Source organism: Geodermatophilus arenarius (assembly GCF_042654585.1).
Taxonomy (GTDB): Bacteria; Actinomycetota; Actinomycetes; order Mycobacteriales; family Geodermatophilaceae; genus Geodermatophilus; species Geodermatophilus arenarius.
The window spans coordinates 1-110,709 of the sequence record NZ_JBHSGR010000016.1 but is presented as its reverse complement, the minus strand read 5'-3'; the positions used below and the strand labels follow the sequence as shown (position 1 = coordinate 110,709).

Below are 110,709 nucleotides of genomic sequence, written 5' to 3'. Positions count from 1 at the left end.
GCGGTCACCCGCGCCAAGCACCTGCTGCTGTGCTCGGGCAGCTGGTGGCGCGAGGGCGTGAAGCCGAACGGTCCGTCCGTGCTGCTCGACACCGTCCGGCGGGCGTGCACCGCCGGCGCGGGCGTCGTCGTCGCCTGGGCCGAGCGGCCGGAGGAGGACGCGACCAACCCCGCGCTGGAGGAGTGGCCGGTCGGGCTGTGGCCGGCCGACCCGCTGTCCCCGCCGCGCCGCCGCGCGCTCACTGCCGCCGCGGAGCTGGTCACGGGCGCCGCCCCGCACCCCCTGGACCCGGCGGCCGCGCTGGGCACGTCCGACCCGGTGGTCGAGCAGTGGGTGCGCGAGGCCGACCTGCTGCTGCGCGAGCGCCGCCGCACCGCGCGGCCGACCGTCGAGGTGCCGCTGCCCAGCCACCTGTCGGTGTCGGAGCTGGTCGCGCTGCGTCGCGACCCGGCCGAGCTGGCCCGCCGGCTGCGCCGGCCGATGCCGTCGGCGCCCGCGCCGCTGGCCCGCCGGGGGACGGCGTTCCACGCCTGGCTGGAGGAGCGCTTCGGCGTCTCCCGCCTGCTCGACCTCGACGAGCTGCCCGGCTCCGGCGACGAGTCCGCGGCGCCCGACGGCGCGCTGGGCGCCCTGCAGGCGGCGTTCCTCGCCGGCCCCTGGGCCGACCGGCAGCCGGTCGAGGTGGAGGTGCCGTTCGAGACGCCGCTGGGCCCGCTCACCCTGCGCGGGCGCATCGACGCCGTCTTCGCCGACGGCGACGGCGGCTTCGAGGTCGTCGACTGGAAGACCGGCCCGCCGCCGTCGGGCGCGGAGCTCTCGGCGGCCGCGGTGCAGCTGGCCGCCTACCGGCTGGGCTGGTCGCGGCTGACCGGCGTCCCGGTGGAGAAGGTGAGCGCGGGCTTCCACCACGTCGCCGCCGGCGTCACCGTGCGCCCGGTCGACCTGCTCGACGAGGCCGGCCTGCTCGCCCTGGTCACGGGGGAGGCCACCCACGAGGAGCTGCCGCCGGAGCCCGACGACGACGAGCTGCCCCCGCCGCCGGAGCCCGACGACGAGGAGCTGCCCCCGCCGCCCGAGGAGGAGACGTGAGCGCACGCCGGAACCCGTGACGGCCCCGGGGCGGGGCGCACGGGGGAGGAGGCACCGTGGTCACGACCGCGATCCCGTGCCACCGCGGCGGCGTCCGGCCGGAGGTCCTGGAGACGCCGTTCCGGGCGTTCGCCGTCGGGTACGTCGCCGAGGAGGTCCGCACCGGGACGGGCCACCGGCTGTGCTCGATCGGCTGGCCGCCCGCCCGGGAGCTGGTGCAGCGGCTCCTCAGCACCTCGTCGCGCCGGGGGCGCCGGCGCTGGTCGGTGCCGCCCGGGGCGCCGGCCCGGTCCTGCCGTCCCGGGACCCGGTTGACGTGCGGGCCAGCCTGACGGGGTGACCGTCGTGATCCGGGACCTCGAGGACGCCGACGTCGACGGCGTCGTCGCCCTGTCGCTGCGCGCGTGGGCGCCGGTCTTCGCGTCCTTCGAGGCGGTCCTCGGCCGGGCGGTGTACCGGCACCTGTACCCCGACTGGCGGGCCTCCCAGGCGGCCGCCGTCGCCCGGGTGCTGCGCGCCGCGGGGATGCGCGTGCGGGTGGCGGTCGACGACGGCCGGCCGGTCGGCTTCGTCGCCGTCGTGGTCCACGACGGGACGCACGACGAGCCGGACGGCGGGGAGGTCGAGATGCTCGCCGTCGACCCGGTGGTCCAGCGGCGCGGCATCGGGCGTGCGCTCCTCGACGACGGCGTCGATCAGTTGCGTCGCGCCGGTGTCCGGATCGTCGCGATCGGCACCGGCGGCGACCCGGGGCACGCGCCGGCCCGGCGGACCTACGAGGCCGCTGGTTTCACCGCACTCCCGCTGGTCCGCTACTACCGGCTGCTCTGACTCCCCGCCCGTTCCACGGCGACGTGCCCCGAGCGGACGCGGGCCCGGCCGGTGCGCACCGGACCCTGCGCCGCGGCCGCGGCCGGATCGGGTGCCTGGCGCGGTCGGGCCCGTGGACGGGGAACGGACGGCTCAGGCGGGCATCAGGCGTCGGGGACGGCGTCCGGGGTGTCCGTGCTCACCGAGGCCAGTGCCGTGCCGTACTGCAGCACGGGCACCCCGGACGGCGCCCGGAGGACCGCCTCCTGGGTGAGACCGACCTTCCGGGCGACCGCCAGCGATGCGGCGTTGTCCGCGTGCACCATCGCGACGACCCGCGGCACCCCGAGCACCCGAGCCCGGTCCAGCGCGATCGCCGCCGCCTCCGTCGCGAGGCCGCGCCCCCAGAACCGGCGGCCCAGCCGCCAGCCGACCTCGGGCACCCCGGTCGGTCCCCACGGCTGCGCCCAGGGCTGGACGCCGGTGAAGCCGACGACCTGGTCCCCGACGAGCACGGAGAACAGGCAGAGGCCGGTGCTCGCCGCCAGCGCCTGCTGCCGTGCCACGAACGCCGCGTACCACGCCCGGTCCCGCACCTCGCCGCTGCCGACGTACCGCATGACCTCCGCGTCGTCGAAGAGGTCGGTCCAGGCGTCGGCGTCCTCGGCGGTGGGGACGCGCAGCCGCACGGTCACGAGGAGGCGATGCGGTCCAGGATCGCGGCGGCGAGCTGGTCGGGCGCCTGCTCGGGGATCCAGTGGCTCACGCCGGGCAGCTCCACGAACCGGTAGTCGCCGGCGACGAAGGACCCGCAGCCCTCGGCGGCGATCCGGCCGATGGCGATGTCGGCGTCGCTCCACACGAAGGTGGTCGGCACCGTCACGTCGTCCACCGGTGTCGACGAGCTCATCGCCCGGTACCAGTTGAGCGCGGCGGTGAGCGCCCCCGGCGCGGACAGCACGGCCACGTACTCGTCGACCGCCTCGGGGGCGACCGCGTCCCCGTACATCCGCCGCAGCCGGCGGGCGCCGTCGGCCAGCAGCACCTCCTCGGCCTTGCCCTCCTGCCAGAACAGCCGGATGTAGGACGAGCGCTCCTTCTGCTCCGGGTCGGAGCGGTACGCCGCGGTGAACGCCGTCGGGTGCGGCACCGAGACGGCGGTCAGCGACCGCACCCGGTCGGGGTGCCAGCCGGCCAGCGCCCAGGCCACGTTGGCGCCCCAGTCGTGCCCGACGACGTCGGCGACCGGGACGTCCATCGCCGTCATGAGGTCGGCGGTGACCTGCACGAGGTTGGGCAGCGCGTACGAGTCGACGTCGAGCGGCCGCGCGCCGGGGGAGTAGCCGAGCTGGTCGACGGCGTAGGTGCGCAGCCCCGCCTCGGCCAGCCGCGGCGTCACCGCGGCCCACGACGCTGAGGTCTCGGGGAAGCCGTGCAGCAGCACCACCGGCCGCCCGTCCCCGGGGCCGTCGGCCCGCACGTCGAAGGTCAGGTCACCGACGTCCACCCGCAGCAGTTCTCCGGCCATGGGTCGCAACGTATCCGGTGCCGGTGCGCCGCTACCGTCGCGCTCGTGACGAGCCCGGAACGCGACTTCGTGCAGGCCCACCTCGACGACCTCCACGCCGACCTCGACGCCTGGCTGCGCATCCCCTCCATCTCGGCCGACCCGGCGCACGCCGGCGACGTCGCGGCGAGCGCGGAGTGGCTGGCCGGGGCGCTGCGCCGCACCGGGTTCCCCGTCGTCGAGATCTGGCCGACGCCGGGCGCCCCCGCCGTCTACGCCGAGTGGCCCAGCGCCGACGACGACGCGCCGGTCGCGCTGGTCTACGGCCACCACGACGTGCAGCCGGTCGACCCCCTGGAGCTGTGGGACCACCCGCCGTTCGAGCCGACCCGCGTCGAGACCCCGGCCGGCCCCGAGCTGCACGCGCGCGGCGCCATCGACGACAAGGGCAACGTCGCCTTCCACCTGCTCGGCATCCGCGCGCACCTGGCCGCCACCGGCCGCGACACCCCGGCCGTCACGGTGAAGCTGCTGGTCGAGGGCGAGGAGGAGTCCGGCTCGCCGCACTTCGCCGACCTGCTGCGCGAGCGCGCCGACCGGCTGGCCTGCGACGTCGTCGTCGTCAGCGACACCGGCATGGCCGCCCCCGACGTGCCCAGCGCCGTCGTCGCCATGCGCGGCCTGGCCGACGCCGAGATCACCCTGCGCGGCCCCGCCGTCGACCTGCACTCCGGGTCCTTCGGCGGCGGCGTGCCCAACCCGCTGCACGCGATGGCGTCCCTGCTCGCGGCGCTGCACGACGAGCAGGGCCGGGTCACCCTCCCCGGCTTCTACGCGGAGGTCCGGGAGCTGACCGACCGCGAGCGCGAGCTCATGGCCCGCGTGCCCTTCGACGAGGCCGCCTGGCTGGCCGGGCCGGCCGCCTCCCGCGCCACCGCCGGCGAGGCCGGGTTCAGCACGCTGGAACGGATCGGCGCCCGCCCGACCGCCGAGGTCAACGGCATGTGGGGCGGCTACACCGGCCCCGGCCACAAGACGATCGTCCCGGCCGAGGCGCACGCCAAGCTGACCTTCCGGCTGGTCGCCGACCAGCGGCCCGAGGACGTCGGCCCGATGCTGCGCGCGTGGGTCGAGCAGCACCTGCCCGAGGGGATCACGGCCGAGGTGCACACCCCGCCCGGCGGCGTCGCCCCGTGCGCGAGCGACCTCGACTCGCCCCACACGGGCGCCCTGCTGCGTGCCATCGGCCAGGCCTTCGACACCGCCCCGGACGACGTGCTGTTCACCCGCGAGGGCGGCAGCGGCCCGGAGGCCGACCTCGTCGAGGTGCTGGGCGCGCCGCTGGTCTTCCTCGGCGCCGGCCTGCCCACCGACCGCATCCACTCACCGAACGAGCGGGTGCTGCTGCCGATGCTGCACCGCGGCGCCGAGGCCGCGGCCCACCTGTGGCGGGAGCTGGCCGCGCGGTGACCGCGCCGGCGGACGGCGGGCGCTTCGGCCCCTACCGGGTGCTCGGCGTGCTCGGCCGCGGCGGCATGGGCCAGGTGCTGCGCGCCCACGACGGCGAGCACGAGCGCGACGTCGCCCTCAAGGTGCTGCACCCGCAGTGGGCCGCCGACGAGAGCTACCGCGAGCGGTTCCGCCGCGAGGCCCGCATCGCCGCGCGGCTGAACGAGCCGCACGTCGTCCCCATCCACCGGTACGGCGAGGTCGACGGCCAGCTGTTCCTCGACATGCGGCTGGTCGAGGGGGAGGACCTCGCCTCGCTGCTGCGCCGCGCCGGGCGGCTGTCCCCGGCCCGCGCGGTCGACGTCGTCGGCCAGGTGGCCCGCGCGCTCGACGCCGCGCACGCCGGCGGCCTGGTGCACCGCGACGTCAAGCCCTCCAACGTGCTGCTGGTCGCCCGCGCCGACGGCGGCGACCTGGCGGCGTCGGCGCCCGGTGAGGACTTCTGCTACCTCGCCGACTTCGGCATCGCCCGCACCTCGGCCGACGCCACCGGCCCGGCGCTGACCGGCACCGGCATGGCCGTGGGCAGCACCGAGTACATGGCGCCCGAGCGGTTCGGCTCCGGCCCGCTCGACGCCCGTGCCGACGTCTACTCGCTGGCGTGCGTGCTGTTCGAGGCGCTCACCGGGAGGCGGCCGTTCGCCGGTGACGACCCGGTGGCGCTGATGGCCGCGCACGTCCACGAGCCGCCGCCCCCGCCGTCGTCCCTGGCCCCGGGCGTCCCGCCGGCGCTGGACGCGGTGGTCCTGCGGGGCCTGGCCAAGGACCGCGACCGGCGCTGGCCCACGGCCGGGGCCATGGCCGCCGCCGCGCGCGCCGCGCTGGCCGAGAGCGGCGTCCCCGTCCCCGGGAGCGACGCCGGGACGGCGGTGGGCCCGGCCGCCGACGGCGCCCCGGCCCGCGCGGTCACCCGGCAGCAGGAGACGGGCCACCCGGCCGCGCCGCCCACTCCCGTCGGGCCGCGCCCACCGGTCCCGCGGCGGCCCGCCCGCCTGCCGTGGGTGCTCGCCGGGCTCGGCGCGCTCCTCGCTCTGGCGCTCGCCGGGGCGCTGGTCGCGGTGGTCCTCCGGCTCGACGACGCCCGCGAGGACGCCCGGGCGGCCGGCCAGCGGCTGGTCGCCACCGCACTGGCGGCGGGCACCGACCCCGCGGCGTGCACCGCGGAGGAGCCCGCCGACGGCGTCCTCCGGGAGCTCAGCTGCCCGGGCGACCCGGAGGAGGACGGGCCGTCCGCGGTCACCTACGCGGCGCACGACGGCGACGGCGCCGCGCGGGCCCTCGCCGCCGACACCCGGGGGCTCGACCGGCTCGACGACCGCTTCGACTGCGGACCGGAGTACGAGGGCGCCCCCGGGCCCACCGGCTGGTTCCCCGTCCTCGACGACGACGGCACCGAGGTCGGCCGGGCGGCCTGCTGGGTGGACGACGAGGGCGACACCGTGTTCGCCTGGACGTGGGACGACCTCGGGACCTACGCCGTGGCCGAGCTGCGCGGCGGCGGCGTGGACGGCCTCTCCACCCTGCGCGGCTGGTGGGACGACGGCGCCGACCGCGGCCACGACTGACCTGCACGCCGCGGCAGCCCGGGACGGCGCGCCTCCCGCCCTACGCTGCCCCCCGTGACCGGACCTGGGCTGACGCGCGCACCCGCGGGGTGGTACCCCGACCCCGACGGCGCTCCCGGGGTGGTGCGCTGGTGGAACGGGGAGACGTGGTCCGACGTCACGACGCCGGCCGGACCCGGGGTCGCCGTCCAGGCGCCGCCGATGGCCGCGCCCCCGTCGCCCCGGGACGGCGGGTCCTGGCCGCCGGGCCCGTCGTCGGAGCCGGCCCGGCGGCCCCGCACGGCCTGGTGGGTCGGGGGATCGCTGCTGGCCGTCGTCGCCGTGGTCGTCGTCGCGCTGGTCGTCGGCCTGTCCGGGGGCAGCGCCACCGGGCAGGGCACCGAGACCGACCCGCCGGTCGCCGGCTCCCCGCCGGCCGGCCCGACGTTCCCGCCGGGCACCGTGCGGATCATCGACGAGGAGGCGGGCATCTCCTACCCCTTCCTCGGCAACGGCTGGTACGAGTACGACCTCGGCTCCATGCCCGAGACCCGCACCATCGCCGGGCAGTACTTCATCACCCAGGAGCAGACCCCCGACGGCGGCAACTTCATCGCCCAGTGCACGTCGGGACCGGTCTCCGACGGCTACGGCTGGACCGGCCCGGGCAGCGAGCAGGCGACGGTGACGGCGCTGGCCGACAGCGTGCGCGCGGCCTACTACCCGTACCCGAACGAGCGGGAGGTGCTGCGCGACGAGGCGCTGACCGTCGACGGCCACGCGGCGCACCTGGTCGAGTTCCAGCTCACCTGGGACGTCGAGGGCTACGACTCCACCGGTGAGCGGGCGGCGCTGCTGGTCGTCGACGTCGGCCGGCCCGACCCCGCGCTGCTCTACGTCTCGATCCCCAACACGCACGCCGAGCTCTACGGGACCATCGACCGGGTCGTCGCCGACATCGACGTGCTGTAGGCGCCCGGCGCGGCGTCGTCCCGCGTGGTTACTGTCGGTCCGTGACAGCAGCGGGAGCCGACCTGACACTGCGGCACCCGGTGGAGCGCTTCACGCTCGACAACGGGCTGCGAGTGGTCCTCGCGCCCGACCGCAGCGTGCCGGTCGTGGCCGTGACCGTCTTCTACGACGTGGGCATGCGCAACGAGCCGGAGGGCCGCACCGGCTTCGCCCACCTCTTCGAGCACGTCATGTTCCAGGGCTCGGCACACGTGCCGAAGATGGAGCACGCCCGCCTGGTGCAGGCCGCCGGCGGCACGTTCAACGGCTCGACCCACCAGGACTACACGAACTACTACGAGGCGCTGCCCGCCGAGGCGCTCGAGCGCGCGCTGTTCCTCGAGGCCGACCGGATGGCCGCCCCGGCCATCACCGAGGAGAACCTCCGCAACCAGATCGACGTGGTCAAGGAGGAGATCCGGGTCAACGTGCTCAACCGGCCCTACGGCGCCTTCCCGTGGCTGCAGCTGCCGCAGATCGCGTTCGAGAGCTTCGCCAACACCCACGACGGCTACGGCTCCTTCGTCGACCTGGAGAGCTCCACGGTCGCCGACGCCGAGGACTTCTTCTCCCGCTACTACGCGCCGGGCAACGCGGTGCTGTGCATCGGCGGGGACCTCGACGTCGGCGAGACCGAGCGGCTGGTCCGCCGCTGGTTCGGCCCGGTGGAGGCCCGCGAGGTGCCGCCCACCCCCTACACCGGCGAGCCCTCGCCGACGACGGTGCGCCGCGACGTCGTCGAGGACCGGCTGGCCCCCGCGCCCGCCGTCGCCCTGGGCTGGCGGGTGCCCGACCCGGTCGGCGACCTCGACACCTACCTGGGCACCGTGCTGCTCGCCGAGCTGCTCAGCGAGGGCGACGCCTCCCGGCTGGAGCGCCGGCTGGTGCACGACGACCGCCTGGCCGTGGCGCAGAGCAGCTACGTGGGCCTGTTCGGCGACCCCTTCGACGTCCGCGACGCCACGCTGCTCACCACCCAGGTGCACCACCCGGCCGCCGTCCCGGTGGAGGACGTCCTGGCCGCGGTGCACGAGGAGATCGGCCGGGTCGCCACCGACGGCGTGAGCGCCGAGGAGCTGGCCCGGGTGCAGGCCCGCACCAGCGCGCAGCTGCTGCGCCAGGCCGACTCGGTGCTCGGCCGCACGCTGGCCTTCGCCGGCGCCGAGCTCGTCCACGGCCGCGCCGAGCTGGCCGGGGAGCTCGCCGCCCGGCTGGCCGCGGTCACCCCCGACGCGGTGCAGGTCGCCGCCAAGGGACTCGATCCCGGCACCGCCGCGATCCTCGAGCTGCGCGCCACCGGAGGAGCCCGATGAGCGCCCCCGTCCTCGACCTGGGCCTGATCCCGCCGCTGGGCGAGCCGCGCCCGCAGCCGGTCCCCGAGGTCGCGACGACGACGCTGCCCAACGGGCTTGCCGTCGTCGTCGTGCCGCGGCCCGGCGTGCCGCTGGTCGAGCTGCGGCTGCGCGTGCCGTTCGCCGCGACATCCCCGCGCGGCGCCCTCCAGCACGCCGCCCGGTCCTCGGTGCTCTCCGGCGCGGTGCTGCTCGGCACCGGGCGGCGCGACGCCACCGCCGTCGCCGAGGCGCTGCAGGGCCACGGCGCCGAGCTGACCGTGGCCGCCGACCCCGACCGGCTGCTGTTCTCCACCACGCTGCTGTCCGAGGGGCTGGCCCCGGTCCTCGGCGTGCTCGCCGAGGTGCTCATCGACGCCGCCTACCCGGGCGACCAGGTCGAGGCCGAGCGCGACCGGGTGGCCGAGCGGATCGCCATCGCCCGCTCCCAGCCCGGCGTCATCGCCCGCACCGCGCTGGCCGCCCGCCGCTACGGCACCCACCCCTACGCCGCGCAGCTCCCCGCGCCCGAGCTGGTCGGCAAGGTGACCGCCCCCGCCCTGCGCAAGCTGCACCGCGAGCGGCTGCTGCCCGCCGGCAGCACGCTGGTGCTCGTCGGCGACCTCGACGTCGCCGCGGCCACCGACGCCGTCGCCGAGGCGCTCGGCGGCTGGACGGGGGAGGGCACCGCGGCCGGCGCCAAGCCCGCCCCGACGCTCGCCCCGGGCCACCTCGAGGTGGTCGACCGGCCGGGCGCGGTGCAGTCCAACATCCGCCTCGGCGGGCCGGCGCCCGGCCGCACCGACCCCGACCTGCCCGCCGTCCGGCTGGCGAGCACGGTGTTCGGCGGCTACTTCTCCTCGCGGCTGGTCGAGAACATCCGGGAGCGGCGCGGCTACTCGTACAGCCCGCGCAGCGCCGTCGACCACCTGGCCGCGGCCTCGTCGTTCCTCGTCGAGGCCGACGTCGCCACCGAGGTCACCGGCGCCGCGTTCCTCGAGACGTGGGCGGAGCTGGGCCGGATGGCGCTGGCGCCGGTCACCGAGGCCGAGCTGGACGCCGCCCGCCGCTACGTGCTCGGCAGCATGGCGCTGTCGACCGCCACGCACGCCGGGCTGGCCGGCACGCTGTCCGCGCTGGCCGGGTCGGGTCTGTCCGCGGAGTGGCTGGCCGAGCACCAGCGGGCGCTGGCCGAGGTCACCGTCGAGCAGGTGCAGGAGGCCTCCCGCCGTCACCTGGCGCCGGCCGCGCTGACCGCCGTCGTCGTCGGGGACGCCGAGCGGGTCACCGACGCGCTGCGGGCCCTCGGCCCGGTCGACGTCACCGCCAGCGCCGCCGCCGCGCCGGACCCGGCGTGAGCGTCCCGCCGGGCGGCAGCACGCCCGACGACGTCGCCTCGCCGGAGGCCGTGCGCGGGTTCTGGCCGGCCGGCACGCCCGACACGACGGGCACGGTGCCGGTGCTGTCCCGCTCGGCGCACGACCGCGACCACCTCGGCCGGTCGCTGGAGGACCCCACCCGCGGGCGGCCGGTGCGGGTGCTCACCGTCGACGAGCGCCGCGCCGTCCCGGTGCGCGAGACCGACGGCGGCCCCGAGCTGGTGTGGGACGAGCAGCCGGCCCTGCCGGCGGGCGCGGTGTACCTCGGCGAGGCCGGCGGCGTCCCCTACGCGGCGGTCCGCGGCGAGCGGGCGCTGACGGTCAACGGCCGCCCGGTGGACGTGTGGACCGGGCTGCGCGAGGTGGGCGCCGACCTCGGCGACCTCGACGCCGGCCTGCTCGCCGAGGCCGTCGGCATCCTGGAGTGGCACGAGCGGGCCCGGTTCAGCCCGCTGTCCGGTGCCGCGACGACGATCGAGCGGGCCGGCTGGGTGCAGCGCGACCCGGTCACCGGCACCGAGCTGTTCCCCCGCACCGACCCCGCGGTGATCATGCTGGTCCACGACGGCGGCGACCGCTGCGTGCTGGGCCGGCAGGCGGTGTGGCCGCCCGGGCGGTTCTCGATCCTCGCCGGGTTCGTCGAGCCGGGGGAGTCCGCCGAGGGCGCGGTGGCCCGCGAGGTCGCCGAGGAGGTCGGGCTGGCGGTCACCGACGTCCGCTACGTGAGCAGCCAGCCCTGGCCGTTCCCGCAGTCGCTGATGCTCGGCTTCGTGGCGCGCGCCGAGGGGGACCTGGAGCTGCGGCTGGACCCGACCGAGATCGAGGAGGCCCGCTGGTGGACCCGCGAGGAGCTGCGCTCGGGCCGCGGGCCCGCCGCGCTGCCGCCGCCGGTCTCGATCGCCCGGCACATCATCGACCGCTGGGTGGCCGGGGAGCTCGACTGAGTCAGGCGAAGCGGCCCTGCAGGACCAGCGCGGGGTGCTCGGGGCGGTCGGCCAGCACCACGGCGTCGGCGAGCAGCATGGGGTCGACCTCGTCGTCGTAGCGGTCGAAGGCGGGCAGCTCCCACGCCTGCTCCGCGGGGAAGCGCCGCCTGCGCGCGGCCGGCGCCACCCGCAGGTGCACGACGACGTCGAAGGCGAGCCCCACGCCCTGCAGCAGCGGGCCGGGGACCAGCAGCACCCCGCGCGACGGCATCGGGCGGTAGCCGGCCCGCGCGGCGCGGTCGCGGCCGACGTCCCACAGGACCGGCAGGTACTCGGCCGGCCCGCCGGGACCCACCCGGTCGAGCACCTCGCGGGCCAGCGCGCCGGCGTCGAGCCAGTCGGTGTAGCGGGCGTCGGGATCGGTGCGGCCGTGCTCGAACCGCAGGGAGGCCGGCCGGAGGAACCCGGCGGCCGGGACGACGACGGCCGGGCGGCCGAGCGCGGGCAGCCGCTCGGCGACCGCCCGGGCCAGGCCCTCCGGCTCGGCGACGTCGGGCCCGTCGACGGCGACGCGCAGGGCGGCCGCGCCCGGCTCCGGTCCGACGTCGGCGAGGACGGCGGCCAGCCGGCCGGCCAGCGCGCCCGGGGTCAGCGGCTGCGGACCGCTCAGCGGCGGCCGTCCGCGGGCACGGCGGGGCCGGGGCGGCCCGGCGCGTGCGGGACCCGCCGGCCCGGCGGGCGGCGGGGGACCGGCGGCAGGGCCGCGGCCGGCTCGGCGGGCGCCCCGTCGAGGGGCTCGAGCACCTCGCGGGCGAGCTCGTGCACCGGCCGCCCGAGCGACCGGGCCTGGGTGCGCAGCGCCTCGAACGCCGCCCGCGGCGTGGTGCCCTGCCGCTCGGCGAGCACGCCGATGGCCCGCTCGGTGGCGACCCGGGAGGCCAGCGCGTGCTCCAGCTGGGCGACGGTCCGCTCGAGCGCGGCGATCCGGGCGTCCCGGGGGTCGCCGTCCGGCCCGGCGTCGGCCGTCCCCCGCGCGGCGCGGCGCGTCGCGCGGTCGGGATCGGCCGGGCCGTCGAGCTCCTCGGCGACGAGGTCGGCCAGCGACAGCCCCTCCAGCAGGTCGGCGACGTCGTCGGCGCGGCCGGGGGACAGGACGCTCCAGCCGCGGCCGGTCCGGGCGAGCACGACGGAGGGCCGGTCGGCGGGCGGCTCCTCCGGGGTCGCTGCGGACACGGGGAGGTGCACGGCGTCCGAGGTCACGACAGCGGCTCCCGCGGGTGCTCGGCCGGTGGGCCGGGGGGACGTCGGCGTGCCACGGTCGCGACCCGCCGGGGGACGATGATGCACCGCCGGGGGCCGCGGCCCCTGCAGCACCCGCCGATCAGGCGTCCGACTGCTGCGCGAGCCGCGCCTTGACCTGGTCGATGCTCGGGTTGGTCAGCGCGCTGCCGTCGGCGAAGACCAGGGTCGGGACGGTGCGGTTGCCGCCGTTGGCGTTCATGACGACCTCCGCCGCGGCGGCGTCGCGCTCGATGTCCACCTCGGCGTAGTCGATGCCCTCGACCTGCATGAGCTTCTTGAGCCGCACGCAGTACCCGCACCAGGTGGTGGTGTACATCGTCACGGCGGCGGGCGCGGCAGTCACTCGGGGTCCTCCAGGGGATCGGGGCGGGGACGCGACGACGTCCCAGGGGGCCAACACCGCGGGCCCGTCGCCTCTTCCCGGCCTCGCCGTCCCCGGGCGCACCGGCCGTCCCCAGGCGCCGGGGTGTCCGCGCCGTCTGTCGTCCCGGGCTGGGACACTCGCAGGAGCGGTCCGCCGGCCGCCGTCCCCCTGTGCCCTCGGAGGAACCACCGCATGCCCCGGACAGCCGACGCGCCCCTGGCGACCCCCGGGTCCGCGGGGACCTCCGCCGGTGCCGAGGCGGTCCTGGCCGGGCTCGACGAGGAGCAGCGCGAGGCCGCCTCGGCGGTCACCGGCCCGGTGTGCATCCTCGCCGGTGCGGGGACGGGCAAGACCCGCACGATCACCCACCGCATCGCCTACGGCGTGCACACCGGCGCGTTCGTCCCCGAGCAGGTGCTCGCGGTGACCTTCACCGCCCGTGCGGCCGGGGAGCTGCGCACCCGGCTGGCCAGCCTCGGCGTCGGCGGGGTGCAGGCCCGCACCTTCCACGCGGCGGCGATGCGCCAGCTGCGCTACTTCGCGCCGCGCGTGCTCGGCGGCCCGCTGCCGCCGCTGATCGAGAACAAGCTGCGGGTCGTCGCCTCGGCGGCCACCCGCAACCGGCTGACCACCGACCGGACCAGCCTGCGCGACCTCGCCAGCGAGATCGAGTGGGCCAAGACCACGCTGGCCACCCCGGAGGACTACCCGGCCCGGGCCGCGGCCGCCGGGCGCGAGCCGCCGTTCGACGCCGCCGCCGTCGCCCGCGTGTACGCCTCCTACGAGTCGGCCAAGCAGCGCGACGGCGCACTGGACTTCGAGGACCTGCTCCTGGTCACCGCGTTCGCGCTGGAGGAGCACCCCGACGTCGCCCGGCAGGTGCGCGCGCAGTACCGCCACTTCGTCGTCGACGAGTACCAGGACGTCAACCCGCTGCAGCAGCGGCTGCTCGACGCCTGGCTGGGCGGGCGGGCCGACGTCTGCGTCGTCGGCGACCCCAACCAGACCATCTACTCCTTCACCGGGGCCGACCCCGACTACCTCCTGGGCTTCGCCGACCGCTATCCCGACGCCGCGGTGGTCAAGCTCGAGCGCGACTACCGCTCGACGCCGCAGGTGGTGGGGCTGGCGAACAAGCTCATCGGGCAGGCGCCGGAACGCAAGAGCATCTTCCGGCTCAAGCTCCTCGGCCAGCGGGCCGAGGGCCCCGAGCCGCGCTTCTTCGAGCACGCCGACGAGCCCGCCGAGGCCGCCGCGGTCGCCCAGGCCTGCCGCGCGCTCGTCGAGAGCGGGACGCCGGCGTCGGAGATCGCGGTGCTGTTCCGCATCAACGCCCAGTCCCAGGTGTACGAGTCGGCGCTGGCCGACGCCGGCGTGCCCTACGTCCTCAAGGGCGGGGAGCGGTTCTTCGAGCGGCCCGAGGTCCGCGAGGCGGTCGTCCTGCTGCGCGGCGCGGCCGCCGGCGGCCACGAGCCCGGCGCGCTGGTGCCCACGGTGCGCGACGTGCTCGCCTCGACCGGCTGGGTGGAGCACCGCCCGCCGGCCGGGGGAGCGGCCCGCGACCGCTGGCAGTCGCTGGCCGCGCTGGTCGACCTCGCCGTCGACCTGGTGGCCGAGGACCCGACCACCGACCTCCCGCGCTTCGTCGCCCACCTCGCCGAACGGGCCGACGCCCAGCACGCGCCGACCGTCCAGGGCGTGACGCTGGCGTCGATGCACGCGGCCAAGGGCCTGGAGTGGGACGCCGTCTTCGTGGTCGGCCTGGTCGACGGCGTGCTGCCCATCTCCCAGTCGCTGTCCCGGCCGGAGGCGGTGGAGGAGGAGCGGCGGCTGCTCTACGTCGCGGTCACCCGCGCCCGCGAGCAGCTCACCCTCTCCTGGTCGCTGGCCCGCAACCCCGGCGCCAAGCGGGCCCGGCCGCGCAGCCGCTTCCTCGACGGCCTGGTGCCCGGCTCCACGCCGTCGGCCCCGCCGCCGCCCCGGAGGACCAAGCGGGCCAAGGTCGTGCTCGAGGGGGAGGCCGGGGAGATCTTCGAGCGGCTGCGCGCCTGGCGCAGCAGCACCGCGCAGGCCGCCTCGGTGCCCGCCTACGTCGTGTTCACCGACGCCACCCTGCAGGCCATCGCCGAGGCGAAGCCGACGAGCATCCGCGAGCTGTCCGGGCTCCCCGGCATCGGCGCCCGCAAGCTGGAGATGTACGGCGAGGACGTCCTCGCCACCGTCGGCGGCTGACCGGTCACCGGCCGTGCCCACCGCACGGCCGGACCGGCGCGTCCCACGCCATCGGAGGACGCGCCCGTTAATTGCGTTGCGCCGCTGCGGTGACCTTCCCTACTGTCCTGCCTGCGCCCGACGGACGACCGCGGGCGCGCCAGACCGAGCCCGGCCCGACCGCCGGACTCCGACCCCGGGAGGAGGGGGACCGATGACCGACATGCGCTGCGTCCTCGCCCCCGCCGGGGTCTCCGCCTGGGGCGCCCTCGACGTGCGTCCGGCCCTGACCGGCGCCGTCCCGTCCGCGCGGCCGCGCTACGCCGTGGTCCGGTCGATGACGCCGTTCGACCTGACCGGCACCGCCGTCGCTGCGCCCACCGCTCCGGTCCAGGGGACCGGTCTGCCCACCGGCGGCGAGTTCGGCCCCGGCGTCGGCGGCACCGATGCCCTCCGCACCCACATCAGCAAGCAGCGCCACACCCTCGGGATCCACTCCCCGGGGAGACCGCAGAGCTAGCCGCTCGACCGGTCCTCCTCGAGGCCGCGGAACCCGAACCCCGGGATCCGCGGCCTTCGTCTCTCCTCCGCGGCACCCGGCCCCGACCACCCGGTCGGCGGGCCCCCGCCGGCCGCGCAGACGACGAGTACGAGGAGGAGCGGCAGTGCAGCAGACGATCGACCGCCCGACGTCCCACCGCCGACCCGGGCTCCCCCGGACCGGCGGCACCACCCCGAGGACGCCGCACGTCCCCCTGGCCCCGGCTCCGGTGCGGCGCCCCCTGCCGTGCCGCGGGACCGACGACCCGGACCTGTGGTTCGCCGAGAGCCCCGCGCTGCTCGAGCAGGCCAAGGTCCTGTGCGGGGAGTGCCCGGTCCGCGACGCCTGCCTGGCCGGCGCCCTGGACCGCGGCGAGCCGTGGGGCGTCTGGGGCGGCGAGATCTTCGAGCGGGGTGTGGTCATCCCGCGCAAGCGCCCGCGGGGCCGTCCCCGCAAGGTCGTCGCGGCGTGAGCCGTGACGGCGACAGCCGACAGCGACAGCCATCCGATCGGGCACCGACGCCCGACGAGCACCGAGGACCCGAGATGACCACGTACGAGTACGACCTGGCCACCACGCGGCTGCGCGAGCTGCGCGCCGAGGCCGACGCCGCCGGCCGCGTGCGCCGGCTGCCGGCCGCCCGCTGGTGGGCCCGCCGCGCGGAGTACGCCAGCCGGCGTGCCGCGCGGGCCGGCGCCGCCGTCCGCGGCACGGCGGCGCCCCCTCAGGGGCCCGGCAGCACGCCGAGCCCTCCCGGTCGAGGCCGGGCCCCCGCCGCTCCCGGTGCGTCGGGGGCCCGGCCTCTCGTCGTCCCGGGCCCGGTCGGGGACCGTCGGGCCCCGGTCAGGCCTTGAAGCCGGGCAGCCACTCCTCGAGGACGCCGCGGTAGTCGGCGGCGGCGTCGAGCTGGCAGAGCACGCCGATCGAGCCGATCGTCACCCGGTGGATGAGCAGGTAGGCCGGCGGCAGGTTGAGCTGGCGGCCCAGCTTGTTCGCCTCGCTGCGGGGGTCGGCGAGGCGGGCGGCCTGCTCCTGCATCCAGGCCCGGGTGAAGCGGAAGCCCGGGCTCTCGACCGGCTCGAGCATCGGCCGCAGGTAGTCCAGCACGGCCTGGGCGTCGACCTCGATCCCCGGCCGCACGAACCCCTCGGCGCGCAGGTCGGTGAGCACCTCCTCGGCGCGGCCCTCCAGCGCCCAGCGCACCAGGCGGCCGATCGGCTCGGGCAGCCCGTCGGGGAGCCGGGCGGTGGCGCCGAAGTCGATGACCCCAAGGCGGCCGCCGTCGACGAGCCGGAAGTTGCCCGGGTGCGGGTCGGCGTGCAGCAGCCCGGCCCGCTGCGGGGCGGAGAAGTGCAGCACCGCCATGAGGTGGCCGGCGCGGTCGCGCTGCTCGCGGGTGCCCTCGGTGATGACCCGTGACAGCGGCAGCCCCTCCAGCCACTCCGACACGATCACCTTCGGCGCGCTGGCCACCACCCGCGGGACGACGATCTCCGGGTCGCCCGCGTAGGCGGCGGCGAACTGCCGCTGCGCGTCGGCCTCCAGCCCGTAGTCGAGCTCCTCGATCACCCGGGCGCGCAGCTCGGCGATCAGCGGCTTGACGTCCATGCCGGGGAACAGCGCGGCGAACAGCCGGGCGAAGCGGGACAGCTGGTTGAGGTCGGCCATCAGCGCGGTGGCCGCACCCGGGTACTGGATCTTCACGGCGACGTCGCGGCCGTCGCGCCAGGTGGCGCGGTGCACCTGGCCGATGCTGGCGGCCGCGGCCGGCTGGTCGTCGAACTCGCGGAAGCGGGTGCGCCACGTGCCGCCGAGCTGCTGGGCGAGCACCGCGTGCACGGTGCGCACCGGCATCGGCGGTGCCGCCTCCTGGAGCTTGACCAGCGCCTCGCGGTAGGGGGCGGCCACCTCCTCGGGGACGGCGGCCTCGAACACCGACAGCGTCTGGCCGAGCTTCATCGCCCCGCCCTTGAGCTGGCCCAGGACGGCGAACAGCTGCTCGGCGGTGCGCTGCTGCAGCTCCGCGGCGACCGCCTCGGACGACTGCCCCGACAGCCGCTTGCCGATCCCCAGCGTGGCGCGGCCGGCCGCACCCAGGGGGAGCGAGGCCAGCCGCGCGGTGCGCGAGATCGAGCCCCTGGGGATCCCCCGTGCGTCGTCGGTCACCGTGCCATTGTCCCCGACGCGGAGCCCGGGCCGCTGACGGAGCCGCGGTGGGCGTCACCCGGAGGGGCGGGCGCCGCCGCACCCGCAGGACGGGTGCGGCGACCAGCGGCGCAGCCGCGGCACGAGCCCCGGGGGCGCCAGCTCGACCGTGCCGGCCAGCGCCGCCGGGCTGCCGCTGCCCTCGAGGTAGGCCAGCGCCGTCTGCGCCGCGGCCAGCGCGGTCGCCCAGCAGGCGAGGGTGGACCCGCCGGGGACGTCGGCGGCGGTGAGCTGGGCGGCGAGCACCGGCCAGTGCGGATCGGCGTCGCGACGGCGCAGGTCGGCGCACCGCAGGCAGCCGGTGACGCCGGGGACCACCAGCGGCCCGACGACCCCGGTCTCGCCGCGGACGGCGGCGACCAGGTGCGCGACGCCGGCGTCCCGCAACCCGGCGACCAGCGGGTCTGAGGCCGCCCACGGCCGGGCGAGGACGACGAGGTCGGGGACGGCGCCCGGCGGCAGCGGGCGCAGGTCGGTGAGCGGGCTGGCGCGGCGGACGGCGTCCGCGGCGGCGAGCGAGCGGGCCCGCCCCTCGTCGGCCGCGGTCAGCCCGCCGGCGACCGCGTCGGCCGCGGTGGCGACGCCGTCGTCGCGGACGTCGACCCGGCCCACGCCGCTGGCCGCCAGCAGCGTCGCCAGGGGGACGCCGACCCGGGTCGCGCCCTCGACGACGACCGTCGCGGCGCGCCGGGCGTGCCAGCGCACCGCGCCGTCGGGGTCCCGCGCGGCGGGCAGCTCCGCGGCGGTGCGGGCCGCGGCGGCCGGGCCGGCATCGGAGGCCAGCAGGTCCGCGGCCTCGAGGTCGACCAGCGTGCCGGTGGCGCGCAGGTGGTCGAGCAGGGCGGCGACCGCGCGGGGGTCGAGACCGTCGCCGGCGGCGTCGGCCAGCACGGTCCGCTGGGGGCGCCGGCCGTCGAGGCCGCGCAGCAGGGCGGTCACCGCGGCCGGGGCGGAGCCGACCAGCACGCCGTCGCGCTCGACCCCACCGACCTGGACGGCGTCGGGGGAGCGGCGCAGCAGCGGCGTGCCCGGGGGCAGCAGGGGGTGGGCGGTGTCGGACACCCGCGCAGGGTGGCAGGACCGGCCCGGCTCCCGCTGCCGTCGTCCACAGGGTCCGGGGACGACGACGGCGGCGCCCGCGGTGCGGGACGCCGCCGTCAGGAGGCAGTGCCTAGGCCTTGCCGAGGATCCGGTTCATCTTGGTGCCGCAGACCGGACAGGTGCCCTGGGTCATCCGGCGGCCGGACTCGCTGACCTTGACCTCGCCGTCGAAGTCCCGCTTCTCCTTGCACTTCACGCAGTAGCCGTTGTAGCTCTCCGCCACGGTGCCTCCTCTTCCAGCTGCTCGGCACCCGTCCGGGCGCCGCCTCCGCGAACGCTACCCGGGCGGTCCCGTCCGACCCGTCCGGCCGGGGAGCCCGTCCCGCCGCGGTGCCCACAGCCTGTGGACAGCGCTGTGGAGACGGTGGGGACCCCGCGGCGTGTCGCTGTGTGCAGCCGGGGGAGGCGCCGGTGTCCACCCGCCCGTCGCCGACCCGTTCCACGCCCGTCACCTGCGCGGACACGCCTGGCGCCGCTGTGGACGGAGCGCGTCGCCGACGGGCTCCGGCTGTCCACCGTCCGTGCGACTCGTACCCGAGCGGGTGGCGCCCCTCCGCGCGTCGCCGGCGGCCGGTGGCTACCGTCCTCCCGTGCCCGGATCGACCCCCGCCCCCTCGCGCGGCCCCCTGTCCACGGACGGGCCGGTCGAGGTGCGCCGCAGCGCGCGCCGCCGTCGGACGGTGACCGCCTACCGCGAGTCGGGGCGGACGATCGTGCTCATCCCGGCGGCGTTCACGCCGGCCGAGGAGCGGCGCTGGGTGGCCCAGATGGTGGCCAAGCTGCAGACCCGGGAGGAGCGCCGCCGCCGCTCCCTGGGCGGCGACGACGAGCTCATGAGCCGCGCCCGCGCACTGTCGGCCGCGCACCTCGACGGCGTGCCGCAGCCGACCAGCGTGCGGTGGGTGGACAACCAGCAGCGCCGCTGGGGCTCGTGCACCCCCGCCGACGGCAGCATCCGGCTGTCGAGCCGGCTGCGGTCGATGCCGGAGTACGTCGTCGACTACGTGCTGGTGCACGAGCTGGCGCACCTGCTCGAGGCCGGCCACGACGCGCGCTTCTGGGCGCTGGTGGCCCGCTACCCGCAGGCCGAGCGGGCCCGCGGCTTCCTCGAGGGCGTCGAGTCGGCCCGGGCCGACGGCGCCCGCGCGGACGACGGCGACCTGGTCGACTGACGCAGGGCCCCCCGCCACACGCAGGCTCGCGGGGCCCTGCGAGGGGGCCGACCGCCACGCGATCGCGGGAGCCTCCGGCCCCCACTCCTCGCGGAGTGTCCTCAGCGGCTGGCGGAGTCCCCGTCCGGACCCTCGCCGCTGTCGCCGCTGCCACCGTCGCCGCTGCTGCTGCTGCCGCCGTCGTCGGTGTCCTCGGCCGGGTCGGTCAGCGCGCGCAGCTCGTCATCGAGGCCCTGGCGGGCGACGAAGTCCAGCGGCTCGTCGAGGTCGTCGGAGGTGGGCAGCAGGTCCGGGTGCGACCAGAGCCGGTCGCGGGCCCCGGTGCCGTGCTGCTGCGCCATGGCGCCCCAGACGGTGGCGGCGTCGCGCAGCCGGCGCGGCCGCAGCTGCAGCCCGACCAGCGTGGCGAAGGTCTGCTCGGCCGGGCCGCCCGAGGCGCGGCGGCGGCGCATCGTCTCGGCCAGCGCCCCGTGCCCGGGCAGCCGCTCGCCGGCCGCGGCCGCGACGACGGCGTCGACCCAGCCCTCGACCAGTGCCAGCAGCGTCTCCAGCCGGCGCAGCGCCATCTGCTGCTCCGGCGTCTCCTCCGGCTCGAGCAGCCCGCTGCCCAGCAGCTCCTGCAGCGCCTCGGGGTTGGACGGGTCGAAGCCGCCGCCCATCGAGCCCATCGCGTCGTTGAGCCCGCGCTCGATGGCCTCGCGGTCGATGGTGATGCCGCGGGCGTAGGCGTGGACGGCGTCGTGCAACTGCTGGCGCAGCCACGGCACGTGGGCGAACAGCCGCAGCGACGCGGCCTCGCGCAGCGCGAGGAACAGGCGGACCTCGTCGGCCGGGCGGTCCAGGCCCTCGGCGAACGCCGCGACGTTCTGCGGGACGAGCACCGCCGAGCCGGCCGGGGCCAGCGGCAGGCCGACCTCGGTGCCGGTGAGCACCTCGCCGGCGAGCCGGCCGAGGGCCTGCCCGACCTGGGCGCCGAACATCAGGCCGCCCATCCGCCCCATGATCCCGGCGAGCGGGCCGGCCACGGCCATGGCCTCCTGCGGCAGCGCGGAGGTCATGGCGGCCACGACCTTCTCGGCCAGGGGGTCGATGAGTGCGCCCCAGGCCGGCAGCGTCTGCTCGACCCACTCCACCCGGGACCACGCCAGCGCCCGGTCGGCGCCCGAGGGCAGGTCGGTGACCTGGTCCAGCCACAGGTCGGCCAGGCGCACCGCCTCGGTGACGGCGGCCCGCTCGGCCTCCGACGTCGGCTGGGTGCCGGTGGCCAGGGAGCTGATCGCGCCCTGCCGGGCGAGGTCCCAGTTGACCGGCCCGCCCGACCAGTTCATGAGCTTCTGCAGCTCGGCGAACAGCGGCATCTTGCCCAGGAGCTCCTCCGGGGTGCCGCCCCCGGCACCGCCCGGTCCGCCGAACCCGAACAGGGCGCCGAAGCCGAACGGGTCGCCGGCACCGGGCTGGTCCCGGCGCTCGGGGTCGCGGTCGGGGAGCCCGAATCCGAACGGCACGTCACTCATGCCCCCACGGTAGACGCGTGATCACACCACCGGAGCCCGAGCGCGGGCTCCGGCGTCCGCTCTCGGCGGACGCTGCCAGCCCGAGGTTCTACGCTGGCCGGTCGTGACCCGTCGGATCGCCGTCCTCGCCGTCGGTGTGGTGCTGCTGCTGGTCGCCGGCGTCCTCGGCGCGGCCCTGCCGGTGCCCTACGTCGCCCAGGTGCCCGGGCCGACCTTCAACACCCTCGGCGACATCGACGGCGACCCGGTCATCTCCGTCCGCGGCCGCGACCGCAACGACGTCACCGGCAACCTCAACCTCACCACCGTCGGCGTCGGCCGGGCGGGCCTGAGTCTGGTCGAGGCTGTCCGCGGCTGGTTCGACGACGAGATCAGCGTCGTGCCCGAGGAGTCGGTGTACCCGCCGGACCAGACCGAGGACGAGATCGAGCAGGCCAACCGGCAGGCCTTCCTCACCTCCGAGGAGTCCGCCGAGGCCGCGGCGCTCGGCCACCTCGGGTACCCGGTGAAGGTCGTCGTCCGGGGACTCTCCGGCGACGACTCCCCGTCGGACGGGCTGCTCGAGGAGGGCGACGCGATCGAGGCCGTCGACGGGCGGCCGACGCCGGACTCCGACGCGCTGGCCGCCGTCCTCGCCGCCATCCCGGCCGGCACGACCGTGGAGGTCGCCTACACCCGGCTCGGCCGGCCGGGCACGGCCACGGTCATCACGGGCGGGTCCTCCGACCGCGAGGGTTCGGTGCTCGGCGTGGTGGTGGGCGAGCAGCCCTCGGCGCCGTTCGACGTCGACATCGACGTCGCCGACGTCGGCGGCCCGTCGGCGGGCCTGATGCTCACCCTCGGCATCCTCGACCTGGTCGGCGACACCGACCTCACCGAGGGCGCGGTGGTGGCCGGCAGCGGCACGATCGACGCCCAGGGGACCGTCGGCCCGATCGGCGGCATCCAGCTGAAGATGGTCGCCGCCCAGGAGATCGGCGCCGAGCTGTTCCTCGTCCCGGCCGACAACTGCCCGGACGCGCTCGGGTCCCCGGCCACCGGCCTCACCCTGGCCCGGGTGGCCACCCTCGACGACGCCCTGACCGCCCTCGAGGACGTGCGGGAGGGGCGCACTCCCGCCGGCTGCTGACCGCCACCCGTCCCGGGACGGCCCGCGTGGGGGATGCTGTCGGCCAGCACGGGCTCCCCGGGGAACCCGGTGCCGCGCCGAGCGTTGGTCAGGGGCGACACCGGCCGCTCGTGCGCCAGCCCGGCGCCCGTGCCGACCGGCGCCCCACACGTCCGACCGCACGCGGTCGCCACACCGCGACGGCGCCCCCCGGGGCCCGCCGCACCTGCAACTGAAGGAGACCGCTCGTGGCCATGCGGCCCCCCGTGTCCGTGCCGACGCTGTCGCGGCGCGCGAAGGTGGTCATCGGGTCCATCGCCGTGCTGCTGGTGCTGTTCACGGCCATCGGGACGTTGACCAACGTCTACGTCGACTACCTCTGGTTCGACGAGACCGGGTACACCGAGGTCTTCTGGACCGAGCTCCAGACCCGGGCCCTGCTGTTCGCCGTGGCCGGCGTGGCCACCGGCGGGCTCACCGCGCTGGCGGTCTACCTGGCCTACCGGTTCCGCCCGGCGTTCCGGCCGATGTCGCTGGAGCAGCAGAACCTGGAGCGCTACCGGCAGTCGCTCGAGCCCCGCCGCACCCTGGTGCTGTCGGCGGTCGCGGTCGTCGTCGGCCTGTTCGCCGGGTTCACCGCGCAGGGCAGCTGGGAGACCTGGCTCACCTTCCGCAACTCGACGCCGTTCGGCGACGTCGACCCGCAGTTCGGCCTCGACCTGTCGTTCTTCGTCTTCGAGTACCCCTTCTACCGGCTGCTGCTGAGCTTCGGCTTCGCCATCGTGCTGCTGGCGCTGATCGGTTCGCTGCTCACCCACTACGTGTTCGGTGGCCTGCGGCTGCAGACGCCGGGGCAGAAGCTCACCGGCGCGGCGATGGTGCAGCTGTCGGTGCTGCTCGGCCTGTTCGTGGCGCTCAAGGCGGTCGCCTACTGGTTCGACCGCTACGGGCTGGTCTACTCCGACCGCGGCGAGCTGTTCAGCGGCGCGAGCTACACCGACGTCAACGCGCTGCTGCCGGCCAAGACGATCCTGGTGTTCGCGGCGGCGTTCTGCGCCGTCGCGTTCTTCGCCAACGTGGTCGTCCGCAACTTCCGGCTGCCGGCCGCCGCGCTGGTCCTGCTGCTGCTGTCCAGCCTGGTGATCGGCGTGGCCTACCCGGCGATCGTGCAGCAGTTCGTCGTCCGCCCGAGCGCCAACGAGCGCGAGGCCGACTACATCGAGCGGGCGATCGCCTCCACCCGCGAGGCCTACGACCTCACCGAGGTCGAGTACACGGACTTCGCCCAGGAGAACACCGGGGAGGACGTCGACACCGACGCCGCGCTGGCCGAGCTGCGCGACGACGACGCGACGATCCCGAACGCCCGCCTGCTCGACCCGAACGTGCTGGCCGGGACGTTCACCGCGCGCCAGCAGATCCGCAACGTGTACGGCTTCCCCGAGAAGCTCGACATCGACCGGTACACGATCGACGGCGAGACCCGCGACTACGTCGTCGCCGTCCGCGAGCTCGACAGCGGCAGCCTGTCGGAGAACCAGGACACCTGGATCAACCGGCACACCGTCTACACGCACGGCAACGGGTTCGTCGCCGCGCCGGCCAACCAGGTGGTCACCGGGCAGGAGGGCGGCGAGCCGAACTTCACCAGCCGCGACCTGCCCACCACCGGTGACATCGAGGTCGAGCAGGGCCGGATCTACTACGGCGAGCTGATCGACGACTACTCCGTCGTCGGGGCGCCCGAGGGAGCCGACGCCCGCGAGTTCGACCGGCCCGAGGACGGCTCCGAGGGCGAGGTCAACAACACCTACGACGGCGAGGGCGGCGTCGCGATCGGCAGCTTCTTCCGGCAGCTGACGTTCGCCATCTACTACCGCGAGCGCAACTTCCTGCTCTCCGGTGCGGTCAACGACGCCTCGAAGGTGCTCTACGTCCGCGATCCGCGCGAGCGGGTGGAGAAGGCCGCGCCGTTCCTCACCGTCGACGGCGACCCCTACCCGGCGGTGATCGACGGCCGCGTGCAGTGGATCCTCGACGGCTACACGACGTCGGACGCCTACCCGTACTCCGAGCGGATGGAGCTCGGCGAGGCGGCGCAGGACGCGCTCACCGGCCAGGGGACCGCGGCGCTGCCGAATGAGCAGTTCAACTACATCCGCAACTCGGTCAAGGCCACCGTGGACGCCTACGACGGCACCGTCCGGCTCTACGAGTGGGACGAGGACGACCCGGTGCTGAAGGCCTACATGGCCGCGTTCCCGGGCGTGATCGAGGAGCGGTCGGAGATGAGCGACGAGCTCATCAGCCACGTCCGCTACCCGGAGGACCTGTTCAAGCTGCAGCGGGACGTCCTCACCCGCTACCACGTGAGCGACCCGGGCGACTTCTACAGCCAGAACGACCGCTGGGCGGTGCCGGCCGACCCGACGCAGGACACGCAGACCGAGGAGGCGCAGCCGCCGTACTACATCCTCGCCGCGCGACCGGGCGAGCCGGACGCGACGTTCCAGCTGACCAGCGCGCTGAACGCCTTCCGCAGGCAGAACCTCTCGGCGTTCATCTCCGCCTCCAGCGACCCGGACACCTACGGCTCGATCCAGGTGCTCCGGCTGCCCGGCAACACGCCCTTCCGCGGGCCCCAGCAGGTGCAGCAGTCGTTCAACACCAACGACGAGGTCGCCCGGGACCTGACGCTGTTCAACAGCGAGGACTCGCAAGCGGTGTTCGGGAACCTGCTGACGCTGCCCATCGGGGAGAACGGCCTGCTCTACGTGCAGCCGCTGTACGTGGAGGGGACCGGGCAGAACTCGTTCCCGCTGCTGCGCAAGGTGCTGGTCAACTACGGCGGACGGGTCGGCTACGCCGACACCCTCTCCGACGCGCTGGACCAGGTCTTCGGGGCCGGGGCGGGGGACACCGCGACCGACTCCGACGACGCCGGGACCACCCCGGACACCGAGGAGCCGACGCCGGCCGAGCCGACCACGCCCGCGGAGCCGACCACGCCGGCCGAGCCGACGACGCCGCCGGCCGACGGGTCGGACACGGCGCTGGACCAGGCGGTCGCCGACCTCGACGCGGCGCTGCAGCGGCTGGCCGAGGCCCAGCGCAGCGGCGACTTCGCCGCGCAGGGCCAGGCGCTGGCCGACCTGCAGCGGGCGGTCGAGGCCTACGAGGCGGCCCAGGGCGCGGCCGCGGCGCCGGCCACGCCGACCGGCTGAGCCGCGCGGGCGGGGGTGTGCCGACCCGGTGCACCCCCGCCCCGCGACCGGGTGTAGGGTGGTCTCACCGACGCGGGGTGGAGCAGCTCGGTAGCTCGCTGGGCTCATAACCCAGAGGTCGCAGGTTCGAATCCTGCCCCCGCTACCAGACGACAGGGGCCCTCACAGTGACTGTGAGGGCCCCTGTCGCATGTGCATGCACCTCACCGCGGGCGCACCGGGGATGCTCGCCACACGGGGGCGGGGTCCCGCCCCCGTCCGCCGGAGGTCGGGCAGCATGCGTGGCCGTGGCAGCACAGCCTGACGACGCAGGGCCGGCGCGGGTCTTCCTGGTCGACGACCACAAGGTGGTCCGCACCGGGCTGGCGGCCTACCTGGCGACCGAGCCGGGGATGACGGTGGTCGGCGAGGCCGACGACGGCAGGCGGGCGCTCGATGCACTGGCCGTCCTGGAGGGCGCCGGGGAGCGGACGACTGGCTCCACGGGCACCCGTCCGCCGCCTACCGCGACGCCGCCGACGCCGTCCTGGCCGCCTGGCGGGCCCCGGGCGCCGTGGCGCGAACGCTGACGATCTCCCTCGGCCCGGTGCCGGCGCCGCTGGGCGCGGTCATCGAGCTGACCGAGGTCGTCGTCCACGGACTCGACCTCGCCGTCGCCACCGACCGTCTCGAACAGATCGACCAGGCGCGGGCCGAGTGGCTGCTCGCGTTGATGGAGGGCATGGGGTTCGATGCGTTCCGGTTGCCCGGGGTGTTCGGACCTGCGGTGCCCGTACCCGCTGCTGCCCCGGTGCACCTGCGGCTGCTGGGCTTCCTCGGCCGTGGCCTCCCGGCCGCAGAGCCGCTGCCGGCCTGAGCGATCCGTGGCCGTCGGCCCCGACCACCGGAGGGAAGCGGAGGCGAGCCACGTGGCCGGGTCCACCACCGGGAGCCGTCGTCGCCGGCTGCAGACCCGGACGGGGCCGGTGAGCTGCGTCGACAGCGGCTCCGGCGCGCCCGCCGTCGTGTTCATCGGCGGGGCCGGCGGTCCGGCGATCACCTGGGGACCGGTCCGCGCGCGGGTGGCCGCGTCCACCCGCGCGCTCGCCCTCGCCTCCCGCACGTCGACGGCGCTGGCCACCGCCTCCGTCGGGGCGTTCCCCAACTGCTGGCCCGGCTGCCCTCCGTGCCGCTGGGAGCGGTCGACCGACTGCCTCAGCCGTACCGCGCCCAGGCCCGTCGGCTCGGTGCGCGCCACGGCAGCCTCCACACGGCAGCGGCCGAGTTCGCCGGCATGGAGGCCGCCCGACTCGAGGACCTGGCGCAGGGCTCGCAACGGGCACTCGCGGCGCTCCCGGGCCACGGCCGGCTCCTCCTGGCCGACACCGGGCGCGACGCCCACGCCGACGCGCCCGACACGGTCGCCGGCGCCGTGCTGGACGTCGTCGCCGAGGTCAGAGGCCGATCCGGCGGCCCGGTCCCAGCGCGAGCAGTTCACGATCCGCCAACGCGTCTCCGCCGAACGAGCGGCACCGCCCCGGCCCAGCACCGCCTGCCCGAGCGGTCGTCGCTCATGTTGCTGGAGCCGGGTCAGCACGCCCGGAACCGCGTAGCCGCAGCCGAGGCGGTCACTGCGGTGGGGGACCAGCGTTCGGTCGGAGCGACGTGGGCCGGAGGAGGGAGGTCACTGCCTCGGCGACGGCGTCGGGATGGGCCATGTGGATGTTGTGCCGGCGGTCGTCGAAGACGCGGTGGATGCTGCACGTGGATCGGGTGGCCAGTTCGCGGTGCATCGCCACCCACTCCTCGCCCCACGCGCGGCTGGTCAGCACCACGAGCGGCAGGTCGCCGAACTGGGGCCGTCCCACACCGGCGGTGCGCCGCCGCGCCTCGCGGGCGCAGGACAGGACTGAGCGCAGTTCCGCTCCGGCCGCACCCCGGAGGCCGAAGCTGCGGGCGACCGAGGCGACCCACTCGCGGCGCTGGCCGGCGCTGAGCCGGGCCTCGAACGTGCGTTGCTCCGGGTAGAGGGGCAACGCCCGCAGGCGCAGGAGTGCCCGCACCACGCCGAACGGCGCGAGGCCCCGCAGCAGGTGGGCGAGCACGCCGGAGACGGCGAAGCCGACCTGCACCGCGCGGTCGTCCGCGATCTGCTCCGGGGTGGCGTCGACCTGCACGAGGCCGGCCAGCCGGTCGGGGTGCTGCTGCGCGTGCAGGCGTGCGATCAGGCCCCCGAGGGAGTGCCCGACCAGCACGTAGGGGCCCTCGGGCAGGCAGGCGTCGAGCACGGCCTGCAGCTCGTCGAGGTAGCCCTGCACGGTCGGAGCCGGGCCAGGTCGGCCGCGGCCCAGGCCGGCCCGGTCGTAGGTGATCACGCGGGTGTGGTTCGCCAGCAGGTCGGCGGCCGGTGTCCACGATGCCTGGCAGTCACCGGCCCCGGTGACGATGACCGCGGCCGCCGAGGCCGGCGTGGGACGGGTACCGCGGACGGTGACCGCCACCATGTGACTGCCGACGTCGACGCAGCGGTGAACTGTCTTGGGGAGGGTGCCCCGATCGGCGGGCGCGGCCGGCCCCACCGCTCCCTGCAGCGTGGCCGACGCGGTCCTCACCGGTCCTGCTCCGGACCTGCGGTGCTGCGGGCGATCTCCACCGTGTGGAAGCCGGGAGTGGGGGAGAGGTCGGCCATCCGGGCGGCGAGCGCGGCGAACTCGGGGCCGGCGACGGCGGACCGCCAGGTCTCGACCGAGGCGAGCTCGGCCACGTGGACGTGGCGGGAGCGGGCCTGCGGTCCGAGCGCCTCGTGCAGGCGGGTGGTGCGGTAGCCGCCCCTGCTGCGGAGCAGGTCGTCGGCCTGCCGCCACGGCTGCAGGAAGCGCTCGTCTCGCTCGGGGGTGACCTCGAAGCAGTTGATCAGGGTCCCGGGGCTCATGGGGTCCTCCTCGTGTGCCGCGGTCAGGTCAGGCGCCGGGGGCCGGTTGGGGCCGGGTCTGCGAGCGGGCGGAGCGGGCGACGAGGTAGCCGACCGCGGCCGCCCAGGCGAGCAGGAGCAGCAGGGAGATCTCGAGCACCGGCACCAGGGCGTCGACGCCGACCAGCGCCGCGCTGCCCACCAGCAGCAGCAGAACCAGGACGGCCGCGGTGACCTGCAGCCAGCGGGCCGCGGCGCCGGCTCGAGCGGCGGCGGTGGTCGCGACCGCGGCGAAGGCGGCGAGCAGGGCGATCTTGAGCACGTCGACGAAGTCGATGGCGAGCAGCAGCGTGCGGCTGGTCGTGGCGGCGTGCTCGCCGACGACCGCGGTGACGGCGAGGGCGAACTGCAGGAGGGACAGCGCTGCGGCGGTGATGCCGATGCCGACCACGGCCCGGCGCAGCCCGCCGCGGACGCCGGTGACCCGGGCGAGCCCGATCGTGAGTCCGGCGAGGGCGAGGCCGGCGGTGCCGTGCACGAGCAGCGCGGACGACACGACGGCCGGTCCGGAATCGGCGTAGAAGCCGGCGATCTCCGCAGGTGGCGCGTCGCGCTCCGGCGCGGCCGGCGCCAGCAGCAGACCGGCGATCCAGGACAGCACGTAGGCGGCAGCGGCGACCGCGGGGGCGTTGGGCGAGCGCACGGCGACGGGGACGGTGGTGGACACGGCGGATCTCCTCCGGGACGGGATGGTCACTGGTTCCAGACGGCGAGCAGCGCGGCGTTGCCGACGGCGAGCGCGGCCACCGCAGCGGTGGCGGGCAGGCGGGCGCCGAGCCGCCGCAGGGCGGTGAGGCCGAGGGCGAGGGCGCCCAGCTGGGCGGCCACCCGTACCGGCTGCGCCACGGACCCGCCGTGCACGAGCAGCACCCAGCCGACCGCCACGGCACCGGGGACCAGCACGACGGCGGCCAGCCGGGCGGCGGGCGACCGGGCGCCTCGCCAGGCGGCGACGGCGACGACGGCCAGCAGTCCCAGCTCCAGTCCGAAGCGGACGGCGAGGTTGAGGTCCTGCGCTGCGGTGAGCATGCGGAAACGGTGCCGCCGCCGGGCCGTCGGATCGTCGGCGCGCGGGTTGGTCTCCGGCGTCCACCCGTGGGTGGAGACTGTCGCCCGTGCACGGGCAGCGGCGGTGGGTCCTCCCGGTGGGGCTCGCCGTCGTCGCGCTGGTGGTGGTCGCCAACGCCGGCAGCAGCGTCGGGCTCGGGACCTCCGGCGACGCGCTGGTCGTCACGTTGTCGGTGGCGGTCTACGCCGCGGCGGCCCTGGTCTTCCTGCTCTGGTTCGACGCGCCGGTCCGGACCACCGTGGTGCTGCTGCTGGTGATGGCCGTGGCCTCGGCCGCCGCCCGGCACGGCGACCCGACCGGCACCGGCGGCATCGGGCTCTACCTGGGCGTGGCCTACGCGCCGCTGCGGCTGCCGCGCCGAACGGCCGCGACGGTCGCCGCGGTCAGCGTGGTCCTCTTCGACGTCGTGCTGGCGCTGGAGGCGCCGAACGCCGGGGTCTTCATCACCGTGGTGACCGGCGGTGCGGCGCTGTTCTTCCTGTTCGGCCTGCTGCTGCGCAGCGAGCAGGAGCAGCGCGCGCGGGCCGATCAGCTGGTCGTGCAGCTCGAGCGCAGCCGGGAGGCGGAGAAGGCCTCCGCAGCGCTGGCCGAGCGCACCCGCATCTCGCGGGAGATGCACGACGTCCTCGCGCACACGCTGTCCGCGCTGGTCCTGCAGCTGGAGGCCCTCGCCGTCCGGGCCGAGCGCGCGGCCGACCCGCTGGCCGGCGGCCTGGCCCGCGCGCACCAGCTGGCGCGCGGCGGGCTGGTCGAGGCCCGGCGGGCGGTGTCCACGCTGCGAGGGGGCGTCGTGCCCGGACCCGACGCGCTGGCGGAGCTGCTCGCGCAGCACCAGGCGGCCACCGGGACGCCGTGCGCGCTCGACGTCCGCGGCGAACCGGTGCCGCTGGCTCCCGAGGCGTCCCTCGCCGTCTACCGCACCGTGCAGGAGGCGCTGACCAACGCCCGCAAGCACGCGGCCGGCGCGCCGGTGCGCGTCCGGCTGGACTGGCGGCCCGACGGCGTGGTGGTCGAGGTCCACGACGGCGGCGGCCGCGAGCGGGCCGCGCTGCACGGGACCGGCGGCGGGCACGGCCTGTCCGGCCTGGCCGAGCGGGCGGCCCTGCTCGGCGGGCGGCTGCACGCCGGGCCGGTCGACGGCGGGTTCCACGTCCACCTCGAGGTCCCGGCGTGATCCGCGTCCTGGTCGTCGACGACCAGCGCCTGGTGCGCGAGGGGCTGACGGCGCTGCTCGAGCTGGTCGAGGACCTCGAGCTCGTCGGCGTCGCCGAGCACGGCGCGCAGGCGCTCGACCAGGTCGCCGAACAGCAGCCCGACGTCGTCCTGATGGACCTGCGGATGCCGGTGATGGACGGGGTCGAGGCCACCCGCCGGATCCGCCGGGACCACCCCGACGTCGAGGTCGTGGTGCTCACCACGCACGCCGACGACGACTCCGTTCTCGCCGCCCTCCGCGCCGGCGCCCGCGGCTACCTGACGAAGGACGCCGGGATGGCCGAGATCGCCCGCGCCGTCGCCGCTGCCGATGCCGGGCAGGCGCTGCTGGACCCGCAGGTGCAGGCCCGGTTGCTGCAGGGCCTCGCCGGCGAGCGCCGTCCCGGCGGCCCGCTCACCGACCGGGAGACCGAGGTGCTGGCGCTCATCGCCGGCGGGCTCTCCAACACGGAGATCGCAGCGCGGCTGGTGGTCTCCGAGGCGACGGTCAAGACGCACATCAACCGGGTCTTCGCCAAGACCGGTGCGCGCGACCGCGCCCAGGCAGTCCGATGGGCCTACCGGCACGGAGTCGCCCAGCCGTAGCCGGGGGCCGCAGCCGCACCGCCACACGGCGCGACGGGGCGGCGAGGCAGGCGGACGTGCCGCCGCACCGGCGAGATCGCACTGTCCGCCAGCGGTGTCGTGGTCACCGCCGCGTCCCGGCGTTCCAGGACGGCGGGTCGGGAGCCGGACCACGCCGGGGGTGTGCAGCTGCGTGGGCAGGTGCTGGTGACCTGCGGGAACGGCCGAGGCGCTACAGCGAGAGCGGTGGTCCGGCCGGTCCCCCCGCTACTCCGAACGGCACCGGCCCCCACCGCCCAGCGGTGGGGGCCGGTGCCGTTCCGTCCCCCCCGGGGTGCCCGGGGTCAGACGGTCTCGGGTACCCGGAGATGGGCGAGGACGAGGTCCATCTCGGCGACGTCGAGGATGTCGATGCCCATGGTGTCGACGGCCCGTTCCCGGAGCATGCGCGCCTGGTCCCGCGTCCCCTCGAGGTGCGCGCGGTCCTCGAAGACGACCGTGCCGACGGCGCGGGCGCTGTCCCGGTCGACGAGCAGGCTCATGCTGCAGAAGCCGGGCAGCTCCTGGAGGCGCGGCATCAGGGTGGAGCGGTACATCTCGAGGATCTGGTCGACCCGGGCCGGGTCGCCGCGGCTCCAGGTGAGCCGCGCGCAGGCGCCGTCCGCGGCGGTGTGCTCCCGGTGCAGGACGGCGATCTCCCACTCCTGCACCTCGGGGTCCTCACCCGTCCCGAAGCGCTCCACCAGGTGCTCGCGCAGCGGGTGCACGCGCTGGGCGCTGGCCCGCATCGCCTCCCGGTCCTCCCACGCCGACGTCGCGATGCACCGGCCGGACTCCCGGTCGCACATCATCGACAGGCCGACGCAGCCGTCCATGTCCTGCAGGGCCGGCCACACCTCGTCGCGCACGTACGCGATCGCGTCGTCGAGCGAACCGGGGTTGGCGCGGATGGTGGTGGATCGGGCGTACATGCCGCCCCCCTCTCGGACCGGCGGCGGTGCCCCTGCGGCATCGCCGCGCGGTCGAGCGTCCTCCCGCGCCCGGCGCCGGACAAGGTCCCCGGCGCCGCGCGGGACCCGGTCCTCCGGCGGAGGACCGGGTCCCGGTGCCTCAGGTGTTGTCCGACCGGCCGGTCAGCGCGTCGCGGAGCCGGTCCACCATCCCGACGCCCGGTCCCACGGTCTTGTGGAACAGCGCGCTGTGCGGCGACGACGGGTGCGGCCGGGTGGGCGCGGCCTTCTTCGCCGCCTCCACCTTCCGGCCGATCTCCACGAGCTGGTCCGGGCTCAACCGGGCGCGCAGCTGGGGGAACTGTTCGGTCTCCTCGTCGGTGACGTGGTGGCGCAGCACCTGCTCGAGGCGGCCGAGGGTCTCGAGGAACCGGGGGTCGGCGGAGTCGACGTCCTCGAGCTCCTTCATCACCTCCACCAGCTGCTGGTGCTCCTGGATGTCGTCCTGCACCGCCGCCTCGCCGTCGGGCAGGTGCTCGCGCATGGCCGGGTAGACGAACATCTCCTCGGCGACCGAGTGCCGCATCAGCTCGGCGATCACGGTGTCGGCCATGTCCCGCCGCTCGGCGGGATCGGCGGCCGGGATGCGGCCGACGAGGTCGAGGACCTCGTGGTGGTCGGTGGTCAGGATCTCGACGACGTCCTGGTTGCTCGTACTCGCGGTCATCGGGCTGCCTCCGGGCCGGAACGGTGCCGGGCGGCTGCTCACCCGGCACCGCGGTCCTACCCGGGTGGCGCTGCCCACACCCCCCGCACCGGGCCCGGGGAGGCGTGTACAGTGGGTCCTACCGACGCGGGGTGGAGCAGCTCGGTAGCTCGCTGGGCTCATAACCCAGAGGTCACAGGTTCGAATCCTGTCCCCGCTACCACGGCACGAGGGCCCCGGAGCAGACGCTCCGGGGCCCTCGTCGCATCCCGGGGTGGTCGACGGGAACAGGGCGGGCGCCGGCCCGGTTGCGGAACGGCATGGAGCCGACCGTGCAGGACGCCCCCGAGTCCGAGCGTTACGAGATCCGCGACGGCGACCGCCTCCTGGGGCTGGCCGCGTACTCCCGGCGGGGTGCGCGGGTGGTCTTCACCCACACCGAGATCGACCCCGACGCCGAGGGGTCCGGGCTGGGCGGCAGGCTCGTCCGGGCGGCCCTGGACGACGTCCGGTCGCGCGGGGAGACGGTGGTGCCGCGCTGCTCGTTCGTCCGCGGCTGGATCGAGCGCCACCCCGAGTACGGCGACCTGGTCGACCGCGGCGACGCCTGACCCGCGGGCGGCCGGGCGCGGGCCCGTACGCGGGTGTGTTGCCCGTCACACGGCGTCCTCTCTAGGTTGACGGTCACTGCTGACCGCTCGACGAGGAGGTCGCCCGTGAGCGTCGAGGCCCCGATCCCGCAGACAGAGTCCGGTGCGGAGGTCGCCGACCCCACCGACGTCGACCCCACCGACGTCGACCCCACCGACGTCGACCCCACCGACGTCGACCTCGGCGACGTCGACCTGTCCGACCGGGACTGGTGGACCCGCCCGCCGGCCGAGCGGCACGCGGCCCTGGACCGGCTCCGCCGGGAGCGGCCCTTCGCGTTCTTCGCCGAGCCCGACCTGCCCGGCATCCCGGCCGGCCCGGGTTACCACGCCGTCACCCGCTACGCCGACCTCGAGGCGATCAGCTCCCAGCCGGCGGTGTTCTGCTCGGGGCAGGGCGCGGTGTCGATGCAGGACGTCCCGGCCGAGCTGCACGAGTTCTACGGCTCGCTGATCAGCATGGACGACCCGCGGCACGCCAAGATCCGCCGGATCGTCTCGAAGACGTTCACGCCGCGGATGCTCGAGCGGACCCTGGACTCGGTGCGCGCCGTCGTCGACGACGTCCTGGCGCGGGCCCGGGTGACGGCTGCGGCCCACGACGGCGTCATCGACGTCGTCGCCGACATCGCCGCTCCGATCCCGCTGCGGGTCATCTGCGACATGATGGGCGTCCCCGAGGCCGACCGGGCGGCCGTGCTGGCCAACTCGAACGTCATCCTCTCCGGCGGCGACCCCGAGCTCATCGAGAACGACGACCCGCTGACCGCCTTCCTCACCGCCGGTGCGGAGATGGCCGCGCTGATGGAGCGGCTGGCCGCCGAGCGCGTCGCCGAGCCCCGGGACGACCTCACCACCGCGCTGGTCACCACCGAGGTGGACGGCGAGAGGCTGTCCCACCAGGAGATCGCCTCGTTCTTCATCCTGCTGCTGGTGGCCGGCAACGAGACCACCCGCAACGCCATCTCCCAGGGCCTGCTGGCGCTGTCGGAGTGGCCGGAGGAGCGGGCGCGGTGGGCCGCCGACCCGTCACTGGACCGCACCGCCGTCGAGGAGGTCGTGCGCTGGGTCAGCCCGGTCACCTGGATGCGCCGCACCGCCACCCGGGACGGCGAGATCGGCGGCCACCGGTTCACCGCCGGGGAGAAGTTCCTGCTGTTCTACGCGGCGGCCAACCGCGACCCCGAGGTCTTCGCCGACCCGCAGCGCTTCGACGTCGGCCGCGACCCCAACCCGCACGTCGGGTTCGGCTCGAAGGGCCCGCACTTCTGCCTCGGCGCGCACCTGGCCCGCCGCGAGCTGCAGGTGACCTTCCGGGCGCTGTTCGACCACCTGCCCGACCTCGAGGTCACCGGCCCGCCCGACCGGCTGGCGTCCTCGTTTGTCAACGGCCTCAAGCGGCTGCCGGCCCGCCTCGGCGGGACCCGCTGATGCGGGTCACCGCCGACCGCGAGCTGTGCGTGGGCTCGGGGCAGTGCGAGCTGCTCGCCCCGGACGTCTTCGAGGTCGACGACGACGGCGCGGTGCGGGTGCTGCAGGAGACGCCGGACGACGGGGACGCCGCGCGGGACGCCGTGCAGCAGTGCCCGACCGGGGCGCTGTCGATCGCCGGCTGAACGCCCTCAGGCGGAGAGCGCGGTCCCGGCGCCCGGCGCGGTGAGGTCCGCGGCCAGCCGGTCGAGCGGGACGTCGAGCGTCCGGGCCAGGGCGGCGACGGTGAAGAACGCCGGGGTGGGCACCCGCCCGGACTCGATCTTCCGCAGCGCCTCGAGGCTCACCCCGGAGGCGGCGGAGACCTCGGCGGGGGAGCGGTCGCCCCGCGCGGCCCGCAGCAATGCGCCCAGCCGGCGGCCGCGCTCGCGCTCCTCGGGGCTCAGCGGCGGTCGCACCATGGCGTGATAGTAATACCGGGATATGAATCCCGGTGCTGCCGGGACACCGATCCCGGGAGGACCCAGATGATCGAGCTGCGCACGCCGGGCGAGCTGGAGGCCATGCGGGCCGCCGGGGCGGTCGTCGCCGACGTGCTCGCCGCCGTCCGCGCCGCGGCCGCCCCCGGTGTCCGGCTGACCCAGCTGGACGGGGTGGCCCGCGACGTCCTGGCCGACGCCGGCGCCGGCTCGCCGTTCCTCGGCTACGCCCCGCACGCGACCACCCCGCCGTTCCCGGGCGTGGTCTGCCTGTCGGTCAACGACGTCGCCCTGCACGGCATCCCGACCACCCGGGAGCTCGAGGACGGCGACCTGCTGAGCGTGGACGCCGGCGCCACCCTGGACGGCTGGGTCGGCGACTCGGCGATCACCTTCCCCGTCGGCACCGCGCGGCCCGAGGACCTCGCGCTCGTGGCGACCGCCGAGCGGGCGCTGGCGGCGGGGATCGCGGCGGCGGTGGTCGGCAACCGGGTGGGCGACGTCTCGGCGGCGATCGGGGCGGTCGGGCGGGCGGGTGGCTGCGGCATCAACACCGACCAGGGCGGGCACGGCGTCGGCCGCACCATGCACGAGGCGCCGCACGTGCCCAACGAGGGCCGCGCCGGCCGCGGCGTGCCGCTGCGCGCCGGGCTGGTGATCGCGATCGAGCCGTGGTTCCTCGCCGGCGGCAGCGACGGCTACCGGGTGGACGCCGACGGCTGGACGCTGCGCAGCGCCGACGGGAGCCGGGCCGCGCACGTCGAGCACACGGTCGCGGTCACCGAGGACGGCCCGAGGATCCTGACCCTTCCGCGTTGACCGGCCCTGTCCAGAGGCTCGCCCCGAGCGTGCGAGGGGTGAGGAGGACAGGGTCCTTTCGCTGACCCTTCCGCGCTGACCCGCCCCGCGCTGAGGCCGTCAGGCCAGCGCCTGCTCCAGGTCGGCGAGCAGGTCGTCGACGTCCTCGATGCCCACCGACAGGCGCACCAGGTCGCCCGGCACCTCCAGCGGCGAGCCGGCGGCGCTGGCGTGCGTCATCCGGTGCGGGTGCTCGATCAGCGACTCCACCCCGCCCAGCGACTCGGCCAGCGTGAACAGCCGCGCCCGCTCGCAGACCCGCAGCGCCGCCTCCTCGCCGCCGGCCACCCGGAACGACAGCATCCCGCCGGAGCCGGACATCTGCTTGACCGCGATGTCGTGGCCGGGGTGGTCGGGCAGGCCGGGGTAGAGCACGCGGGACACCGCCGGGTGCCCGGTGAGGTACTCGGCGATCCGGGCGGCGTTGGCCTGGTGCCGCTCCATCCGCACGCCGAGGGTCTTGATCCCGCGCAGCACCAGCCAGTCCGACAGCGGGCCGGACACCGCGCCCATGGCGTTCTGGTGGTAGGCCAGCTGCTCGGCGAGGTCGGCGTCGCGGACGACGAGCGCGCCGCCGACGACGTCGGAGTGCCCGCCGAGGTACTTCGTCGTCGAGTGCACGACGACGTCGGCGCCCAGGGTGAGCGGCCGCTGCAGGTAGGGGCTGGCGAAGGTGTTGTCGACGACGAGCAGCGCGCCGGCCTCGTGCGCCACCTCGGCGGTGAGCGCGATGTCGGCGACGTTGAGCAGCGGGTTGGTCGGCGTCTCGCACCAGATCACGCGGGTGGCGCCGGGCCGGATCGCGGCGCGTAGGGCGTCGGGGTCGTTGAGGTCGACGGGGGTGTGCTCGACGCCCCAGCGCGAGACGACCCTCGAGATCAGCCGGAACGTGCCGCCGTAGGCGTCGCCGCCGAGGACGACGTGGCTGCCGGGCTCGCACACGGTGCGCAGCAGGGTGTCCTCGGCGGCCAGGCCGGAGGCGAACGCCAGGCCGGCGGTGCCCTCCTCGAGGGAGGCCAGCAGCTGCTGCAGGGCGTCGCGCGTGGGGTTGGCGCTGCGGGCGTACTCGTAGCCGTTGCGCAGCCCGCCCACGCCGTCCTGCTTGAAGGTGGTGGCCAGGTGCAGCGGGACGACGACGGCGCCGGTGGCGGGGTCGGGGTCCTGCCCGGCGTGGATCGCGCGGGTGTCGAAGCCGGAGAACCCGGTCACCGGGTCACCCCCGCCAGGTGGCCGAGCACGTCCTGCCGGGTGACCACACCCGCGGGCTTGCCGTCGACGTGCACCACCAGCGCGTCGGCCTCGCCGAACTCCGCCACCGCGGCGCTGACCGGCTCGCCGGAGCCGATGATCGGCAGCGGCGCGGACATGTGCCTCTCCACCCGGTCCGCCAGCGAGGCGCGGCCGGCGAACAGGGCGTCGAGCAGCACCTTCTCGTCCACCGAGCCGACGACCTCGCCGGCGGTCACCGGCGGCTCGGCCCGCACGACCGGCATCTGGCTGACGCCGTACTCGCGCAGGATGTCGATGGCGTCGCGCACCGTCTCGTTCGGGTGGGTGTGCACCAGCACCGGCGTCGCGCCGTCCTTGGCGGCGAGCAGCTCGCCCACCGTCTCGCCGGTGGCGACGTCGAGGAAGCCGTAGTCGGCCATCCACCGGTCGTTGAAGATCTTGTTGAGGTAGCCGCGGCCGCCGTCGGGGAGCAGCACCACCACGACGTCGTCGGGCCCCAGCTCCTCCGCGGCGCGCAGCGCGCCGGCGACGGCCATCCCGCAGGAGCCACCGACCAGCAGCCCCTCCTCGCGGGCCAGCCGGCGGGTCATGCGGAAGGAGTCGGCGTCGGAGACCGGGACGATCCGGTCCGCGACCGAGCGGTCGTAGGCCTCGGGCCAGAAGTCCTCGCCGACGCCCTCGACCAGGTAGGGCCGTCCGGTGCCGCCGGAGTACACCGACCCCTCGGGGTCGACGCCGACCACGCGGACGCGGCCGTCGCTGACCTCCTTGAGGTAGCGACCGATGCCGCTGATCGTGCCGCCGGTGCCGACCCCGGTGACGAAGCAGGTCACCTTCCCCTCGGTCTGCTCCCAGATCTCCGGGCCGGTGGTCTCGTAGTGCGAGCGCGGGTTGGCCGGGTTGGCGTACTGGTCGGGCTTCCAGCCGCCGGGGGTCTCGCGGGCCAGCCGGTCGGAGACGGAGTAGTACGACCGCGGGTCCGACGGGTCGACGGCGGTGGGGCAGACGACGACCTCGGCGCCGTAGGCCCGCAGCACGTTGATCTTGTCCTGGCTGACCTTGTCCGGGCACACGAAGACGCACTCGTAGCCGCGCTGCTGGGCGACCAGCGCCAGCCCGATGCCGGTGTTGCCGCTGGTCGGCTCGACGATCGTCCCCCCGGGCCTCAGCTCCCCGCTGGCCTCGGCGGCGTCGACCATCCGCACGGCGATCCGGTCCTTCACCGACCCGCCGGGGTTGAGGTACTCGACCTTGGCCAGCACCAGCGGCGCGTCCGGGCCGAGGTCGGCGGTGACCCTCGACAGCCGGACCAGCGGGGTGCCGCCGATCAGGTCGACCACGGACTCGGCGTACTGCACGCGGACCTCCTCGTCGACGCTCCGGGTGGGCGCCGTGTGTCCCATCCCACCACCCCGACGGCTTCCCGGCTGCGCCGCCGTCCCCTCCGCGCCCCGGGCCGGCGGCCGTCGTCGGCGGGTTCCCGCCCGCGTCCGTCCGCCGAGGCGCGTGTCGCCGCCGGCCGGCCCGGGCAGGGCTGCGGCATGACCGCGCCCCTCCCGTCCGCGCCGCTGACCGGCGGCGGCAGCATGCCGCTGCTCGGCTTCGGCACCTGGCAGATGACCGGCAGCACCTGCTACGACGCCGTCCGCACCGCCCTGGACGCCGGCTACCGGCACCTGGACACCGCGACGATGTACCGCAACGAGGCCGAGGTCGGCCGGGCGCTGCGCGACTCCGGCGTCGACCGGGACGAGGTCTTCGTGACCACCAAGCTGCCGCCGCGCGAGGCGGGCCGGGCCGACCGCACGCTGTCGGCGTCGCTGGACGCCCTCGGCCTCGACGCGGTCGACCTGTGGCTGGTGCACTGGCCGCCCGGCGGCTCCGACGAGGGCCTGTGGGAGCGGTTCGTCGCCGCCCGCGAGGACGGGCGGGCCCGGGCGGTCGGGGTCAGCAACTACTCGCTGGACGCGGTGGACCGGCTCGCCCGGGCGACCGGCGTGGCACCGCAGGTGAACCAGGTCAGCTGGGCACCGGCGCTGTACGACCCGGCGGTGGAGGACGGGCACCGGGAGCGCGGCGTCGTCCTCGAGGGGTACAGCCCGTTCAAGAACACCGACCTCGGCGACCCGGTGCTGCGGGAGGTCGCCGACGCGCACGGCGTCACCCCGGCGCAGGTCGTGCTGCGCTGGCACGTCGAGCACGGGGTGGTGGTGATCCCGAAGTCGGCCACCCCGGAGCGGATCCGGGCCAACCTGGAGATCGGCGGTTTCGCGCTGTCGGCCGAGGAGGTCGCCCGCGTCGACGGCCTGGCGCGCGGCTGAGAGCTACCCGGCGTCCACGGCTCCGGCGTCCACGGCTCCGGCGTCCGGGGCCGTGGCGACCGGGCGCCGGGGCTCGCCGGCCAGTGCCGGCCGGACGTCGATCAGCGGGGCCACCAGCCCCGTCGTCGGCCGGGTCACCGGGGTCAGGGTGGGGGCCGACGTCCGCCGCCGGGAGCGCAGGGCGGTGAGCAGGTCCAGCGCCGCCAGCACCGAGGCGCCGACGAGCACGTTGCGCAGCCGGCGCTCCCGCTCGCCGCGCCGGTTCTGCAGGGCGACGCCCATGACGGCCAGGTCGACGGCGTCGCCGGCGACGCGGGTCCACGCCCAGCCGGGTCGGCCGGCGAGCAGGCCGGCGGCGTGCGCGAGCTCCCGGGCGCCGACGGCGGTGACCACCGGCAGCGCCACGGGGGAGTCGTCGACGCCGGCGAAGCGGGCGACGGCCGTGGGCGAGGCCAGCATCGAGGTGCCGAGACCGAGGCTGGCCAGGCCGAGCAGCCGGGCCGTGCGGCGGGCGGGGCGCGCGCTCATGGGGTCCTCCCGGGGTCGGTCGCCCGGGCGGCTACCCGGGCGCCCGGCGCGGAAACGGCCGGTGGCGGGGCCGCTCGCGGCGGGACGAGGATGCGGGGCATGACTGCTCCCGCCGGTACCCGCACGCTCGGCCGGAACGGCCTGGTCGTCTCCGCCCTCGGCCTGGGCTGCATGGGCATGAGCCAGATGTACGGCGCCGCCGACCGCGACGAGTCGATCGCGACGGTCCACCGCGCGCTCGACCTCGGCATCACCTTCCTGGACACCTCCGACGTCTACGGCGACGGGCACAACGAGGAGCTGGTCGGCGAGGCGATCCGCGGTCGGCGCGACGAGGTGCAGCTGGCGACGAAGTTCTCGCTGCGGCGCAACGACCGCGGGGGCATGGACATCGACGGCCGGCCGGAGAACGTGCGCGCCTGCGCCGAGGCCAGCCTGCGCCGGCTCGGCGTCGAGGTGATCGACCTGTACTACCAGCACCGGGTGGACCCCCGCGTGCCGATCGAGGACACCGTCGGGGCGATGGCCGAGCTCGTGCAGCGGGGCGAGGTCCGGTACCTCGGCCTGTCGGAGGCGTCGGCCGCGTCGGTCCGCCGGGCGGTGGCCGTGCACCCGATCGCGGCGCTGCAGAGCGAGTGGTCGCTGTGGACCCGGGACCTCGAGACCGAGGTCCTGGGCGTCGCCCGCGCGGCGGGCATCGGCATCGTGCCGTTCAGCCCGCTCGGCCGCGGGTTCCTCACCGGCGCGATCACCAGCCCCGACGACTTCGCCGACGACGACTGGCGGCGCACCCACCCGCGGTTCACCGGGGAGGCGTTCGCGGCGAACCTGCGCCTGGTCGACGCCGTCCGCGCGATGGCCGGGGAGAAGGGCTGCACGCCCGGGCAGCTGGCGCTGGCCTGGGTGCTCGCGCAGGGCCCCGACGTCGTCCCGATCCCCGGCACCAAGCGGCGGTCCTACCTGGAGGAGAACGCCGGCGCGCTCGCCGTGGAGTTGTCGGCCGACGACCTCGCCCGGCTCGGCGAGATCGCCCCGCCCGGGGTCGCCGTCGGCGGCCGGTACGCCGACGCCGGGTACGCCTACGGCGACAGCCCGGAGCGCGCCGCGTGAGCGACCCGGCGTGCGGTGTCGCGCACGGGGCACCGGCCGCCCCCGCGACCGACCGGGTGCTGGTGGCGGTGTTCGCCTCCCCGGTGGCCGAGGTGCTGCTGCGCTGGGGCGCCGAGCTCGGCTTCCGCACCGCGCTGGTCGACCCGGCCGGCGGGGACGGCACCCGCTCGCTGGCCGACCTCGAGGACGCCCTCGACCTCGACCGGGCCGACGTCGTCGTCACCGACCACCACCGCCCCGAGCTCGGTGAGGTGCTGCGCGACGCGCTGGCCCGCCGGGTCCGCTGGGTCGGCGTCATGGGCAACCCGCGGCACCAGGGCCCGCACGTGGCGGCGCTGGCCGCGCTCGGCGTCCCGCCGGAGGAGGTGGCCCGGGTGCACCGGCCGATCGGGCTGGACATCGGCTCCCGCGCGCCGGCGGAGATCGCGCTGAGCACGCTGGCCGGGCTGCTGGCCGACCGCACCGGCCGCTCCGGCGGGTTCGCGCACGGCCCGCGGTGAGCGCCGTCCTGCTCGGCGCCGACCTCGGCACCAGCGGGCTCAAGCTCGTCGCGCTCGGCGAGGACGGCGGCACCGTCGCCGAGACCGAGGCCGGCTACCACGTGGACAGCCCGCGGGAGGGTTGGGCCGAGTGCGCCGTCGGCACCTGGCGGGCGGCGTTCGACGACGCGCTCGCCCGGCTGCTGCCCGCGCTGGGCGGCCGGCCGGTGGCCGGGCTGGGCCTGTCCGGCCAGATGCACGGCACGGTGCTCGTCGACGACGCCGGCGCCGCGCTCGCGCCCGCGGTGCTGTGGCCGGACCGGCGGGCCGCCGCGGAGGTCCGCCGGTGGCGGGCGCTGCCGGCTCCCGACCGCGCCGCGCTGGCCAACCCGCTGGTGCCGGGCATGACCGGCCCGGTGCTGGCCTGGCTGGCGGCGCACCGGCCCGACCTGGTCGACCGCGCCGCGGCCGTCCTGCTGCCCAAGGACGCCCTCCGCGCCACCCTGCTGCCCGGCACCGACCCGCGGGTCACCGACCGCAGCGACGCCTCGGCCACGCTGCTGTGGGACGTCGTCGCCGACGGCTGGTCCGCCGCCGCGCGGGCCGCGGCCGGGGTGCCGCCGGGCCTGCTCCCGGCGGTGCGGCCCTCGGCGGAGGTGGCCGGGACGGCGGTGCTCGGCGGGGCGGAGGTCCCGGTCGTCGTCGGCGGCGGGGACACGCCGCTGGCGCTGCTCGCGGCCGGCACGACCGCCGGGCTGCAGGTCAACCTCGGCACCGGCGCGCAGGTGCTGCGGCCCGGCTGGACGCCCGCACCGGCCGACGACCCGCCGGTGCACGGCTACGCCGACGCCGAGGGCGGCTGGTACGCGATGGCCGCGCTGCAGAACGGCGGCTCGGCGTGGACCTGGGTGGCCGGCGTGCTCGGCGTCCCGCCCGCCGACCTGTTCGACCTGGCCGCGACGTCGCCCCCGGGGGCCGGGGGAGCGGTGTTCCGGCCGTTCCTCACCGGCGAGCGCGGCGGGGTGGCCGGGCCGGAGGACCGTGCCGGCTGGTCGGGCCTGGGCGCCGGCACCACCCGCGCCGACCTCGCCCGGGCCGCCGTCGAGGGGGTGCTGTCGGCCGTCGCCGCGGCGGCCGCGCTGCTCGGGGAGGTGCCCGGGGGCCCCGTCGTCCTGACCGGGGGCGGGGGACGCGCGCCGCTGGTGCGGGAGACCCTCGCCGGCCTGCTGGGCCGGCCGGTGAGGTACCTGCCGCTGCGCAGCGCGTCGGCGGTCGGGGCGGCGCTGCTCGCCGGGCGCGGCACCGGCCTGCCGGTCGAGCCGCGGCGGGCCTGACCGGCCGCATGGAACGGTGCCGGCCCGGGCACCGTTGACCGGGACGGAGGGCCCAGGACGGGCCCCGGCGAGAGGAGGCACGCGAGATGGCGTCGGTGTTCGACAAGGTGGCCCAGTTCGCCCGCAGCCCGAAGGGTCAGCAGACCCTCAAGCAGGTGTCGGCCAAGGCCCAGCAGCTGGCGAAGGACCCCAAGACCAAGGCGCGGATCGACGACGCCCGTCGCCGGTTCACCGGTGGCCGCGGCACCGGCGGCGGCCCGCGCCCCACGGCGTAGCCCCGGACACGGAGGCCCCTCCCCGGGATCGGGGAGGGGCCTCCGTCGTCACCGGGCGGCGGGGTCGGGCAGGCGCAGGTGCGCCAGCGCGGCGTCGTGCAGCACGCCGTTGGTGGCGAGGGCGCTGCCGCCGGCCGGCCCGTCGGCGCCGGTGAGGTCGGTGAACCGCCCGCCGGCCTCGCGCACGATGACGTCGAGCGCGGCGAGGTCCCACAGCGACACCTCGGGCTCGCAGGCGACGTCGACCGCGCCCTCGGCCAGCAGCACGTAGCTCCAGAAGTCGCCGTAGGCGCGGGTGCGCCACACCGACCGCGTGAGGTCGAGGAAGCCGTCGAGCAGGCCGCGCTCCTCCCAGCCGGACAGGCTGGAGTAGGACAGGCTCGCGTCGCCGAGGTCGGTGATGCCGGAGACGTGGCACCGGGTGGCCGACTCCAGCCGCCGCCCGGTCCAGGCCCCGACGTCCTTGGCCGCCCACCAGCGGCGGTTGAGCGCCGGCGCCGAGACCAGGCCGACGACCGCCTCGTCGCCGTCGAACAGCGCGATGAGGGTCGCCCACACCGGCACGCCGCGGACGAAGTTCTTCGTCCCGTCGATCGGGTCGAGCACCCAGCGCCGCGGGCCGTGGCCGGTGACGCCGAACTCCTCGCCGAGCACGGCGTCGCGGGTGCGGGCCCGGGCGAGGGTGATGCGCAGCTGCTCCTCGACGGCGCGGTCGGCGTCGGTGACCGGCGTCAGGTCCGGCTTGGTCTCGACGGCGAGGTCGAGGGCCCGGAACCGCTCCATGCTGATGGAGTCCGCCTGGTCGGCCAGCACGTGCGCCAGGTGCATGTCCCCCGTGAAGTCCCGGCCCGGTGTCATGGGCACCGAACCTAGCGGGCGGTCAGTCGAAGACCGCGGCACTGACGCCGCTGGGCCCCTCGTACTCCCGGTCCGCGATCTTCTGCAGCGCGTCCAGGACCTCCGCGTCGGCGCCCTTGGCGTGCTCGAGGATCTGCTCCTTGCTGGCGGGGTAGTCCAGGCCCTTGAGGGCCTTCTGGAGGTCGATGGGGCTCACCATGCCGGTGCCGCTACCCCCGCCCACGTGCTGCGATGCACGGATACCGTCGAGGGGATGGACGCGGCGACGATCGTGGGGCTCCTGGCCGACCCCACGCGGCTGAAGGTGGTGGCGGCCCTGGCGCTGGGCGCCGGGACGATCGAGGACGTCGCCGCGGCCTCGGGGCTGTCGCTCAAGGACGTCGCGCTCGCCGCCCGCCGGCTCGCCCGGGCCGGGCTGGTCCGCCGCGACGGGCACGTCCTCGAGCTGCTGACCGACCGGTTCGGCGCCGCCGCCCGCGCCGCGGCGGAGGCGGCACCGGCGCCGGAGCCGCTGTCGGACGACCCGGCCGAGTCCGCGGTGCTCGCCGCGTTCATCCGCGACGGCCGGCTGACCACCATCCCGGCGCAGCAGAGCAAGCGGCGCCTGGTGCTCCAGCACGTGGTGCGGGTGTTCGACGTCGGCGTCCGCTATCCCGAGCGCGAGGTCAACGCGCTGCTGGCGGTCTGGCACCCTGACACCGCCGCGCTGCGCCGCTACCTGGTCGACGAGGGGCTGCTCTCCCGCGAGGCCGGCCTCTACTGGCGGACCGGCGGCTGGGTCGACGTCTAGTCCTCCTGCCGACGCTCGTGCTCTGCACACCCCTGTGGGCCGAGCACGACCGTCCGCGGGACAGGTGCCCCGGCCGGGGACCACACTGCCGGGTGTGCCCGACGCCGACGCCTTCCGCGCGCTCGCCCGGTCCTCCCCGGACCGGTGGACGACGCTGCGGTTCACCGAGCGCCGGCGCCGCGGGTGGACGTGGTCCGAGCCGGTCCGCGCCTGGCTGCGCCGGCCGGACCGGCTCCGGGTCGAGGACGCCGCCTGCCGGCTGCTCGGCGTCGTCCGGGAGGCCGGCGCGGGCGAGGACCCGATGTGGCAGGACTACCGCTGGGTGGCCGAGCTGCGGCCGCGGGAGCTCGCCGACGGCGTCGACCCGGACACCGGGGCGCCCGCCGGGCCGGCGCTGACCGTCGACGGCCTGCGCGAGGTCGAGCACGCCGGCCGCCCGGCCTGGGAGGCGCTGGTCGTGCCCACCGACCGGTACGAGCCGCGCTGCGGCTGCTGCCCGCTGCTGCGCAGCCGCCGGGTCGACGAGCTCGAGTGGGGGAGCGTCCCGGAGGGCGTGGAGTACCCGACCGCGCACCTCGTCCGGCTCGACCTGCGGACCGGCGTGTGCGTGTGGGCGGAGGCGCTGGACGGCACCCACGCGGGCGAGACGCACGACCTGCGCATCGAGGCGGTCGACGAGCCGGTGCCCGACGGGCTGTTCGCGCGTCCCGGACGGGGCTAGCCGAGCCGGACGGTCCCGTCGGCGTCGACCGACCAGCCGGGGTTGTGCCCGATCTCCCAGACGACACCGTTGGGGTCGCGCACCAGCGCGTGGAAGACGCCGCCGAAGGCACCCTCCTCGGGCGGGGTGAGCACGGTGCCGCCCGCGGCGGCCATCCGCTCGCACAGCGCGGCGACGGCGTCGCGGTCGCCGACGTTGTGCGCCAGTGTCAGCCCGGACACCTCCGGCCGGGCGGGCCCGGTGCCGAGGTCCCGGGCGAACTGCGCCGTCTCGAAGAAGGCCAGCACCGTGCCCGGCGCGACCTGGAAGAAGACGATCTCGCCGGGCACGTCGAGCAGCGGCGTCCAGCCGAGTCCCTCGACGTAGAACCGTCGCGCGGCGTCGAGGTCGGCGGTGGCCAGCGTGAGGAAGTGGACCCGCTGCTCCACGGAGGCTCCTCTCCTCAGTGACCGGGGCCGAGCTGGCCCACGGCGTCCAGCAGCCGCCGCACGCTGGCCAGCCGCTCGGCGCGGCCGGGCGGGCCGTCGGCCGCCCAGGCGTCCAGCGCGCAGTCGGGGTCGTCGGCGGAGTGCCCGCACCCGGGCGGGCAGTCGACGGCGGCCTCGGCGAGGTCGTCGAAGGCCGCGACGACGTCGTCGGCGGTGACGTGCGCCAGGCCCAGGGAGCGGATGCCGGGGGTGTCGACGATCGTGCCGCCGCCGGGCAGGTCGAACAGCACCGCCGACGACGACGTGTGCCGCCCCTTGCCGATCTTCGTCACCTCGCCGGTGGCCCGGCCGGCCTCGGGCACCAGCCGGTTCACCAGGGTCGACTTGCCCACGCCCGACTGGCCCACGAACACGCTGGTGCGCCCCTCCAGCCGCTCGAGCAGCGGGTCCAGCGGCGTCTCCCTGGACACCGCCACCGCGCCGACGTCCAGCCCGGCGTACCGGTCCAGCAGCGCCTGCGGGCTGGCCAGGTCGGTCTTGGTCAGGCAGAACAGCGGCTCCAGCCCGCCGGCGTAGGCGGCCACCAGGCAGCGGTCGAGGAACCCCAGCGCCGGGTCGGGGTCGGTCACCGACGTGACGACGACGAGCTGCTCGGCGTTGGCCACCACGACCCGCTCGGTGGGGTCGGTGTCGTCGGCGGTGCGCCGCAGCGACGTCGTCCGCTCCTCGATGACGACGATCCGGGCGAGGGCGTCGGGCCGGCCGCTGGTGTCGCCGACCAGCCGCACCCGGTCCCCGACGACGACGCCGTGCCGCCCCAGCTCCCGGGCGCGCATCGCGGTCACCTCGAGCGGGGCGCCGTCGGGACCGGGGATCCGGACGGTCATCCGGCCGCGGTCGACCGCGATCACCAGGCCGGGGACGGCGTCGGCGTGCGCCGGCCGGGTGCGGGTGCGCGGGCGGGAGCCGCGCCGGTTGGGCCGGACCCGGACGTCGTCCTCGTCCGAGCGGCTGTCGTGGCGGCGGCTCAGGAGGCCACCCCCGCGGTCGCGGCGAGCATGCCCGCCCAGCGCTCGCGGAAGTCCGGCAGCGTCTTGGTGACCGCCTCGGGCCCGGAGACCCGCACGCCGTCGACGGCCAGGCCGAGGACGGCGGCGGCGTGCACCATGCGGTGGTCGGCGTAGGAGTCCAGCAGCGCCGCCCGGAGCGGGCCCGGCTCGACCTCCAGGCCGTCGGGCAGCTGGCGCACGCGGGCGCCGACGGCGGTGAGCACCTCGTCGAGGGCCTGGATGCGGTCGGTCTCGTGGCCGCGCAGGTGGGCGATGCCGGTCAGGCGGGAGGGCCCGTCGGCCAGCGCGCACAGCGCGGCGAGCACCGGGGTCAGCTCGCCGACGTCGCCCAGGTCGGCGACCAGCGGGGCGATGCGGCCGGTGCCGGTGACCCGCAGGCCGTCCGGCGTCCGCTCGACCTCGGCGCCCATCGCGCCCAGCAGCGCGTCCAGCTGCGCGCCGGGCTGGGTGGTGGCCGCCGGCCAGTCGGGCACGGTGACCCGCCCGCCGGTGACCAGCGCCGCGGCGAGGAAGGGCGCGGCGTTGGACAGGTCGGGCTCGACGACGCGGTCCAGCGCCGCGAGCGGGCCGGGGGCGACCCGCCAGCCGCGGTCGGTGGCGACGACGTCGGCGCCGTGCTCGCGCAGCGCGGCGACGGTCATCTCCACGTGCGGCATCGACGGCACCCCGCCGGCCAGGGCGAGGTCGATCCCGTCGGTGAACCGGGCGGCGGCCAGCAGCAGCCCCGAGACGATCTGCGAGGACTCGCTCGCGTCGACGGTCACCGCCCCGCCGCGGACCGCGCCGGTGCCGTGCACGGTGAACGGCGCCCGGCCGCGGCCGCCGTCGTCGACCTCGACGCCGAGGTCGCGGAGCGCGGCGATCAGCCCGGCGTTCGGGCGCTCGCGCAGCCGCGGGTCGCCGTCGAGCCGGACCGGGCCGTCGGCGAGGGCGGCCACCGGCGGCAGGAAGCGCAGCACGGTGCCGGCCAGCCCGGCGTCGACCTCCGCCGGGCCGCGCAGCCGCGCGGGGGTGACCAGCCAGTCGGCGCCGTCCTCGGCGATCCCGACGCCGAGCGCGCGCAGGCCGGCGGCCATGAGGTCGGTGTCGCGGGCCCGCAGCGGGCGCACGACGCGGCTCGGGCCGTCGGCGAGCGCCGCGAGGACCAGCGCCCGCGCGGTGATCGACTTGGACCCGGGCAGCGGGACGACCGCGTCCACGGGGGTCGGGCGGTGCGGCGTCGTCCAGACCTGGCTCACGGGGGACCATCCTGCCCGGTCCGGACGACGCCGCTCACGCTCGGCCCGCCCTAGCCGGCCTGCGGCTTCTCGGCCTTCTTGGCCGGCACGGTGCGCAGGAGCCGCCGGTTGGCGAACTCGAACATCGCCAGCTCGGAGAGCTCGCGGCCGTAGCCCGACCGCTTGATCCCGCCGAAGGGCAGCTCGGGGGAGGAGCCGGTGGGCTGGTTGATCCAGACCATCCCGGCCTCGATCCGCTCGGCCACCGCCCGCGCGCGGTCGAGGTCGCTGCTCATCACGGTCGCGCCGAGCCCGTAGACGCTGTCGTTGGCGAGGGCGACGGCCTCGTCGGCGTCCTTGACCCTGTAGACGACGGCGGCTGGCCCGAAGAGCTCCTCGTGGTACGCGCGCATCTCGGGCGTCACGTCGGTCAGCAGGGTCGGCTCGACGAACGCGCCCGGCAGGTCGGGGCGGCCACCACCGGCGAGCACGGTGGCGCCCTTGTCGACGGCGTCCTGGATCTGGGCGTGCAGGTCCTTCGCGGCCTGCTCCGACGACAGCGGCGCCAGCGTCGTGTCCGGGTCCGCCGGGTCGCCGGGGGAGAAGGTGGAGAACGCCTGCCGCAGGCCGGCGACGAACGGCTCGTAGGCGTCCTCGGTGACGATCAGCCGCTTGGCGGCGATGCACGCCTGGCCGGTGTTCTGCATCCGGCCGGTGGTCGCGGCCTTGACCGTGGCGCCGACGTTCTCGGCGTCCAGGACGATGAACGGGTCGCTCCCGCCGAGCTCGAGCACCGACTTCTTCAGGTGCTTGCCGGCCAGGGCGCCCACCGCGCTGCCGGCGCGCTCGCTGCCGGTCAGGGTCACGCCCGCGATGCGCGGGTCGGCGATGACCTGCTCGACGTCGGCGATGCGCAGGAAGGTGTTGGTGAAGACGCCCTCGGGGGCGCCGGCGTCGGTGAACAGCTGCTCGATGGCCTGCGCGCACTGCGGGACGATCTCGGCGTGCTTGAGGATCACGGTGTTCCCGAGCACGAGGTTCGGGCCGGCTACGCGGACGACCTGGTAGTAGGGGTAGTTCCACGGCTCGATGGCCAGCAGCGCGCCCACCGGCTGCGTCTCGACGACGGCCTCGCCCTTGCCCAGCAGCGGCTGGATCGGGGTGGGCTGCAGGAAGGCCGGGCCGTTGTCGGCGTAGTAGTTGAGGATCATCGAGCACAGGAACAGCTCGCCGGCGGCCTCCTCGCGGCGCTTGCCCATCTCCTTCGTGGCGAGCGCGGCCAGCTCGTCGCGGCGCTCGTCCATCAGCTCCGCCGCGCGACGGACGACACCGGCGCGCTCCTCGACCGTGCGCTGCCGCCACTCCTGGTAGGCGGCGTGCGCGGTCCCGATGATCCCGTCGATGGCCTCGGTGGGCGTGAAGTCGAACTCCTTCTCGGTCTCCCCGGTGAAGGGGTCGACCGTCGCGTAGCGCCGCTCGGCGGACTCGCTCGCGGTCTTCGGCTGCTGCTGCGGGGGGTTCTGGGTCGCGGTCACTCGCGTGATCCTCGTCTCTGCTCGCCGGGGTCTGCACCCCGGGCCTACCCGGGGTCCGGCGGGGCACTCCCGCTGTCCCCGGTCCCGCCTAGAGTCGGTCCCGCGGGCCCGTCCCGGGCCGGCCCGACAGCCGGGAGGACCAGCCATGTGCGGTCGCTACGCCGCCACCCGCCGTCCCGAGGACCTCGTCGTCGAGTTCGAGGCAGTCCCCGCGGAGGGGCAGGAGCCGCTGCGGGCCGACTACAACGTCGCGCCGACCAAGGACGTCTACGTGGTCCGCACCAAGCGCGAGCGCGACCCGGAGGGCAGCCCCACCGGCGCCGGGCACCGCGAGCTTCGCTCCGTCCGCTGGGGCCTGGTGCCCTCCTGGGCCAAGGACGTCTCGGTCGGCAACCGGCTGCTCAACGCCCGCGTCGAGTCGCTCACCGAGAAGCCGGCCTTCCGCTCGGCCGCCCGCTCCCGCCGGTGCCTGGTCCCGGCCGACGGCTGGTACGAGTGGCAGAGGAAGCTCGACTCGCCCGGCAAGCAGCCGTTCTTCATCACCCCCGCCGACGGGTCGGTGCTGGCCATGGCCGGGCTCTACGAGGTGTGGGGCAAGGGCGAGGACCGGCTCTACACCTGCACGGTGGTCACCGCGCCCGCCGTCGGCGCGCTCGCCGAGATCCACGACCGGATGCCGCTGGTGCTGCCGCGCGAGCGCTGGGCCGACTGGCTCGACCCGGCCCGCGACGACGTCGAGGCGCTGGCGGAGCCGACCCCGCCGTCGCTGGTCGAGGGGCTGGAGCTGCGCCCGGTGAGCCCCGCGGTGAACAACGTCCGCAACAACGGCGCCGAACTGGTCGCCCGCGTCGAGGGCACCAGCGCCCCGGCCGACCAGCCCGCGCTCTTCTGAGGAGCCGTCCCCTGAGCGAGCGCGCGTCCGCCGTCGTCCCGTCCGACCCGCCCGCCGAGACGCCCACCGGGCCCGTGCTGCCCGGCTGGGTGGCCGCCGGGGTCACCTTCCTCGCCTCCGGCGCGGTGCTCGTGCTGGAGATCGTCGGGCTGCGGCTGATCGCCCCCTACGTGGGCATCACGCTGCAGACCAACACCGCGGTCATCGGCTTCGCGCTGGCCGCGATCGCGGTCGGCGCCTGGGCCGGGGGCGCCACCGCCGACCGCCGCGACCCGCGCGGGCTGATCGCGCCGCTGCTGGTCGCCGGCGGGGCGCTGGTGATCGCCGTCCTGCCGCTGGTGCGCTTCACCGGGTCGTTCCTCACCGGTCCCGACGCCGGGGCCGTGCTGCTGCTGGCCGCCGTCGCCATCGTGGTGCCCGCGACGCTGCTGTCGGCGGTGCCGCCGATGGTGGTGAAGCTGCAACTGGCCAGCCTGGCCGAGACCGGGTCGGTGGTCGGGAAGCTGTCGGGCATCGGCACGCTCGGCGGGATCGCGGCCACCTTCGCCACCGGCTTCGTGCTCGTCGCGGTCTTCCCCAGCAGCGGCATCCTCGTCGGCACCGGGCTCGTGACCGTCGTCGCCGGCGTCGCCGTGTTCCTGCTGCTCCGGCGCCGGTCGCCGGGTGGGGCGGGGCGCGTGCCGACGGCGCTGCTGCTGCTCGCCGTCGCCGGGTCGCTGCTGGCGGCGGTCGCGCCGACGCCGTGCGAGGAGGAGACCTCCTACCACTGCGCCCGCGTGGTGGCCGACCCCGAGCGGGAGACCGGCCGGGTGCTGGTGCTGGACACGCTGCGGCACAGCTACGTCGACCTCGCCGACCCGACGTACCTGGAGTTCCAGTACGTCCGGGCGATCGCCGCGGTCACCGACGTCCTGGCCCCCGCGGGGCAGCCGCTGTCGGCGCTGCACCTTGGCGGCGGCGGCGCGACGGTGCCGCGCTACCTCGCCGAGGTGCGTCCCGGCACCGAGAGCCTGGTGCTCGAGGTCGACCCCGGCGTCGTCGCGATCGACCGCGAGCAGCTGGGCCTGGAGACCTCGCAGCAGCTGCGGGTGCGGGTCGGCGACGCCCGCGTGGGGCTGGCCGCCGAGCCCGCCGGCACCCGCGACCTCGTCGTCGGCGACGCCTTCGGCGGCCTGTCGGTGCCGTGGCAGCTGACCACCGTGGAGGCGCTGGAGCTGGTCGAGCGGGCGCTCACCGACGACGGCGTGTACGTCGCCAACCTCATCGACCACCCGCCGCTGGGCTTCGTCCGCGCGGAGCTGGCCACGATGCGCGCGGTGTGGCCGCACGTGCTGCTGCTCGCCCGCGCCCCGGTGCTGGCCGGAGAGGACGGCGGCAACGTCGTCGCGGTCGCCTCGCACCGGCCGCTGGACGAGGCCGCGCTGGCGGGGGCGCTGCTGGCGCAGGACTCCGCCTGGCAGGTCGCCTCGGACGGGGAGGTGGCCGCCCTCGCGGGCGACGCGCAGGTGCTCACCGACGACGCCGCGCCGGTCGACCAGCTGCTCACCCCCTACGGCGCCCCCGGCTCGTAGTCGGTGAGTTCTCCGCGATCACGGCGCCGCGACCACACCGCGGGGCCGGATCGTGGTCACGGCGCCGTGATCGCGGGACCTCAGCGGCCGATCGGGGCGGTGCGGGCGCGGGTCAGGCGGACCAGGTCGGCCGGTGGCAGCTCCACCTGCAGCCCGCGCCGGCCGGCGCTGACCATCACCGTCGCGAAGCCCAGCGCCGAGTCGTCGACCACGGTGGGCAGCGCCTTGCGCTGGCCGAGCGGGCTGATCCCGCCGAGGACGTAGCCGGTGGTGCGCTCGGCGTCGGCCGGGTCGGCCATCGCCGCCTTGCGCCCGCCCGCCGCGGCGGCCAGTGCCTTGAGGTCGAGGGTGCCGCTCACCGGGACGACGGCGACGGTGAGCGTGCCGTCGACGCGGGTGACCAGCGTCTTGAACACCTGGCGCGGGTCGGCGCCGAGAGCGGCCACCGCGGCCTCGCCGTGGCCCTGGTCGCCGGGGTGCTCGGGGTCGTAGGGGTGCAGGGTGTGCGCCACCCCGGCCTTCTCCAGGGCCCGCACCGCGGGGGTCGCCGCCACGGCGGGGGACTGTATCCAGCGGTCGCGCGGACCGCCGCCGACTTCCCGCGGCCGGGGAATGAGCCTCCCGGCGGGCGCCGTTGCAGGGACCGTGAGCAGCACCGTCTCCAGCGCCCGCACGCGGGCCCCGCGCCGGCGGCCCCCGGGCCGGCCCGACGCCGCGCGACTAGGATCGACCGACGTGGCAGCCCGCCTCCGGGCGCCGCAGAGAGGACGGTCGGTGCCTGAGGAGACCCCGGGCGGGAACCCCGCCGTCGAGCCGGTCGAGACCCCGCGCGAGCAGGTGGTCGGGGCTCCGGTGGAGGTGCCCGAGGCCCGCGAGGGGGGCAGCCGCACCGAGGTCGCCGAGACCCGCGCGGAGCGCGACGCCCGCTTCGAGCGGGACGCGCTGCCCTACCTCGACCAGCTCTACCCGGCGGCGCTGCGGATGACCCGCAACCCCGCCGACGCCGAGGACCTGGTCCAGGAGACGTTCGTCAAGGCCTACTCCGCGTTCCACCAGTTCGCCGAGGGCACGAACCTCAAGGCCTGGCTGTACCGGATCCTGACCAACACCTACATCAACAGCTACCGCAAGAAGCAGCGGCAGCCGCAGCAGTACCCCACCGACCAGGTGCAGGACTGGCAGCTGTACGCGGCCGAGGAGCACAGCTCCAGCGGGCTGCGCTCGGCCGAGATCGAGGCGCTGGACCACCTGCCGGACTCCGACATCAAGGAGGCCCTGCAGCAGCTGCCCGAGGACTTCCGGCTGGCGGTGTACCTCGCCGACGTCGAGGGCTTCGCCTACAAGGAGATCGCCGAGATCATGGGCACGCCCATCGGCACGGTGATGTCCCGGCTGCACCGTGGCCGGCGGGGCCTGCAGAAGCTGCTGGCCGACTACGCCCGTGAGCGCGGGTTCGTCCGCGCCGGAGCCGGTGAGGAGGGGCGGTCGTGAGCACCGAGCAGGAGCGTCCGGTCGAGATCACCTCGTGCGACGACGTCCTGTCGCACGTCTTCGAGTTCCTCGACCGCGAGACCGACGACGCCCGCCGCGCCGTCATCGCCGAGCACCTCGAGGACTGCTCTCCGTGTCTGCGGCAGTTCGGCATCGAGCAGGAGTTCAAGGCGCTGGTCCGCCGCCGCTGCGGCGGTGACCCGACGCCGTCGGGCCTGCGTGATCGGATCAAGATGCAGCTGACCACCGTCTCCTTCGAGGAGGGTGGCACGCAGATCAGCGTGGAGAGGGTCCGCACCGAGGTCGTCCGGACCGACTGGTCCGAGCAGGACTGACACCCGTACCGACGACCCCATACCGACGACGACGCCCCGCCCCGGTCCTCCGGGTGCGGGGCGTCGTCGTGTCCGGCCCGTCAGGGCCGTCCTCAGGCGTTGGGGCGCTTGCCGTGGTTGGCCTTGTTCCCCTTGCGGGAGCGCCGCTTGCGTCCACGCTTGGACATCGCTGCCCTCCTCTCGTCGTCGTGGTCCGGAGTGTCCGAGGTCGTACCCAGGGTCCCACAGCGGGTGAGGAGGCCCCCGCCCGGTGGCGTGGGTGTCGGCGGTGCGGGGCACGATGGCAGGGAGACCGGGCGGACGGCCCGGCGCGGGGACGGGAGGCCGGAGAGCGTGGCCCAGCACGGGATCGAGAGCGTGCTCGTGGCGGGGCGGGGACCCGCGGCGTGCGCGGTCATCGCGGCCTGCTCCCGGCTCGACGTGAAGTCGGTGGCCGTCTACTCCGAGGCCGAGCGCTCGGCCCGGCACGTGCGCCTGGCCGACGACGCGGTGCTGCTCGGCCCGGCGCCCGCGGCGGAGTCCTACCTCGCCGTCGACCGGATCGTGGAGGCCGCCCGCCGCAGCGGCGCCCGCGCCGTGCTGCCCGTGCCGCCGGCGCTGGCCGGCAACGCCGCGCTGGCCGGGGAGGTCGCCGCCGCGGGGCTCACCTGGGTCGGCCCGCCCGCCGAGGTGCTCGAGCGGCTCGGCGGCGACGGCGTGGAGCCGGCCAGCGAGCACGGCCTGCTCGCCGTCGTCACCGAGGACGGGCTGCGCTTCCCGACGGCGGTCGCCCGCGACCGGGCGGCGGGCATCGCCCGGGTGTCCTGGACGCCCGACCCCACCGGCGACGTGCCGCCCGGCGCCAAGCGGCTGGCCGAGGTCGGCTGGCGCGGGCTGGTCACCGTCGGCGTCGCCGAGGACGGCGAGCTGGGGGAGGTCGCGGCCGGCTTCTCGCTCGACATGGCCGTGCTCGAGCGGGCGCACCGGGTGGACGCGGTCGACCTCGCGCTGGCCGCGGCGGTGGGCCGCCGCGCGCCGCGCCGCCGCAGCCCCGACGAGCACCCGCCGCGGGCCGCGGTCGCCGTCCAGCTGCGCTCGACGCTGCCGCCGGGTCGGGCCGGCCGGGTGACCGGCACCCTGCCCTCGGCGGGCCGGCTGCGCGGCACGGCCGGGCGGACGGAGGTGGTCGCGGTCAGCGGCTACGACCCGGGCGACCGGCTCGACGGCTGGTACGACGCCCTGCTGGCCACCGTGAGCGCCGGGGCGCCCGACACCGCCACCGCCGCGCGGGCGGCCGCCGCCGCGCTGTCCGGGCTGCCCGAGACCGGCGTCCCGCACGACGGCGAGGAGGTCTGCGCGGTGCTGCACCGGCTGGCCGAGGGGGACCTCGCGCCCGGCTCGTGAGCGACGGCCGGGTCCCGGGGGCCCGTGCTTGGATGGGGGCTCCGCTCAGCGAGGAGGTGCCGCGTGGCAGTCGAGGAGATCCACGCCGAGATGGTCTCCAGCGTCTGGAAGGTGCTGGTGAGCCCGGGCAGCGAGGTCTCCGCGGGGGACACCCTGGTGATCCTCGAGTCGATGAAGATGGAGATCCCCGTGCTCACCGAGCGCGCCGGCGTCGTGCAGGAGCTGCACGTCGTCGAGGGCGAGGTGCTGCAGGAGGGCGACCTCATCGCCACCGTCGCCGACGCCTGACCGCCGTCCGGCGGGCTCAGGTCGCCCGGCGGGCCAGCTCGCCCAGGCGGTCCCCGAGCAGCCGGTACACCCCCGGGTGCACGCTCATGCCGACGTGGCTGGAGTCGACCTCGACGTTCTCGGCGTCGGGGTCCAGGCAGGCGTGCCAGTCGACGACCCAGTCGCTGCGCGAGTAGACCGAGAGGTACGGCACCCCGGCGGGGAAGGGGCGGGCCAGGTCCTCGGCCAGCTCTCCGGCGCACCCGCCGTCCAGGCAGTCGTCGCGGAAGAGCCCGGGCATCCCCGCGCTGCCCAGCGCGGCGACCAGCCGCACCTGCGCGGCCACCAGCGGGTTGATCGCCATGTGGTCGACGTTCGGGCTGCCGAGCGTGGCGATCCCGGCGACCCGGTCGGGCCGGCGCATCGCCACGAGCTTGGCGAACAGCCCGCCCCGGCTCTGGCCGACGACCGCCGCCGGCCGGCCCGTCCGGTCGGTGAACTCGACCAGGCGGCGCTCCAGGCGCTCCACCGCCAGGCGGGTGCAGTCCACGTTGACCCGGATCTGCGAGGTGCACGTCCGGTAGCCCCGGGCGCGCAGCCAGCGCTCCAGCACCGACAGCGACGGGTCCCCGGCGAGGAAGCCGGGCACCAGCAGGACCGGCAGGCCGCCGCCGTGCGGGACGCCGTGCCCCCGCCACACCGGGGAGCGGGCCAGTGCCGCCGCCTCGCGCCACGGCCGCTGCGCGGCGAGCAGCGCCGCCACCGGGGACGCCCCGATCCACGGGGGAGCCTCCCGGTCCGGTGTCCGGGAGGGGTGCGCCGTCGTCTGCATGTCGGGTCCTCGCTCCTCGACGGTCCGGTGCAGGAGAGTGTGACCCCTGACACACTGATCCACACGGCCGGGGCGCGGCACCCCGCCGTCCCCCCGAGGAGGCCAGCGGACGTGAAGCAGCTGTCGGGCCTGGACGCGACGTTCCTGCACCTCGAGACGTCCGCGCAGTTCGGGCACGTCTCGAGCCTGTCCATCTACTCCCGCCCGGACGACCCCGACTACCGGCCCTACGACGCGTGGCGGGCGCAGTTGGAGCAGCGGCTGCACCTGCTCGAGCCGCTGCGCCGGCGCCTGGTCGAGGTGCCCCTGGGCCTGGACCACCCGTACTGGATCGCCGACCCGGCCTTCGACCTGGACTTCCACGTCCGGCACACGGCCGTCCCGCCGCCCGGCAGCGACGACCAGCTCGCCGCGCTGGCCGCGCGCCTGGTCTCCCGGCCCCTGGACCGGCGCAAGCCGCTGTGGCTGTCCTACGTCATCGAGGGCCTGGCCGACCGCCGCTTCGCCGTCCTGACGATCGTCCACCACGCCACCATCGACGGGGCCTCGGGCGTGGAGCTGATGACGCTGATGCTCGACGACACCCCCGAGGGCAGCCGGACGCCGCCCGAGGCCGGACCGTGGACGCCGGAGCGGCCGCCCGGGGACCTCGAGATGCTCGCGCGCGGGGCGCTCGGCCTCGCCCGCAAGCCGGCGCGCGGGGTGCTGCTCGCCGCGTGGAGCGCCCGCGAGATCGGCCGGGCCACGCGCAACCCGGTGCTGGTCCGCGCGGCGAATGACGTCCGCCGCAGCCTGCGCGGGCCGCTGGGCACCGTGCTCAACCTCGGCCGGCACCGCCCCGAGGAACCCGACCAGCCGCCGCCGGTGCCCAGCGTCCGGCCGCCGCGCACGCCGTTCAACGGGCCCATCACCCCGCACCGGAAGCTCGCCATCCGGTCGACGTCGCTCGACGTCGTCAAGCAGGTCAAGACCGCGCTGGGCGCCACCGTCAACGACGTCGTCATGGCCGCCTGCGCCGGTGGCCTGCGCACCTGGCTGGACCGGCGCGGGGCGCTGCCGTCGGACCCGCTGGTGGCGCTGGTGCCCGTCTCCGTGCGGACGGGGGAGGAGACCGACCGCTGGACCAACCGGGTGTCGATGCTCTCGGCCGTCCTGCCGACCGACGAGCCCGACCCCGTCCGCCGGGTCCGGCGCGTGCACGAGGCGATGAGCAGCAGCAAGGAGATCTTCTCCGCGCTGCCCGCCGAGCGGCTCACCGACTTCGCCGAGTTCCCGCCGCCGGCGGTCTTCGCGCGGGCGATGCGGCTCAGCGCCCGGCTGCGGCTGGGCTCCCGCCTGAGCCCGGGCAACCTCGTCATCTCCAACGTGCCGGGTCCGCGCACGCCGCTCTACGCCGCGGGCGCGCGGCTGGAGCACTACTTCCCGGTCTCGACGATCGTCGAGGGGCAGGGCCTCAACATCACGGTGCAGAGCTACCTCGACCGCCTGGACTGGGGCCTGGTGTCGTGCGCCGAGCTGCTCCCGGACGTCGACGTGCTGCTCCGCGACATCCTCGACGACCTGGACGCCCTCGCCGCCGCGGCCGGCGTGCAGGTGCCCGCGCCGGAGGCGGCCGCGCCCGCACCGCGCCGTCCCGCCCGGTCCCGCAGCGGCCCGGCCCGCGCCCGGCGCTGAAGCCGGTCAGAGGTCGCGGGCGTAGACCAGCAGGTCGATGCCGGGTCGCGGCGCCCAGTCCCGCTCGGGCAGCCGGGTGAAGCCGAGCCGGGCGTAGAGCCGGTGCGCGGCGGCCATCACCGGGTCGGTCGAGAGCAGCATCCGCCGCTTGCCGGCCGCGCGGGCCCGGCGCAGGCACTCGGTGACCAGCAGCTCCCCGACGCCGCGGCCGCGCGCCTCCGGGGCGACGACGAGCATCCGGAACGCCGCCTCCTGCGGCGACTCGGTGATCTCCCCGAAGTCGCCGTCGAGGACCAGCGCCACCGCGCCGACGACCCGGTCCCCGTCACGGGCGACCACCAGCTGCGACCGGGAGGCGCGGCCCGCGACGTCGGCCAGCTGCGGCAGGTACTCGTCGGAGGCCAGCCGCTCGTCCCGGTAGACGCCGACGGTCAGCGCCGCGATGGCCGGCCAGTCGGCGGGGACGGCGTCGTCGACGGTCACGGGCGGGGGGACGAGGGACGGTGCGGCCACGGGTGCCCAGCCTAGGCGGGCGCCCGACCTACCCTCGGGACCGATGAGCACCCTCTCCGAGCGCCTGCACCGCGGCGCGGCGACCGCCCCGTCGCAGGTCGACCACGCCCGCCGCCTGGTGGCCGACTGGCAGCTGCTGGCCGACCTGGCCTTCGCCGACCTCACCCTGTGGGTGCCGCTGCGCACCGGCGCGTGGTGGTGCGTGGCCCAGGTGCGCCCGCTCACCGCGCCGACCAGCCAGCCCGAGGACCTGGTCGGCAGCGAGGCCGACGGCCCCGACGCCGACCCGTTCCGGCTGGCGCACCGCGAGGGCCGGCCGGTGACCGAGGGGGAGCCGGACTGGTCCGGCGCCAGCCCGCGGCGGCGCGAGGTCATCCCGGTGCGGCACGACGGCGTCGTCGTCGCGGTGCTGGCCAAGGACACCAACCTCGCGGTGACCCGGTCGCCGTCGACGCTGGAGCTGACCTACCTCGACATCGCCGCCGACCTCTGCCTCATGGTCTCGGCCGGCACCTTCCCGCCGGAGAAGCTGCTCGACGCCGAGATGAGCCCGCGGGTGGGGGACGGGCTGGTCCGCCTGGACGCGGCCGGCCGCGCCGTCTACGCCAGCCCCAACGCCCTGTCGGCCTACCGGCGGCTCGGGGTGACCGGCGACCTGTTCGGCACGGACCTGGCGAAGGTGACGCGGGCGGCGTCGTCGGACCGGGTGGCGGGGGAGGCGGTGGCGGCCACCATCGCCGCCGCCGTGGCCGGGCGGTTCCCCGACCCGACCGACGTCGTGGGGCGGTCGGCGACGCTGCTGGTGCGCGCGCTGCCGCTGCAGGCGCCGGGCGCCGAGGAGGGCGCGCTGGTGCTGGTCCGGGACGTCACCGACCTGCGCGACCGCGACCGGGCGCTGCTGACCAAGGACGCGACGATCCGCGAGATCCACCACCGCGTGAAGAACAACCTGCAGACGGTCGCCGCGCTGCTGCGGCTGCAGGCCCGGCGGATGACCGAGCCGGCCGCGCGGGCGGCGCTGGAGGAGTCGGTGCGGCGGGTGGCCTCGATCGCCGTCGTCCACGAGACGCTCGCGGGCAGCCGGGAGGACGTGGTCGACGTCGACGACGTGCTCGACCAGGTGCTGCCGATGCTCGGCGACCTCACCTCGATCGGCCCGGCGGCGCGCACCCGGCGGGTGGGCGCCTTCGGCGAGCTGCCCGCGGCCACCGCGACGCCGCTGGTCATGGCGGTCACCGAGCTGCTGCACAACGCCGCCGAGCACGCCTTCCCGGCCGACGGTCAGCCCGGCTCGATCGAGCTGGTGGCCGAGCGCGACGGCGACGACCTGGTGGTGCGCGTCCGCGACGACGGCCAGGGGCTGCCGGAGGGGTTCGACCCGGCGGGGAGCGACGGCCTGGGCCTGCAGATCGTGCGGACGCTGGTGAGCAGCGAGCTCGGCGGGTCGCTGCTCATGCGGACGCCGGAGGAGCCGCCGGGTCCCGGCCGGCCGGGCACCGAGGTGGTCCTCGAGCTGCCCGGGGCGGGGCACCCCCGCCGTTAGGCGGGGCACCCCGCCGTCAGGGAGTGCCCGTCGCGGTGTCGGCCGGCAGGCAGACGTCGTCGCCGGAACGGCGCGAGGCCGGTCCCCGCCCGGGGGACCGGCCTCGCGCCGTTGCTCGGCCGGCGGGTGCCGGCAACTGCTGTGTCAGGCGCGGACGCGGGTGCGGGACTGACGGCGCTTGAGAGCACGCCGCTCGTCCTCGGACAGCCCGCCCCACACGCCGGAGTCCTGACCCGAGCGCAGAGCCCAGTCGAGGCAGGACTCGACGACCGAGCAGCGACGGCAGACCGCCTTCGCCTGCTCGATCTGCACGAGGGCGGGGCCGGTCGTCCCGATGGGGAAGAACAGCTCCGGGTCCTCGTCCCGGCAGAGCGCGCGGTGGCGCCAGTCCATGTCTGTGCACTCCTCGGTGTCGACTACATTGCTCGCAGATCGCTGACATCGGGCCGCATGCGCGGGCGCGACACCGGTTGCCCAGCGCCTCGTTCCAGCGACCGCCCACCGCTTGTTACCGGCAGGTTGCGTTCCTCTCGCGATGTTTTCACCTGAGGAACTCGTGTCAAGCGCACCGGGGCCCTGGGTCGACCCCTCGTGAGCAAGCTCACCACGGGCGTGCTAGGGGCGCCACTCGGCGGCGCGGTGGTGCACGACACAGGTCCCGAGGCGTGTCCTCCGGGCGCCGTGGGGGTTCCGCGCGCTAGGCGATGACGGAGAGCGCCGACGGCACCGACCGCACGCGCAGCCCGGTCGCCGTCCCGAGGTGGTCGCCGTCGAGCTGCCAGCCCTGCGGGCGCGACGCCCGCAGCTCGAAGCCGGCCAGGTCGTGCAGGCGGTGCACGCCGCGGCCGCGCGCGTCGGGGCGGCGGGCCAGCACCTGCCGGGTGGTGTGCAGCATCCGCAGCACGCCCATCCGGCCCAGGGCGAACACGTCGAGGCCCGCCTCGAAGGAGGCCTCGGGGCTCGGGTTGACCGGCCGGGAGCCCAGGTAGGTCCACGGGCTGACGTTCGACACCAGGCAGAGGAACAGCCCGTCGAGGTCGGGCGAGCCCGGGACGCACAGCGTCACGGCGGGACGGCGGCGCTCGCGGCCGAGGACGAACGCGCGGGTGGCCTCCCGGACGTAGAGCGCCCCGGTGGAGCGGCGGCCGCGCGCCCGCTGCGCCTCCACCCGGGCGATGACGTCGGCGTCGAAGCCCAGGCCGGCGGCGAAGACGAACCAGCGCGGGTCGGTCCAGCCGGGGTCGGCCGCGGCGTCGACCTCGGCGACGGCGGTTGCGACGCCCGGGTCGACCCCGCGCGCGGGCGCGGTGCTGGTGCCGGTGGCGCTGGCGGTGCCGAGGGAGACGCGGCGGGTGCGCCCGGCGCGCAGCGAGTCGAGGATCTCGCCGGTGGCCTCGACCGGGTCGCGGGAGCGGCCCAGGGCCCGGGAGAAGACGTTGGTCGAGCCGCCGGGGACGACGGCCAGCGTCGGCACGTGCTCACCCGGCCCGTCGGCCAGCAGGCCGTTGACCACCTCGTTGACGGTGCCGTCCCCGCCGAGCGCGACGACGACGTCGATCCCGTCGGCCAGCGCCTGCCGGCCCAGCTCCCGGGCGTGCCCGCGGTGGGTCGTCTCGGCGAGGTCCACCTTGAGCTCGCTGGCCAGCGCGCCGACCAGCACGTCCCGGACCCGCCCGGTGGTCGTCGTCGCCGCGGGGTTGGCCACCACGAGCGCACGCATGGGGTCAGGCTAGCCAGCACCCGGCCGCCCGACGGGCACGGACGGGGCCTCGCGTGACCGGTGACGCGTAGCCTCGCTCCTGTGACGGACGAGGACGCGACCCGCCGCCCCAGCCGGGCCGAGCGGCTCCTCGGCGGCGCCGCGCAGCCCTCCGCCCGACCGCCGCGGCCGGGTCGGCCGGAGGCCCCGCCCGCGGTCGTCCGGGCGGCGCTGGTGGCCGCGATCGAGGCGGCCCTGCTGATCGGCGGGGCGCTGGTCATCCTGTGGCTGACCCTCACCAGCGACCCCGACAGCGTGGCCCGCGCGCTGGCCGAGGTGGTCTACGTCGGCATCTTCGGCGCCGTCCTGGCCGCGGCCGCCGTGGGCCTGCGGCGGCTGTCGGGGTGGGCGCGGGGACCGGTCGTCGTCCTGCAGATCCTGCTCGGTCTGTTCGGCTACAGCACCGCGTTCCCCGGCGGCCAGCCGCTGCTGGGCATCCCGCTGATCGTGCTGGCGGTCGCCGAGCTGTACCTGCTGTTCACGCCCGAGGCGCGGCTGGCCTTCCTGGACCGCTAGACGACCGGGCGCTAGACCACGAGGTCGACGACGTCGGCGATCGAGTCGAGGACCCGGCTGGGCCGGAACGGGAAGCGGCCGACGTCGGCGGCGGTGGTCGAGCCGGTGAGCACGAGGATCGTCTCCAGGCCCGCCTCGATGCCGGCGACGACGTCGGTGTCCATCCGGTCGCCGATCATCACCGTGCTCTCCGAGTGCGCGTCGATCCGGTTCATCGCGCTGCGGAACATCATCGGGTTGGGCTTGCCGACGAAGTAGGGCTTGGCGCCGGTCGCCTCGGTGATCATCGCGGCGACCGACCCGGTGGCCGGCAGCGGCCCCTCCGGCGAGGGCCCGGTGACGTCGGGGTTGGTGGCGATGAACCGCGCGCCGGTGCCGATCAGCCGGATCGCCCGGGTGATCGCCTCGAACGAGTAGGTGCGGGTCTCGCCGAGGACGACGAAGTCCGGGTCGGTGTCGGTGAGGGTGTAGCCGGCCTCGTACAGGGCGGTGGTCAGCCCCGCCTCGCCGATGACGTAGGCCGAGCCGCCGGGCAGCTGGGTGGACAGGAAGTCCGCCGTCGCCAGGGCCGAGGTCCAGATGGAGGTCTCGGGCACCTGCAGGCCCGAGCGCGACAGCCGGGCGGACAGGTCGCGCGGGGTGAAGATCGAGTTGTTGGTCAGGACGAGGAAGCGGCGGTCCTGGTCCACCAGCCGGGCGAGGAACTCGGCGGCGCCCGGGAGGGCCTGGCCCTCGTGCACGAGGACGCCGTCCATGTCGGTCAGCCAGCACTCCGCGGGGCCGCGCTCGATGGTCACCGCGTCAGCCTGCCGCATCGCGCCGGTCGGCCGCGAAACCGGCCAGTGCCCGGTCGGTGAGCCGGAACACCGTCCACTCGTCCATGGGGACCGCGCCGGCGGCCCGGTAGAACGCGATCGAGGGCTCGTTCCAGTCGAGCACCGACCACTCCAGCCGGTCGTAGCCGCGCTCGACGCAGGTGGCGGCCAGGGTGCGCAGCAGCTCCCGGCCGAGGCCGCTGCCGCGGTGCCGCGGCTGCACGTAGAGGTCCTCGAGGTAGATCCCGTGCGTGCCGCGCCAGGTGGAGAAGTTGAGGAACCACAGCGCGGTCCCGACGACGGCGCCGTCGCGCTCGGCGACGTGCCCGAACAGCGCGGGGGAGTCGCCGAACAGCGCGGTGTGCAGCTGCTCCTCGGTGAGCCGCACCTCGTGCGCCGCCTTCTCGTACTCGGCGAGCTCGCGCACCAGGCCGACCACGGCGGGGACGTCGTCGGGACGGATCGGGCGGACCGTCACGTCAGCACCTCACGGAGGCGGGCCGGCACCAGCCGGGCGAGGGGGGACAGCAGGGGGACCAGGACCGGCGCCAGCAGGTAGCCGTAGGCGAGCACGCAGCCGGTGACGACGGGGACGGTGGCGAAGCCGATCACCAGCGCGACCGCCGCGGCGACCAGGCCGTAGGGCCGGCCGCTCTTCGGGCTGACCAGCGAGCGGAACGAGCGGAACCGGACGGTGCTGACCATGAGCAGCGCCGGGACGGCCACGATGAGCAGCACCCACAGCCGGTCGCGGCCCTGCATCTGGTCGCCGAAGGCGAACACCGAGGCCAGCACGACGCCGGCCGCGCCGGGGCTGGGCATGCCGGTGAAGTACCGCTTGTCCGCCGTCGGGTCGATGGTGGTGTTGAAGCGGGCCAGCCGGATCGCGGCGCACGCCACCCAGAGGAAGCACACGACCCAGCCCAGCGGGTCCCACTCGTCGCGGCCCTCGGAGAACAGCGTGAACGCCAGCAGCGCGGGGGCCAGGCCGAAGGACACCAGGTCGGCCAGCGAGTCGAACTGCAGGCCGAAGGCGCTCACCGCGCCGACCAGCCGGGCGACGGCGCCGTCGGTGATGTCGAACAGCACCGACAGGCCGATGAGCACCGCGGCGAGCGTGTACTGGCCGTGGATGGACACGAGGATGGCGGCGAAGCCGCACATCATGTTGCCCAGGGTGAACAGGCTGGGCAGGGTCGCCAGCGCGCGTCGGCGGCTGCCGCGCACCGACCCGCGGACGAACTCGACCGTGGCCGTGCGCCGCGTGGGGGTCGGCCGCCCCTCTCCCGAGGCGGTACTGGGCACCGCGGGCCCCTCAGCGCGCGGCGGGCCAGCGGGCGATGACGGTCTCCCCGCCGCGCACCCGCTGCCCCTTCCGCACGGTGAGCGTGCAGCCGGCCGGGACGAAGACGTCCATCCGCGAGCCGAACTTCATCAGGCCGAAGCGCTCGCCGGTGGCCAGCCGCCGGCCGACGCCGGTGCGCGTGACGATGCGGCGGGCCAGCACGCCGACCAGCTGCCGGAAGACGACGGTGCGCTCGCCCTCCGGGTGGTCCTCGCGCAGCCACAGCTCGCTGCGCTCGTTGCGGTGCGCCGACTCGGCGCGGTAGGCGGCCAGGAAGCTGCCCTTGCGGTAGGAGCTCTCGACGACCTCGCCGCGGTAGGGCGAGCGGTTGACGTGCACGTCGACCACCGAGAGGAAGACGCTGACCTGCTGCCACCCGCCCTCGGGCTCGGGCTGGGGCGCGACCCCCTCCTGCGGCTCGCCGGCGACCATCACCACGCCGTCGGCGGGGGAGAGGACGACGTCGGCCGGCGGCTCCTCGCGGTCGCAGGCGCGCTCGGGGTCGCGGAAGAACAGGACCATGTAGGCCGACAGGGCGAGGAACGGCCACGCGGCGAGCCGCGCCCAGCGGCGCCCGCGGGCCGCGCCGGCAGCGGCCAGCAGCGCGGCCGGGGCCAGGGGTCCGGTGATGAAGGGCCACCCGGCCCGGTCGATGCGCATCGAGGTCCGACGGTACCGGGGGCGGCCGGGCGGCCCGTCCACCCGCCGGGGAGGCCGGTGGGCGGGTCGCGGCGTCGGCTCGCGGGAGTGGCGACGTCGACCGGCCGTCGGGACCGGCCCCTCGTCCGGTCCGGGGGTGGCGGCGTGCGGACCGGCGGGCGCGACGGGACCCGTCGCGTCCCGGGGACGGCGACGGCCGGTGGGCGGGGTGCCCACCGGCCGTCGGGTCGTGCTGCGCGACTCAGGCCGCGGCCTTGGTCTCCCAGAAGATCCGGTCGATCTCGGCGATGTAGTCGAGGAGCTTCTGGCCCTCGGCCGGGTCCATGCTGCCCTTGCCGCCCGCGGCGCCGGCCTGCTTGGTGGCCTTGTTGAACAGCTCGTGCAGCTGCGGGTACTTCTCGAAGTGCGGCGGCTTGAAGTAGTCGGTCCACAGGACCCACAGGTGGTGCTTCACCAGGTCCGAGCGCTGCTCCTTGATGAGCACGCAGCGCTGCTTGAAGACCTCGTCGTCGCTGGCCTGGTACTTCTCCTGGATGGCCTTGACGGACTCCGCCTCGATGCGGGCCTGGGCCGGGTCGTACACGCCGCACGGGAGGTCGCAGTGCGCGGTGGCCTCCATGGCGGCGAACACGCGGCTGAGCAGCATGTGCCTACCTCCGATGTCGCGGGATCTGGTCGTCTGCGACCCTACTCGCGGTGATCACCCCTCACACGGGCGAGCGTCCCGTCCCGCCGCTGCCCGCGGTGTGGGTCCTCGCGCGGGTCACCGGCCCCTCGATGACGCCGACGGTCCGGCACGGTGACCGGCTGCTGGTCCGCCGGCTGCGGCGCGGCCGGGCCCGGGTGGGCGACGTCGTGCTGGCCCGTTTCCCGGCCCGCCCGGACCTGCTGGTGATCAAGCGGGTGCACCGGCTGCTCGACGGCGGCGCCGTCGACGTCCGCGGGGACAACCCGCTGGTGACCGACGACAGCCGGGCCTACGGGCCCGCGGTCGCCGTGGGCCGGGTCGTCCTCCGGCTGCACCCGCGCCCCGGCCGGCTGGCCGCGGCCCCCGCCGGCTAGGCCCCGGCGCGCCGCTGCGCGTACCAGGCGCGGCACTCCTCCATCGTCGGCAGGATGCCCTGCTCGCGGGCCTGCGCCAGGGTGGGCGCGGCCCGGTCCTTGTCGGAGAGCCGGACCTCGACGTCGTCCGGCCACGGCAGGCCGAGCTCGGGGTCCGTCGGCGAGACGCCGAACTCGCGGCCCGGGGAGTAGCCCGAGGAGACCAGGTAGGTGACCGACGAGCCGTCCTCGAGGGAGAGGAAGGCGTGGCCGAGGCCCTCGGCGAGGAAGACCGCGCGCGGCTGCTCCGCCTCGAGCAGGACGGCGTCGGAGACGCCGAAGGTGGGCGAGCCGACCCGGACGTCGACGACGACGTCGAGCACCCGTCCCGCCGGGCAGTACACGTACTTGGCCTGCCCCGGCGGCACGAGCGCGAAGTGCACGCCGCGCAGCACGCCGCGCGCCGAGACGCTGTGGTTGGCCTGGGCCAGCGGCAGCGCCCACCCGGTGGCGGCGGCGAGCACGTCCGCGCGGTACCACTCGGTGAACCGCCCCCGGTCGTCCCCGTGCGGCACCAGGTCGAGGACGTAGCTGTCCGGGACGGCGAGTTCTCGGATCTCCACGGGCGCACGGTAGCGAGCCCCCTGCCCCGCGCGCGGGTCGGCGGCCGGGCGACGGAGGTCACAGCACTACCCTGTCGAGGCCATGAGCGCAGCGACGGGCTCCGCCGGGGACAGTGCCGACCGCTTCAGCGGGGACGCGGCGTTCGCCGTGCACGAGGGCGGCAAGCTCGCGGTGCGCCCGACCCGGCCGATCGAGACCCGCGAGGACCTCGCGCTCACCTACACCCCGGGCGTCGCCCGCGTCTCGAGCGCGATCGCCGCGGAGCCCGCGCTGGCCCGCCGGTTCACCTGGGCCCCGCGGGTGGTCGCGGTGGTCTCCGACGGCACCGCCGTCCTGGGCCTGGGCGACATCGGCCCGGCCGCGGCGCTGCCGGTGATGGAGGGCAAGGCCTGCCTGTTCAGCGAGTTCGCCGGGCTGTCGGCGGTGCCGATCGTGCTGTCGACCACCGACGTCGACGAGATCGTCGAGACCGTCGCCGCCATCGCGCCGTCGTTCGGCGGGATCAACCTCGAGGACATCAGCGCCCCGCGCTGCTTCGAGGTCGAGGACCGGCTGCGCGAGCGGCTCGACCTGCCGGTCATGCACGACGACCAGCACGGGACGGCGATCGTCGTGCTCGCCGCGCTGCGCAACGCCGCCCGGGTCACCGGCCGCACCCTGGCCGACCTGCGGGTGGTCGTGGCCGGCGCCGGCGCGGCGGGCATCGCCTGCACGAAGATCCTGCTCGGCGCCGGGGTCGGTGACATCTGCGTCGCCGACTCCCGCGGCGTGCTGCATCCCGGCCGCGAGGACCTGACGCCGGTGAAGCGCTGGGTCGCCGAGAACACCAACCGCTCGGGGTACGCGGGCACGATGACCGGCGCGCTCGAGGGTGCCGACGTCTACCTCGGCCTGTCCGGCGGCTCGGTGCCCGAGGCCGCGATCGCCTCGATGGCGCCCGGCTGCATCGTGTTCTCCCTGGCCAACCCGACGCCGGAGGTCGACCCGGAGATGGCCGCGCGCCACGCCGCCGTCGTCGCCACCGGGCGCAGCGACCTGCCCAACCAGATCAACAACGTGCTGGCCTTCCCCGGGGTGTTCCGCGGCGCCATCGACGCCGGCGCGACGGCCATCACCGAGGAGATGAAGCTGGCCGCCGCCGAGGCGATCGCCGGCGTCGTCGGCGACGACCTCGCGCCCGGCCACGTGGTGCCCAGCCCGCTGGACCGGCGGGTGGCCACCGCGGTCGCCGAGGCCGTGGCCGCCTGCGCCCGGGAGCAGGGCGTCACCCGCTGAGCGCCGCCCGGCGGGGCCGGTAGACCAGGTCGAGGACGCCGGCGAGCAGCCGCTCGGCCACCGGGCGGGGGAGGGCGGCCACCAGGGCGTGCACCGGCGCCATCCGCTCGGGCAGCCGGCCGCCTCCGACACCGGCGACCTCCAGCAGCGCGTCGACCTCGGCGACGGTGAGCGCCGCGGGGTCGATGGTGGCGGCCGCCGCCACCAGGTCCGGGTCGGCCACCGGCGGGGGCAGCGCCGCGGCCGCCCGGGCGGCGTCGGCGAGGTCGGCGAGCAGGGCGTCCACCCGGCCGGCCGTGGCGCCGGTGACGGTGAGGTGCAGCGTGGCCGGCAGGTCCGCGCCGCCGGGCTGGGCGTACGGCGGCTGCGGCTGCAGCAGCCAGCCGCGGGCGGTGGCCTCGTCGGCGAGGTTGAGCACGTCGACGCCGTCCGGGCCGTCCTGCGCCAGCGCGACCAGCGTGGCCACCGGCGTCCCGACCACCCGCAGGCCGGGGATCGCCGCCGCGCCCTCGGCGAGCGCCACCGTGGCCGCCCGGGTGGCCCGCGCCAGGTCGGCGTAGCCGTCGCGGCCCAGCCACCGGTGCACCGCCCACGCGGCGGCCATCGGCCCGGCCGGGCGGGTGCCGGCCAGCGTCGGGTTGACCACCGGGTAGCCGGGCCAGCCGGCGGTGCTGAACCAGTGCCCCTGCCGCAGTTCGGGCTCGGCGGTGAGCAGCACCGAGACGCCCTTGGGCGCGTAGCCGTACTTGTGCAGGTCCACCGACAGCGAGGTCACGCCGGGCACCGACAGGTCGAAGGGCTCCGGGACGTCGTCGAGGAAGGGCAGCACCCAGCCGCCGATGCAGGCGTCGACGTGGCAGGGGACGCCCGCGGCGGCGGCCAGGGCGGCCACCTCGCCGACGGGGTCGAGCACGCCGTGCGGGTAGGACGGCGCGCTGACGACGACCAGCGCGGTGCGGGCGTCGAGAGCGTCCGCCACCGCGGAGGGGAGCGCCCGGCAGGTGACGGGGTCGACGGCAACGTCGGCCACCTCGAGGTCGAACAGGTGCGCGGCCTTGCGGAACGCGGCGTGCGCGGTGACCGGCAGGACCAGCCGCGGCCGCCCGGTGCCGCCGCGCGCCCGCCACCGCTCGCGGGCGGCCAGCACCGCCAGCAGGCAGCTCTCGGTGCCGCCGCTGGTGACCGTGCCGACCGTCGCCGGCCCGCCGCCGAGCAGGTCGGCCGCCGCGCCCACCAGGTCGTCCTCGATGCGGGCGACGCTGGGGAAGGCGGTCGGGTCGAGCGCGTTGGTCCACTGGAACGCGGCCTGCGCGGCGGCGGCGAGGTCCTCGACGCCGGCCAGCCCGGAGTCGTAGACGTAGGCCATCGTCGAGCCCCCGTGGGTGGGCACGTCGCCGGCCTGCAGCGCGGTGAGCTCGGCCAGCACCTCCTGCGGCGTCACGCGGGGACCTCCTGGGGCCGGGCGGGGACGGGGTGGAGCCGGTAGCGGGCCAGCACCGGGAGGCTGGCCAGCACGAACAGCGCCGGGACGACGGTGAAGCCCAGCCGGACGGCGAGCACCGCGCCGCCGGACTGGACGGCGTCGCCGCCGGTGGAGGAGACGTAGCCGGCCGCGGCGAGCAGCAGCCCGAGCAGGCCCGGCCCGACGGCGAGGCCGAGCGTCTCGGCCGCCGTCCACACGCCGGTGAAGACGCCGGCCCGCCGGCGGCCGGAGGCGGCCTCGTCGGCGGCGACGACGTCGGGGAGCATCGCCAGCGGGAACATCTGCATGCCCGCGTAGCCGACCCCGACCAGCACGACCAGCGCGACGGCCGGCCCGGTGCCGCCGGTGCCGACCAGCGCGAGCGCCCCGGCCCCGGCCGCGAACAGCGCCGAGGACGCCAGCAGCCCGGTGCGCTTGCCCAGCCGCCGGCTCACCCGCAGCCACAGCGGCATGACGAGGATCGCCGGGCCCACCAGCGCGGCGAACAGCACCGAGCCGGCCGCGGCGTCGCCGAGCACGTGCTCGGAGTAGTAGGGGACGCCGGCGAGCATCACCCCGATCCCCAGCGCCTGGACGACGAAGCCGGTGAGCAGCACCCGGAACGGCCGGGACCGCCAGGCGACGACGAGCGTGGCGCCCAGGCGCCCCTCGCTCTCGACGCGGGTGAGGGTGGGCGCCCGCCGCGTGCCGGCCACGGCGCCGAGCATCCCGGCGGCCAGCAGCACCGCCACGAAGACCGCCATGGCCAGGTGCCCGGCTCGCCCGCCGCCGGCCAGGTCGACCACCGCGGGCGCGCCGGCGCCGGCGAGCAGGATGCCCAGCGCCAGCGCGGCCACCCGCCAGGACATGAGCGTCGACCGCTCGCCGGGGTCGTCGGTGATCTCGGCCGGCTGGGCCACGTAGGGCACCTGGAAGCAGCCGTAGGCGGTCGCGGCGAGCAGGAAGGTGACCGCCACCCACGCCGCGGCCGCCGCGGGCGGGGCGCCGGGGCCGGCGAACACGAGGACGAACAGCGGCGGCAGGGCGAGCCCGCCGGCCAGCATCCACGGCCGGCGCGGCCCCCAGCGGCCCGCCGTCCGGTCCGAGCGGCTGCCGACCCACGGGTTGAGCAGCACGTCCCAGGCCTTGGGGGCGAACACCACCAGCCCGGCCAGCCCGGCGGCGACGCCCAGCTCGTCGGTCAGGTAGTGGAGCAGCAGCAGGCCGGGCACCGTGCCGAAGGCCGCCGTCCCGATCGAGCCGAGGGCGTAGCCGAGGTGGGTGCCCCGGGACAGGCGCGGTGCGACGGCGGTCACAGCGGGGGACCGTAGCCGCCGCCGGCGCGGCACGGTCTCGGAACCCTCCCCGGGTTCCACCGATGAGGGACGGGCCGCAGGGCGGTCCTCCCCGTGTGGCCCGGCGACGGTGCCCGGCCCCGCCCACCCAGGAGGCGACCATGGACCCCGACCCGAGCACCCCCACCGCCCTCGAGGCCCGCACGGCGGCGCTGCGCAGCCTCGACCGGCTCGTCGGCACCTGGACCGTCTCGGGCCCCGGCGGCCCGCGCGGGGAGGTCCGCTACGAGTGGATGGACGGCGGCAACTGGCTGGTCCAGCACGTGGACCTGCGCGGCGACGACCCCACCCGCGGGGTGGAGTACATCGGCTGGGACGAGGCCGCCGGCGAGCTGCGCTCGCACTACTTCGGAGCCGGCGGGGAGCTGCTCGAGTACACCTACCGGGTCGGGGACGACGTCCTCCGGATCTGGTTCGGCGGCACCGACTCCCCGGCCCGCTACGAGGGGCGCTGGAGCCCCGACGGCACGGTCAACGAGGGCGCCTGGCGCTGGCCCGGCGGCGGCTACGAGTCCACGATGACGCGCGCCGGCTGACCTCGGCCCGGCACAACCCCCGCGCGGGCCCCGGGCTGCTCCGGGGAGGTCGCGGGCGGCCGGGCCACGGTCGGACGTCAGCGCCGTCCGGCCACCCGCGGAGCCAGCGCGCCCCGGGCGGCCTGCGCCTCCGCCGTCCACGCCTGCCCGGCCGCCGGCGCGCCCTGGGCGTCCCACCGGGCACCGAGGCTCGCCCCACCGGGGGCGCGAGCACGCCGACCGCCGCGATCGGCGCCCACACGGGGTCCACCGGCCACGGGCTGGTCACCCACGCCGACCGCGGCGCGGCGGGCCGGGGCCCACGCGGCCGCCAGCAGCACCGGGCACCGGAGGCGGCGAGCTAGGCGACGCAGCCGTGGGACGCGACGACCAACAGCAGCGCCCGGTCCCACCGCAGTCGCCGGGGCCGCTATGGGAGCCGGCCCGTGTCGACGCCCGTCCACAGCGCCGCGGCGACCGCCCGCAGCGCGCGGGCGAGCAGCGGCTGCCACCAGCGGGGTGCGGTGCGGACGTCGGCCATCGCCGCCGGATGCCAGGACCCCGCGACGGCAGCCGGGAGTCAGCCGAGGCCGAGTTCGGCAGCAAGGTGTGCCAGATGTGCGTGAGTCCGTGCGTGGCGCGGCCGGTACGGATCCCCTGTACGGGTGAGACTCGGCGCCAGCGATGACTCCTGGCACCGACGGCCGTCCTTCCCCTGGACGGCGAGGACCCGGCGTCGGCGGGCCGGCAAGGGCAACGAGAGGGATCCAGGTGACCGAGATCAAGCAGGACGTGGACGCGCGCGTCCAGACCGAGCGCACCCGACTGCTCCACGTGCTCGACGGGCTCGACGAGGAGCAGTGGGACACCCCCAGCCTGTGCGCCGGCTGGGCGGTGCGAGACCTCGTCGTGCACCTGCTCATGCCGTACGAGCTCTCGGCACCCCGGTTCCTGCTGATGATGCTGCGCGCCAGGTTCGACTTCGACCGCGCCGCCGACCGCTGGGCGACCACGGACACACGGACACCGGCCGAGGTGGTCGCCGGCCTGCGGAAGACCGAGCACCGCACCTTCTCCGTGCCCGGCGCACCCGTCGAGGCGCCGCTGAGTCACCTGGTCATCCACGCCCAGGACGTCTACCGGCCGCTCGGGGTGCCATCCCCGACCGACCCGGAGAACGCCCGGGTCGCCCTCGAGCAGCTGACCAGCCCCCGCGCCCGTCGCTCGCTGCCGCCGGGCATCCTCGACGGGCTGGCGTTCTCGGCCACCGACACCGACTGGCACTACGGCGAGGGCGCCCAGGTCTCCGGACCGGCCACCGCGCTCCTCACCACCCTCTCCGGCCGAACCGCCGCCCTGCCCGAGCTCGCCGGTGCGGGCGTGGCAGACGTGCGAGCGCGCCTGTAGCCGCCGGGCGCGAGAGCGCCAACGCGCACCACACCGCTCACATCGGGGTAGCCGCACTCACGCACAGAGGATCACACCCTGCTGCCGAACTCAGCCGAGGCTGAGCAGGTCGGTCAGGTAGGGGTCCACGGTCTCGCGGACGCCGGTGTTGGCGTAGACGAACCACACCGCGACGCCGAGGAACAGCGGCGCCAGCACCGCCTTCTCCAGCGTCGTCCCGGTGCGCATCGGGGTGAGCGCGAGCCGCCGCCGCTTGGCCAGCCACAGCACCGGCAGCGGCACGCCCTGCCTGGTGATCAGGTCGCCCGCGATGTGGGTCAGGACGCCGAGCCCCACCGCGTAGGGCAGCCACGTCGGTTGCGGGCTGTGCGCCAGCAGCAGCCAGGCGCCGCCGAAGGAGAGCAGCAGGTTGCCGACGACGGTGTTCTCCGCCCGGCCGGGGATGACGAAGTGCAGCGCCCGCAGCGCCAGCCCGATCCCGAGCGCCATGACCACGAGGCTGGCCCAGAACAGGTTCGCCGCGGCCAGCGCGAGCGCGCCGAAGGCCAGCGGCGCCAGGACGGCGTCGTGGGTGCCCCAGCGGTGCCCGCCGGCCAGCCGGCCGATCGCGCCGGAGGGCACGTCGGTCACCGGCCCCCACATGTCCGAGACCGTGGAGCCGGTGTGGTCGAGGTCGGGCAGCATGGCGAACCCGCCGACGGCGGCGACCCACGCGACCTGGGCGACGGTGCCCTCGACGGGCGCCCAGGGCAGGGTCGCCGCCCCGGCCGCGAGTCCGGACAGGGCGTGCGAGTGACCGAGCACGGACACAGCGTGCCGTCGTCCGCGGCCCGGCCGGCGCAGGCGCGCTCCGGAGACGACGAGATCGGCGGTCCCGCCGCCTCCGGGTGGCCGGAGCGGGCGGGACCGCCGATCTCGTGAGGGTCCTTGGTCTAGTCGAGGTCGTCGACGTCGTCGGTGCCGCCGCGCGCCAGCCACGTGGCCAGCCGCTCGACCGGCACCTCGAAGTCGGGGTGCTGGTCGACGAAGGCCCGCAGCTGGTCGGCCAGCCAGGCGAGGGTCACCTGCTCCTCGCCGCGCCGGTCGGCCAGCTCCTCCAGCCCGCGGTCGGTGAAGTACACGCCGGGCTCAGTCCGCGAAGGCGCTCGCGATGAGCTCCTTCTGCTCCACCTCGTGGACCTTCGCCGAGCCGACCGCCGGGCTGGCCGAGGCCTTGCGGCTGACCCGCCGCAGCGTCCGGCCGCCGAGGTGCTCGGGGAGGTTGAGCGCCATGAACGACCAGGCGCCCATGTTCGCCGGCTCCTCCTGCACCCAGACCAGGTCCTGCGCGTTCGGGTAGCGGCCGACCGCCTCGGCGATCTGCTCGGCCGGCAGCGGGTAGAGCTGCTCGACCCGCAGGATCGCGGTGTCCGCGCGGCCCTCGCTCTCCCGCTGCGCGAACAGGTCGTAGGCGACCTTGCCGCTGCACAGCAGCACCCGGCGCACCGCGGCGTCGTCGAGCGGCTCGCCGCCGACACCCGGGTCGCCGAGCACCGGGCGGAAGCCCTCGTCGGTGAAGTCCGCGACCGGGCTGACCGCCGCCTTGGCCCGCAGCAGCGACTTCGGCGTGAACACGACCAGCGGCCGGTGCACGTCGGAGAGCGCCTGCCGGCGCAGCAGGTGGAAGTAGTTGCCCGGCGTCGAGCAGTTGGCGACGGTCATGTTGTTCTCGGCGCACAGCTGCAGGAACCGCTCGATGCGGCCGCTGGAGTGGTCCGGGCCCTGCCCCTCGAGGCCGTGCGGCAGCAGCATGGTCACGCCGGAGCGCTGGCCCCACTTGGCCTCGCCGGAGGAGATGAACTCGTCGATGACCATCTGCGCGCCGTCGACGAAGTCACCGAACTGGGCCTCCCAGAGGACCAGCGCCTTGGGGTTGGCCACCGAGTAGCCGTACTCGAAGCCCAGCGCCGCGTACTCGGACAGCAGCGAGTCGTAGACGAAGAACTTCGCCTGGTCCTCGGCAAGGTGCGCCAGCGGCGTGTACTCGGCGGCGGTCTCCCGGTCGATGAGCACCGAGTGGCGCTGCACGAACGTGCCGCGGCGGGAGTCCTGACCGGCCAGCCGCACCGGCACGCCCTGCATGAGCAGCGACCCGAAGGCCAGCAGCTCGCCCATCGCCCAGTCGATGCCGCCCTCGCTGACCATCGCCGCTCGCCGCTCGAGCAGCCGCTTGAGCTTGGGGTGCGGGGTGAAGTCCGGCGGCAGCGAGACGTGCGCGTCGCCGATCGCCTTCATCACCTCGGGGGTGATGGCGGTGGCGACGGCCGAGACCTGCTGGGCCGGCTGGTCCATGACCGGCTGCGGCTTCGGGGTCTCGGTCGCGTCGTGGGTCTCGGCGAAGGCCCGCTCCAGCTGGTCGCGGTAGTCCTTCAGGGCCTCCTCGGCCTCGGCCAGCGTGATGTCGCCGCGGCCGACCAGCGCCTCGGTGTACAGCTTCCGGACCGAGCGCTTGCGGTCGATGATGTCGTACATCAGCGGCTGGGTCATCGACGGGTCGTCGCCCTCGTTGTGCCCGCGGCGGCGGTAGCAGACCAGGTCGATGACGACGTCCTTCTTGAACGCCTGCCGGTACTCGACCGCCAGCCGGGCCACGCGCACGCACGCCTCGGGGTCGTCGCCGTTGACGTGGAAGACCGGCGCGTTGACCATCCGCGCGACGTCGGTCGAGTACAGGCTCGAGCGGGCCGCGGCCGGGCTGGTGGTGAAGCCGACCTGGTTGTTGATGACCACGTGCACGGTGCCGCCGGTGCGGTAGCCGCGCAGCTGGGACAGGTTCAGCGTCTCCTGGACGACGCCCTGGCCGGCGAAGGCGGAGTCGCCGTGCAGCAGCACCGGCAGGACGGTGAAGCCCTGCTCGCCCTTGTCGATCATGTCCTGCTTGGCGCGGGTGATGCCCTCGAGGACGGGGTTGACCGTCTCCAGGTGCGAGGGGTTGCTGGCCAGCGAGACGGCGATCTGGGCACCCGGCTTGAACGGGTTCTCGAAGGTGCCCTCGGCGCCGAGGTGGTACTTGACGTCGCCCGAGCCCTGGACCGTGCCGGGGTCGATGTTGCCCTCGAACTCGCCGAAGATCTTCGAGTAGCTCTTGCCGAGGACGTTGGCCAGCACGTTGAGCCGGCCGCGGTGGGCCATGCCGATCGCGACCTCGTCGAGGCCGTGGTCGGTGCCGGCGATGAGGACCTCGTCGAGGATCGGGATGACCGACTCGCCGCCCTCGAGGCTGAACCGCTTCTGGCCGACGTACTTGGTCTGCAGGAAGGTCTCGAACGCCTCAGCGGCGTTGAGCCGGCCGAGGATGTGCTTCTGCTTCTCCCGGTCGGGCTGCTCGGCCTTGAGCTCGATGCGCTTCTGCAGCCACTCGCGCTCCTCGGGGTCGGTGATGTGCATGTACTCCACGCCGACGGTGCGGCAGTAGGAGTTGCGCAGCACGCCGAGGATGTCGCGCAGCGGCATGACCTTCTCGCCGACGAACCCGCCGACGGGGAAGGGCCGGTCGAGGTCCCACAGCGTGAGGCCGTGCTGGAGGATGTCCAGGTCGGGGTGACTGCGGACCTTGAACTCGAGCGGGTCGGTGTCGGCCATGAGGTGGCCGTTGCGCCGGTAGGACTCGATGACCTCGATGACCCGGGCTTCCTTGTCGATCTGCCCCTCGCGGCTCACCCGCACGTCCGGCATCCAGCGCACCGGCTCGTAGGGGAGGCGCAGCGACCGGAAGACCTCGTCGTAGAAGCCGTCCTCGCCGAGCAGCAGCTGGTGCAGCCGGCGCAGGAAGTCACCGGACTCGGCGCCCTGGATGATCCGGTGGTCGTAGGTCGAGGTCAGCGTGATGATCTTCGAGACGCCGAGCTCGGTCAGCGCCTCGGGACTCATCCCCTGGAACTCGGCCGGGTACTCCATCGCGCCGACGCCGATGATCGCGCCCTGGCCGGCGGTCAGCCGCGGCACCGAGTGGACGGTGCCGATCGTGCCGGGGTTGGTCAGGCTGATCGTGGTGCCGGAGAAATCCTCGAGGGTCAGCTTGCCGGCGCGGGCGCGGCGGATGACGTCCTCGTAGGCGCCCCAGAACTGGGCGAAGTCCATCTGCTCGGCGGCCTTGATCGAGGCGACGACGAGCGAGCGGGAGCCGTCGGCCTTGGGCAGGTCGATGGCGAGGCCGAAGTTGACGTGCTCGGGCTGCACCAGGGTCGGCTTGCCGTCGACCTCGGCGAAGGCCGCGTTCATGTTCGGGAAGTCGTCCAGCGCCCGGACCAGCGCGTAGCCGATCAGGTGGGTGAACGAGACCTTCCCGCCGCGCGAGCGCTTCAGGTGGTTGTTGATGACGATGCGGTTGTCGGCCAGCAGCTTGGCCGGCACCGCCCGCACGCTCGTCGCCGTCGGCACGGTGAGCGAGGCGTTCATGTTCTTGACGACGCTGGCCGCCGCACCCCGCAGCGGGATCCGCTTCGGGCCGTCGGCGGCGGCCGGGGCGGGCTTGGCGGCGGGGGCGGGCTTCGCCGGGGCGGGCGCGGCCTTCGCCTTCTGGTCGGCGCGGTCGGCGGCCTGGTCGACCACGGTGGCCTCCGTGCGCTCGGGGACCGGGGTGGCGCGCGCCGGGGCCGGGGACGGCGCCGCGGGGGCGGTGGCCGGGGGAGCCGACGCGGCGGCGTCGGCGGCCGCGGGGCGCTCGGCGGCGGCCGCCGCGGCCGGCGGCGCGGCGGCACCGTTGCCGGCGGGGGCCTGCTCACGGTCGTCGCTCGCGGCGACCGGGCTGCCCGGCCGGTAGTCGGCGAAGAAGTCGTGCCAGGCCTGGTCCACGCTGGACGGGTCGGCGAGGTACTGCTGGTACATCTCCTCGACCAGCCACTCGTTGGTGCCGAAGCCCGCCACCGCGGAGGAGGACGAGGTGGTGGACGGCCGGGATGAGTTGTCGCGTGACACGGGGCGAGTGCCTTCTTCGTCGTCGGTGGACGTCGCTGGACCGGGGTTGGAGTCTACGCCCGTCCGGTTCTCCGGAACCGGACGGAGCAGGCCGTCCGCGTTCCGGACGCCGCTGGTCGGGGGCCGGTCAGTCGGTCGCGCCGGACGCGACGAGCAGGTCGACGAGCGCGTCCCGGGCGCCCGCCTGACCAGCGTCGCGCCGGTGGCGGGCCGCCGCGACCCGGCCGATGTCCAGGGCGCTGGCGCCGTCGCTGGTGGTGGCGTTGACGTCGGCCCCGGCGGCCAGCAGCAGCCGCACGACCTCGGGCGCGTCGTCGCCCGGGCCGGCCGCGACCGCCTCGTGCAGCGCCGTGCGGCCGGTGTCGGGGTCCCGGCGGCCGACGGTGGCGCCGGCGTCGCGCAGCACGCGGACCAGGTCCGGGCGGCCGCCGGCGGCCGCCGCGGCCAGCGCGCCGACGTCCGGGTCGGCGCCGCGCTCGAGCAGCAGGCGGAGCGCGCCCGCCGCCTCGCCGGCGGCGGCGAGCGTCAGCAGGTCCCAGCCGCCCGCGGCGTCGGTCAGCGGCGCCCCGGCGTCGAGCTCGGCGGCGAGCCGGCCGGTGTCGTCGAGGTAGGCGGCGGCCGCGGCGTCGACGGCCGCGCCCAGCCCGGTGAGGACGGGCACCAGCTGCGGGGCGTGCTCGACGGCGACGTGCAGCGGCGTGCGGCCGGACTCGGTGCGCGCGGCGAGGTCGGCACCGGCCTCGACCAGCACCTCGACCACGTCCTCGCGGCCCTGCGCGACGGCCAGGTGCAGCGGGGTCCAGCCGCCGTCGCCGTCGTGGTCGACCGCGCCGGTCAGCAGCCGCGGCGTCTCGGCGACGGCGCTGCGGACGGCCTCGGCGTCGCCGTCGGCCACCAACCGGCCCAGGCGCTGCACGGTCATGCGGGTGGTCATGCGGGAGGACCTCTCGGTGCGGGTTCGGGGAGGCCGGCGACGGCTAGCCGACGTCGCGGCGGACGGCGAGGAAGGTGCCGAGCAGGGCCGCCAGCAGACCGTAGCCGAGCAGCAGCAGGCCGCCCTGCCACGGCTCCAGCAGGTCCGGGGCCTGGAAGTCGGAGGTGATCGCCTGCACCGCACCGCCGGGCAGCCACTTGTAGGCGCCCTGGATCGCGCCGATCGAGGAGATGATCGGCTCGGCCACGTACAGGTAGACCAGCGCGCCGACGATCGCGCCGACCTGGTTGCGCAGCAGCGCGCCGACGCCCACGCCGATGACGGCGAAGACGACGAGCACCAGCCCGGCCGCGCCCAGCGTCCGCAGGTTGTCCGCGTCCAGCGACGGCGCCGCCCCGCGGGCACCGGCGTAGACCAGCACGACGGCGGCGTCGACGACCAGCACGAGCAGCGCGAACGGGACGGCCGCGGCGGCGTAGGCGAGCAGCTTGCCGGTGACCACCCGCCCGCGGCGCGGGGTGGTCAGGAAGGTCGGCGTCGCGGTGCGGTGCCGGTACTCGGCGGTCATCCCGATGATGCCGAGGATCAGGAAGAAGACGCTGGCGTTGGCCGCGACGGAGAAGACGACCTCCTCGTACTCCGGCGTCCCCACCGCGGGCAGCCCCGGCTGGCCGTCCTGCTCGGCGCCGGCCAGGCCGGTGAACAGCGCGGCGAAGCCGCCGGCCATGAGGCAGGCGCCGGCCAGCAGGCCGATCCACACACGGGTGGTGAACAGCTTGGTCCACTCGGCGCGCACCAGCGCGGTCATCGGGCGGCTCCCTCGGTGGTCGCGGCGGCCGGGCCGGCGGCGAACTGCTCCTGGCCGGCGGTGAGCCGGAAGTAGAGGTCCTCGAGGCCGGTGGTCTCGGCGCGCAGCTCGTGCAGCTCGACCCCGGCGGCGAAGGCGCGGGCGCCGACGTCGGCCGTCGTCGTCCCGGTGACGGTGACCAGGCCGTCGTCGCCGCGGGTGGCGGGGATGCCCGCCCCCGCGAGGACGGCGGCCAGCCGGTCGGCCTCGGGGCTGCGGGCGAGCACGCTGCCCCCGGACGTCCCGGCGCGCAGCTCGGCGATCGAGCCCTGCCGCACCAGCCGGCCGGCGCCGACGATGACCACGCGGTCGGCGGTCTGCTCGACCTCGGCCAGCAGGTGGCTGGACACGAGGATCGTGCGGCCCTCGTCGTGGGCGAGGTGCCGCAGGAACCCGCGCAGCCAGAGGATGCCCTCGGGGTCCAGGCCGTTGGCCGGCTCGTCGAGCACGAGCACCGGCGGGTCGCCGAGCAGGGCGGTGGCCAGCGCCAGCCGCTGCCGCATGCCCAGGGAGTAGCCGCCGGCACGGCGGCGCCCGGCGGCGGTGAGCCCGACCCGCTCGAGTACCTCGTCGGCGCGGGAGACGGGCAGCCCGGCGGCGCGGCAGTACACGCGCAGGTGGTCGCGGCCGGAGCGGGCGGGATGGAACGCGGTCTCGAGGACGGCGCCGACGGTGCGCACCGGCTCGCGCAGGGCCGCGTAGGGGACGCCGTCGAAGGTCGCGGTGCCGGCGTCGGGTGTGACCAGCCCGAGGACCATCCGCAGCGTCGTCGTCTTGCCCGCGCCGTTGGGGCCGAGGAAGCCGGTCACCGAGCCCGGCTCCACGGTGAAGCCGAGGTCGGAGACGGCCCGCACCGTGCCGAAGGTCTTGCTCAGGCCGGCCACCTCGACCCGCACCGGTCCCGGGCGTCCGGGGGTCGCGCTGGTCATGGTCCTCCTCGGCCGTCGGGTCCCCGTGCGGTCGCCATCCTGGCCCACGCCGGGGACGCCGCCGAGGTCCCGGGGGGAGCGGCGCGCCGCCGGTCACGGCCCGGCAACCCTCCGTCCACCAGCCGTTTCCCGGCAGCCCGATCGGGTGCCCGGCCGTGACCGGCGGCACAGCGGCGCGGCGCGATCACTACAGTGCGCGCCGTGAGCGCGTATCGGACGGTCGTGGTCGGGACGGACGGCTCGGAGTCCTCGCTGCGCGCGGTCGCGCGGGCCGGTGCCCTCGCCGGCGCCTGCGGGGCGACCCTCGTCGTGGCCTGCGCCCACCTGCCCACCGAGGAGGACGACCGGGAGCTGTCCCGGGCCCGGGACGTGCTGGGGGACGAGGCCTACCAGGTGGTCGGCTCGACCCCCGCCGAGGAGACCGTGCGGCACGCCGGTGAGGTGGCGTCGGAGGCGGGCGCCGGCGACGTGCGCACCGTCGCCGTCCTCGGGTCGCCGGTGGAGGCGCTGCTCGACGTCGTCCGGCGCGAGGACGCCGACCTGCTGGTGGTCGGCAACCGCGGGCTCAACGGCATCCGGGGCCGGCTGCTGGGCTCGGTGCCGGCCGACGCCACGCGCCGCTCGGCCTGCGACGTGCTCGTCGTCCACACGACGGGCTGACCCGGGGCGGACGTGGACCCCCTGTCCGGCCCGGACCGCGACGCCGTCCGGGAGGCCCTGGAGCGGCTGCTGCTCGGCGGCCCGCGCCGGCTGACCCGGCTGGAGGTGGCCGCGGCCGCGGGCATGCCGCCCGAGCGGACCCAGCGGCTGTGGCGCGCGCTGGGCTTCCCCGACGTCGCCGACGACGACCCGGCCTTCACCCTCGCCGACGTCGGGGCGCTGGGGACCCTGTCGGCGCTCATCGACTCCGGCTTCGTCGACCTCGACACCGAGGCCTCGATCGCCCGGGCCACCGGGCAGGCGCTGTCGCGGCTGGCCGACTGGCAGACCGACCTGCTCGCCGACGTCCTCACCCGGCAGGCCCGCGAGCTCGGCCCCGAGGCTGTCGACCCGGTCGCCGCGGCCGACGTGCTGCTCCCGCTGCTGGCCCGCACCCAGGACTACGTGTGGCGCCGGCACCTCGCGGCCAACATCGACCGGGTGCTGGCGACCGGCGAGCCCGGCGACCGCCGCGAGCTCGCCGTCGGGTTCGCCGACCTGGTCGGCTACACCTCCCGCTCCCGCGGCATGGCCGCCCGCGAGCTCGGCGCGATGGTCGAGGCGTTCGAGGCGACCGCGACCGAGGTCATCGCCCGCTCGCACGGCCGGGTGGTGAAGACCGTCGGCGACGGCGTCCTCTACACCGCCGCCTCCGCCGACGACGCCGTCGAGATCGGGCTGACCCTGCCCGAGGCGTGGGACGCCCCCGACCGGCCGCCGCTGCGGGTCGGCGCCGCCTACGGCACGGTGCTCACCCGGCTCGGCGACGTCTACTCGCCGGTGGTCAACCTGGCCAGCCGGCTGACCTCGGTGGCCCGCGCCGGGACGGTGCTGGTCGACCGCGAGCTCGCCCGCCGCCTGCGGGGGCACCCCCGCTACCGGGTGCGGCCGCTGCGCCGGGTGTCGGTGCGCGGCTACGACCACCTCCGGCCGTGGCTGGTCCGCCGCCGCCCGGCGGGGGAGGAGGACAACGTGCTCGAGGCGATGCTCGACGAGATGGCCGACGAGGTGCTCGGCAGGAACCACGACGAGGACCTCGACGAGGACCTCGACGAGGACCTCGACGGAGACCTCGACGGGGACCGCGACGGGGACCGCGACGACGAGGCGGGCGACGGGAACGCGCGCGACGCCTGACCGGCCCGCGCGCTACCGTGGGCGCGTGCTGTGAGCCCCGGAACGACGTCGACCCGACCGATCCGTCCTCCCGGGAGCACCCCCATGAGCGCCACCCTCGTCGCGCGCGGCCTGGCCGCCGGCCACGGCGCGCGCGTCCTCTTCTCCGGCCTCGACCTCGTCGTCGCGCCCGGTGACGTCGTCGGCCTGGTCGGCGTCAACGGCGCCGGCAAGTCCACGCTGCTGCGCACGCTGGCCGGCGAGCTGCCCGCCGGCTCCGGCTCGATCACGCTGAGCCCGCCGACGGCGACCGTCGGGCACCTGCCGCAGGAGCGCGACCGCCGCGAGGGCGAGACCGTCGCCGCCGCGCTGGCCCGCCGCACCGGCGTCGCCGCCGCGCAGGCCGCCCTCGACGCCGCCACCGCCGACCTCGCCGAGGGCCGCCCCGGCGCCGACGACGCCTACGCCGAGGCGCTGGAGCGCTGGCTGGCCCTGGGCGGCGCCGACCTCGACGAGCGGCTCGAGCAGGTCCTCGCCGAGGTCGCCCCCGGCGTCGGCCCGGACGCCGCGGTGCCCGCGCTGTCCGGGGGCCAGGCGGCGCGGGTGGGGCTGGCCGCGCTGCTGCTGTCCCGCTACGACGTGCTGCTGCTCGACGAGCCGACCAACGACCTCGACCTGGCCGGCCTCGACCGGCTCGAGCGCTTCGTCGCCGGCAACCGCGCCGGCGTCGTCGTGGTCAGCCACGACCGGGAGTTCCTCGCCCGCACGGTGACCCGCGTGGTCGAGCTCGACCTCGCCCAGCAGCTGGTCCGGGTGGTCGACGGCGGCTACGAGGCCTACCTGGCCGAGCGGGAGGTGGCCCGCCGGCACGCGCGCGAGGAGTACGAGGAGTACGCGGAGACCCGGGCCGAGCTGGAGGCCCGGGCGCGCATGCAGCGCAACTGGCTGGCCAAGGGGGTCCGCGACGCGGTCAAGAAGTCGAAGGACCCCGACAAGCACATCAAGGCGCACAACCGGGCGACGGCGGAGAAGCAGGGGGCCAAGGCCAAGCAGACCGAGCGCCGGCTCGAGCGGCTGGAGGTGGTCGAGGAGCCCCGCAAGGAGTGGGAGCTGCGGATGACCATCGCCGCCGCCCCGCGGGCCGGGGCCGTCGTCGCCACCCTGCGCGACGCCGTGGTGCGCCGCGGGGACTTCACCCTCGGGCCGGTGAGCCTGCAGGTCGACTGGGGCGACCGGCTGGCGATCACCGGGCCCAACGGCGCGGGCAAGACGACGCTGCTCGGCGCGCTGCTGGGCCGGGTGCCGCTGGACTCCGGCGCCGCGTCGCTCGGCCCGGCGGTGCGGCTCGGCGAGGTCGACCAGGCCCGCGGGCTGTTCACCGGCGACCGGCGGCTGCTCGACGCCTTCGCCGCCGAGGTGCCGGACTGGCCGACCGCCGAGGTGCGCACCCTGCTGGCCAAGTTCGGCCTCACCGCCGAGCACGTGCTGCGGACCGCGGCGACCCTCTCGCCGGGGGAGCGCACCCGCGCGGCGCTGGCGCTGCTGCAGGCCCGCGGGGTGAACGTGCTCGTCCTCGACGAGCCGACCAACCACCTCGACCTGCCGGCGATCGAGCAGCTGGAGTCGGTGCTGGCGGCCTACCCGGGCACGCTGCTGCTGGTCACCCACGACCGCCGGATGCTCGAGGCGGTGGCCACCACCCGGCGGATCACCGTCGACGGCGGCCGGGTCAGGGAATGAAGGACCTCCCTGCCCCCCACCACTCGCAGGCTCGTGGCGGGGCCCTGCAGGGAGGCCGGAACAGCGGCAGGTGCTGCGCGCCGGCTGCTAGCTGAGGTCCTGGCCCAGCGCCTCGTCCAGGCCGACGGTGGCCATGCCGGCCCACGTCTCGTCGACGTGGTGGGCCAGGACCATGAGGTCGCGCAGGTTGCCCTCGCGGTCCCGGATGTGGTCGCGCAGCAGCGCCTCCCCGGTGAAGCCCAGGTCGGTGAACAGCGCCAGCGCCGCGCCCTGCTCGGCGACCACCTCGACGACCAGCTTCGCCAGCCCGTCGCCGACCGCCGTCACCAGCGCCTGCCGGGCGAGCTGGCGGCCCAGGCCCGCGCCGCGCCGGGTGGGGGAGACGACCAGCCGCACCTCCCCGACGTGCGAGGACCAGCCGGGCAGCGGGCGCACCGCGACGTAGCCGGCGACCTCGTCCCCGTCCAGCGCCACGAACCGCCGTCCGCCCGCGCCGCCCGACGCCCAGGACCGGACGACGTCGGGGTCGGTGACCTCCTCCTCGATGAAGGTCAGGTCCCCCTCGGGCAGGCCCGCGAAGAAGCGCAGCAGCGCGTCGCAGTGCGCCGACTCCAGCTCGACGACCTCCACGGTCAGTCCTCCCCGACCTCGTCGCTGCGCTTCCTCAGGAAGCCGATGATCTCCGGCACGGTCGTCTTCGCCGCCGTCCGGCCCACGACCAGGCCCATGTGCCCCGCGTTGAGCCGCAGCTCGTGCTTGTCCTCCGAGCCGACCAGGTCGATCAGCGGGGCGGTCGCGTCCGGCGGGACGATGTGGTCGCGGTCGGCGCGCACGGTGAGGAACGGCAGCCGGATGTCCGACAGGTGCACCGGGTCCCCGGCGACGGTCAGCCGGTCGGTGACCATCCCGTTGTCCCGGACCAGCATCTGCACCGTCTCGCGGGCGGCCGCGCCGGGGAACGGGATGTGGTCGTCGGACCAGCCGGTCATCGCCTGGTAGGCCTGCACGTACTCGTCGTTCCAGAGCCGCTCCCACAGCGTCACGTACCGGGTGACCTCGGAGGTGGGGGTGAGGGTGCGGAACCCCTGGACGACGACCCGCGGCGGCACGTTGCCGTCCTCGTCGACCACGTCGTCGACCTCGAGGCCGCCGCGGAAGACGTCGGCCATCGGCCCCATCTTCGTGAAGTCGACCGGGGTGGCCAGCACGGTGAGGCTGCGGACCGGGGCGTCGGGGTGGTGGGCGGCGTAGAGCAGGGTCAGGTCGCCGCCGAAGCAGTAGCCGAACAGGTTGACCTCGTCGGCGCCGGACAGCTCGCGGACCCGCTCGACGGCGGCGGGGATGTAGTCGTCGACGTAGTCCTCGAGCCGGTTCTGCGCGTCCCGGGCGTCGGGCTCGCCCCAGTCGACCATGTAGACGTCGAACCCCGCGTCGAGCAGCTGCTCGACGAAGGAGTTCCCCGGCGTGAGGTCGAGGATGTAGCTGCGGCTGATCAGGCTGAACACGATCAGCAGCGGCGGCGAGTACCGCACCTTGTCGCTGCGGTAGTGCCACAGCTGCGTGCGGCCGCGCTCCCAGACGACGTCCTTGGGCGTCAGCCCCACGCCGGGCCGGTCGACGCCGGCGACGAGCTTGATGCCGTTACGTGCGCGGAGGGCGTTGCGCTCCACGTCGCGGCGGACGCGGTCGAGGACCGCCTGGGGACTGGGCACCGTCGGCATCGGCTTCCTCCGAGGACGAGGGGGGCGGGACGTCCGCCGTCCGGGGACGGCGGCGCTCGTTCTCCAGCTGCACGGTCAGCCGCCGGACCTCGCGGTCGAGCGCGCCGACCTGGGCGCGCAGCCGGGCGAGGTCGGTGCCGGCGGGCAGGTTGACCAGGTGCCAGGCGCGCGCGGAGACGCCGCGGGCGGTGTCCCGGGCCAGCGTCTGCGCCCGGCGCAGCAGCCCGACGCCGGTGGCGAAGTACGGCGTCCGCACCAGGCTCTCGGCGTGCGGCGCGACCCGCTTCTCGGCGGCGTCGAAGGCCTGCCGCCACAAGGGGGTGCCCGGGGGGTCCTGCGGCGACATCGACGTACCTCCTACGGCTGGGACCTGCTGCCCGCCGGCCCTCCCTACCCGCCCGCCCGGTGATCTACCGCACAGCGCCGTTACGGTCCGGGGACGAGATCAGCAGGGGAGAGGAGACCACGGTGGCGGACAGGACGATCCTGGACATGTTCCGGCTCGACGGGAAGGTGGCGATCGTCACGGGGGCGTCCTCGGGGCTGGGCGTGGTGTTCGCGCGGGCGCTAGCCCAGGCCGGGGCGGACGTGGCGCTGGGGGCCCGCCGCGAGGACCGGATGGCCGCCACGAAGGAGGCGGTCGAGGCGGAGGGCCGGCGGGCGATCACCGTGCGCACCGACGTGGCGAAGGTGGAGGACTGCCAGGCGCTGGTCGACGCCGCGATGGCCGAGTTCGGCCGGGTCGACGTCCTCGTGAACAACGCGGGGATCGGCACCGCGGCGCCGGCCACCCGGGAGAAGCCCGAGGAGTTCCGGGCGGTGATCGACGTCAACCTCAACGGCTGCTACTGGATGGCCCAGGCCTGCGGGCGGGTGATGAAGCCGGGCAGCTCGATCGTGAACATCTCCAGCGTGCTGGGCCTGACCACCGCCGGGCTGCCGCAGGCGGCCTACGCGGCGAGCAAGGCCGGCCTGATCGGGCTGACCCGCGACCTCGCCCAGCAGTGGACCGGCCGCAAGGGCATCCGGGTCAACGCGCTCGCGCCGGGCTTCTTCGCCTCGGAGATGACCGACCAGTACCCCGAGGGCTACCTCGACCAGCAGATGGGCCGGGTGCTCGCCGGCCGCGCCGGCGACCCGATGGAGCTCGCCGCCGCCCTGGTCTTCCTGGTCAGCGACGCGGGCGGCTACGTCACCGGGACGACGATCCCGGTGGAGGGCGGCATGCTCACCAGCTGACCGCGATCCCGGGGCCCCGCCGCGGCGGGGCCCCGGTCGCGCTCAGCGGCCGTCGGCGCGGGCGGCGAGCGCGGTGATCCGGTCGACCAGCTGCGGCCACACCTCGCGCGGCAGGTCGTGGCCCATCCCGTCGACGACGAGCAGCTCGGCGCCGGGGATCGCCGCCGCCGTCGCCCGGCCGCCGGACACGTCGATCAACGCGTCGTGCTCGCCGTGGACGACGAGGGTGGGGACGGCGACCCGCGCGAGCTCGGCGGTGCGGTCGGGGCTGGCCAGGATCGCGGCCAGCTGGCGGGCGACGCCGGCCGGGTTGTGGGCGCGGTCGAACGACAGCCCGGCCCGCTCCCGCAGCCCGTGCTCGTCGAACTCGAAGCCGGGGGAGCCGATGACCCGGTAGGTGTCGACCGCACGCTGCACGGCGCTCTCCCGGTCGGTGGCCGGCGGGGCGAGCAGGACGCCGATGGCGGCCTCGGCGGGCGCGCCGACGGCGGGGTCGCCCGTGGTCGACATGATCGAGGTGAGGCTGCGGACCCGGTCCGCGTGCCGGACGGCCAGCGTCTGGGCGATCATCCCGCCCATCGAGGCGCCGACGACGTGGGCGCTGTCGATGCCCAGCGCGTCGAGGAGGGCGGCGGTGTCGTCGGCCATGTCGGCGAGGCGGTAGGGCACCCCCGAGTGGTCGCCGCCCATGACGGCGAGGACGTCGGGCGCCCCGGCGTCGTCGAGGTGGGTGGACAGTCCGATGTCCCGGTTGTCGAACCGGACGACGTACAGGCCGCGCGCGGCCAGCATCCGGCAGAACTCGTCGGGCCATCCGATCATCTGCGTGGCCAGTCCCATGACCAGCAGCAGCGGCGGGTCCCCGGGCGAGCCGAAGGTCTCGTAGGCCAGCTCGACGTCGCCGGCACGGGTGGTCTGCACCCCGGTGTGCTCCATGCTCCGCACGCTAACCCCGGACGCGCGACCGCCCGGCACCGGACGGGACCGGTGCCGGGCGGCGCGACGGGCGGGACGGTCAGCGCTCGGTGACCTGCCGGCCGGGCCGGGCCTCGGCCAGCTCCTCCTGGAGCCGGGTGTAGGCCGGCTTCGGGACGAAGTCCTCGTCCATGACCGTGGCCTCGCCCTCGGCGGGGAAGAACACCGGCACCCAGGAGTACTTGTCGGTGAAGCCCCAGAGGGTGAAGGAGTTGCAGTCCTCGACGGCGAGGCAGGCCTCCAGCGTCCGGCCGTAGTAGTCGGCCTGCTTCTGCAGCTGCTCGGCGGTGGGCTCGCCGCCGGGCGGCAGCACCATGCGGACGTCGAGCTCGGTGACGGCGGTCTCCAGGCCCAGGTCGTCGAACCGCTGCAGGTTCCGCTGCAGGTCGCCGGGGAAGCCGTACTGGATGCTCAGGTGCCCCTGCACCGAGAACCCGTCGACGGGCACGCCCTCGGCCTGCAGCTGCTGGATGAGCGTGTAGTACGCGTTGCTCTTGGGGTTGACGCCCTCCACGCCGTAGTCGTTGAAGAACAGCTTCGCCTCCGGGTCGGCCTCGTGCGCCCAGCGGAAGGCGTCGGCGATGATCCCCGGGCCCAGCTCGCGGATCCAGATGTTCTCCTCCGTCCGCAGCTGGCCCTGGTCGGTGAAGATCTCGTTCGCCACGTCCCACTGCTGGATCTGGCCGGCGTAGCGGCCGACCACCGTCTGGATGTGCTCGCGCAGGATCTCGCGCAGCTCCTCGGGCGAGAAGTCGCCCTGCTCCAGCCACGTGGGGTTCTGGCTGTGCCACAGCAGCGTGTGGCCGCGCACCACCTGGTGGTTCTCGCGGGCGAAGGCGACGATCTCGTCGGCCGGCCCGAAGTTCCACACGTCCCGCTGCGGGCGCAGGAACTCCCACTTCATCTGGTTCTCGGGCGACAGCGAGCTGAACTCCTCGGCGAGGACCTCGCGGTACTGCGCGTCGTTCGGGAATGGGTCGGGGTAGGGCATGTCCACGTGGTGCCCGCCGCCGGCGACGGCGCTGCCGATCACGAGGTCCTGCGGCGCGAGGCGGCGCAGGGTGTCCTGCTTGTCGTAGCCGGGAGCGGTGCCGGTGCCCCCGCCCGCCGGCGCGGCCCAGGCCTGGGCGCCGGTGGACAGCAGGGCGGAGGCGGCGCACGTGGCGGCGGCCAGTCGGAGAACTCGCTTCACGGTGTCCCTCCAAGGACGTCCGGTGCGCGGGCACGGCCCTGTGGCCCGCGTCACTTCCGGAAGTTACCGGAACTTCTGCGGTCCCTCGCAGGGGGGTGGGGCGCCCGGAGCGGCGGTACGTGTCGGGGGACCGCCGTAGGCTGGCCGCCGGCCCGGAGGAGGGGACGTGACGGACACCCAGCGCCATGCCGTGACGATCTCCGAGATCGCCGCGAAGGCCGGCGTGTCCGTGCCCACCGTCTCCCGGGTGCTCAACCACCGCTCCGACGTCGCGCCGCACACCCGGGAGCGGGTGGAGCGGCTGCTGCGCGAGCACGGCTACCAGCGCCGCGGCCCGCACCGGGAGGAGCGGGCGGGCCTGGTCGACCTCGTCTTCGACGACCTCGACAGCCCGTGGGCGCTGGAGGTCATCCGCGGCGTCGAGCAGGCGGCGCACGCCGCCGGGGTGGGCACCGTCGTCTCCGCCGTGCACCGGCGGCGCAGCTCCGCCCGGCTGTGGCTGGACAACGTCCGGGCGCGGGCCAGCGACGGCGTCATCCTGGTCACCACCGCGCTCGACCCGGACCTGCACAGCGAGCTGCGCGGGCTGCACCTGCCGGCGGTCGTCGTCGACCCGGCCGGCCTGCCCGACCTCGACGTCCCCACCATCGGCGCGACCAACTGGGCCGGCGGGGTCGCCGCCACCGAGCACCTCACCGCGCTCGGCCACCGGCGGATCGCCCACGTCGCCGGCCGGCCCGGGCTGTGGTGCACCCGCGCCCGGCTCGACGGGTACCGGGCCGCGCTGGACTTCGCCGGCCTGGCGGCGGACCCGCGGCTGGTCGTCCCCGGCGAGTTCGACTACGCCTCCGGCGCCCGGGCCGCCGCGCAGCTGCTCGAGCTGGCCGACCCGCCGACCGCCGTGTTCGCCGCCAGCGACCAGATGGCGCTCGGCGTCTACGAGGCGGTGCGCCGGCGCGGGCTGCGGGTCCCCGACGACGTGAGCGTCGTCGGCTTCGACGACCTGCCGCAGGCCGCGTGGTCCTCGCCCCCGCTGACCACGGTGCACCAGCCCCTCGGGCAGATGGGGGAGCTGGCCGTCCGCACCGTGCTGCGGCTGGTCAACGGCGAGCGGCTGGAGGGGCCGAAGGTCGAGCTGGCCACCCGGCTCGTCGTGCGCGACAGCACCGCCGCCCCGCGCTGACCGACCCGCCGCGACTCGCCGTCCCGACCTCGGGGGACGCCCTCCGGTGCCGGTCCGCGCTTGCCCTCGGCTGTGACGGGTGCCACGCTCGGCCGCGCTCGTTCCGGAAGTTCCCGGGAACCGAGACGCCCCGCCGATCGCCGACAGGAGCTCCCGTGCGCCGTCCCGCCCGCCTGGTCCGCCTCGCCGTCCCCGCCCTCACGGCCGGTCTCCTCCTGACCGCCGCACCGCCGGCGCAGGCCGGGCAGCCCACCGCCGAGGTCGTGACGACGACCCGGCACGACGACCGGTCGGTCGCCCTGACCTTCGACGACGGGCCCAACCCGCCGGACACCCACCGCCTGCTCGAGGTCCTGCGCGAGCACCACGTGAAGGCGACGTTCTGCCTGTGGGGCGACCACGTCCGCGAGCACCCCGAGGTCGCCCGGGCGATCGCCCGCGACGGCCACACGCTGTGCAACCACACGATGCACCACGACGACATGGCCGGCTGGACGCCCGAGCAGATCCGCGCCGACCTCGAGGCCACGTCCGCGGTCATCCGCGAGGCGGTGCCCGGCGCGCACATCCCGTTCTTCCGCGCGCCCTACGGGAGCTGGGGGCAGACGCCGGAGGTCGCGGCGGAGCTGGGCATGCAGCCGCTGGGCTGGGCGCTGGCCGTCGGCGACTGGGAGCCGCCGGGCACCGACGAGCTGGTCCGCCGCGTCGTGGACGGGGTGACCCCGGGCGCCGTCGTCCTGATGCACGACGGCGGCGGCGACCGCAGCCAGACCGTCGACGCCGTCGACCGGCTGGTCCCGCTGCTGCGGGAGCAGGGCTGGCGCTTCGACCGCCCGGCGAAGACCGCATGAGCGCGGGAGCCGGCCCCGCCACGCGGGCGGGGCCAGCCCCGGGTTCCCCGGCGACACGCCGGGCCGGCGATCGCTACGCTCCGCCGCCACGTGGGTCGAGGGGAGCGGGGTCGCGGTGGCGGGAGCGTCGGAGGACGAGGTCAGGGAGTTCGCCGCGGGGCTGCGGTCCCTGCTCGACTGGCTGCAGCTGTCGGGTCCCGCGGCGGGCAACGAGGTCGTCGCGCTGGTGCAGGGGACGCTCGGCCCCGCCGGCCTCGGCCAGTCGGTCGTGGCCCGGGAGCTGCCGGCCTTCGAGCACGTCAACCTGCAGACCGCGCTCGACGCGTGGAGCGCCGCGCCCGGGCGCTCCGTGGAGGTGCGCGGCGTCGTCCTCCCGCCCCACTACGTCGGCATCGACCTGCAGCAGCTGATGACCGGCGAGGCGCTGCCCCCGGTGCGGCTGAGCGCGCCCGCGGTGGTCGACCTCCCGAACGGCCCGGGGTCGACGCTGGCCTGCCTGCGCCTGGCGCTGCTGCTCGTCACCGACGACGACGGCCGCTACGTCCTCCTGGTGCAGGAGGCGGGGGAGCACCGGCCGACGATGAGCGTCGAGGTGGCCGGCCTGCCGGTGCAGCGGGCGCAGGCCGTCCTGGCCGAGCTCGACCGGCTGCGCCGCGAGCTGAACGTCTACCGGGGCCGGCTGGTGGAGGTGACCCCGACGCCGTCCGGCCAGGTCGCGCTCACCTTCCTCGACCCGCCGGACCTCACGCGCGACGACGTCGTGCTGCCCGCGGCGGTCCTCGACCGCGTCGAGCGGCACGCGCTGGGAGTGGCCGGGCACCGTGCCGGCCTGCGCGCCGCCGGCCAGCACCTCAAGCGCGGGCTGCTGCTCTACGGCCCGCCCGGCACCGGCAAGACGCACACCGTGCGCTACCTGCTCGGCCGCATGGGCGACTACACCCGGCTGCTGCTCACCGGGCGCTCGCTCGGCGTCGTCGGCTCGGTCACCGAGCTCGCCCGCGAGCTGCAGCCGGCCGTGGTGGTGCTCGAGGACGTCGACCTCGTGGCCGCCGACCGCTCCTTCGGTCCCGGCGGCAGCCCCGTGCTGTTCGACCTGCTCGACGCGATGGACGGCGCGGCGCCCGACGCCGACCTGCTGTTCGTCCTGACCACGAACCGGGCCGACCTGCTGGAGCCGGCGCTGGCCGCCCGGCCGGGCCGCGTCGACGTCGCCGTGCAGGTCGACCTCCCCGACGCCGCGGCCCGCCGGCGGCTGCTGCTCCTCTACGGCCGGGCGGTGCCGCTGCGGCTGACCGACGACGACGTGACGCGCGCCGTCGACCGCAGCGAGGGCGTGACGGCGTCGTTCCTCAAGGAGCTGCTGCGCCGCGCCGTGCTCGAGGCGCTGCACGAGCAGGACCCGGTCGTCGCGGTCACCGCGGGGCACCTCGACCGGGCCCTCGACGACCTGCTGGACTCCACCCAGCAGGTCACCCGCACCCTGCTCGGCGTGGGGGCCGAGGGGGCGGTGACCGACGGCGACGGGGCGTGGCCCGGCCCGGCGCCGGTCCAGTACGGGGGCGGCTACCGCCCCTTCCGCGCGCGCTGACCGCGGGCCGGGACGCAGGACGGCCCGGACGGGATTCCGTCCGGGCCGTCCTGGTGGGTCCGTGTGTGAGGTGCTAACCGTTGCTCTGACCAGCAGCGAGCATGCCGTCCGGCTCACTTCTTACACGTTTTCCGCCGACTTCTTACACGCTCGCTGCAGACGTGCCCCGGCCCGCGGGCGAAAGTCGCTGTCCACGGGTCCGGGCACGGCCGACTTCTCCAGGGCGGCGGGCAGCGTGTGCCGCTCCCGACCACCCCAGGTGGGGTCAGGCGGGCTGCAGCCGATCAGCCAGCCCTGCCGCGGCGAAGGCGGCGGCGACGTCGTCGCGGCTCTCGGTGAAGTGGCCCCAGCTGTCGCAGTGGGCGGCCACGACCCGGCGGGCGCCCAGGATCTGCGCGGCCTCGGCGGCCTGTGTGCCGTCGACGGTGACCAGCGCGCCGTCGAAGAACGGGGTGCGGGCGGCGCCGGCGAACAGCACGGCGGTGTCCACCGGGCCGACGCGGTCGGCGATGTCGCGGACGAGGTCCAGTGAGGCGTTGTCACCGCTGACGTAGACGGTGGGCAGGTCGCTGGCGGTCAGGACGAAGCCGATCACCTCGCCGGTGATCGGCTCGCAGCCCTCGGGGCCGTGCTGGGCGGGGGCGGCGGTCACCGTCACGGTGCCGCCGTCGGGACGGGGCAGCTCGACGGTGTCCCACGGGGCGAGGCCGCGGGCGGTGCCACCGAGGCGCTCGGCGCCGCTGGGCGTGGTGAGGGTGAGCGGCACGTCGGCCAGTAGCTCGCGGCCGGCGTTGTCGAGGTTGTCGGGGTGCTGGTCGTGGGAGAGCAGTACCGCGTCGACGGCGCCGATGTCGGCCGTGCCGACCGGGCAGGGAGCGGTCTTGGTCAGCACCAGGCCCGGGCCCAGCGGGTACTCGCCGGGAGCGTCGAAGGTCGGGTCCGTGAGGAACCGCAGGCCCCCGTACTCGATGAGGGTGGTCGGGCCGCTGAGGACCCGGACGGGGATCTGGTCGGCGGTGGGACGGACGTCGGTCAAGGTGACACCTCACGGGTATGAATCGGATCTTCCGTGAGGCGACGGTAGACGGTTCTCACGGAAGATCGCAAGGCGTACCATGAGAACCATGTTGGAGGCCGTGACCGCCGAGTCCGCGCACCGCGTCCTGCCGCCGGCGCCGGGTGCCGAGCAGCACCTCGCCCTGGACTTCGCCAACAGCGCCGTGGCGTTGCCGGGAGGTCAGTTCCTCGAGCTGCTGGGCACGCCCACGGCCGCGACGGAGTGGCTGGCCGAGCGCGACCTCGCACCCTCCGACGCCGGCCTGCGGGATCAGTGCGCGGCGCAGCTGCGGGCGCTGCGGGAGCAGGTCCGGGCGCTGCTGGCGTCGCGGATCGACGGGCTCCCCGCTCCCGCAGCCGCCGTGCGCGCCGTCAACGAGGCGCTGACCAGCGTGCCCACGGCGTCCCTGCTGCAGTGGGACGAGGCCCGCGGGCTGCACCGGACTCCGCCGCACCGCACGACGCAGATCGTCGACCACGCGCTGGCGGTCCTGGCTGCGGACGCCGCCGACCTGCTCACCGGTCCCGACGCCGAGCGGTTGGCCGCGTGCGCGTCACCGCCGTGCAACCGGTACCTGCTGCGCACGCACGGGCGCCGGCACTGGTGCTCGGTCCGCTGCGGCGACCGTGCCCGTGCCGCCCGCGCCTACGCCCGCCGAAACCAGCTCAAGGGCGCCTGACGGCCGCCCTCCGCTGGGCGGACGCAGGCCGTCGGCGGTCGCCGTGGTCGGGCGCGGCTCAGTGGTGGTCGCGCCCGTGGAGATCCCCGGCGGTCGGGTGCTGCTCGGGCGACCCGTGCCCGCCGCCGTGGTACTGGTGCACTACGGCGTGCCCCTTGCCCCGGCCGATCAGCCAGCGGTTGACCGGCACGGTGACGACGAAGGCCACGGCGAGCGCGAAGGCGAGCGCGCCCCAGAACAGCGGGCTGTCCAGGCCGGCGTCCATCGCGCCGGGCACCAGCAGCATGACCGCGTTGTCGACGATCTCCATGACGGTGATGGAGACGGTGTCGGCCGCCAGCGCGACGGGGATCGCCGCTCGCAGTGCCAGGCCGGAGCGCATCACCGGCCCGATGGTGAACGCGTAGCCGAACAGGAACGCGAGAGCGACGGCGAGCACGATCGTCTGCACGTCCGACCAGCCCAGCGCGGTCCCGATGACCATGCCGAGGACCTCACCGATCGCGCAGCCGGTGAGGCAGTGCAGGGTGGCGGACACGGCCATCCGGGTGGGGGCGGTGCCGGTCGGGCGCCCGTCGTGCATGGAGTGGTCCATCGGTGCTCCTCGGTCGGTCACGTGCAGAGTGGGCGGGTTTCCGGCCGTCAGGCGGTGGCCGTCTGGGACTCGCCGGTGGCGGGGGCGGCCCGCTGGGTGCCGCGGGTGGTGACGGTCGCGGCGACGAGGACGGCGGCGGCCAGCAGCAGGCCGGCTCCGGCGAGGAAGCCGGAGGTGTAGCCGTGCGCCAGCGCCTCGCCGGCCCGGGCCACGGCATCGACGTCCCCGCCGGCCTGGCCCTGCTGCAGCACCCGGGTGGCCTCGGGCAGCTGCGCGGCGGCGGCCGTGGTCGAGACGGTGGTCAGCACGGCCAGCCCGAGAGCGGCGCCGATCTGCTGGGCCATGTTGACCAGCGCCGAGGCCACCCCGGCGCGGTCCTCGGCGACGCGGTGCACGGCAGTCAGCGTCAGCGGCACGAACGCCAGCCCGAGGCCGAAGGAGGTGAGGAACAGCGCCGGCATGATGTCGACGGCGTAGGAGGGGTCCACGTCCAGTCGGGACAGCCACGCCATGCCGGCGGCGGCCAGGAGCAGCCCGGGCGCGGCCAGCACGCGCGGCGCCAGACGCTCGACCAGCTTCGACGCCATCCCCGAGGCCAGGATGATGCCGGCGGCGAAGGGCAGCGACGCGACGCCGGTCTTCAGGGCTCCGTACTGCAGCACCTGCTGCAGGAACAGCGCCAGCAGGTAGAAGCTGCCCATCAGCCCGGCGCCGATGAACAGCACGGTGGCGTAGGCCCCGGCGCGGTTGCGGTCGGCGAACAGGCTCAGCGGCAGCAGCGGCCCGGTGGTGCGCGACTGCAGCATCAGGAAGACGGCCAGCAGGACCGCGGCGGCGGCGAACGCGGCCAGAGTGAGCCCGTCGGTCCAGCCGTGCTCGCCGGCGCGGGCGAGACCGTAAACCAGGGCGACCATCGCGCCGGTGCCGGTCACCGCGCCGGGGGTGTCCAGCCGACCCCGGCCACGGCCGCCCTCGGGCAGGGTGCCGGTGCCGGCGAGCACCGCCAGACCCACCGGCACGTTCACGAAGAAGACCCAGCGCCAGTCCAGCAGCCCGGTCAGGGCGCCGCCGAGCAGCAGCCCGCCGATGATGCCGACCGCGGACATGGCCCCGTAGACCGCCATCGCGGAGTTGCGCGGCTTGCCCGCGGGGAACGTGGTCGCGATCAACGCCAGCGCGTTGGGCGCGGCCAGCGCGGCACCCACGCCCTGCAGCGCGCGGGCGGCGATCAGCAGCGTCCCGTTCGGCGCGAGACCGCCCAGCAGCGAGGCGGCGACGAACAGGACCAGGCCGATCCGCAGCACCCGGCGCCGGCCGAACAGGTCACCGACCCGGCCACCGAACAGCAGCAGCGCGCCGAAGACCAGGACGTAGGCGTTGATCACCCACAGCAGGCTGGCCGCCGGCATGTCCAGGTCGGCCTGGATGCTGGGCAGCGCGATGTTCGCGATGCCGTCGTCGAGGACGAGCATCAGCTGGGTTGTGGCGATGACCAGCAAGGACAGGCCCAGCCGACGATCGGCGGAGGAAGCCTCGGCTGCTTGCGGCTGGGCGGGCGGTGCGGCGGACATGCGCGAACTCCTGGCGTGCGAGGCAGGGCGGTACCTCCGAGCGGTATCTGAGACAAGCTGTACCCCCCGGGGGTATCTTCCACAAGCGGCAGTGAGAGACGTCACGGGCAGGCCGCGCCTCTAGCCGACCGGGCGGCCGTCGTCCGCGACGACCGGGAAGCGGGAGAAGCCGGTCTCGGCCACCCGCTGCTCGAAGTGCGTTCCGGGGATGGCCTCCGCCGGGTGAGACCTGCACCGGAACCGACGTCGAGCCCCACGCCCCTTGTCGGTGGTCAGGCACCGCGGGGCTGCTGCGCCGGACGTCTCGTCGGCTTGACCCACCCGGGTCGGCGTGGACGATCACGTCCGTGAGCGAGCGCGAGGGCCCGCGCGGCGACCTCCGGCGGCACGTCCATCAGCCGCCCGACCGGCGCAAGGGCCGGGTCGATGTACGCGGCGAGCAGCGCGGTCAACGCCGCCGCGGTCTCGCTCCCCGGCGTGGCATGCCGGCCCGGCAGTGATGCGGTGGGCAGCGGGTAGCCGGCGATCGGGTCGGGGTGGCCCTCCGCGGCGGCGAACTCGGCGGCGGTGCGTGCCACGGCCGTGGCCAGCTCCTCCTCGGACAGCTGGCCAAGCCGGTCTACAACAGCCTGCAGGTCCGGCATCGCCGCCGCGGTGCTGGCCTACCGGCCCGAGGGCCTCACCGACGCCGAGTGGGCCGACGTCGCCGACCTGGTCCACCTGGGAATGGCGACCCTCGTGCCGCGCACCCGCGAGCAGGTCCGCCGCATCGGCTGGGCGCTCGGCGTGCACGCCCGGGTGCACCTGCGCTCGGGCACCAGCCGCACCGTGCCCGGCTGGTACGGCCCGCACGCGGTCGCCACCTCGCTGGCCGGCGGCAGGATCGGCCGCGGCAAGAGCGCGTACACCGTGCCCGCCCGGTTCGGCTCCTCCTACGCCGGCCGGCTGCGCACCATCGGCCGGGCGCTGGTCCCGGCCAGCCCGCCCCCGCCGAAGCGGTTCACCGCCTACCCCCGGCAGGAGCCGCTGACCGCCGCCGAGCTGGAGGAGGTCTTCGACTTCTGCGCCACACACGGCAAGCCGGCCCTGGGCCGGCGGCTCGCCCTGCTGGTGTGGCTGATCTGCGGCACCGGCGCCAAGCGCGCCGACCTGGTCGGCGCGACCGGCATCGCCGTGCAGGTCACCGAGCACGCGGTGGTGTTCACCACCGCCGGCCCCACCCCGCGGCGCATCCCCGTCCTCGGCGCCTGCGAGGCGCCGATCCTCGACGCCGCGCTGGCTGCCGGCGACGCGCCGCTGCTCGACCTGAGCGCCGATACCGACATCGGCGACCTGGTCATCGCCACCGGCTGGCGGGTCGCCGACCGGTTCCCGCTCACCGCCGGCCGACTGCGCGCCACCTGGCTGGCCGCCGTGCTCGCCGGCGGCGCCCCGTTCGCCGGCGTGCTCGCCGCCGCCGGCCTGACCGGGGAGAAGACCTTTGCCGACCTGCTCGCCCGGCTGCCCGCGCTTGACGACGCCGCCTACGAGACCGCGCTGCGCTGCTCCGACGGCCCGCTGCCGGTCGCCGGGCAGCTCACCCTGCCCGGGCTGCGCCACCCCGCGCTGCGCGTGCCCCTGCTCGACGCCCCGCGCACCTCCACCGGCCGGAAGTCGGCGTGAGGATCGACCCGACCACCGGCGAGGTCCTCGACGACGAGGGCCACGGCGACGAGGTCCTCGACGACGGGGACGTGCAGATCACCCTGCCGGTGCGGCGCGGCCCCACCGGCAGCTGGGCCGCGCTCGCCGCCGCCAGCGACGACGCGCCGCTGACCGGTCCGGACAAGGTGACCGTCGTGAAGGTGCCGCGCAGCCTGGTCGCGCTGGCCGAGGCGACCGTCGACCGCGGTCCGCTGATCGGCTACCTCGAGTCGCTGCTGCCCGCCCAGGCCGACCGGCCCACCGGCGGCAAGACCCGCACGCTGAGCGTGCGCACCCTGCTCGTCGCGCTGCTGCTGCTCGCCCTCGCCGAGCAGGCCATGATCATCCGCGACGCGGTCGCCCTGCTCAACGGGCTGCACCCCTCCGACAAGCACCGCCTCGGCGTGCCCGAGGCCGTCACCGAGCGGATGTTCTCCCGGCTGTTCAACCAGCTCGCGCACGCCGTCGACCCGTCCCCGGACTCCCCGCACAACGTCGCCGCGCTGCGCGACGCGCACGACGCCATCCGTGCCGAGCACCCCGGCGAAGACAACCGCGACCTGCGCCGCCAGCTGCACGCCGAGCTCGAGGCCGCGCACGCCGAGGTCCTGCTCGAGCGCCTCGCCCGACTGCGGTACGTGCTCGATCGCGGCCTGGACTCCACCCTGCCCGACACCCCGCACACCGGCTCCTACGCCGTCGACGCCTCCGCCGTGCCGTCCTGGGCGCATCAGTTCCACCGCCAGCCCAAGCGCCCCGCGCTGGTCAGTGACCCCGACGCCCGGTGGAACGGCAAGGGCGAGGGCTGGTACGGCTACTGGCTGCACGGCGTCGTCCGGGTGCCCGAGGTCGGCGGGGACGACGTGCCGTGCCTGGTCGAGCGGATCGAGTTGACCGCGGCCAACGCCGACTCCCGCGTCGCCGCGCTGGAGCAGCTCACCCGGATGGTCGCCGACCACGAGCGCGCCGACGAGGCCGCCGGCCGCCCGCACCGGCCCCGCGGCGACCTGCTCGCCGACCGCTTCTACACCTCCGAGGTCGACCGCGGCGACGACTGGATCTGGCCGGTGTTCGCCCTCGGCTTCGACTCCGTGCACCACCTCACCGAGCAGCAGCTGGGCAACAACAAGGCGCCGCTGGCCAACGGCGCCATCGTCGTCGACGGGCAGCCGTTCAGCCCCCGGCTGCCCGCGCACCTGCGCAACCTCGAGCCGCCGAAGGTCGGCGCGTCAAAGGCGGCGATCCTCGCCTACCAGGCCCGGATCGCCCAGCGTGCCCCGTACGCGCTGCACGCCATCGGCGGCCGCCGCGACGACGGCGGCTGGGACTTCGGCTGCAAGGCGATGCACGCCCTCGGCGCGCTGCGCTGCGACCTCAAGCCCACCTCGATGGCCAAGCCGCCCACGCCGCGGCGGCCCACCACCGACCCGACCGTGTTCACGCCGGGCGGGCGGCCGCCGAAGATCTGCGGGCAGCAGAAGTCCCGCGTCGGCATGGCCGAGCTGCCGTTCTGGCAGCCGCTGCTGCACGGCTCGGTCGAGTGGTGGGACAGCATCAACCGGCGCAACCGGATCGAGGGCATCTTCGGCAACGTCAAGAACGACGCCAGCCAGAACCTCACCCGCGGCCGGTTCCGCGTCATGGGCCTGGCCCGCACCTCGCTGATGACGCTGTTCATCGTGATGGCCGCCAACCTGCGGCTGATGCAGACCTTCACCGCCCGGCAGGCCAAGACCGCCGCCGCCGGCACCACCCCGGCCCGCCGGCCCCGCCGCCCGCGGATGCACACCCTGCTGCGGCACGAGCTGCGCGCCCGCATCGCCGCGCAGAAGGCCCTCGCCGCCGCCGGCGACGACCGCGCCGCCGCCGGTGCCGCCGCCCGCACCGCCGGCCCGCCCGGCCCGTAGCCGCCGGTTGTGCCACAGCCCGTGGCACAACTCCTCGCCCCACCGCACCGCCGCAGCACCTCCGGCACCCCGACGCGCCCACCTCGGGCCGCCGGGGCGCTCGGCGTGCCCGCAGACCGGCCGCGACCGCCCGGTGCGGGCCGCCGGCGCGCCCGCGCACCGCCGCCGCGGCACGCGCATCGCCTCCGAATGCGCGAGAGGCCCCGCCGGCGCCCCTCAAGGGGGCCGGCGGGGCCTCTCGTCGTCGTGCCCGGAACCAACGGTCAGCCGCTCACGGGACCAACGGTTAGCACCGGTGTGTGCCCCCGGCAGGATTCGAACCTGCGCACCCGCCTCCGGAGGGCGGTGCTCTATCCCCTGAGCTACGGGGGCTCGGGGCAGGAGAGAAGTTACCAGCCCTCCCCGCCCGTCCCGGCGGCGGGTCAGGGCGCCGGCAGCGGCGTCCCGCCCCGCGCGGTCAGCATGCCGACCATCGTCGTCACCTCGGCGGTCTGCGTCTCGGCGATGGAGCGGGCCAGCGTCCGCACGGCCGGCTCGGCGGCGTTCCCCGCGGCGTACTGCGCCATGTCGAAGCCGCCCTGGTGGTGGCGGATCATCAGCCGGAGGAACTCCACGTCGAACGCCGTGCCCGACAGAGACCGCAGGGCCGCCAGCTCGTCCTCGGTGGCCATGCCGGGCATCAGCGCGCCGGAGCCGGAGGTCGAGGGCGTGTCGTGCGAGGCGTGCCCGCCGCCCATCCACGCCATGTGCTCACCGCCGGAGCGGGGGAGGCCCCACAGCGCGAGCCAGCCCTCCATCTGCCCGGCCTGGTTGGTCTGGGTGCTGGAGATGTCGAAGGCGATCTGGCGGATCTCGGGGTCGGTGCTGCGCTCGAGGGCCAGGTTGGCCATCTCCACGCCCTGCCGGTGGTGCACCGCCATGTCCCGCGAGAAGCCGGCGTCGACGGAGTTCGCCGTCGGCGTCGCCTCCTGCCCGATGCCGAGCCCCACCGCCAGCCCGCCGCCGAGCGCGACCAGCGCGACGGCGATCACGGCCAGGAGCGCGGCCCGCAGGCCGCGGCCGCGCGGGCGGGGCGCCGGCGCGGGGGTCTCCTGCCCGGGGCGGGTGGCGGTGGCGGTCATCGCGGGCTCACTCCGTGGGGGACCCGGCGGCCGCGGTCGGCGTCGTCGGGGCGTCGGTGGTCATGGCCTCCGTGCCGCGGCTGCCCTCGCCGGTGACGAGCGGGTCGCTGATGAAGGTCGGGTTCTCGCAGCTGGCCCCGACCTCGGGGTAGGCGCCCTCGACCTCGGAGTTGAAGGTGAGGAAGTCGGCGAACTGCTCGATCCGCGGGTCGTCGACGGAGTCGACCTTCAGCTGGTGGTTCCAGGACTGCAGGCTGACCGCGGAGTCGAGGCCGGCGTAGGGCGACAGCAGCCGGCCGGAGACGCCGTCGACCAGCTCGGCGAGCTTCTCGACGTCGGCGCCGGAGACCTCGTCCGGGTCGTAGGCGATCCACACGGCGCCGTGCTCCAGCGAGTGGACGGCGTTCTCGTGCCGGATGTCGACGTCGTAGACGGTGCCGGTGCAGTCGGCCCACTCGCCGTCGTGCGGCCCGCCGACCGGCGGCGTCTGCTCGTACTCGACCGGGGTGGTCACGTGCTCCTGGCCGGCGGCGTAGTCGAAGCTCTGGATGCCGGAGATCTCGTCGAGGGCGTCGATCCGCTCGGCGTCGGACTGCCGCACCTGCACGACGGCGTAGGTGATGGCCGCGGCGGCGAACACCACGACGGCGACGGCGGCGGCGATCAGGCCCCACGGCCGCTGCTGCGTCACGACCTGCGTCGGCGGGCGGGTGCGGCCGCGGCCCCCGTTCCGGCCGGCGGGCGGGCGGGCCGACGACCCGCCGGCCGACGACTTGGCCGTCGACACCGGACGGGCACCGGACCCGGACCGGCTCGACCCGCCTCCGGCGCGGCCGGCCTCGGGCTTGCGGTCCTTGGCCACGTGCTTCTCCTCAGTGCTCGTCGAGTGGTGCGTCCGCCGGTCGTGGCGCAGCATGGGTGCGCGCCGGCGCGGCAGGCCTCCCGCCTGCCTCCAGGCACGCGAGTCTAGGTCGCGCACCTGTGCGCCCCCTGACAACTCGGGTGCGGCGGGGAGCCGGGTCGCGGACGCTGCCTACGATGACGCAGTGACACCCGAGCAGCTGCGCGACCTCGTCCGGACCGCGGTCGCGGCGGTCGTCGAGCGCGGCACGCTCGCCGTCGCCGTCCCCGACGACGTCCTCGTCGAGCGTCCCAGGAACCCCGAGCACGGCGACTACGCGACCAACGTCGCCCTGCGCCTGGCCAAGCCCGCCGGCATGCCGCCGCGCGCGGTGGCCGACCTGCTGGCCGAGGAGCTGCGCGCGCAGCCGGGCGTCGGCCGGGTCGACGTCGCCGGCCCCGGCTTCCTGAACGTCACCCTCGCGCAGGGCGCGCTGGGGCGGATCGCCGTGCAGGCGGTCACCGCGGGGGAGGCCTACGGCCGGACCACCACGCTGGCCGGGCAGCGGCTGAACCTGGAGTTCGTCTCCGCCAACCCCACCGGCCCGGTTCACATCGGCGGCAGCCGGTGGGCCGCCGTCGGCGACGCGATCGGCCGGCTGCTGCAGGCCAGCGGCGCCGACGTGACCCGCGAGTACTACATCAACGACGCCGGCGCCCAGATCGACCGCTTCGCGCGCAGCCTGCAGGCCGCCGCGAAGGGCGAGCCGGTGCCCGAGGACGGCTACGGCGGCGCCTACATCGCCGACATCGCCGCCGCCGTCGTCGCCGAGGTGCCCGACGCCCTCGACCGCGACGACGACGCGCAGCGGCAGACCTTCCGCGACCGCGGCGTCGCGCTGATGCTCGACGAGATCCGCCGGTCGATGGAGGGCTTCGGCGTCGACTTCGACGTCTGGTTCTCCGAGAGGTCGCTGTACGACACCGGCGCGGTGGACAAGGCCCTGGCCCGGCTGCGGGAGCAGGGGCACGTCTACGAGTCCGACGGCGCGGTGTGGCTGCGCACCACCGACTTCGGCGACGACAAGGACCGCGTGCTCGTCAAGGCCGACGGCGAGACGACGTACTTCGCCTCCGACTGCGCCTACTACCTGGACAAGCGGTCCCGCGGCTTCGACCGGGTCGTGATCATGCTCGGCGCCGACCACTCCGGCTACGTCGGCCGGTACAGGGCGCTGGTGGCCGCCACCGGCGACGACCCCGACACCCACCTCGAGATCCTCATCGGCCAGCTGGTCAACCTGCTGCGCGACGGCGAGCCGGTCCGGATGAGCAAGCGGGCGGGCACGATCGTGCTGCTCTCCGACCTCACCGACGCGATCGGCGTCGACGCCGCCCGGTACGCCCTGGCCCGCGCCTCGGTGGACCAGACCATCGACATCGACGTCGAGCTGTGGAGCCGGCGCACCAGCGACAACCCGGTCTTCTACGTCCAGTACGCGCACGCCCGGATCTCCTCGGTGCTGCGCAACGCCACCGACCTCGGCCTCGCGCTGGGGGAGGCGGACGGCGTCGATCCCGGGCTGCTCACCCACGAGCGGGAGAACGACCTGCTCCGGGCGATCGGCGAGTTCCCGCGGGTGGTGTCCTCGGCGGCCGAGCTGCGCGCGCCGCACCGGGTGGCCCGCTACCTCGAGGAGCTGGCCGGCACCTACCACCGCTTCTACGACGCCTGCCGGGTCCTGCCCCGCGGCGACGAGGAGGCGACGCCGCTGACCACGGCGCGGCTGTGGCTGTGCGCGGCCACCGCGGTGGTCCTGCGCAACGGCCTCGGCGTGCTCGGCGTCTCCGCTCCGGAGCGGATGTGAGGGCCCACCCGGCGGGGCCGCTCCACGGCGCCTTCGCCCCCGAGCCCTCGGCCGGGATGCCCCCGGCCGACCTCGGCGCGCTCGACCCGCAGGTCTGGCCGCGCACGGCCCGCCGGGTCGACGGCGAGCTCCACGTGGGCGGCAAGCCGGTCACCGAGCTCGCCCGCACCCACGGCACCCCGCTGTTCGTCCTCGACGAGGAGGACTTCCGCGGCCGCGCCGCCGACTTCGCGGCCGCCTTCGACGGCGCCGACGTGCACTACGCCTCCAAGGCCTTCCTCTGCGGCCAGGTGGCCCGCTGGATCGCCGACGACGGCCTGCACCTGGACGCCTGCAGCGGCAACGAGCTCGCCGTCGCGCTGGCCGCCGGCTTCCCCGCCGAGCGGATCGCGCTGCACGGCAACAACAAGTCGCTGGTCGAGCTGCAGCTGGCCGTCGACTCCGGCATCGGCCACGTCGTGCTCGACTCCTTCGACGAGATCGACCGGCTGGTGCCCATGGCCGAGGCGCGGGTCGCCGCCGGCGGCAGCCCGGTGCCGGTGCTGGTGCGCACCACGGTCGGCATCGAGGCGCACACCCACGAGTTCATCGCCACCGCCCACGAGGACCAGAAGTTCGGCTTCTCGCTGGCCACCGGCGACGCGCTGACCGCGGCCGTGCGGGTCATCCGCGAGCCCGCGCTGCACCTGTCCGGGCTGCACAGTCACATCGGCTCGCAGATCTTCGACACCGCCGGCTTCGAGGCCGCCGCGCACCGCGTCGTCGGGCTGATGGGGCAGGTGCACCAGGCCACCGGCGAGGTGCTGGGGGAGCTGAACCTCGGCGGCGGGTTCGGCATCGCCTACCTGTCCGACGACGACCCGGTCACCCCCGCCGACGTCGCCCGCCGGCTGCGCACCGTCGTCGCCGCCGAGTGCGCCGCGCTGGACCTGCCGGTGCCGCGGCTGGCCGTCGAGCCCGGCCGCGCGATCGCCGGGCCGGGCACGGTCACGCTGTACGAGATCGGCACGATCAAGCCGGTCCGGCTGGGCGGCGGCGGCCACGGCGGGCCGCAGGTGCGCAACTACGTCTCCGTCGACGGCGGGATGAGCGACAACATCCGCACCGCGCTCTACGACGCGAGCTACACCTGTGTGCTGGCCAACCGCACCTCCGACGCCCCGCCGGCGCTGTGCCGCGTCGTCGGCAAGCACTGCGAGAGCGGCGACGTGCTGGTCCGCGACCTGTGGCTGCCCTCGGACGTGCAGCCCGGCGACCTGCTCGCCGTCGCCGCCACCGGCGCGTACTGCTGGTCGATGGCCAGCAACTACAACTACCTGCTCAAGCCGCCGGTGGTGGCCGTGCGGGACGGCGCCGCCACCGAGATCGTGCGGCGTCAGACACTGTCCGACGTGTTCGCCCTGGACGCGGTGCTGGCCGCGGTGCCCGCCCCGTCCCCGGCGATCGACCAGCCCGCGCCCGAGCACCCGGTGGGAGCCCGCTCGTGAAACCGCTCAAGGTCGCCCTGCTCGGCTGCGGCACCGTCGGCAGCGCGGTGCTGCGCCTGGTCGACGAGCAGGCCGCCGACCTCACCGCCCGCGTCGGGCGCCCGGTGCAGGTCGCCGGGGTCGCCGTCCGCCGGCCCGACCGGCACCCCGACGTGCCCGCCGGTCTGCTCACCACCGACGCGCTCGGCCTGGTCACCCGCGACGACGTCGACCTGGTCGTCGAGGTCATCGGGGGGATCGAGCCGGCCCGCACGCTGATCCAGGCGGCGATCGAGGCCGGCAAGTCCGTGGTCAGCGCGAACAAGGCGCTGCTGGCCGAGGACGGCGTCGCGCTGCACGCCGCCGCGGCCAAGGCCGGCGTCGACCTCTACTACGAGGCGGCGGTGGCCGGGGCCATCCCGCTGCTGCGGCCGCTGCGCGAGTCGCTGGCCGGCGACCAGATCCGGCGCGTGGTCGGCATCGTCAACGGCACGACCAACTACATCCTCTCCCGGATGGCCGAGACCGGGCACGGCTTCGCCGAGGCGCTGGCCGAGGCCACCGAGCTCGGCTACGCCGAGGCCGACCCGACCGCCGACGTCGACGGCTTCGACGCCGCCGCGAAGGCCGCCATCCTCGCGTCGCTCGGGTTCCACACCGCGGTCACCGCCGCCGACGTGCACCGCGAGGGCATCTCGTCGGTCACCGCCACCGACGTCGCCCGCGCCGCCGAGATCGGCTGCACGGTGAAGCTGCTGGCCATCTGCGAGCGGGTGCCGGCCAACGGGGACGGGGAGGGCGAGTCGGTCGCCGTCCGCGTGCACCCGGCGATGATCCCGACGTCGCACCCGCTGGCCGCCGTCGGCGGGGCGTTCAACGCCGTCTTCGTCGAGGCCGAGGCCGCCGGGCAGCTGATGTTCTACGGGCAGGGCGCCGGCGGCGAGCCCACCGCGAGCGCCGTGCTCGGCGACCTGGTCGCCGTCGCCCGCAACCGGGTGGCCGGCGCCGCCGGGGCCGGGCCGACCGCCTACGCCGACCTGCCGGCCCGGCCGATCGCCGAGACGCCCACCCGGTACCACGTCAGCCTCGACGTGGCCGACGTCCCCGGTGTGCTGGCGACCGTCGCGACCGCCTTCGCCGAGCACGGGGTGAGCATCGCCACCGTCCGCCAGGACGGGCACGGCGACGCCGCCACGCTGGTCATCGTCACGCACAGCGCCCCCGACGCGGCGCTGTCGGCGACGATCGCCGCGCTCCGGGAGGTCCCCGCGGTCCGCGGGGTCACCAGCGTGCTGAGGGTGGAGGGTCTGTCATGACGGGGACGCTGCGCGGTGCCGTCTCGCCGGTCTGGCCCGGGCTGATCGAGGCCTACCGGTCGCGGCTACCGGTCAGCGCCACGACGCCGGTGGTCACCCTGCACGAGGGCGCCACCCCGCTGGTGCCCGCCGTCGAGCTGTCCCGGCGCACCGGCTGCGAGGTGTTCCTCAAGGTCGAGGGCGCGAACCCGACCGGGTCGTTCAAGGACCGCGGCATGACCATGGCCATCACCAAGGCGCTCGAGGAGGGATCGCGGGCGGTCATCTGCGCGTCCACCGGCAACACCAGCGCCAGCGCCGCCGCCTACGCCGCGCGGGCCGGGATGGTCTGCGCCGTCCTCGTGCCGCAGGGGAAGATCGCGCTCGGCAAGCTGGCCCAGGCGCTGGTGCACGGCGCCAAGCTGCTGCAGGTCGAGGGCAACTTCGACGACTGCCTCGCGCTGGCCAGCAAGCTGGCGATCGACTACCCGGTCAGCCTGGTCAACAGCGTCAACCAGTACCGCATCGAGGGGCAGAAGACCGCGTCCTTCGAGGTCGTCGACGTCCTCGGCGACGCCCCCGACGTGCACTGCCTGCCGGTCGGCAACGCCGGCAACATCACCGCCTACTGGCAGGGCTACCGCGAGTACGAGTCCGACGGCCCGGCCACGAGGCGGCCGCGGATGTTCGGCTTCCAGGCCGCCGGCGCCGCGCCCATCGTGACCGGCCAGGTGGTGGAGAACCCGAGCACCATCGCGACGGCGATCCGCATCGGCAACCCGGCGTCGTGGACCAAGGCGCTGGCCGCCCGCGACGAGTCCGGCGGCCGCATCGACGCCGTCACCGACCGCGAGATCCTCGCCGCCTACCGGCTGCTCGCCCGCAGCGAGGCGGTCTTCGTCGAGCCCGCCTCCGCCGCGTCGGTCGCCGGGCTGCTCAAGGTGGCCGCGGCCGGGGAGCTCGAGCCGGGGCAGCGCGTCGTGTGCACCGTCACCGGCAACGGGCTCAAGGACCCGGAGTGGGCCATCTCCGGTGCGCCCGCGCCGGTCACCGTGCCGGTGGACGCCGCCGCGGCCGCCGCGCAGCTGGGTCTCTGAGTGGCCACTCGGTCCTCCGTGCGGGTGCGCGTGCCCGCGACCAGCGCGAACCTCGGTCCGGCGTTCGACTGCGCCGGCCTCGCGCTGACGCTGCACGACGTCGTCGAGTTCGCCGTGGCCGACTCCGGGCTCACCGTCGAGGTGTCCGGCGTCGGCGCGGGGGAGCTGCCCACCGACGAGCGGCACCTGGTCGTGCGGGCCTTCCGCGCCGCCTGCGAGCGGCTCGGCTGGACGCCGCCGGGCCTGTGCGTGCGCGCGGAGAACGCGATCCCGCAGGGCCGGGGGATGGGCTCGTCCGCCGCGGCCGTCGTCGCCGGTGTGGTCGGCGCGTTCGAGCTGTGCCCCGACGTCGACGTCCGGGACGACGGCGCGGTGCTGCGGCTGGCCGACGAGCTCGAGGGGCACCCGGACAACGTCGCCGCCTGCCTGCTCGGCGGCGCGACGCTGTCGTGGACGACGCCCGAGGGCGCGCGGGCCGACCGGCTGCCGGTGAGCGAGGACGTCGTGCCGGTGGTGCTGGTGCCGGAGGCGACCCTGTCGACGCACACCGCGCGCACGCTGCTGCCGGACCTGGTGCCGCACGCCGACGCCGCGTTCAACGCCGCCCGCGCCGCACTGCTGGTGCACGCGCTGACCGCGGAGCCGGCGATGCTGCTCGAGGCCACCGACGACCGGCTGCACCAGCGGCAGCGCGCGGCCGCGATGCCGGACACGATCGCGCTGGTCGACCGGCTGCGCACGGCCGGACACGCCGCCGTCGTGTCCGGGGCCGGGCCCAGCGTCCTCGTGCTCGCGCGGCGGCACCCCGACGACGTCCCGGGGGACGCGGCGGCGGTGCGCGAGGTGAGCGGGATCACCCCGGACGGGTGGCGGGTGTACCCCCTGGAGGTGGACCACGGCGGCGCCCGAGTGGTTCGAGTGACGCCTGGGGTATCGTCTTCGTAACGAGGAACACTCCGCTGGTCAGCGGTGTTGTCCCGTCCGTGGGGCGAGTCCTAGGCTTGCTGCGTAGCCGCCCCTCGGGCGAGCCTCGCGCGGAACGTTGCAGACGACCTTCCTGTCGACGCTGATCCCCGCTCCGCACCCACTCGATCCGCCGTCCCCCCTGTCCGGAACAGATGGACGGGGCGGCGCCGGGTCACCTCCTGCGCTGGTAGGCGCAGGCCACCGCAGGGAAGGACCTGTACGTGAGCGAAACCACCGACCTCGCCACCACCGGCGCCCCCGAGGGCGCTGCGGGCGAGGCACCTGCGGCCACCGGCACGGCGGGCCGCTCCCGCCGCCGCGGCAGTGGGCTGGCCGGCATGCTGCTCCCCGAGCTGCAGCGGCTCGCGGCCGAGCTGGGCATCCCCGGCACGGGCCGCATGCGCAAGGGCGACCTCGTCGCCGCCATCTCCGCCCGCCAGGTCGGCGGCGCGACGCCGGGCAGCGTCCCGGCGCCCGGCGCCCCGGCCGACGCGGCCCCGAACGTCCCGGCCTCGCGGGGCGCCGACGCCGTCGCCGCCACCGCCACGCCGGTCGAGGCCCCCGTCACCGGGGGCGCCAACAGCGGTCCGGTGACCGCCCCCGCCGCCGACGCCCCGGCCGAGGGCGCCCCGCGGCGCCGGCGTGCCGCCAGCCGCCCGGCCGGTGCCCCCACCACGGAGGCGCCCGCCGCCGCGGCCCCCG

Annotated in this window: 115 protein-coding genes, 3 tRNA genes and 1 pseudogene (1 of these 119 only partly in view); 62 read left to right on the top strand and 57 right to left on the bottom strand. The window is 75.9% G+C overall.

What is annotated here, in order from left to right:
• The 3 genes in view from ACFO3M_RS15285 to ACFO3M_RS15275 are tightly spaced (at most 56 nt apart) and all read left to right on the top strand, a layout consistent with a single transcriptional unit that may run on beyond the window.
• A protein-coding gene (locus tag ACFO3M_RS15285) for an ATP-dependent helicase (protein ID WP_387990384.1) crosses the window boundary here: on the top strand, window positions 1-1,089 show its 3' portion. 2,331 nt of this gene lie to the left of the window's left edge; 1,089 of the gene's 3,420 nt are visible here — the last part of the coding sequence; its start codon lies beyond the left edge, outside the window; its stop codon occupies window positions 1,087-1,089.
• A 56-nt stretch (window positions 1,090-1,145) separates the two neighbouring features.
• Window positions 1,146-1,421 (top strand): hypothetical protein, encoded by a 276-nt coding sequence (locus ACFO3M_RS15280; protein ID WP_387990381.1) that lies wholly within the window; start codon window positions 1,146-1,148, stop codon window positions 1,419-1,421.
• A 4-nt stretch (window positions 1,422-1,425) separates the two neighbouring features.
• Window positions 1,426-1,920 carry a GNAT family N-acetyltransferase gene (locus ACFO3M_RS15275; RefSeq protein ID WP_387990378.1) on the top strand — a complete coding sequence of 165 codons (495 nt, stop codon included), beginning with the start codon at window positions 1,426-1,428 and terminating at the stop codon, window positions 1,918-1,920.
• 143 nt (window positions 1,921-2,063) lie between these two features.
• On the opposite strand, the gene ACFO3M_RS15270 is transcribed toward ACFO3M_RS15275, so the two are convergent.
• Both ACFO3M_RS15270 and ACFO3M_RS15265 read right to left on the bottom strand, forming a co-directional pair.
• Window positions 2,064-2,594 carry a GNAT family N-acetyltransferase gene (locus ACFO3M_RS15270; protein WP_387990375.1) on the bottom strand — a complete coding sequence of 177 codons (531 nt, stop codon included), beginning with the start codon at window positions 2,592-2,594 and terminating at the stop codon, window positions 2,064-2,066.
• Window positions 2,591-3,427, bottom strand: coding sequence for an alpha/beta fold hydrolase (locus ACFO3M_RS15265; protein ID WP_387990372.1), 837 nt, complete (start codon window positions 3,425-3,427; stop codon window positions 2,591-2,593). Before ACFO3M_RS15265 ends, ACFO3M_RS15270 begins: the two co-directional genes overlap by 4 nt.
• Before the next feature lie 45 nt (window positions 3,428-3,472).
• On the opposite strand from ACFO3M_RS15265, the gene ACFO3M_RS15260 reads away from it, so the two are divergent.
• The 6 genes from ACFO3M_RS15260 to nudC are packed head-to-tail and all read left to right on the top strand — an operon-like array spanning window position 3,473 to window position 11,124.
• Complete coding sequence (locus ACFO3M_RS15260) at window positions 3,473-4,876, top strand: M20/M25/M40 family metallo-hydrolase (protein ID WP_387990369.1); 1,404 nt, start codon at window positions 3,473-3,475, stop codon at window positions 4,874-4,876.
• A complete protein-coding gene (locus ACFO3M_RS15255) occupies window positions 4,873-6,480 on the top strand; it encodes a serine/threonine-protein kinase (protein ID WP_387990367.1) in 1,608 nt (535 codons plus the stop codon). The genes ACFO3M_RS15260 and ACFO3M_RS15255 overlap by 4 nt, the downstream gene beginning before the upstream one ends.
• Window positions 6,481-6,534: 54 nt before the next feature.
• Entirely contained in the window at window positions 6,535-7,431 is an 897-nt protein-coding gene (locus ACFO3M_RS15250) for a DUF2510 domain-containing protein (protein WP_387990364.1), read from the top strand.
• Window positions 7,432-7,472: 41 nt separating this feature from the next.
• On the top strand, window positions 7,473-8,783 hold the full coding sequence (locus ACFO3M_RS15245; protein ID WP_387990361.1) for a M16 family metallopeptidase: 1,311 nt from the start codon (window positions 7,473-7,475) through the stop codon (window positions 8,781-8,783).
• Entirely contained in the window at window positions 8,780-10,159 is a 1,380-nt protein-coding gene (locus ACFO3M_RS15240) for a M16 family metallopeptidase (protein WP_387990358.1), read from the top strand. Before ACFO3M_RS15245 ends, ACFO3M_RS15240 begins: the two co-directional genes overlap by 4 nt.
• Complete coding sequence (nudC, locus tag ACFO3M_RS15235) at window positions 10,156-11,124, top strand: NAD(+) diphosphatase (protein ID WP_387990356.1); 969 nt, start codon at window positions 10,156-10,158, stop codon at window positions 11,122-11,124. The genes ACFO3M_RS15240 and nudC overlap by 4 nt, the downstream gene beginning before the upstream one ends.
• Before the next feature lies 1 nt (window position 11,125).
• Here nudC and ACFO3M_RS15230 read toward each other — a convergent pair whose 3' ends face one another.
• The 3 genes from ACFO3M_RS15230 to ACFO3M_RS15220 all read right to left on the bottom strand — a co-directional run bounded on the left by ACFO3M_RS15230 (window position 11,126) and on the right by ACFO3M_RS15220 (window position 12,751).
• Entirely contained in the window at window positions 11,126-11,473 is a 348-nt protein-coding gene (locus ACFO3M_RS15230) for a nucleoside/nucleotide kinase family protein (RefSeq protein ID WP_387990353.1), read from the bottom strand.
• Window positions 11,474-11,772: 299 nt separating this feature from the next.
• A complete protein-coding gene (locus ACFO3M_RS15225) occupies window positions 11,773-12,366 on the bottom strand; it encodes an ANTAR domain-containing protein (protein WP_387990350.1) in 594 nt (197 codons plus the stop codon).
• Between the two features lie 121 nt (window positions 12,367-12,487).
• Window positions 12,488-12,751 (bottom strand): mycoredoxin, encoded by a 264-nt coding sequence (locus ACFO3M_RS15220; RefSeq protein ID WP_387990347.1) that lies wholly within the window; start codon window positions 12,749-12,751, stop codon window positions 12,488-12,490.
• A 213-nt stretch (window positions 12,752-12,964) separates the two neighbouring features.
• On the opposite strand from ACFO3M_RS15220, the gene ACFO3M_RS15215 reads away from it, so the two are divergent.
• The 4 genes from ACFO3M_RS15215 (at window position 12,965) to ACFO3M_RS15200 (ending at window position 16,379) form a co-directional block, all read left to right on the top strand.
• Window positions 12,965-15,004: an ATP-dependent helicase gene (locus ACFO3M_RS15215; RefSeq protein ID WP_387990344.1), complete on the top strand. Its 2,040-nt coding sequence runs from the start codon at window positions 12,965-12,967 to the stop codon at window positions 15,002-15,004.
• A 193-nt stretch (window positions 15,005-15,197) separates the two neighbouring features.
• A complete protein-coding gene (locus ACFO3M_RS15210; RefSeq protein ID WP_387990341.1) occupies window positions 15,198-15,503 on the top strand; it encodes a hypothetical protein in 306 nt (101 codons plus the stop codon).
• A gap of 250 nt (window positions 15,504-15,753) precedes the next feature.
• Window positions 15,754-15,996, top strand: coding sequence for a WhiB family transcriptional regulator (locus tag ACFO3M_RS15205; protein WP_387990338.1), 243 nt, complete (start codon window positions 15,754-15,756; stop codon window positions 15,994-15,996).
• 74 nt (window positions 15,997-16,070) lie between these two features.
• A complete protein-coding gene (locus ACFO3M_RS15200; RefSeq protein ID WP_387990335.1) occupies window positions 16,071-16,379 on the top strand; it encodes a hypothetical protein in 309 nt (102 codons plus the stop codon).
• Here the strand turns inward: ACFO3M_RS15200 and ACFO3M_RS15195 are convergent.
• The 3 genes from ACFO3M_RS15195 to ACFO3M_RS15185 all read right to left on the bottom strand — a co-directional run bounded on the left by ACFO3M_RS15195 (window position 16,369) and on the right by ACFO3M_RS15185 (window position 19,054).
• Entirely contained in the window at window positions 16,369-17,691 is a 1,323-nt protein-coding gene (locus ACFO3M_RS15195) for an ABC1 kinase family protein (RefSeq protein ID WP_387990333.1), read from the bottom strand. The genes ACFO3M_RS15200 and ACFO3M_RS15195 overlap by 11 nt on opposite strands.
• A gap of 54 nt (window positions 17,692-17,745) precedes the next feature.
• A complete protein-coding gene (locus ACFO3M_RS15190; RefSeq protein WP_387990330.1) occupies window positions 17,746-18,792 on the bottom strand; it encodes a ThiF family adenylyltransferase in 1,047 nt (348 codons plus the stop codon).
• A 109-nt stretch (window positions 18,793-18,901) separates the two neighbouring features.
• Complete coding sequence (locus ACFO3M_RS15185) at window positions 18,902-19,054, bottom strand: DUF5679 domain-containing protein (RefSeq protein ID WP_387990327.1); 153 nt, start codon at window positions 19,052-19,054, stop codon at window positions 18,902-18,904.
• 367 nt (window positions 19,055-19,421) lie between these two features.
• Here ACFO3M_RS15185 and ACFO3M_RS15180 point away from each other — a divergent pair, with 367 nt between their 5' ends.
• Complete coding sequence (locus ACFO3M_RS15180) at window positions 19,422-20,003, top strand: M48 metallopeptidase family protein (protein WP_387990324.1); 582 nt, start codon at window positions 19,422-19,424, stop codon at window positions 20,001-20,003.
• A gap of 101 nt (window positions 20,004-20,104) precedes the next feature.
• Here the strand turns inward: ACFO3M_RS15180 and ACFO3M_RS15175 are convergent, their stop codons facing one another.
• Window positions 20,105-21,517 (bottom strand): zinc-dependent metalloprotease, encoded by a 1,413-nt coding sequence (locus ACFO3M_RS15175; protein WP_387990321.1) that lies wholly within the window; start codon window positions 21,515-21,517, stop codon window positions 20,105-20,107.
• Window positions 21,518-21,620: 103 nt separating this feature from the next.
• Here ACFO3M_RS15175 and ACFO3M_RS15170 point away from each other — a divergent pair, with 103 nt between their 5' ends.
• The 5 genes and pseudogenes from ACFO3M_RS15170 to ACFO3M_RS15150 form a co-directional block, all read left to right on the top strand.
• A complete protein-coding gene (locus ACFO3M_RS15170; RefSeq protein ID WP_387990318.1) occupies window positions 21,621-22,646 on the top strand; it encodes a YlbL family protein in 1,026 nt (341 codons plus the stop codon).
• Between the two features lie 233 nt (window positions 22,647-22,879).
• Window positions 22,880-25,849, top strand: a complete 2,970-nt coding sequence (locus ACFO3M_RS15165) for a UPF0182 family membrane protein (protein ID WP_387990408.1) — start codon at window positions 22,880-22,882, stop codon at window positions 25,847-25,849.
• Window positions 25,850-25,920: 71 nt separating this feature from the next.
• A tRNA-Met gene (locus ACFO3M_RS15160) sits at window positions 25,921-25,997 on the top strand.
• A 139-nt stretch (window positions 25,998-26,136) separates the two neighbouring features.
• The gene (locus tag ACFO3M_RS15155; protein ID WP_387990316.1) at window positions 26,137-26,418 is read left to right on the top strand and encodes a response regulator transcription factor; all 282 of its coding nucleotides are present in this window, start codon (window positions 26,137-26,139) and stop codon (window positions 26,416-26,418) included.
• Window positions 26,361-26,705: pseudogene (locus ACFO3M_RS15150) on the top strand (TIGR03086 family metal-binding protein); the annotation flags it as partial. The gene ACFO3M_RS15155 and the pseudogene ACFO3M_RS15150, both read left to right, overlap by 58 nt.
• Window positions 26,706-27,456: 751 nt before the next feature.
• Here the strand turns inward: ACFO3M_RS15150 and ACFO3M_RS15145 are convergent.
• The 4 genes from ACFO3M_RS15145 to ACFO3M_RS15130 are packed head-to-tail and all read right to left on the bottom strand — an operon-like array spanning window position 27,457 to window position 29,828.
• A complete protein-coding gene (locus ACFO3M_RS15145) occupies window positions 27,457-28,440 on the bottom strand; it encodes an alpha/beta fold hydrolase (protein ID WP_387990314.1) in 984 nt (327 codons plus the stop codon).
• A complete protein-coding gene (locus ACFO3M_RS15140; protein ID WP_387990312.1) occupies window positions 28,437-28,760 on the bottom strand; it encodes an antibiotic biosynthesis monooxygenase family protein in 324 nt (107 codons plus the stop codon). The genes ACFO3M_RS15145 and ACFO3M_RS15140 overlap by 4 nt, the downstream gene beginning before the upstream one ends.
• A gap of 28 nt (window positions 28,761-28,788) precedes the next feature.
• The gene (locus ACFO3M_RS15135) at window positions 28,789-29,466 is read right to left on the bottom strand and encodes a hypothetical protein (RefSeq protein WP_387990310.1); all 678 of its coding nucleotides are present in this window, start codon (window positions 29,464-29,466) and stop codon (window positions 28,789-28,791) included.
• Window positions 29,467-29,492: 26 nt separating this feature from the next.
• Entirely contained in the window at window positions 29,493-29,828 is a 336-nt protein-coding gene (locus ACFO3M_RS15130) for a DUF2568 domain-containing protein (RefSeq protein WP_387990307.1), read from the bottom strand.
• An 86-nt stretch (window positions 29,829-29,914) separates the two neighbouring features.
• On the opposite strand from ACFO3M_RS15130, the gene ACFO3M_RS15125 reads away from it, so the two are divergent.
• A complete protein-coding gene (locus ACFO3M_RS15125; RefSeq protein ID WP_387990304.1) occupies window positions 29,915-31,042 on the top strand; it encodes a sensor histidine kinase in 1,128 nt (375 codons plus the stop codon).
• A complete protein-coding gene (locus ACFO3M_RS15120) occupies window positions 31,039-31,668 on the top strand; it encodes a response regulator transcription factor (protein ID WP_387990301.1) in 630 nt (209 codons plus the stop codon). The genes ACFO3M_RS15125 and ACFO3M_RS15120 overlap by 4 nt, the downstream gene beginning before the upstream one ends.
• 323 nt (window positions 31,669-31,991) lie before the next feature.
• On the opposite strand, the gene ACFO3M_RS15115 is transcribed toward ACFO3M_RS15120, so the two are convergent.
• Both ACFO3M_RS15115 and ACFO3M_RS15110 read right to left on the bottom strand, forming a co-directional pair.
• Window positions 31,992-32,618, bottom strand: coding sequence for an antibiotic biosynthesis monooxygenase (locus ACFO3M_RS15115; protein ID WP_387990298.1), 627 nt, complete (start codon window positions 32,616-32,618; stop codon window positions 31,992-31,994).
• A gap of 139 nt (window positions 32,619-32,757) precedes the next feature.
• The gene (locus ACFO3M_RS15110; RefSeq protein ID WP_387990295.1) at window positions 32,758-33,324 is read right to left on the bottom strand and encodes a hemerythrin domain-containing protein; all 567 of its coding nucleotides are present in this window, start codon (window positions 33,322-33,324) and stop codon (window positions 32,758-32,760) included.
• A 125-nt stretch (window positions 33,325-33,449) separates the two neighbouring features.
• Here ACFO3M_RS15110 and ACFO3M_RS15105 point away from each other — a divergent pair.
• From ACFO3M_RS15105 to ACFO3M_RS15090, 4 genes are all read left to right on the top strand, one after another.
• Window positions 33,450-33,526: transfer RNA gene (locus tag ACFO3M_RS15105), tRNA-Met, on the top strand.
• Between the two features lie 97 nt (window positions 33,527-33,623).
• Entirely contained in the window at window positions 33,624-33,914 is a 291-nt protein-coding gene (locus tag ACFO3M_RS15100) for a GNAT family N-acetyltransferase (protein ID WP_387990292.1), read from the top strand.
• Between the two features lie 105 nt (window positions 33,915-34,019).
• Window positions 34,020-35,384, top strand: a complete 1,365-nt coding sequence (locus ACFO3M_RS15095; RefSeq protein WP_387990289.1) for a cytochrome P450 — start codon at window positions 34,020-34,022, stop codon at window positions 35,382-35,384.
• A complete protein-coding gene (locus tag ACFO3M_RS15090; RefSeq protein ID WP_387990286.1) occupies window positions 35,384-35,569 on the top strand; it encodes a ferredoxin in 186 nt (61 codons plus the stop codon). Before ACFO3M_RS15095 ends, ACFO3M_RS15090 begins: the two co-directional genes overlap by 1 nt.
• Window positions 35,570-35,575: 6 nt before the next feature.
• On the opposite strand, the gene ACFO3M_RS15085 is transcribed toward ACFO3M_RS15090, so the two are convergent.
• The gene (locus ACFO3M_RS15085) at window positions 35,576-35,845 is read right to left on the bottom strand and encodes a helix-turn-helix domain-containing protein (RefSeq protein ID WP_387990283.1); all 270 of its coding nucleotides are present in this window, start codon (window positions 35,843-35,845) and stop codon (window positions 35,576-35,578) included.
• 66 nt (window positions 35,846-35,911) lie between these two features.
• On the opposite strand from ACFO3M_RS15085, the gene map reads away from it, so the two are divergent.
• Window positions 35,912-36,682 carry a type I methionyl aminopeptidase gene (gene map, locus ACFO3M_RS15080; protein ID WP_387990280.1) on the top strand — a complete coding sequence of 257 codons (771 nt, stop codon included), beginning with the start codon at window positions 35,912-35,914 and terminating at the stop codon, window positions 36,680-36,682.
• A 99-nt stretch (window positions 36,683-36,781) separates the two neighbouring features.
• On the opposite strand, the gene ACFO3M_RS15075 is transcribed toward map, so the two are convergent.
• Together ACFO3M_RS15075 and ACFO3M_RS15070 are read right to left on the bottom strand one after the other, a co-directional pair.
• Window positions 36,782-37,930, bottom strand: a complete 1,149-nt coding sequence (locus tag ACFO3M_RS15075; RefSeq protein WP_387990277.1) for a cystathionine gamma-synthase — start codon at window positions 37,928-37,930, stop codon at window positions 36,782-36,784.
• Window positions 37,927-39,309, bottom strand: a complete 1,383-nt coding sequence (locus ACFO3M_RS15070) for a cystathionine beta-synthase (protein WP_387990274.1) — start codon at window positions 39,307-39,309, stop codon at window positions 37,927-37,929. Before ACFO3M_RS15070 ends, ACFO3M_RS15075 begins: the two co-directional genes overlap by 4 nt.
• A gap of 183 nt (window positions 39,310-39,492) precedes the next feature.
• Here ACFO3M_RS15070 and ACFO3M_RS15065 point away from each other — a divergent pair, with 183 nt between their 5' ends.
• Complete coding sequence (locus ACFO3M_RS15065) at window positions 39,493-40,272, top strand: aldo/keto reductase (RefSeq protein WP_387990272.1); 780 nt, start codon at window positions 39,493-39,495, stop codon at window positions 40,270-40,272.
• Window positions 40,273-40,275: 3 nt separating this feature from the next.
• Here ACFO3M_RS15065 and ACFO3M_RS15060 read toward each other — a convergent pair whose 3' ends face one another.
• Window positions 40,276-40,800, bottom strand: coding sequence for a hypothetical protein (locus ACFO3M_RS15060; protein WP_387990270.1), 525 nt, complete (start codon window positions 40,798-40,800; stop codon window positions 40,276-40,278).
• A gap of 99 nt (window positions 40,801-40,899) precedes the next feature.
• Between ACFO3M_RS15060 and ACFO3M_RS15055 the strand changes: the two genes are divergently transcribed.
• The 4 genes from ACFO3M_RS15055 to ACFO3M_RS15040 all read left to right on the top strand — a co-directional run bounded on the left by ACFO3M_RS15055 (window position 40,900) and on the right by ACFO3M_RS15040 (window position 43,998).
• Window positions 40,900-41,910, top strand: a complete 1,011-nt coding sequence (locus ACFO3M_RS15055; protein WP_387990267.1) for an aldo/keto reductase — start codon at window positions 40,900-40,902, stop codon at window positions 41,908-41,910.
• On the top strand, window positions 41,907-42,410 hold the full coding sequence (locus ACFO3M_RS15050; RefSeq protein WP_387990264.1) for an XdhC family protein: 504 nt from the start codon (window positions 41,907-41,909) through the stop codon (window positions 42,408-42,410). The genes ACFO3M_RS15055 and ACFO3M_RS15050 overlap by 4 nt, the downstream gene beginning before the upstream one ends.
• The gene (locus ACFO3M_RS15045) at window positions 42,407-43,723 is read left to right on the top strand and encodes an FGGY family carbohydrate kinase (protein WP_387990262.1); all 1,317 of its coding nucleotides are present in this window, start codon (window positions 42,407-42,409) and stop codon (window positions 43,721-43,723) included. The genes ACFO3M_RS15050 and ACFO3M_RS15045 overlap by 4 nt, the downstream gene beginning before the upstream one ends.
• 86 nt (window positions 43,724-43,809) lie before the next feature.
• Entirely contained in the window at window positions 43,810-43,998 is a 189-nt protein-coding gene (locus ACFO3M_RS15040; RefSeq protein ID WP_387990259.1) for a hypothetical protein, read from the top strand.
• Between the two features lie 48 nt (window positions 43,999-44,046).
• On the opposite strand, the gene hisN is transcribed toward ACFO3M_RS15040, so the two are convergent.
• Both hisN and ACFO3M_RS15030 read right to left on the bottom strand, forming a co-directional pair.
• A complete protein-coding gene (hisN, locus tag ACFO3M_RS15035) occupies window positions 44,047-44,856 on the bottom strand; it encodes a histidinol-phosphatase (RefSeq protein WP_387990256.1) in 810 nt (269 codons plus the stop codon).
• 22 nt (window positions 44,857-44,878) lie between these two features.
• Window positions 44,879-45,055, bottom strand: coding sequence for a DUF2795 domain-containing protein (locus ACFO3M_RS15030; RefSeq protein ID WP_387990253.1), 177 nt, complete (start codon window positions 45,053-45,055; stop codon window positions 44,879-44,881).
• A gap of 54 nt (window positions 45,056-45,109) precedes the next feature.
• On the opposite strand from ACFO3M_RS15030, the gene ACFO3M_RS15025 reads away from it, so the two are divergent.
• Complete coding sequence (locus ACFO3M_RS15025) at window positions 45,110-45,646, top strand: DUF2087 domain-containing protein (RefSeq protein ID WP_387990250.1); 537 nt, start codon at window positions 45,110-45,112, stop codon at window positions 45,644-45,646.
• A 94-nt stretch (window positions 45,647-45,740) separates the two neighbouring features.
• Window positions 45,741-46,367: a hypothetical protein gene (locus tag ACFO3M_RS15020; protein WP_387990247.1), complete on the top strand. Its 627-nt coding sequence runs from the start codon at window positions 45,741-45,743 to the stop codon at window positions 46,365-46,367.
• Here ACFO3M_RS15020 and ACFO3M_RS15015 read toward each other — a convergent pair.
• The 4 genes from ACFO3M_RS15015 to ACFO3M_RS15000 all read right to left on the bottom strand — a co-directional run bounded on the left by ACFO3M_RS15015 (window position 46,364) and on the right by ACFO3M_RS15000 (window position 50,617).
• Window positions 46,364-46,795, bottom strand: coding sequence for a VOC family protein (locus ACFO3M_RS15015; RefSeq protein WP_387990244.1), 432 nt, complete (start codon window positions 46,793-46,795; stop codon window positions 46,364-46,366). The two genes, ACFO3M_RS15020 and ACFO3M_RS15015, sit on opposite strands and share 4 nt — an antisense overlap.
• Window positions 46,796-46,809: 14 nt before the next feature.
• Window positions 46,810-47,706, bottom strand: coding sequence for a ribosome small subunit-dependent GTPase A (gene rsgA / locus ACFO3M_RS15010; protein ID WP_387990241.1), 897 nt, complete (start codon window positions 47,704-47,706; stop codon window positions 46,810-46,812).
• Window positions 47,707-47,822: 116 nt separating this feature from the next.
• Entirely contained in the window at window positions 47,823-49,103 is a 1,281-nt protein-coding gene (aroA, locus tag ACFO3M_RS15005) for a 3-phosphoshikimate 1-carboxyvinyltransferase (RefSeq protein WP_387990238.1), read from the bottom strand.
• A 50-nt stretch (window positions 49,104-49,153) separates the two neighbouring features.
• A complete protein-coding gene (locus ACFO3M_RS15000) occupies window positions 49,154-50,617 on the bottom strand; it encodes an NAD-dependent succinate-semialdehyde dehydrogenase (RefSeq protein ID WP_387990235.1) in 1,464 nt (487 codons plus the stop codon).
• Between the two features lie 145 nt (window positions 50,618-50,762).
• On the opposite strand from ACFO3M_RS15000, the gene ACFO3M_RS14995 reads away from it, so the two are divergent.
• Both ACFO3M_RS14995 and ACFO3M_RS14990 read left to right on the top strand, forming a co-directional pair.
• On the top strand, window positions 50,763-51,509 hold the full coding sequence (locus ACFO3M_RS14995; RefSeq protein ID WP_387990232.1) for an SOS response-associated peptidase: 747 nt from the start codon (window positions 50,763-50,765) through the stop codon (window positions 51,507-51,509).
• A gap of 74 nt (window positions 51,510-51,583) precedes the next feature.
• Entirely contained in the window at window positions 51,584-53,080 is a 1,497-nt protein-coding gene (locus ACFO3M_RS14990; protein ID WP_387990229.1) for a fused MFS/spermidine synthase, read from the top strand.
• Between the two features lie 80 nt (window positions 53,081-53,160).
• Here the strand turns inward: ACFO3M_RS14990 and ybaK are convergent, their stop codons facing one another.
• A complete protein-coding gene (gene ybaK / locus ACFO3M_RS14985) occupies window positions 53,161-53,634 on the bottom strand; it encodes a Cys-tRNA(Pro) deacylase (protein WP_387990226.1) in 474 nt (157 codons plus the stop codon).
• A gap of 220 nt (window positions 53,635-53,854) precedes the next feature.
• Here ybaK and ACFO3M_RS14980 point away from each other — a divergent pair, with 220 nt between their 5' ends.
• Both ACFO3M_RS14980 and rsrA read left to right on the top strand, forming a co-directional pair.
• Window positions 53,855-54,571: a sigma-70 family RNA polymerase sigma factor gene (locus ACFO3M_RS14980; protein WP_387990223.1), complete on the top strand. Its 717-nt coding sequence runs from the start codon at window positions 53,855-53,857 to the stop codon at window positions 54,569-54,571.
• A complete protein-coding gene (rsrA, locus tag ACFO3M_RS14975) occupies window positions 54,568-54,906 on the top strand; it encodes a mycothiol system anti-sigma-R factor (protein ID WP_387990220.1) in 339 nt (112 codons plus the stop codon). Before ACFO3M_RS14980 ends, rsrA begins: the two co-directional genes overlap by 4 nt.
• A gap of 92 nt (window positions 54,907-54,998) precedes the next feature.
• Here rsrA and ACFO3M_RS14970 read toward each other — a convergent pair whose 3' ends face one another.
• Window positions 54,999-55,073 carry a 50S ribosomal protein bL37 gene (locus ACFO3M_RS14970; RefSeq protein ID WP_014377707.1) on the bottom strand — a complete coding sequence of 25 codons (75 nt, stop codon included), beginning with the start codon at window positions 55,071-55,073 and terminating at the stop codon, window positions 54,999-55,001.
• 166 nt (window positions 55,074-55,239) lie between these two features.
• On the opposite strand from ACFO3M_RS14970, the gene ACFO3M_RS14965 reads away from it, so the two are divergent.
• Window positions 55,240-56,289, top strand: coding sequence for a biotin carboxylase N-terminal domain-containing protein (locus ACFO3M_RS14965; protein ID WP_387990217.1), 1,050 nt, complete (start codon window positions 55,240-55,242; stop codon window positions 56,287-56,289).
• 63 nt (window positions 56,290-56,352) lie between these two features.
• A complete protein-coding gene (locus ACFO3M_RS14960; RefSeq protein WP_387990214.1) occupies window positions 56,353-56,577 on the top strand; it encodes a biotin/lipoyl-binding carrier protein in 225 nt (74 codons plus the stop codon).
• Between the two features lie 16 nt (window positions 56,578-56,593).
• Here the strand turns inward: ACFO3M_RS14960 and ACFO3M_RS14955 are convergent, their stop codons facing one another.
• Window positions 56,594-57,388 (bottom strand): esterase/lipase family protein, encoded by a 795-nt coding sequence (locus tag ACFO3M_RS14955; protein WP_387990211.1) that lies wholly within the window; start codon window positions 57,386-57,388, stop codon window positions 56,594-56,596.
• 111 nt (window positions 57,389-57,499) lie between these two features.
• Between ACFO3M_RS14955 and ACFO3M_RS14950 the strand changes: the two genes are divergently transcribed.
• The gene (locus ACFO3M_RS14950; protein ID WP_387990209.1) at window positions 57,500-59,062 is read left to right on the top strand and encodes a WS/DGAT/MGAT family O-acyltransferase; all 1,563 of its coding nucleotides are present in this window, start codon (window positions 57,500-57,502) and stop codon (window positions 59,060-59,062) included.
• A 6-nt stretch (window positions 59,063-59,068) separates the two neighbouring features.
• Here ACFO3M_RS14950 and ACFO3M_RS14945 read toward each other — a convergent pair whose 3' ends face one another.
• Window positions 59,069-59,575, bottom strand: coding sequence for a GNAT family N-acetyltransferase (locus ACFO3M_RS14945; RefSeq protein ID WP_387990206.1), 507 nt, complete (start codon window positions 59,573-59,575; stop codon window positions 59,069-59,071).
• 43 nt (window positions 59,576-59,618) lie between these two features.
• On the opposite strand from ACFO3M_RS14945, the gene ACFO3M_RS14940 reads away from it, so the two are divergent.
• Window positions 59,619-61,118, top strand: a complete 1,500-nt coding sequence (locus tag ACFO3M_RS14940) for a sensor histidine kinase (protein ID WP_387990204.1) — start codon at window positions 59,619-59,621, stop codon at window positions 61,116-61,118.
• A 144-nt stretch (window positions 61,119-61,262) separates the two neighbouring features.
• Here the strand turns inward: ACFO3M_RS14940 and ACFO3M_RS14935 are convergent, their stop codons facing one another.
• On the bottom strand, window positions 61,263-61,511 hold the full coding sequence (locus ACFO3M_RS14935; protein WP_387990201.1) for a WhiB family transcriptional regulator: 249 nt from the start codon (window positions 61,509-61,511) through the stop codon (window positions 61,263-61,265).
• A gap of 304 nt (window positions 61,512-61,815) precedes the next feature.
• Entirely contained in the window at window positions 61,816-62,838 is a 1,023-nt protein-coding gene (locus ACFO3M_RS14930) for a diacylglycerol/lipid kinase family protein (protein ID WP_387990198.1), read from the bottom strand.
• 81 nt (window positions 62,839-62,919) lie between these two features.
• Between ACFO3M_RS14930 and ACFO3M_RS14925 the strand changes: the two genes are divergently transcribed.
• The gene (locus ACFO3M_RS14925) at window positions 62,920-63,393 is read left to right on the top strand and encodes a hypothetical protein (RefSeq protein ID WP_387990195.1); all 474 of its coding nucleotides are present in this window, start codon (window positions 62,920-62,922) and stop codon (window positions 63,391-63,393) included.
• An 11-nt stretch (window positions 63,394-63,404) separates the two neighbouring features.
• Here ACFO3M_RS14925 and ACFO3M_RS14920 read toward each other — a convergent pair whose 3' ends face one another.
• The 5 genes from ACFO3M_RS14920 to sodN form a co-directional block, all read right to left on the bottom strand.
• On the bottom strand, window positions 63,405-64,190 hold the full coding sequence (locus ACFO3M_RS14920; RefSeq protein ID WP_387990193.1) for an HAD-IIA family hydrolase: 786 nt from the start codon (window positions 64,188-64,190) through the stop codon (window positions 63,405-63,407).
• 4 nt (window positions 64,191-64,194) lie between these two features.
• Window positions 64,195-64,686: a GNAT family N-acetyltransferase gene (locus ACFO3M_RS14915; protein WP_387990190.1), complete on the bottom strand. Its 492-nt coding sequence runs from the start codon at window positions 64,684-64,686 to the stop codon at window positions 64,195-64,197.
• Window positions 64,683-65,513, bottom strand: coding sequence for a CDP-diacylglycerol--serine O-phosphatidyltransferase (gene pssA / locus ACFO3M_RS14910; RefSeq protein WP_387990187.1), 831 nt, complete (start codon window positions 65,511-65,513; stop codon window positions 64,683-64,685). The genes ACFO3M_RS14915 and pssA overlap by 4 nt, the downstream gene beginning before the upstream one ends.
• 10 nt (window positions 65,514-65,523) lie before the next feature.
• Window positions 65,524-66,213: a phosphatidylserine decarboxylase gene (locus tag ACFO3M_RS14905; protein ID WP_387990184.1), complete on the bottom strand. Its 690-nt coding sequence runs from the start codon at window positions 66,211-66,213 to the stop codon at window positions 65,524-65,526.
• A gap of 241 nt (window positions 66,214-66,454) precedes the next feature.
• Window positions 66,455-66,859: a superoxide dismutase, Ni gene (gene sodN / locus ACFO3M_RS14900; protein ID WP_456903353.1), complete on the bottom strand. Its 405-nt coding sequence runs from the start codon at window positions 66,857-66,859 to the stop codon at window positions 66,455-66,457.
• Window positions 66,860-66,909: 50 nt separating this feature from the next.
• Here sodN and ACFO3M_RS14895 point away from each other — a divergent pair, with 50 nt between their 5' ends.
• Window positions 66,910-67,275, top strand: a complete 366-nt coding sequence (locus ACFO3M_RS14895) for a S24 family peptidase (protein ID WP_387990181.1) — start codon at window positions 66,910-66,912, stop codon at window positions 67,273-67,275.
• Here ACFO3M_RS14895 and ACFO3M_RS14890 read toward each other — a convergent pair.
• Window positions 67,272-67,877, bottom strand: a complete 606-nt coding sequence (locus ACFO3M_RS14890; protein WP_387990178.1) for a dTDP-4-dehydrorhamnose 3,5-epimerase family protein — start codon at window positions 67,875-67,877, stop codon at window positions 67,272-67,274. The genes ACFO3M_RS14895 and ACFO3M_RS14890 overlap by 4 nt on opposite strands.
• Before the next feature lie 82 nt (window positions 67,878-67,959).
• On the opposite strand from ACFO3M_RS14890, the gene ACFO3M_RS14885 reads away from it, so the two are divergent.
• Window positions 67,960-69,153, top strand: a complete 1,194-nt coding sequence (locus tag ACFO3M_RS14885; RefSeq protein ID WP_387990175.1) for an NAD(P)-dependent malic enzyme — start codon at window positions 67,960-67,962, stop codon at window positions 69,151-69,153.
• Here the strand turns inward: ACFO3M_RS14885 and ACFO3M_RS14880 are convergent.
• Both ACFO3M_RS14880 and ACFO3M_RS14875 read right to left on the bottom strand, forming a co-directional pair.
• Entirely contained in the window at window positions 69,143-70,594 is a 1,452-nt protein-coding gene (locus ACFO3M_RS14880; RefSeq protein ID WP_387990172.1) for a pyridoxal phosphate-dependent decarboxylase family protein, read from the bottom strand. The genes ACFO3M_RS14885 and ACFO3M_RS14880 overlap by 11 nt on opposite strands.
• A complete protein-coding gene (locus ACFO3M_RS14875) occupies window positions 70,591-71,931 on the bottom strand; it encodes an MFS transporter (RefSeq protein ID WP_387990169.1) in 1,341 nt (446 codons plus the stop codon). The genes ACFO3M_RS14880 and ACFO3M_RS14875 overlap by 4 nt, the downstream gene beginning before the upstream one ends.
• Before the next feature lie 140 nt (window positions 71,932-72,071).
• Here ACFO3M_RS14875 and ACFO3M_RS14870 point away from each other — a divergent pair, with 140 nt between their 5' ends.
• Window positions 72,072-72,506 (top strand): hypothetical protein, encoded by a 435-nt coding sequence (locus ACFO3M_RS14870; RefSeq protein ID WP_387990166.1) that lies wholly within the window; start codon window positions 72,072-72,074, stop codon window positions 72,504-72,506.
• Window positions 72,507-73,256: 750 nt separating this feature from the next.
• A complete protein-coding gene (locus tag ACFO3M_RS14865; RefSeq protein WP_387990163.1) occupies window positions 73,257-73,892 on the top strand; it encodes a maleylpyruvate isomerase family mycothiol-dependent enzyme in 636 nt (211 codons plus the stop codon).
• 90 nt (window positions 73,893-73,982) lie between these two features.
• On the opposite strand, the gene ACFO3M_RS14860 is transcribed toward ACFO3M_RS14865, so the two are convergent.
• The 6 genes from ACFO3M_RS14860 to ACFO3M_RS14835 all read right to left on the bottom strand — a co-directional run bounded on the left by ACFO3M_RS14860 (window position 73,983) and on the right by ACFO3M_RS14835 (window position 81,558).
• Window positions 73,983-74,696, bottom strand: coding sequence for a metal-dependent hydrolase (locus ACFO3M_RS14860; RefSeq protein WP_387990160.1), 714 nt, complete (start codon window positions 74,694-74,696; stop codon window positions 73,983-73,985).
• Between the two features lie 128 nt (window positions 74,697-74,824).
• Window positions 74,825-75,013 carry a DUF6104 family protein gene (locus tag ACFO3M_RS14855; protein WP_387990157.1) on the bottom strand — a complete coding sequence of 63 codons (189 nt, stop codon included), beginning with the start codon at window positions 75,011-75,013 and terminating at the stop codon, window positions 74,825-74,827.
• A gap of 7 nt (window positions 75,014-75,020) precedes the next feature.
• A complete protein-coding gene (locus tag ACFO3M_RS14850) occupies window positions 75,021-78,797 on the bottom strand; it encodes a multifunctional oxoglutarate decarboxylase/oxoglutarate dehydrogenase thiamine pyrophosphate-binding subunit/dihydrolipoyllysine-residue succinyltransferase subunit (RefSeq protein WP_387990154.1) in 3,777 nt (1,258 codons plus the stop codon).
• A gap of 178 nt (window positions 78,798-78,975) precedes the next feature.
• Complete coding sequence (locus ACFO3M_RS14845; protein ID WP_387990150.1) at window positions 78,976-79,782, bottom strand: ankyrin repeat domain-containing protein; 807 nt, start codon at window positions 79,780-79,782, stop codon at window positions 78,976-78,978.
• A 43-nt stretch (window positions 79,783-79,825) separates the two neighbouring features.
• Window positions 79,826-80,590 carry an ABC transporter permease gene (locus ACFO3M_RS14840; RefSeq protein ID WP_387990147.1) on the bottom strand — a complete coding sequence of 255 codons (765 nt, stop codon included), beginning with the start codon at window positions 80,588-80,590 and terminating at the stop codon, window positions 79,826-79,828.
• The gene (locus ACFO3M_RS14835; RefSeq protein ID WP_387990144.1) at window positions 80,587-81,558 is read right to left on the bottom strand and encodes an ABC transporter ATP-binding protein; all 972 of its coding nucleotides are present in this window, start codon (window positions 81,556-81,558) and stop codon (window positions 80,587-80,589) included. The genes ACFO3M_RS14840 and ACFO3M_RS14835 overlap by 4 nt, the downstream gene beginning before the upstream one ends.
• Before the next feature lie 201 nt (window positions 81,559-81,759).
• On the opposite strand from ACFO3M_RS14835, the gene ACFO3M_RS14830 reads away from it, so the two are divergent.
• The 3 genes from ACFO3M_RS14830 to ACFO3M_RS14820 all read left to right on the top strand — a co-directional run bounded on the left by ACFO3M_RS14830 (window position 81,760) and on the right by ACFO3M_RS14820 (window position 85,113).
• Entirely contained in the window at window positions 81,760-82,218 is a 459-nt protein-coding gene (locus tag ACFO3M_RS14830) for a universal stress protein (protein ID WP_387990141.1), read from the top strand.
• 12 nt (window positions 82,219-82,230) lie between these two features.
• On the top strand, window positions 82,231-83,394 hold the full coding sequence (locus ACFO3M_RS14825) for an adenylate/guanylate cyclase domain-containing protein (protein ID WP_387990138.1): 1,164 nt from the start codon (window positions 82,231-82,233) through the stop codon (window positions 83,392-83,394).
• Between the two features lie 84 nt (window positions 83,395-83,478).
• Entirely contained in the window at window positions 83,479-85,113 is a 1,635-nt protein-coding gene (locus ACFO3M_RS14820; RefSeq protein ID WP_387990136.1) for an ABC-F family ATP-binding cassette domain-containing protein, read from the top strand.
• Window positions 85,114-85,200: 87 nt separating this feature from the next.
• On the opposite strand, the gene ACFO3M_RS14815 is transcribed toward ACFO3M_RS14820, so the two are convergent.
• Genes ACFO3M_RS14815 through ACFO3M_RS14805 form a run of 3 tightly spaced genes read right to left on the bottom strand, consistent with a single transcriptional unit; the run spans window position 85,201 to window position 87,180 of the window.
• Window positions 85,201-85,743 (bottom strand): GNAT family N-acetyltransferase, encoded by a 543-nt coding sequence (locus ACFO3M_RS14815; protein ID WP_387990133.1) that lies wholly within the window; start codon window positions 85,741-85,743, stop codon window positions 85,201-85,203.
• A gap of 2 nt (window positions 85,744-85,745) precedes the next feature.
• Window positions 85,746-86,834 (bottom strand): alpha/beta fold hydrolase, encoded by a 1,089-nt coding sequence (locus ACFO3M_RS14810; protein WP_387990130.1) that lies wholly within the window; start codon window positions 86,832-86,834, stop codon window positions 85,746-85,748.
• Window positions 86,755-87,180 (bottom strand): hypothetical protein, encoded by a 426-nt coding sequence (locus ACFO3M_RS14805; protein ID WP_387990128.1) that lies wholly within the window; start codon window positions 87,178-87,180, stop codon window positions 86,755-86,757. Before ACFO3M_RS14805 ends, ACFO3M_RS14810 begins: the two co-directional genes overlap by 80 nt.
• A gap of 122 nt (window positions 87,181-87,302) precedes the next feature.
• On the opposite strand from ACFO3M_RS14805, the gene ACFO3M_RS14800 reads away from it, so the two are divergent.
• Window positions 87,303-88,073 (top strand): SDR family NAD(P)-dependent oxidoreductase, encoded by a 771-nt coding sequence (locus ACFO3M_RS14800; RefSeq protein WP_387990125.1) that lies wholly within the window; start codon window positions 87,303-87,305, stop codon window positions 88,071-88,073.
• A 42-nt stretch (window positions 88,074-88,115) separates the two neighbouring features.
• Here the strand turns inward: ACFO3M_RS14800 and ACFO3M_RS14795 are convergent, their stop codons facing one another.
• Together ACFO3M_RS14795 and ACFO3M_RS14790 are read right to left on the bottom strand one after the other, a co-directional pair.
• Window positions 88,116-89,009 carry an alpha/beta fold hydrolase gene (locus tag ACFO3M_RS14795; RefSeq protein WP_387990122.1) on the bottom strand — a complete coding sequence of 298 codons (894 nt, stop codon included), beginning with the start codon at window positions 89,007-89,009 and terminating at the stop codon, window positions 88,116-88,118.
• A 79-nt stretch (window positions 89,010-89,088) separates the two neighbouring features.
• Window positions 89,089-90,240: an endo-1,4-beta-xylanase gene (locus ACFO3M_RS14790; protein ID WP_387990119.1), complete on the bottom strand. Its 1,152-nt coding sequence runs from the start codon at window positions 90,238-90,240 to the stop codon at window positions 89,089-89,091.
• A 166-nt stretch (window positions 90,241-90,406) separates the two neighbouring features.
• Between ACFO3M_RS14790 and ACFO3M_RS14785 the strand changes: the two genes are divergently transcribed.
• From ACFO3M_RS14785 to ACFO3M_RS14775, 3 genes are all read left to right on the top strand, one after another.
• Window positions 90,407-91,423: a LacI family DNA-binding transcriptional regulator gene (locus ACFO3M_RS14785; protein ID WP_387990116.1), complete on the top strand. Its 1,017-nt coding sequence runs from the start codon at window positions 90,407-90,409 to the stop codon at window positions 91,421-91,423.
• A gap of 155 nt (window positions 91,424-91,578) precedes the next feature.
• Window positions 91,579-92,274 (top strand): polysaccharide deacetylase family protein, encoded by a 696-nt coding sequence (locus tag ACFO3M_RS14780; RefSeq protein WP_387990113.1) that lies wholly within the window; start codon window positions 91,579-91,581, stop codon window positions 92,272-92,274.
• A 115-nt stretch (window positions 92,275-92,389) separates the two neighbouring features.
• On the top strand, window positions 92,390-93,862 hold the full coding sequence (locus ACFO3M_RS14775) for an AAA family ATPase (RefSeq protein ID WP_387990110.1): 1,473 nt from the start codon (window positions 92,390-92,392) through the stop codon (window positions 93,860-93,862).
• Between the two features lie 265 nt (window positions 93,863-94,127).
• Here the strand turns inward: ACFO3M_RS14775 and ACFO3M_RS14770 are convergent, their stop codons facing one another.
• Entirely contained in the window at window positions 94,128-94,898 is a 771-nt protein-coding gene (locus ACFO3M_RS14770; RefSeq protein WP_387990107.1) for an MBL fold metallo-hydrolase, read from the bottom strand.
• Window positions 94,899-94,986: 88 nt separating this feature from the next.
• Between ACFO3M_RS14770 and ACFO3M_RS14765 the strand changes: the two genes are divergently transcribed.
• Window positions 94,987-95,598 (top strand): ABATE domain-containing protein, encoded by a 612-nt coding sequence (locus tag ACFO3M_RS14765; protein WP_387990104.1) that lies wholly within the window; start codon window positions 94,987-94,989, stop codon window positions 95,596-95,598.
• Window positions 95,599-95,656: 58 nt separating this feature from the next.
• On the opposite strand, the gene ACFO3M_RS14760 is transcribed toward ACFO3M_RS14765, so the two are convergent.
• The 3 genes from ACFO3M_RS14760 to ACFO3M_RS14750 all read right to left on the bottom strand — a co-directional run bounded on the left by ACFO3M_RS14760 (window position 95,657) and on the right by ACFO3M_RS14750 (window position 98,408).
• Complete coding sequence (locus tag ACFO3M_RS14760; RefSeq protein ID WP_387990101.1) at window positions 95,657-96,193, bottom strand: DUF4396 domain-containing protein; 537 nt, start codon at window positions 96,191-96,193, stop codon at window positions 95,657-95,659.
• Between the two features lie 47 nt (window positions 96,194-96,240).
• Window positions 96,241-97,764 (bottom strand): MFS transporter, encoded by a 1,524-nt coding sequence (locus tag ACFO3M_RS14755; protein WP_387990098.1) that lies wholly within the window; start codon window positions 97,762-97,764, stop codon window positions 96,241-96,243.
• A 272-nt stretch (window positions 97,765-98,036) separates the two neighbouring features.
• Window positions 98,037-98,408: a hypothetical protein gene (locus tag ACFO3M_RS14750; RefSeq protein WP_387990095.1), complete on the bottom strand. Its 372-nt coding sequence runs from the start codon at window positions 98,406-98,408 to the stop codon at window positions 98,037-98,039.
• 10 nt (window positions 98,409-98,418) lie between these two features.
• On the opposite strand from ACFO3M_RS14750, the gene ACFO3M_RS14745 reads away from it, so the two are divergent.
• Window positions 98,419-99,426, top strand: a complete 1,008-nt coding sequence (locus ACFO3M_RS14745) for a hypothetical protein (RefSeq protein ID WP_387990093.1) — start codon at window positions 98,419-98,421, stop codon at window positions 99,424-99,426.
• Window positions 99,423-101,354, top strand: a complete 1,932-nt coding sequence (locus ACFO3M_RS14740) for a hypothetical protein (RefSeq protein WP_387990090.1) — start codon at window positions 99,423-99,425, stop codon at window positions 101,352-101,354. The genes ACFO3M_RS14745 and ACFO3M_RS14740 overlap by 4 nt, the downstream gene beginning before the upstream one ends.
• 300 nt (window positions 101,355-101,654) lie before the next feature.
• Here ACFO3M_RS14740 and ACFO3M_RS14735 read toward each other — a convergent pair.
• The 3 genes from ACFO3M_RS14735 to ACFO3M_RS14725 all read right to left on the bottom strand — a co-directional run bounded on the left by ACFO3M_RS14735 (window position 101,655) and on the right by ACFO3M_RS14725 (window position 103,337).
• Window positions 101,655-101,726, bottom strand: a tRNA-Arg gene (locus tag ACFO3M_RS14735).
• Between the two features lie 50 nt (window positions 101,727-101,776).
• A complete protein-coding gene (locus ACFO3M_RS14730) occupies window positions 101,777-102,475 on the bottom strand; it encodes a DUF305 domain-containing protein (RefSeq protein ID WP_387990088.1) in 699 nt (232 codons plus the stop codon).
• Window positions 102,476-102,482: 7 nt separating this feature from the next.
• The gene (locus ACFO3M_RS14725) at window positions 102,483-103,337 is read right to left on the bottom strand and encodes a DUF3105 domain-containing protein (RefSeq protein WP_387990085.1); all 855 of its coding nucleotides are present in this window, start codon (window positions 103,335-103,337) and stop codon (window positions 102,483-102,485) included.
• Between the two features lie 184 nt (window positions 103,338-103,521).
• Here ACFO3M_RS14725 and argS point away from each other — a divergent pair, with 184 nt between their 5' ends.
• The 6 genes from argS to ACFO3M_RS14695 form a co-directional block, all read left to right on the top strand.
• On the top strand, window positions 103,522-105,183 hold the full coding sequence (argS, locus tag ACFO3M_RS14720; RefSeq protein ID WP_387990082.1) for an arginine--tRNA ligase: 1,662 nt from the start codon (window positions 103,522-103,524) through the stop codon (window positions 105,181-105,183).
• Entirely contained in the window at window positions 105,180-106,670 is a 1,491-nt protein-coding gene (gene lysA, locus ACFO3M_RS14715; RefSeq protein WP_387990079.1) for a diaminopimelate decarboxylase, read from the top strand. Before argS ends, lysA begins: the two co-directional genes overlap by 4 nt.
• A complete protein-coding gene (locus ACFO3M_RS14710; protein ID WP_387990076.1) occupies window positions 106,667-107,965 on the top strand; it encodes a homoserine dehydrogenase in 1,299 nt (432 codons plus the stop codon). The genes lysA and ACFO3M_RS14710 overlap by 4 nt, the downstream gene beginning before the upstream one ends.
• Window positions 107,962-109,041: a threonine synthase gene (thrC, locus tag ACFO3M_RS14705; protein ID WP_387990073.1), complete on the top strand. Its 1,080-nt coding sequence runs from the start codon at window positions 107,962-107,964 to the stop codon at window positions 109,039-109,041. Before ACFO3M_RS14710 ends, thrC begins: the two co-directional genes overlap by 4 nt.
• 30 nt (window positions 109,042-109,071) lie before the next feature.
• A complete protein-coding gene (gene thrB, locus ACFO3M_RS14700) occupies window positions 109,072-109,986 on the top strand; it encodes a homoserine kinase (RefSeq protein ID WP_387990070.1) in 915 nt (304 codons plus the stop codon).
• A gap of 242 nt (window positions 109,987-110,228) precedes the next feature.
• Window positions 110,229-110,709, top strand: a 481-nt coding sequence (locus ACFO3M_RS14695; RefSeq protein ID WP_387990067.1) for a Rho termination factor N-terminal domain-containing protein, incomplete at its 3' end; no start/stop codon positions are given.

Coding starts and splice junctions, on each gene's coding strand:
- ACFO3M_RS14935 (WP_387990201.1), bottom strand. CDS start 61,511: ATGGACTGGCGCCACCGCGCGCTCTGCCGGGACGAGGACCCGGAGCTG.
- ACFO3M_RS15210 (WP_387990341.1), top strand. CDS start 15,198: ATGACCGACATGCGCTGCGTCCTCGCCCCCGCCGGGGTCTCCGCCTGG.
- ACFO3M_RS15140 (WP_387990312.1), bottom strand. CDS start 28,760: ATGAGCCCCGGGACCCTGATCAACTGCTTCGAGGTCACCCCCGAGCGA.
- ACFO3M_RS15265 (WP_387990372.1), bottom strand. CDS start 3,427: ATGGCCGGAGAACTGCTGCGGGTGGACGTCGGTGACCTGACCTTCGAC.
- ACFO3M_RS14955 (WP_387990211.1), bottom strand. CDS start 57,388: ATGCAGACGACGGCGCACCCCTCCCGGACACCGGACCGGGAGGCTCCC.
- hisN (WP_387990256.1), bottom strand. CDS start 44,856: ATGACACCGGGCCGGGACTTCACGGGGGACATGCACCTGGCGCACGTG.
- ACFO3M_RS14765 (WP_387990104.1), top strand. CDS start 94,987: ATGTTGGAGGCCGTGACCGCCGAGTCCGCGCACCGCGTCCTGCCGCCG.
- ACFO3M_RS14930 (WP_387990198.1), bottom strand. CDS start 62,838: ATGCGTGCGCTCGTGGTGGCCAACCCCGCGGCGACGACGACCACCGGG.
- ACFO3M_RS14885 (WP_387990175.1), top strand. CDS start 67,960: ATGAGCGCAGCGACGGGCTCCGCCGGGGACAGTGCCGACCGCTTCAGC.
- ACFO3M_RS15200 (WP_387990335.1), top strand. CDS start 16,071: ATGACCACGTACGAGTACGACCTGGCCACCACGCGGCTGCGCGAGCTG.
- ACFO3M_RS15100 (WP_387990292.1), top strand. CDS start 33,624: ATGGAGCCGACCGTGCAGGACGCCCCCGAGTCCGAGCGTTACGAGATC.
- ACFO3M_RS14995 (WP_387990232.1), top strand. CDS start 50,763: ATGTGCGGTCGCTACGCCGCCACCCGCCGTCCCGAGGACCTCGTCGTC.
- ACFO3M_RS15040 (WP_387990259.1), top strand. CDS start 43,810: ATGGCGTCGGTGTTCGACAAGGTGGCCCAGTTCGCCCGCAGCCCGAAG.
- ACFO3M_RS15165 (WP_387990408.1), top strand. CDS start 22,880: ATGCGGCCCCCCGTGTCCGTGCCGACGCTGTCGCGGCGCGCGAAGGTG.
- thrC (WP_387990073.1), top strand. CDS start 107,962: ATGACGGGGACGCTGCGCGGTGCCGTCTCGCCGGTCTGGCCCGGGCTG.
- ACFO3M_RS14760 (WP_387990101.1), bottom strand. CDS start 96,193: ATGGACCACTCCATGCACGACGGGCGCCCGACCGGCACCGCCCCCACC.
- ACFO3M_RS15060 (WP_387990270.1), bottom strand. CDS start 40,800: ATGAGCGCGCGCCCCGCCCGCCGCACGGCCCGGCTGCTCGGCCTGGCC.
- ACFO3M_RS14940 (WP_387990204.1), top strand. CDS start 59,619: ATGAGCACCCTCTCCGAGCGCCTGCACCGCGGCGCGGCGACCGCCCCG.
- ACFO3M_RS14870 (WP_387990166.1), top strand. CDS start 72,072: ATGGACCCCGACCCGAGCACCCCCACCGCCCTCGAGGCCCGCACGGCG.
- ACFO3M_RS14810 (WP_387990130.1), bottom strand. CDS start 86,834: ATGCCGACGGTGCCCAGTCCCCAGGCGGTCCTCGACCGCGTCCGCCGC.
- ACFO3M_RS14905 (WP_387990184.1), bottom strand. CDS start 66,213: ATGCGCATCGACCGGGCCGGGTGGCCCTTCATCACCGGACCCCTGGCC.
- ACFO3M_RS15175 (WP_387990321.1), bottom strand. CDS start 21,517: ATGAGTGACGTGCCGTTCGGATTCGGGCTCCCCGACCGCGACCCCGAG.
- ACFO3M_RS15065 (WP_387990272.1), top strand. CDS start 39,493: ATGACCGCGCCCCTCCCGTCCGCGCCGCTGACCGGCGGCGGCAGCATG.
- ACFO3M_RS15055 (WP_387990267.1), top strand. CDS start 40,900: ATGACTGCTCCCGCCGGTACCCGCACGCTCGGCCGGAACGGCCTGGTC.
- ACFO3M_RS14730 (WP_387990088.1), bottom strand. CDS start 102,475: ATGACCGCCACCGCCACCCGCCCCGGGCAGGAGACCCCCGCGCCGGCG.
- sodN (WP_456903353.1), bottom strand. CDS start 66,859: ATGCTGCTCAGCCGCGTGTTCGCCGCCATGGAGGCCACCGCGCACTGC.
- ACFO3M_RS15215 (WP_387990344.1), top strand. CDS start 12,965: ATGCCCCGGACAGCCGACGCGCCCCTGGCGACCCCCGGGTCCGCGGGG.
- ACFO3M_RS15240 (WP_387990358.1), top strand. CDS start 8,780: ATGAGCGCCCCCGTCCTCGACCTGGGCCTGATCCCGCCGCTGGGCGAG.
- ACFO3M_RS14795 (WP_387990122.1), bottom strand. CDS start 89,009: ATGGAGCACACCGGGGTGCAGACCACCCGTGCCGGCGACGTCGAGCTG.
- ACFO3M_RS15110 (WP_387990295.1), bottom strand. CDS start 33,324: ATGACCGCGAGTACGAGCAACCAGGACGTCGTCGAGATCCTGACCACC.
- ACFO3M_RS14840 (WP_387990147.1), bottom strand. CDS start 80,590: ATGACCGCGCTGGTGCGCGCCGAGTGGACCAAGCTGTTCACCACCCGT.
- ACFO3M_RS14835 (WP_387990144.1), bottom strand. CDS start 81,558: ATGACCAGCGCGACCCCCGGACGCCCGGGACCGGTGCGGGTCGAGGTG.
- ACFO3M_RS14820 (WP_387990136.1), top strand. CDS start 83,479: ATGAGCGCCACCCTCGTCGCGCGCGGCCTGGCCGCCGGCCACGGCGCG.
- ACFO3M_RS14805 (WP_387990128.1), bottom strand. CDS start 87,180: ATGTCGCCGCAGGACCCCCCGGGCACCCCCTTGTGGCGGCAGGCCTTC.
- ACFO3M_RS15090 (WP_387990286.1), top strand. CDS start 35,384: ATGCGGGTCACCGCCGACCGCGAGCTGTGCGTGGGCTCGGGGCAGTGC.
- ACFO3M_RS14845 (WP_387990150.1), bottom strand. CDS start 79,782: ATGACCACCCGCATGACCGTGCAGCGCCTGGGCCGGTTGGTGGCCGAC.
- ACFO3M_RS15130 (WP_387990307.1), bottom strand. CDS start 29,828: ATGCTCACCGCAGCGCAGGACCTCAACCTCGCCGTCCGCTTCGGACTG.
- ACFO3M_RS14755 (WP_387990098.1), bottom strand. CDS start 97,764: ATGTCCGCCGCACCGCCCGCCCAGCCGCAAGCAGCCGAGGCTTCCTCC.
- map (WP_387990280.1), top strand. CDS start 35,912: ATGATCGAGCTGCGCACGCCGGGCGAGCTGGAGGCCATGCGGGCCGCC.
- ACFO3M_RS15115 (WP_387990298.1), bottom strand. CDS start 32,618: ATGTACGCCCGATCCACCACCATCCGCGCCAACCCCGGTTCGCTCGAC.
- ACFO3M_RS15030 (WP_387990253.1), bottom strand. CDS start 45,055: ATGGTGAGCCCCATCGACCTCCAGAAGGCCCTCAAGGGCCTGGACTAC.
- ACFO3M_RS15085 (WP_387990283.1), bottom strand. CDS start 35,845: ATGGTGCGACCGCCGCTGAGCCCCGAGGAGCGCGAGCGCGGCCGCCGG.
- ACFO3M_RS14750 (WP_387990095.1), bottom strand. CDS start 98,408: ATGCCGGACCTGCAGGCTGTTGTAGACCGGCTTGGCCAGCTGTCCGAG.
- ACFO3M_RS15025 (WP_387990250.1), top strand. CDS start 45,110: ATGGACGCGGCGACGATCGTGGGGCTCCTGGCCGACCCCACGCGGCTG.